The 115343-nt window shown below is 63.9% G+C and carries 92 protein-coding genes, 1 tRNA gene, 1 pseudogene and 1 riboswitch (2 of these 95 only partly in view); of the genes and pseudogenes, 55 read left to right on the top strand and 39 right to left on the bottom strand.

Annotated elements, in window-relative coordinates; translation table 11 throughout:
• From H2LOC_RS18865 to H2LOC_RS18855, 3 genes are all read left to right on the top strand, one after another.
• Window positions 1–37, top strand: the final stretch of a protein-coding gene (locus tag H2LOC_RS18865) for a 3-deoxy-manno-octulosonate cytidylyltransferase (protein ID WP_425487310.1). 704 nt of this gene lie to the left of the window's left edge; 37 of the gene's 741 nt are visible here — the last part of the coding sequence; the start codon falls outside the window, past its left edge; it ends in the stop codon at window positions 35–37.
• On the top strand, window positions 34–897 hold the full coding sequence (locus H2LOC_RS18860) for a prephenate dehydratase (RefSeq protein ID WP_136497190.1): 864 nt from the start codon (window positions 34–36) through the stop codon (window positions 895–897). The genes H2LOC_RS18865 and H2LOC_RS18860 overlap by 4 nt, the downstream gene beginning before the upstream one ends.
• A gap of 259 nt (window positions 898–1156) precedes the next feature.
• Complete coding sequence (locus H2LOC_RS18855) at window positions 1157–1591, top strand: HIT family protein (RefSeq protein WP_136497191.1); 435 nt, start codon at window positions 1157–1159, stop codon at window positions 1589–1591.
• 206 nt (window positions 1592–1797) lie between these two features.
• On the opposite strand, the gene H2LOC_RS18850 is transcribed toward H2LOC_RS18855, so the two are convergent.
• On the bottom strand, window positions 1798–3264 hold the full coding sequence (locus tag H2LOC_RS18850; protein ID WP_136497192.1) for a DEAD/DEAH box helicase: 1467 nt from the start codon (window positions 3262–3264) through the stop codon (window positions 1798–1800).
• Between the two features lie 314 nt (window positions 3265–3578).
• Window positions 3579–3965: a hypothetical protein gene (locus H2LOC_RS18845; protein WP_136497193.1), complete on the bottom strand. Its 387-nt coding sequence runs from the start codon at window positions 3963–3965 to the stop codon at window positions 3579–3581.
• A 505-nt stretch (window positions 3966–4470) separates the two neighbouring features.
• On the opposite strand from H2LOC_RS18845, the gene clpS reads away from it, so the two are divergent.
• From clpS to H2LOC_RS18820, 5 genes are all read left to right on the top strand, one after another.
• A complete protein-coding gene (gene clpS / locus H2LOC_RS18840) occupies window positions 4471–4824 on the top strand; it encodes an ATP-dependent Clp protease adapter ClpS (protein WP_136497194.1) in 354 nt (117 codons plus the stop codon).
• A 12-nt stretch (window positions 4825–4836) separates the two neighbouring features.
• On the top strand, window positions 4837–7308 hold the full coding sequence (clpA, locus tag H2LOC_RS18835) for an ATP-dependent Clp protease ATP-binding subunit ClpA (RefSeq protein ID WP_154331723.1): 2472 nt from the start codon (window positions 4837–4839) through the stop codon (window positions 7306–7308).
• Between the two features lie 197 nt (window positions 7309–7505).
• Entirely contained in the window at window positions 7506–8669 is a 1164-nt protein-coding gene (locus H2LOC_RS18830; RefSeq protein ID WP_246206896.1) for a glycosyltransferase family 4 protein, read from the top strand.
• On the top strand, window positions 8666–9967 hold the full coding sequence (locus H2LOC_RS18825; RefSeq protein ID WP_154331722.1) for an O-antigen ligase family protein: 1302 nt from the start codon (window positions 8666–8668) through the stop codon (window positions 9965–9967). The genes H2LOC_RS18830 and H2LOC_RS18825 overlap by 4 nt, the downstream gene beginning before the upstream one ends.
• 286 nt (window positions 9968–10253) lie before the next feature.
• Entirely contained in the window at window positions 10254–10559 is a 306-nt protein-coding gene (locus H2LOC_RS18820; protein ID WP_136497196.1) for a hypothetical protein, read from the top strand.
• A gap of 98 nt (window positions 10560–10657) precedes the next feature.
• Here the strand turns inward: H2LOC_RS18820 and uvrA are convergent, their stop codons facing one another.
• Window positions 10658–13681: an excinuclease ABC subunit UvrA gene (uvrA, locus tag H2LOC_RS18815; RefSeq protein WP_136497197.1), complete on the bottom strand. Its 3024-nt coding sequence runs from the start codon at window positions 13679–13681 to the stop codon at window positions 10658–10660.
• Between the two features lie 322 nt (window positions 13682–14003).
• Here uvrA and ssb point away from each other — a divergent pair, with 322 nt between their 5' ends.
• Together ssb and H2LOC_RS18805 are read left to right on the top strand one after the other, a co-directional pair.
• Complete coding sequence (gene ssb, locus H2LOC_RS18810; protein ID WP_136497198.1) at window positions 14004–14519, top strand: single-stranded DNA-binding protein; 516 nt, start codon at window positions 14004–14006, stop codon at window positions 14517–14519.
• A gap of 143 nt (window positions 14520–14662) precedes the next feature.
• The gene (locus H2LOC_RS18805) at window positions 14663–15538 is read left to right on the top strand and encodes a transporter substrate-binding domain-containing protein (protein ID WP_246206895.1); all 876 of its coding nucleotides are present in this window, start codon (window positions 14663–14665) and stop codon (window positions 15536–15538) included.
• A 61-nt stretch (window positions 15539–15599) separates the two neighbouring features.
• On the opposite strand, the gene H2LOC_RS18800 is transcribed toward H2LOC_RS18805, so the two are convergent.
• A complete protein-coding gene (locus H2LOC_RS18800; protein ID WP_136497199.1) occupies window positions 15600–16001 on the bottom strand; it encodes an Hpt domain-containing protein in 402 nt (133 codons plus the stop codon).
• A 313-nt stretch (window positions 16002–16314) separates the two neighbouring features.
• Between H2LOC_RS18800 and H2LOC_RS18795 the strand changes: the two genes are divergently transcribed.
• The 4 genes from H2LOC_RS18795 (at window position 16315) to H2LOC_RS18780 (ending at window position 28267) form a co-directional block, all read left to right on the top strand.
• Window positions 16315–23865 carry an apolipoprotein A-IV repeat region-like domain-containing protein gene (locus tag H2LOC_RS18795; RefSeq protein WP_154331721.1) on the top strand — a complete coding sequence of 2517 codons (7551 nt, stop codon included), beginning with the start codon at window positions 16315–16317 and terminating at the stop codon, window positions 23863–23865.
• Between the two features lie 165 nt (window positions 23866–24030).
• Window positions 24031–24227: riboswitch (cobalamin riboswitch) on the top strand.
• A 118-nt stretch (window positions 24228–24345) separates the two neighbouring features.
• Complete coding sequence (locus H2LOC_RS18790; protein ID WP_136497202.1) at window positions 24346–26853, top strand: TonB-dependent siderophore receptor; 2508 nt, start codon at window positions 24346–24348, stop codon at window positions 26851–26853.
• A gap of 112 nt (window positions 26854–26965) precedes the next feature.
• The gene (locus H2LOC_RS18785) at window positions 26966–27517 is read left to right on the top strand and encodes a hypothetical protein (protein ID WP_136497203.1); all 552 of its coding nucleotides are present in this window, start codon (window positions 26966–26968) and stop codon (window positions 27515–27517) included.
• A 63-nt stretch (window positions 27518–27580) separates the two neighbouring features.
• The gene (locus H2LOC_RS18780; protein ID WP_246206894.1) at window positions 27581–28267 is read left to right on the top strand and encodes an adenosylcobinamide amidohydrolase; all 687 of its coding nucleotides are present in this window, start codon (window positions 27581–27583) and stop codon (window positions 28265–28267) included.
• Between the two features lie 65 nt (window positions 28268–28332).
• On the opposite strand, the gene H2LOC_RS18775 is transcribed toward H2LOC_RS18780, so the two are convergent.
• On the bottom strand, window positions 28333–29007 hold the full coding sequence (locus H2LOC_RS18775; RefSeq protein WP_202620498.1) for an invasion associated locus B family protein: 675 nt from the start codon (window positions 29005–29007) through the stop codon (window positions 28333–28335).
• A gap of 76 nt (window positions 29008–29083) precedes the next feature.
• Window positions 29084–29839, bottom strand: coding sequence for a bifunctional 2-polyprenyl-6-hydroxyphenol methylase/3-demethylubiquinol 3-O-methyltransferase UbiG (gene ubiG / locus H2LOC_RS18770; RefSeq protein ID WP_136497204.1), 756 nt, complete (start codon window positions 29837–29839; stop codon window positions 29084–29086).
• Window positions 29840–30147: 308 nt separating this feature from the next.
• Here ubiG and H2LOC_RS18765 point away from each other — a divergent pair, with 308 nt between their 5' ends.
• The 7 genes and pseudogenes from H2LOC_RS18765 to H2LOC_RS18740 all read left to right on the top strand — a co-directional run bounded on the left by H2LOC_RS18765 (window position 30148) and on the right by H2LOC_RS18740 (window position 37021).
• Complete coding sequence (locus H2LOC_RS18765) at window positions 30148–31380, top strand: aspartate kinase (RefSeq protein ID WP_154331758.1); 1233 nt, start codon at window positions 30148–30150, stop codon at window positions 31378–31380.
• Between the two features lie 120 nt (window positions 31381–31500).
• Window positions 31501–31905 (top strand): DUF2780 domain-containing protein, encoded by a 405-nt coding sequence (locus tag H2LOC_RS18760; RefSeq protein WP_136497205.1) that lies wholly within the window; start codon window positions 31501–31503, stop codon window positions 31903–31905.
• 83 nt (window positions 31906–31988) lie between these two features.
• Window positions 31989–32063 (top strand) — tRNA-Gly (locus H2LOC_RS18755).
• Between the two features lie 485 nt (window positions 32064–32548).
• Window positions 32549–33311, top strand: a pseudogene (locus H2LOC_RS22145) (outer membrane protein); the annotation flags it as partial.
• Between the two features lie 71 nt (window positions 33312–33382).
• Window positions 33383–34336 (top strand): outer membrane protein, encoded by a 954-nt coding sequence (locus tag H2LOC_RS22140; protein WP_425487346.1) that lies wholly within the window; start codon window positions 33383–33385, stop codon window positions 34334–34336.
• A gap of 91 nt (window positions 34337–34427) precedes the next feature.
• Window positions 34428–36590 carry a hypothetical protein gene (locus H2LOC_RS18745; RefSeq protein ID WP_136497206.1) on the top strand — a complete coding sequence of 721 codons (2163 nt, stop codon included), beginning with the start codon at window positions 34428–34430 and terminating at the stop codon, window positions 36588–36590.
• Between the two features lie 152 nt (window positions 36591–36742).
• Window positions 36743–37021, top strand: coding sequence for a hypothetical protein (locus H2LOC_RS18740; protein ID WP_136497207.1), 279 nt, complete (start codon window positions 36743–36745; stop codon window positions 37019–37021).
• Window positions 37022–37050: 29 nt separating this feature from the next.
• Here H2LOC_RS18740 and H2LOC_RS18735 read toward each other — a convergent pair whose 3' ends face one another.
• Window positions 37051–39642: a DEAD/DEAH box helicase gene (locus H2LOC_RS18735; RefSeq protein WP_136497208.1), complete on the bottom strand. Its 2592-nt coding sequence runs from the start codon at window positions 39640–39642 to the stop codon at window positions 37051–37053.
• 4 nt (window positions 39643–39646) lie between these two features.
• Window positions 39647–41449 carry a site-specific DNA-methyltransferase gene (locus H2LOC_RS18730; RefSeq protein WP_136497209.1) on the bottom strand — a complete coding sequence of 601 codons (1803 nt, stop codon included), beginning with the start codon at window positions 41447–41449 and terminating at the stop codon, window positions 39647–39649.
• 368 nt (window positions 41450–41817) lie between these two features.
• Here H2LOC_RS18730 and aroA point away from each other — a divergent pair, with 368 nt between their 5' ends.
• The 5 genes from aroA to murJ are packed head-to-tail and all read left to right on the top strand — an operon-like array spanning window position 41818 to window position 47303.
• Window positions 41818–43167 carry a 3-phosphoshikimate 1-carboxyvinyltransferase gene (gene aroA, locus H2LOC_RS18725; protein WP_136497210.1) on the top strand — a complete coding sequence of 450 codons (1350 nt, stop codon included), beginning with the start codon at window positions 41818–41820 and terminating at the stop codon, window positions 43165–43167.
• Window positions 43164–43796 carry a (d)CMP kinase gene (cmk, locus tag H2LOC_RS18720; RefSeq protein ID WP_202620497.1) on the top strand — a complete coding sequence of 211 codons (633 nt, stop codon included), beginning with the start codon at window positions 43164–43166 and terminating at the stop codon, window positions 43794–43796. Before aroA ends, cmk begins: the two co-directional genes overlap by 4 nt.
• Window positions 43793–44704 (top strand): tRNA glutamyl-Q(34) synthetase GluQRS, encoded by a 912-nt coding sequence (gene gluQRS / locus H2LOC_RS18715; protein ID WP_136497212.1) that lies wholly within the window; start codon window positions 43793–43795, stop codon window positions 44702–44704. The genes cmk and gluQRS overlap by 4 nt, the downstream gene beginning before the upstream one ends.
• Before the next feature lie 52 nt (window positions 44705–44756).
• Window positions 44757–45710, top strand: coding sequence for a glycosyltransferase family 2 protein (locus H2LOC_RS18710; protein WP_136497213.1), 954 nt, complete (start codon window positions 44757–44759; stop codon window positions 45708–45710).
• Window positions 45711–45734: 24 nt separating this feature from the next.
• Window positions 45735–47303, top strand: coding sequence for a murein biosynthesis integral membrane protein MurJ (murJ, locus tag H2LOC_RS18705; protein ID WP_136497214.1), 1569 nt, complete (start codon window positions 45735–45737; stop codon window positions 47301–47303).
• A gap of 328 nt (window positions 47304–47631) precedes the next feature.
• Here the strand turns inward: murJ and pyrG are convergent, their stop codons facing one another.
• From pyrG to H2LOC_RS18690, 3 genes are all read right to left on the bottom strand, one after another.
• Window positions 47632–49260 (bottom strand): CTP synthase, encoded by a 1629-nt coding sequence (pyrG, locus tag H2LOC_RS18700; protein ID WP_136497215.1) that lies wholly within the window; start codon window positions 49258–49260, stop codon window positions 47632–47634.
• An 89-nt stretch (window positions 49261–49349) separates the two neighbouring features.
• Complete coding sequence (secG, locus tag H2LOC_RS18695; RefSeq protein ID WP_136497216.1) at window positions 49350–50066, bottom strand: preprotein translocase subunit SecG; 717 nt, start codon at window positions 50064–50066, stop codon at window positions 49350–49352.
• Window positions 50067–50351: 285 nt separating this feature from the next.
• Complete coding sequence (locus H2LOC_RS18690; RefSeq protein WP_246206892.1) at window positions 50352–50945, bottom strand: hypothetical protein; 594 nt, start codon at window positions 50943–50945, stop codon at window positions 50352–50354.
• 161 nt (window positions 50946–51106) lie between these two features.
• Here H2LOC_RS18690 and leuB point away from each other — a divergent pair, with 161 nt between their 5' ends.
• Window positions 51107–52216, top strand: a complete 1110-nt coding sequence (gene leuB / locus H2LOC_RS18685; RefSeq protein WP_136497217.1) for a 3-isopropylmalate dehydrogenase — start codon at window positions 51107–51109, stop codon at window positions 52214–52216.
• Window positions 52217–52258: 42 nt separating this feature from the next.
• Here the strand turns inward: leuB and H2LOC_RS18680 are convergent, their stop codons facing one another.
• The 3 genes from H2LOC_RS18680 to H2LOC_RS18670 all read right to left on the bottom strand — a co-directional run bounded on the left by H2LOC_RS18680 (window position 52259) and on the right by H2LOC_RS18670 (window position 55574).
• Complete coding sequence (locus H2LOC_RS18680) at window positions 52259–53854, bottom strand: L,D-transpeptidase family protein (RefSeq protein ID WP_246206891.1); 1596 nt, start codon at window positions 53852–53854, stop codon at window positions 52259–52261.
• Window positions 53855–54078: 224 nt separating this feature from the next.
• Window positions 54079–54606, bottom strand: coding sequence for an adenine phosphoribosyltransferase (locus tag H2LOC_RS18675; RefSeq protein ID WP_136497218.1), 528 nt, complete (start codon window positions 54604–54606; stop codon window positions 54079–54081).
• 77 nt (window positions 54607–54683) lie between these two features.
• Window positions 54684–55574 (bottom strand): S-methyl-5'-thioadenosine phosphorylase, encoded by an 891-nt coding sequence (locus H2LOC_RS18670; RefSeq protein ID WP_136497219.1) that lies wholly within the window; start codon window positions 55572–55574, stop codon window positions 54684–54686.
• Window positions 55575–55924: 350 nt separating this feature from the next.
• On the opposite strand from H2LOC_RS18670, the gene H2LOC_RS18665 reads away from it, so the two are divergent.
• The 5 genes from H2LOC_RS18665 (at window position 55925) to H2LOC_RS18645 (ending at window position 61054) form a co-directional block, all read left to right on the top strand.
• Complete coding sequence (locus tag H2LOC_RS18665; protein WP_246206890.1) at window positions 55925–56488, top strand: F0F1 ATP synthase subunit delta; 564 nt, start codon at window positions 55925–55927, stop codon at window positions 56486–56488.
• A 2-nt stretch (window positions 56489–56490) separates the two neighbouring features.
• Complete coding sequence (gene atpA / locus H2LOC_RS18660) at window positions 56491–58020, top strand: F0F1 ATP synthase subunit alpha (protein ID WP_136497531.1); 1530 nt, start codon at window positions 56491–56493, stop codon at window positions 58018–58020.
• Window positions 58021–58143: 123 nt separating this feature from the next.
• A complete protein-coding gene (locus H2LOC_RS18655) occupies window positions 58144–59025 on the top strand; it encodes a F0F1 ATP synthase subunit gamma (RefSeq protein ID WP_136497220.1) in 882 nt (293 codons plus the stop codon).
• 23 nt (window positions 59026–59048) lie between these two features.
• Window positions 59049–60485: a F0F1 ATP synthase subunit beta gene (gene atpD, locus H2LOC_RS18650; RefSeq protein ID WP_136497221.1), complete on the top strand. Its 1437-nt coding sequence runs from the start codon at window positions 59049–59051 to the stop codon at window positions 60483–60485.
• A 170-nt stretch (window positions 60486–60655) separates the two neighbouring features.
• Complete coding sequence (locus H2LOC_RS18645; RefSeq protein ID WP_136497222.1) at window positions 60656–61054, top strand: F0F1 ATP synthase subunit epsilon; 399 nt, start codon at window positions 60656–60658, stop codon at window positions 61052–61054.
• 142 nt (window positions 61055–61196) lie between these two features.
• Here the strand turns inward: H2LOC_RS18645 and rpoD are convergent, their stop codons facing one another.
• Entirely contained in the window at window positions 61197–63200 is a 2004-nt protein-coding gene (gene rpoD / locus H2LOC_RS18640) for an RNA polymerase sigma factor RpoD (RefSeq protein WP_136497223.1), read from the bottom strand.
• 235 nt (window positions 63201–63435) lie between these two features.
• Window positions 63436–65379 (bottom strand): DNA primase, encoded by a 1944-nt coding sequence (dnaG, locus tag H2LOC_RS18635; protein WP_136497224.1) that lies wholly within the window; start codon window positions 65377–65379, stop codon window positions 63436–63438.
• Window positions 65380–65511: 132 nt separating this feature from the next.
• Here dnaG and H2LOC_RS18630 point away from each other — a divergent pair, with 132 nt between their 5' ends.
• From H2LOC_RS18630 to H2LOC_RS18620, 3 genes are all read left to right on the top strand, one after another.
• Window positions 65512–65718: a DUF1289 domain-containing protein gene (locus H2LOC_RS18630; protein ID WP_136497225.1), complete on the top strand. Its 207-nt coding sequence runs from the start codon at window positions 65512–65514 to the stop codon at window positions 65716–65718.
• Between the two features lie 167 nt (window positions 65719–65885).
• A complete protein-coding gene (locus tag H2LOC_RS22135; RefSeq protein ID WP_136497532.1) occupies window positions 65886–66086 on the top strand; it encodes a BrnT family toxin in 201 nt (66 codons plus the stop codon).
• Window positions 66087–66111: 25 nt separating this feature from the next.
• Window positions 66112–66345, top strand: coding sequence for a BrnA antitoxin family protein (locus H2LOC_RS18620; RefSeq protein ID WP_136497226.1), 234 nt, complete (start codon window positions 66112–66114; stop codon window positions 66343–66345).
• Between the two features lie 3 nt (window positions 66346–66348).
• Here the strand turns inward: H2LOC_RS18620 and H2LOC_RS18615 are convergent, their stop codons facing one another.
• From H2LOC_RS18615 to H2LOC_RS18580, 8 genes are all read right to left on the bottom strand, one after another.
• Window positions 66349–67647, bottom strand: a complete 1299-nt coding sequence (locus H2LOC_RS18615) for an O-acetylhomoserine aminocarboxypropyltransferase/cysteine synthase family protein (protein WP_136497227.1) — start codon at window positions 67645–67647, stop codon at window positions 66349–66351.
• 163 nt (window positions 67648–67810) lie between these two features.
• Window positions 67811–69943 (bottom strand): S9 family peptidase, encoded by a 2133-nt coding sequence (locus tag H2LOC_RS18610; RefSeq protein WP_136497228.1) that lies wholly within the window; start codon window positions 69941–69943, stop codon window positions 67811–67813.
• A gap of 96 nt (window positions 69944–70039) precedes the next feature.
• Window positions 70040–70267, bottom strand: coding sequence for a formate dehydrogenase subunit delta (locus H2LOC_RS18605; protein ID WP_136497229.1), 228 nt, complete (start codon window positions 70265–70267; stop codon window positions 70040–70042).
• Complete coding sequence (gene fdhD, locus H2LOC_RS18600) at window positions 70254–71084, bottom strand: formate dehydrogenase accessory sulfurtransferase FdhD (protein WP_136497230.1); 831 nt, start codon at window positions 71082–71084, stop codon at window positions 70254–70256. The genes H2LOC_RS18605 and fdhD overlap by 14 nt, the downstream gene beginning before the upstream one ends.
• Window positions 71081–73960 carry a formate dehydrogenase subunit alpha gene (gene fdhF, locus H2LOC_RS18595; RefSeq protein WP_136497231.1) on the bottom strand — a complete coding sequence of 960 codons (2880 nt, stop codon included), beginning with the start codon at window positions 73958–73960 and terminating at the stop codon, window positions 71081–71083. The genes fdhD and fdhF overlap by 4 nt, the downstream gene beginning before the upstream one ends.
• A 10-nt stretch (window positions 73961–73970) precedes the next feature.
• Window positions 73971–75527, bottom strand: a complete 1557-nt coding sequence (locus H2LOC_RS18590; RefSeq protein ID WP_136497232.1) for a formate dehydrogenase beta subunit — start codon at window positions 75525–75527, stop codon at window positions 73971–73973.
• Window positions 75524–76000, bottom strand: coding sequence for a formate dehydrogenase subunit gamma (locus H2LOC_RS18585; protein ID WP_136497233.1), 477 nt, complete (start codon window positions 75998–76000; stop codon window positions 75524–75526). Before H2LOC_RS18585 ends, H2LOC_RS18590 begins: the two co-directional genes overlap by 4 nt.
• 148 nt (window positions 76001–76148) lie before the next feature.
• Window positions 76149–77048, bottom strand: a complete 900-nt coding sequence (locus H2LOC_RS18580) for a LysR family transcriptional regulator (RefSeq protein ID WP_136497234.1) — start codon at window positions 77046–77048, stop codon at window positions 76149–76151.
• 212 nt (window positions 77049–77260) lie between these two features.
• Between H2LOC_RS18580 and H2LOC_RS18575 the strand changes: the two genes are divergently transcribed.
• Entirely contained in the window at window positions 77261–78802 is a 1542-nt protein-coding gene (locus tag H2LOC_RS18575) for a D-alanyl-D-alanine carboxypeptidase family protein (protein WP_136497235.1), read from the top strand.
• A complete protein-coding gene (locus H2LOC_RS18570; RefSeq protein WP_136497236.1) occupies window positions 78799–79956 on the top strand; it encodes a CobW family GTP-binding protein in 1158 nt (385 codons plus the stop codon). Before H2LOC_RS18575 ends, H2LOC_RS18570 begins: the two co-directional genes overlap by 4 nt.
• A gap of 181 nt (window positions 79957–80137) precedes the next feature.
• Here H2LOC_RS18570 and H2LOC_RS18565 read toward each other — a convergent pair whose 3' ends face one another.
• The 3 genes from H2LOC_RS18565 to H2LOC_RS18555 form a co-directional block, all read right to left on the bottom strand.
• A complete protein-coding gene (locus H2LOC_RS18565) occupies window positions 80138–81175 on the bottom strand; it encodes an NAD(P)/FAD-dependent oxidoreductase (RefSeq protein WP_136497237.1) in 1038 nt (345 codons plus the stop codon).
• Between the two features lie 191 nt (window positions 81176–81366).
• The gene (locus tag H2LOC_RS18560; protein WP_136497238.1) at window positions 81367–81756 is read right to left on the bottom strand and encodes a 2Fe-2S iron-sulfur cluster-binding protein; all 390 of its coding nucleotides are present in this window, start codon (window positions 81754–81756) and stop codon (window positions 81367–81369) included.
• Between the two features lie 246 nt (window positions 81757–82002).
• Entirely contained in the window at window positions 82003–82626 is a 624-nt protein-coding gene (locus tag H2LOC_RS18555) for an ABC-type transport auxiliary lipoprotein family protein (protein ID WP_136497239.1), read from the bottom strand.
• A gap of 152 nt (window positions 82627–82778) precedes the next feature.
• Here H2LOC_RS18555 and H2LOC_RS18550 point away from each other — a divergent pair.
• The 5 genes from H2LOC_RS18550 to serA all read left to right on the top strand — a co-directional run bounded on the left by H2LOC_RS18550 (window position 82779) and on the right by serA (window position 88814).
• Window positions 82779–83530, top strand: a protein-coding gene (locus tag H2LOC_RS18550) for an IS5 family transposase (RefSeq protein WP_202620455.1) whose coding sequence is annotated in 2 segments (ribosomal slippage) — window positions 82779–83109 and window positions 83109–83530 — 753 coding nt in all. Because the reading frame shifts where the segments join, the coding sequence is not laid out codon by codon here.
• A gap of 332 nt (window positions 83531–83862) precedes the next feature.
• The gene (locus tag H2LOC_RS18545; protein ID WP_136497240.1) at window positions 83863–84516 is read left to right on the top strand and encodes an ABC transporter ATP-binding protein; all 654 of its coding nucleotides are present in this window, start codon (window positions 83863–83865) and stop codon (window positions 84514–84516) included.
• A 28-nt stretch (window positions 84517–84544) separates the two neighbouring features.
• Window positions 84545–85813, top strand: a complete 1269-nt coding sequence (locus H2LOC_RS18540; protein WP_136497241.1) for a KpsE/RkpR family capsule polysaccharide export protein — start codon at window positions 84545–84547, stop codon at window positions 85811–85813.
• Between the two features lie 208 nt (window positions 85814–86021).
• Window positions 86022–87179: a phosphoserine transaminase gene (locus H2LOC_RS18535; RefSeq protein WP_136497242.1), complete on the top strand. Its 1158-nt coding sequence runs from the start codon at window positions 86022–86024 to the stop codon at window positions 87177–87179.
• Window positions 87180–87227: 48 nt separating this feature from the next.
• Window positions 87228–88814, top strand: coding sequence for a phosphoglycerate dehydrogenase (gene serA / locus H2LOC_RS18530; protein WP_136497243.1), 1587 nt, complete (start codon window positions 87228–87230; stop codon window positions 88812–88814).
• 21 nt (window positions 88815–88835) lie between these two features.
• On the opposite strand, the gene H2LOC_RS18525 is transcribed toward serA, so the two are convergent.
• The 3 genes from H2LOC_RS18525 to H2LOC_RS18515 form a co-directional block, all read right to left on the bottom strand.
• Window positions 88836–89573 (bottom strand): acetoacetate decarboxylase, encoded by a 738-nt coding sequence (locus tag H2LOC_RS18525; protein ID WP_136497244.1) that lies wholly within the window; start codon window positions 89571–89573, stop codon window positions 88836–88838.
• A 173-nt stretch (window positions 89574–89746) separates the two neighbouring features.
• A complete protein-coding gene (locus H2LOC_RS18520; RefSeq protein ID WP_136497245.1) occupies window positions 89747–90859 on the bottom strand; it encodes a patatin-like phospholipase family protein in 1113 nt (370 codons plus the stop codon).
• A gap of 191 nt (window positions 90860–91050) precedes the next feature.
• Window positions 91051–92268: a DUF2336 domain-containing protein gene (locus H2LOC_RS18515; protein WP_136497246.1), complete on the bottom strand. Its 1218-nt coding sequence runs from the start codon at window positions 92266–92268 to the stop codon at window positions 91051–91053.
• A gap of 76 nt (window positions 92269–92344) precedes the next feature.
• Here H2LOC_RS18515 and H2LOC_RS18510 point away from each other — a divergent pair, with 76 nt between their 5' ends.
• Window positions 92345–93142: an aldolase/citrate lyase family protein gene (locus tag H2LOC_RS18510; protein ID WP_162009802.1), complete on the top strand. Its 798-nt coding sequence runs from the start codon at window positions 92345–92347 to the stop codon at window positions 93140–93142.
• Window positions 93129–94106, top strand: coding sequence for a hypothetical protein (locus tag H2LOC_RS18505; RefSeq protein WP_136497248.1), 978 nt, complete (start codon window positions 93129–93131; stop codon window positions 94104–94106). Before H2LOC_RS18510 ends, H2LOC_RS18505 begins: the two co-directional genes overlap by 14 nt.
• Window positions 94107–94112: 6 nt before the next feature.
• Here H2LOC_RS18505 and H2LOC_RS18500 read toward each other — a convergent pair whose 3' ends face one another.
• Window positions 94113–95840 (bottom strand): acyl-CoA dehydrogenase family protein, encoded by a 1728-nt coding sequence (locus H2LOC_RS18500; protein WP_136497249.1) that lies wholly within the window; start codon window positions 95838–95840, stop codon window positions 94113–94115.
• A 490-nt stretch (window positions 95841–96330) separates the two neighbouring features.
• On the opposite strand from H2LOC_RS18500, the gene H2LOC_RS18495 reads away from it, so the two are divergent.
• The gene (locus tag H2LOC_RS18495; protein ID WP_136497250.1) at window positions 96331–96585 is read left to right on the top strand and encodes a hypothetical protein; all 255 of its coding nucleotides are present in this window, start codon (window positions 96331–96333) and stop codon (window positions 96583–96585) included.
• 314 nt (window positions 96586–96899) lie between these two features.
• On the opposite strand, the gene carA is transcribed toward H2LOC_RS18495, so the two are convergent.
• Window positions 96900–98096, bottom strand: coding sequence for a glutamine-hydrolyzing carbamoyl-phosphate synthase small subunit (carA, locus tag H2LOC_RS18490; protein WP_136497251.1), 1197 nt, complete (start codon window positions 98094–98096; stop codon window positions 96900–96902).
• Window positions 98097–98287: 191 nt separating this feature from the next.
• Between carA and H2LOC_RS18485 the strand changes: the two genes are divergently transcribed.
• Together H2LOC_RS18485 and H2LOC_RS18480 are read left to right on the top strand one after the other, a co-directional pair.
• Window positions 98288–98737: a GatB/YqeY domain-containing protein gene (locus H2LOC_RS18485; protein ID WP_136497252.1), complete on the top strand. Its 450-nt coding sequence runs from the start codon at window positions 98288–98290 to the stop codon at window positions 98735–98737.
• Window positions 98738–99251: 514 nt separating this feature from the next.
• A complete protein-coding gene (locus H2LOC_RS18480) occupies window positions 99252–99683 on the top strand; it encodes a helix-turn-helix domain-containing protein (RefSeq protein WP_136497253.1) in 432 nt (143 codons plus the stop codon).
• Between the two features lie 422 nt (window positions 99684–100105).
• On the opposite strand, the gene H2LOC_RS18475 is transcribed toward H2LOC_RS18480, so the two are convergent.
• Both H2LOC_RS18475 and H2LOC_RS18470 read right to left on the bottom strand, forming a co-directional pair.
• Window positions 100106–100450 (bottom strand): hypothetical protein, encoded by a 345-nt coding sequence (locus H2LOC_RS18475; RefSeq protein WP_136497254.1) that lies wholly within the window; start codon window positions 100448–100450, stop codon window positions 100106–100108.
• 25 nt (window positions 100451–100475) lie between these two features.
• Window positions 100476–102653, bottom strand: coding sequence for a multicopper oxidase domain-containing protein (locus H2LOC_RS18470; protein ID WP_246206889.1), 2178 nt, complete (start codon window positions 102651–102653; stop codon window positions 100476–100478).
• A gap of 363 nt (window positions 102654–103016) precedes the next feature.
• On the opposite strand from H2LOC_RS18470, the gene H2LOC_RS18465 reads away from it, so the two are divergent.
• The 3 genes from H2LOC_RS18465 (at window position 103017) to hspQ (ending at window position 104304) form a co-directional block, all read left to right on the top strand.
• A complete protein-coding gene (locus H2LOC_RS18465) occupies window positions 103017–103205 on the top strand; it encodes a twin transmembrane helix small protein (protein WP_136497255.1) in 189 nt (62 codons plus the stop codon).
• A 73-nt stretch (window positions 103206–103278) separates the two neighbouring features.
• A complete protein-coding gene (locus H2LOC_RS18460; protein WP_136497256.1) occupies window positions 103279–103857 on the top strand; it encodes a cob(I)yrinic acid a,c-diamide adenosyltransferase in 579 nt (192 codons plus the stop codon).
• A 114-nt stretch (window positions 103858–103971) separates the two neighbouring features.
• Window positions 103972–104304, top strand: a complete 333-nt coding sequence (hspQ, locus tag H2LOC_RS18455) for a heat shock protein HspQ (protein WP_136497257.1) — start codon at window positions 103972–103974, stop codon at window positions 104302–104304.
• A 641-nt stretch (window positions 104305–104945) separates the two neighbouring features.
• Here hspQ and H2LOC_RS18450 read toward each other — a convergent pair.
• The gene (locus tag H2LOC_RS18450) at window positions 104946–105659 is read right to left on the bottom strand and encodes an invasion associated locus B family protein (RefSeq protein WP_136497258.1); all 714 of its coding nucleotides are present in this window, start codon (window positions 105657–105659) and stop codon (window positions 104946–104948) included.
• Between the two features lie 75 nt (window positions 105660–105734).
• Between H2LOC_RS18450 and H2LOC_RS18445 the strand changes: the two genes are divergently transcribed.
• The 3 genes from H2LOC_RS18445 to H2LOC_RS18435 all read left to right on the top strand — a co-directional run bounded on the left by H2LOC_RS18445 (window position 105735) and on the right by H2LOC_RS18435 (window position 108995).
• Window positions 105735–105932, top strand: coding sequence for a hypothetical protein (locus H2LOC_RS18445; protein ID WP_136497259.1), 198 nt, complete (start codon window positions 105735–105737; stop codon window positions 105930–105932).
• 187 nt (window positions 105933–106119) lie between these two features.
• The gene (locus tag H2LOC_RS18440; RefSeq protein WP_136497534.1) at window positions 106120–107940 is read left to right on the top strand and encodes an extracellular solute-binding protein; all 1821 of its coding nucleotides are present in this window, start codon (window positions 106120–106122) and stop codon (window positions 107938–107940) included.
• Window positions 107937–108995 carry an AMP-binding protein gene (locus tag H2LOC_RS18435; protein WP_162009801.1) on the top strand — a complete coding sequence of 353 codons (1059 nt, stop codon included), beginning with the start codon at window positions 107937–107939 and terminating at the stop codon, window positions 108993–108995. The genes H2LOC_RS18440 and H2LOC_RS18435 overlap by 4 nt, the downstream gene beginning before the upstream one ends.
• 13 nt (window positions 108996–109008) lie before the next feature.
• Here H2LOC_RS18435 and H2LOC_RS18430 read toward each other — a convergent pair whose 3' ends face one another.
• A complete protein-coding gene (locus H2LOC_RS18430; RefSeq protein WP_136497261.1) occupies window positions 109009–109806 on the bottom strand; it encodes an SPFH domain-containing protein in 798 nt (265 codons plus the stop codon).
• Between the two features lie 125 nt (window positions 109807–109931).
• Here H2LOC_RS18430 and mutL point away from each other — a divergent pair, with 125 nt between their 5' ends.
• Window positions 109932–111725 carry a DNA mismatch repair endonuclease MutL gene (mutL, locus tag H2LOC_RS18425; protein WP_136497262.1) on the top strand — a complete coding sequence of 598 codons (1794 nt, stop codon included), beginning with the start codon at window positions 109932–109934 and terminating at the stop codon, window positions 111723–111725.
• A gap of 52 nt (window positions 111726–111777) precedes the next feature.
• On the opposite strand, the gene H2LOC_RS18420 is transcribed toward mutL, so the two are convergent.
• Window positions 111778–113412, bottom strand: a complete 1635-nt coding sequence (locus H2LOC_RS18420) for a hypothetical protein (RefSeq protein ID WP_154331719.1) — start codon at window positions 113410–113412, stop codon at window positions 111778–111780.
• A gap of 458 nt (window positions 113413–113870) precedes the next feature.
• On the opposite strand from H2LOC_RS18420, the gene H2LOC_RS21425 reads away from it, so the two are divergent.
• On the top strand, window positions 113871–114035 hold the full coding sequence (locus H2LOC_RS21425; RefSeq protein ID WP_162009800.1) for a hypothetical protein: 165 nt from the start codon (window positions 113871–113873) through the stop codon (window positions 114033–114035).
• A gap of 259 nt (window positions 114036–114294) precedes the next feature.
• On the opposite strand, the gene H2LOC_RS18410 is transcribed toward H2LOC_RS21425, so the two are convergent.
• Together H2LOC_RS18410 and H2LOC_RS18405 are read right to left on the bottom strand one after the other, a co-directional pair.
• Entirely contained in the window at window positions 114295–114864 is a 570-nt protein-coding gene (locus tag H2LOC_RS18410; protein ID WP_136497265.1) for a DUF447 domain-containing protein, read from the bottom strand.
• Window positions 114848–115343, bottom strand: partial view of a DUF6513 domain-containing protein gene (locus H2LOC_RS18405; protein WP_136497266.1) — the 3' end only. Its footprint extends 920 nt past the window's final position; the window shows 496 of its 1416 coding nt (coding positions 921–1416); its start codon lies beyond the right edge, outside the window — the gene reads right to left on this strand; its stop codon occupies window positions 114848–114850. The genes H2LOC_RS18410 and H2LOC_RS18405 overlap by 17 nt, the downstream gene beginning before the upstream one ends.

The raw sequence follows: 115343 nt of genomic DNA, 5'->3' as shown, positions 1-115343 counted from the left end.
GCGCCGGACCGCGCCCGGAAAGCAGGACCGCAGGTGACAGAATTCATTTCATATCAGGGCGAGCCCGGAGCCAATTCCGATATCGCCTGCCGCGACGTTTATCCCGGCCTTACGCCCCTGCCCTGCGCCACATTCGAGGACGCTTTCGCAGCGGTCACGGAGGGCCGGGCCGCCCTGGCGATGATTCCGATCGAGAACTCCATCGCCGGCCGCGTGGCGGACATCCACCATTTCCTGCCCAATTCGGGCCTTCATATCGTCGGCGAATATTTTTTGCCGATCCATTTCCAGCTGATGGCCGTGCGCGGCGCGACTCTGAAAGGCCTGGAGAGCGTCTACAGCCATGTCCATGCGCTGGGACAATGCCGCAAGATCATCCACGACCTGCGCCTCTCGGCCTTCACTGCGGGCGACACCGCCGGCGCCGCCAGAGAAATCGCCGAATGGAAAGATCCCGTCAAGGCCGCGCTGGCGCCCGCGCTGGCGGCGGAGATCTACGACCTCGACATCCTGGCAAGGAACGTGGAGGACGAGGCCCACAACACCACGCGTTTCGTCATTCTCTCCAAAACCCGCCGATGGGCGGAGAAGGAAACCCCCGCCGTCGTCACCACCTTCATTTTCCGCGTGCGCAATGTCCCGGCGGCCCTGTTCAAGGCCCTTGGCGGCTTCGCCACCAACGGTGTTAACATGACCAAGCTGGAAAGCTATATGGTGGACGGGGAGTTCGCCGCGACGCGCTTTCTGGCGGACGTCGAGGGGCATCCGGAGCAGCCCGCCCTGGCGCGCGCGCTGGACGAATTGCGGTTTTTTTCACGTGAGGTAGAGATACTGGGCGTGTATCCGGCGAACCCGTTCCGAGAGACGAATATTCGCGCGTTCGAATTTGGGGACTAGAGTGTTTTCGAGCGAAGTGGATACCGGTTCGCGTGAAGAAAACACGATAAAACAGGGGGATCTAGAATCTTTCCGGTTCAATCTGAACCGGAAAGACTCTAGTGCGCTTTCCGAAAGGACGGAATCATCCGACCGGAAAGAAAACGCTCCTTTCAGGAAATCGGAGCGGGCGCGTTCCAGACGACAAGAACGCAATCCTGTCGCAAAACGATGTCGACTTTCGCAGGTTGCGCCTTAAAGAAGCGCAGGGGAGAAGCTCATGGCCGTCGCTTACGATCCGCAGAATATTTTCGCCCGAATCCTACGCGGCGACATCCCCGCCCATAAAATCTTCGAAGACGACGTTGCGCTCGCGATCATGGACATCATGCCGCGCGCCGAAGGCCATGTGCTCGTGATCCCGAAGGCGCCCGCGCGCGGCCTGCTGGACGTCGACGCCGAGATATTGGCGCGGCTGATCAAGCGGGTGCAGCATATCGCCCGCGCCGCCAAGGAAGCTTTCCAGGCCGACGGCCTCACCTTGCAGCAATTCAACGAGAGCGCCGGCGGCCAGGTGATTTTTCACCTGCATTTTCACATTCTGCCGCGATGGGACGGGGTGGCCTTGCGTCCGCCGGGATCGATGGCCGACAATGAAAAACTGAAAGAGCAGGCCGAGAAAATCCGCGCCGTTCTGGGCGACTTCAAGGACTGATGCGAATACCGTTCGATCTGTGCGCCTCGAAGGCCTCATCCTGAGGCGCTTTCAGCGGAACGCAAAAAGCCTCGAAGGATGCTCCAGAAGGCTGGGCCGCTCACCCTTCGAGACGTCCGCTGCGCGGGCTCCTCGGTGTGAGAGGCCTGGTCGGTCCCGGGCGGATCAGCCGGAAAGTCCGGCTGGAAAACTCGATCTGCGGAATCCTATTCTTCCGAGGCCTTCGCCGTCTTGAACACCACGGGCCTCAGCAGGAAAGAAGGAATATGATCGCCCATGCCGATCACCGGCGGGCCGTCATCCTCATGGTTGCGCGGGCGGCGATCTCTGCGCTCGCCATAGGCCTGGGGTCGGGCGGCCCGGACCGGCTCGGCCTCCGGGGTCCGGCGTGGGGGACGCGGAGCCGCGGACGCGGTCGCCTCGCGCTCGGCGGAGGGAGCGGCGGCCGGCGAACGGCCGCGGCCGCTACGCTCGCCGCGGCGTGAGCCCCGTTGTTCGCCGCCCCTGCGATCATGGGCGCGAGAGGTTTCGAGCGGCGGCGGCAATTCGGACAGACGGGGGCCTTCCCACTCGACTTCCTTGCCGATCAGGCTCTCGATCTGATCGACATATTTCTTGTCTTCGGGGGTCACGAGCGTGATCGCGACTCCGGATCGTCCGGCCCTCCCCGTGCGGCCGATGCGGTGGACATAATCCTCGCTGTGGGTCGGCACGTCGAAATTGAAAACATGGCTGACGTCGGGGATATCCAATCCGCGGGCGGCGACGTCCGAACAGACCAGCAGCGAGACATCGCCGTTCTTGAACGCGTCCAGCGACGCCATGCGCGCCATCTGGTCCATGTCTCCATGCAGCGCGCCCGCGGAGAATCCATGCTTCTCCAGCGATCGGTGCAGGATGGCGACATCGCGCTTGCGATTGCAGAAGATGATCGCATTCTTGAAGTTGTCCGCGGAGCGGATCAGATTGCGCAGCGTGTCGCGTTTTTCCGCATGCCCGTGGGACGCAACCATGGCCTGGCGAATGGTCGAGGCCGTGGAAGACGCGCGCGCGACTTCCACGCGGACGGGATTGTGCAGGAAGGCCTCGGTGAGGCGAGTGATCTCCGGCGGCATCGTCGCCGAAAAAAACAGGGTCTGGCGGGTGAAGGGCACCAGCTTGCAGACCCGCTCGATGTCCGGAATGAAGCCCATGTCCAGCATCCTGTCGGCCTCGTCGATGACGAGGATCTCGATGCCGGTCAAAAGCAGCTTGCCGCGATCGAAAAAGTCGAGGAGCCGGCCGGGCGTGGCGATCAGCACGTCCGCCCCGCGCATGATCTTGGCTTCCTGGTCGCCGAAGGCGACGCCGCCGATCAGCAGCGCCACATTCAGCTTATGGTTCGCGCCGTATTTGGCGAAGGATTCTTCCACCTGGGCGGCGAGTTCCCGGGTCGGCTCCAGGATCAGCGTGCGCGGCATCCGCGCCCGCGCCCTGCCCTGTTCCAGCCGGCAAAGCATCGGCAATGTGAATGCGGCGGTCTTCCCGGTTCCGGTCTGGGCGATCCCGAGGATGTCTCTGCCCTGCAAAGCCGGAGGAATGGCCTGGGCCTGGATGGGCGTCGGCTGCTGGTAGCCCAAGGCCTCCACGGCCGAGAGAACCTTTTGCGACAGGCCGAGTTCGTTGAATTTCATTAATTGTCCTGATCGTCACGGCGGCGGTCTGATTTTGAGCCTGTGCGCGCGTCGGCCGTGAAGGACGCGCGTCTGATGTCGGGGAGCGGCTGCAATGGGCAGCTACCTGCACGGTCGGGCGTTTGCGCCGGCAGTTCGCTTCGACCCGCTTCGAAAAATGGCGACCGGAAGCGACACCCGCAATATGCTTGGCGGGCCTCGGCTCCAAAGTCAATAAATTTGCGAAGAAATACGCGTTTTGCCGAAAAATATTGCAGTCAGGCTTACGAAACGCCTATCAGGCGACCTGCTTCGACGCACTTTTTTAAGGCGCGCTACTCTGCGCAGGCGGGCGCCCCCGCGACTCTGGGCCGCGCATCCGTAATGGTGACGATCTCGCCGTCGGGGCCTATGGTTCGGTAAGTGGTGACTATCCTGGCCATGTTGGCGCAAGCCGCGGACGGGCTCTTGCTGCGAGGATCGCGGATCGTCGCCGTGGCGGCGTCGTCGATTCCCGCCCAGGAACGAGCCGGCTGCACGGCCCGGGAAATCGCGGCCGGGGCGGAGCCGGCGAGGCGCTTCATGTCGCCTTCGCTGGCGCTGATGTTGGAAAGAAGCCCCGCCGCCAAAACGCTGAGAAGCGCCGTGGCGCCTGCGATCCAGGCCGTCTTCCACAACAATGAACCTTTGGCGTCTCGGCCGACGCGTCTGAAATCCGACATTTGCAACCCCGGAACTGGACGCCCCCCTGAATATCCAAACAAGGTAAACGCCGCGTTATCCTTGCGCTGCAGCGCCCCGCGCCGTCTGCGGCGCGTCCTGGCGCCCCCCGGGGGCAAGGCCGGACAAAATGCCGTTTCCGATCAAGCCATTGCCCGGAAACACCGGAAATTCGGCCGGGGGCCCCGAGCCTACGCGCGGGGGCGGAGGCTCGAAATCTCTTTTTTTGGCTTGCGCCTTTTTTGACGCTTGCCAACATCTTCTCTTGGAAGAACACTTGATCCCGTTCGACGCGCCCAGCCCGCCCACGCGCATTTCGCAGCGGAGCGGCTGCGCGGCACGAAAAATGTTTAACTCCTTACAGAGCGGCCGCCTGCGACCTATATCGGGGAAGCGAGCGCCGCATCGCAAGGGAAGGTCAGGCAGGTAGGCTCGATGGTGAAGGCCCTTGGAGCAAAACATTGGGACATCGGCGCCCTCTCGCTTCGTCGAGAGGATGGAGGATCGATGGATCTTCGCTGCGCCAAGGAACCGAGGAAAGGCGTTGGAGAAGGCGGCGGATCGGGTTCGGGCACGGCCCTCATCACGCGGACGCAGGCGCAGACGCGCCGCCCTCACATGTATCGGGTTTTATTGCTCAACGACGACTACACCACGCAAGAGTTCGTCATTGTGGTCCTGCGGAAATATTTCAACAAATCCGTCGAGGAAGCCACGCGCATAATGCTCCACGTCCACAATCATGGTGTCGGCGAATGCGGCGTCTACACCTATGAGGTCGCGGAGACCAAGGTCACGCAAGTCATGGATTTCGCCCGCAAGCATCAGCATCCGCTGCAGTGCATCATGGAAAAAAAGTAGGGGTGAAGAAGAATGCCGGCATTCTCGCGCAATCTTAAGCAGACCCTGGACAGGGCCTTGGCCTCGGCGCGGGAGCGTCGTCACGAATATGCGACCCTGGAGCATCTCCTGCTCAGCCTCATCGACGACAGCGACGCCAGCGCCGTGCTGCGCGCCTGTTCCGTCGATCTGGACCTCTTATCGAAGAACCTGCGGGAGTACATCGACCGCGAGCTCGACAACCTCGTGAACGACGACGCCGAGGAGTGCAAGCCCACCGCGGGCTTCCAGCGCGTGGTCCAGCGCGCGATCATCAGCGTTCAATCCTCCGGGCGCGAGGACGTCAGCGGCGCCAATGTGCTGGTGGCCCTGTTCGCCGAGCGCGAGAGCCACGCGGTCTACTTCCTGCAGGAGCAGGACATGACCCGCTACGACGCGGTCAACTACATCAGCCACGGCATAGCCAAGCGGATCGGCCTCGCGGATTCGTCCCGCTCCCCGCGCGGCGCCGAGGAGGACTCCGAACGCGGCGAGACCCGCGAGGGCCGCGACGGCGACCAGCGCAAGAAGGAAGGCGCGCTCGACGCCTATTGCATCAATCTCAACAAGAAGGCGCGCGACGGCGCGATCGATCCGCTGATCGGGCGTGAATCCGAGGTTCTGAGAACCATACAGGTTCTCTGCCGCCGCCAGAAAAACAACCCGCTGCTCGTGGGCGACCCTGGCGTCGGCAAGACCGCGATCGCAGAAGGCCTCGCGCGGAAGATCGTGCGCGGCGAGGTGCCCGAAGTGCTTTCGGGCGCGACCGTTTTTGCGCTGGACATGGGCACGCTGCTCGCCGGCACCCGTTATCGCGGCGATTTCGAGGAGCGCCTCAAGCAGGTCGTCAAAGAAATCGAGCAGCACAAGAACGCGATATTGTTCATAGACGAGATCCACACCGTGATCGGCGCAGGCGCGACCTCGGGCGGCGCCATGGACGCGTCCAATCTGCTGAAGCCCGCGCTGGCGCAAGGCGCCCTGCGCTGCATCGGCTCCACCACCTACAAGGAATACCGCCAGTATTTCGAGAAGGACCGCGCTCTCGTCCGCCGGTTCCAGAAGATCGACGTCAACGAGCCTTCGATCCCCGACGCCATCGAGATCATCAAGGGCCTCAAGCCCTATTTCGAGGAATTCCACAAGATCCGCTACACCGGCGAGGCCGTGAAGGCGGCGGTCGAGCTGTCGGCGCGCTACATCCACGACCGCAAGCTGCCCGACAAGGCCATCGACGTCATCGACGAGAGCGGCGCCGCCCAGATGCTGCTCGGGGAGAACAAGCGCAAAAAAACCATCGGCATCAAGGAAATCGAGGCGACGATCGCCACCATGGCGCGGATCCCGCCCAAGAGCGTGTCCAAGGACGACACCGAGGTGCTGGCGCATCTCGACGAGACCCTGAAACGCGTCGTCTATGGACAGGACAAGGCTGTCGGCGCTCTCACCTCGGCGATCAAGCTGGCCCGCGCCGGCCTGCGCGATCCCGAAAAACCGATCGGCTGCTATCTGTTCTCGGGGCCCACCGGCGTCGGCAAAACCGAAGCGGCCCGCCAGCTTTCGGTGTCGCTCGGCATAGAGCTGGTCCGCTTCGACATGTCGGAATATATGGAGCGCCATACCGTCAGCCGCCTGATCGGCGCTCCGCCCGGCTATGTCGGCTTCGACCAGGGCGGGTTGCTGACCGACGCCATCGACCAGCATCCCCATTGCGTACTGCTTCTCGACGAGATCGAAAAGGCCCATCCGGACCTTTACAACATCCTGCTGCAGGTGATGGACCACGGCAAGCTGACGGACCACAACGGAAAGACCATAGATTTCCGCAATGTGATCCTCATCATGACCACCAATGCCGGCGCGGCCGATCTTGCCCGCACGCCGATCGGCTTCACCCGCTCGAAGCAGCACCGCGACGATAGCGAGGCGATCAACCGCCTGTTCGCTCCCGAATTCCGCAACCGCCTCGACGCGATCGTGCCCTTCGGCCATCTGCCGCCCGAGGTCATCGCCCGCGTGGTGGACAAGTTCATCATGCAACTCGAGACTCAGCTCGCGGACCGCAATGTGACGATCGACCTTTCGGACGAAGCGCGCGCATGGCTGGTCGAGCACGGCTACGACGAGGCGATGGGCGCGCGGCCGATGTCGCGCGTGATCCACAACCACATCAAGACGCCGCTCGCCGACGAGGTTCTCTTCGGCCGACTGAAGAACGGCGGCGCGGTGCATGTGGTCGTGGTGGGCGGAGACAACGGCGAGAAAACCCTCGGCTTCGTCTACCCGGAAGGCCCTGTGCTGCCGCGCCCGGAGCGCGACATCATCGAGGCGGGAAAGAAAAGATCGCAAGAGGGCGAGCCCCGCGCAGAGCGCAAGGACCCCGCGCTCGAGGGCGAGCCGGAAATCGAAGCGGAGGCCGGAGGAGGCGCGCCGCGCAGCGTGCCGGACGCGCCGCTGCAAAACTGACGCGTCGCATTTTGGAACCAGATTCAACCGGCGCTCCCGCCAATCGGGAGCGCCGGTTTTTTTATGCGGCCGCCCGCTCACCCTTAATTAACCCTATCGATCGAAACTCCCGCCATCATGGTCGTCCGGCTCGCAAGCGGGCGGAGCTGGGCTCTCCCGCGCCGGGCGCTTTCTTTAAAAAGAAAGGCGTCGGGCCAGTGGCCGAACCCGCTTCTCGCGACAAATCCATCGGCGCCGGGCCGCTGAGGATCGTTCATGTGCTGCGCGCGCCCGTCGGTGGGCTGTTCCGCCATGTCCGCGATCTTGCCGGCGAACAGGTCGCCCGCGGCCATCAGGTGGGCCTCATCGTCGATTCCCTGACCGGCGGCGGGCGCGCGGTCGAGCAACTCGCCGCTCTGGCGCCGGGGCTGGCGTTGGGCGTGCTGCGGCTGCCGATGCATCGGCCGCCGCATATCGCCGATCTCGGCGCCTTGCTGGCGGTGACGCGGCGGCTGGCGGCGCTCGAGCCGGATGTCGTTCACGGGCATGGCTCGAAGGGCGGACTGTTCGCGCGCCTCGCGCCTTCCTCCGGCGTGCGCGCCTATACGCCGCACGGAGGAAGCCTGAACTACAATCCGGGCTCGATGGAGCATCGCGTCTTCATGCTGGCCGAGCAAATCCTGGCCCGGCGCACCGATGTGCTTCTGTTTGAAAGCGCCTTCATCGCAGGCCGCTACGAGACCTTCGTCGGGAAGCCGCGCGGTCTTGCTCGGATCGTGCGCAACGGCATCGCCCCCGAAGAGTTCGAGCCGGTGGCTTTGAACGATGACGCCGCCGAATTGCTTTATGTCGGCGAATTCCGTTTCGCCAAGGGCCTCGACACGCTCATCGAGGCTCTGGGATTGCTGAAGCAGACGGCGCAGCTCACGCCGAGGCTCATCCTCGTCGGCGACGGCCCCGAAAAACATGCGCTCGGCCCACGCGCCGAAGCGGCGGGGGTCGGGGCGCAACTGGCCATCAAGCCGCCCATGTCGGCGCGAGAGGCTTTCGCGCAGGGGCGCATTCTGGTCGTCCCCAGCCGCTTCGAATCCTTGCCCTACATCGTGCTGGAAGCCGTGGGAGCGCATAAGCCGATCGTCGCGACGCGCGTCGGTGGAATGGCGGAAATTTTCGGGCCCTATGCCGATCGGCTCATTCCGAGCGGCCAAGCGGAGACGCTCTGTGCGGCGCTGAAAGACGCGCTCGAGGAACATCCCGTGCTTCAAAGCGCCAGAGCGGCGCAGCTCGCCGCCCAGGCGTCGACGCGCTTCTCGCTTCAAGGCATGGTCGACGGGATTATGGCCGGCTATCTTGCGGCTATGGCGGCGAGGCATCGCGCGTGACGGCGCCGAGCTCAGATCGAGGGGCGGCTCGGGGCGCAGCCCTCGTTTTCGACTATCAGAAGCTGGTCGACGCCGCCGTATGGATTTTCGTGGCCAGCGGCGCGATCGCGCTGATCGAGCCGTCGCCCTATGATTTTGCTTCGCTGGTCGCGATTCCCTTGTGGTTCCTGGGCGGCTTCGCGCTGCACAGGAGCTTCATGCTCTTCGCGGCCATGATGATCCTCTACACGATCGTCGGCTTCCTCGCGCTGATACCCTACTGGCATGTCGCCGACTCCGCGATGTATCAGTACCAGTCGGCCTATCTGACCCTCACCGCGCTGTTTTTCGCGGCCTTCATCGGCGACCGCACCCTGGAACGCGCGGAAGTCGTGCTGTCCGGCTTCGCGGCGGGGGCGCTGGTCGCGGCGAGCGCGGGCATCATCGGCTATTTCGACATAGGCGGGACGGGCGCCACATTCGCCACCTGGGGCCGGGCGGCCGGCACCTTCAAGGATCCCAACGTGCTGGGATCCTTTCTCATTCTTGCGGTGCTTTACCTCGCCCAGAAGCTGATGTTCGGCCTCGCGCGGCGCGCCGTCGCGACCACCGTCACGCTCTGCGTCGTCATCGCCGGAATCTTCCTGTCCTTTTCGCGCGGCTCCTGGGGAGCGACGATCTTCTCTGTAAGCTTCATGGCGATCTCGGCTTACGCCACCTCGGACGACAGGCGGCTGAAACGACGCATAGCTACGGCCGCCCTGACCGCCGTCGTCATAGGCGCTCTGGTGGTTCTGGCCCTGCTTTCCACGGAATCGACCCGCGCCTTGTTCCTGCAGCGCGCGACCGTCACTCAGGATTACGACGAGGGAGCGACCGGCCGTTTCGGCAACCAGGCGCGCTCCATTCCCATGCTGCTCGAACGTTTCTGGGGTTTCGGTCCCCTGCGCTTCCGCACGGTTTTCGATCTGGAGCCGCATAATTCCTACATCGGCGCCTTCGCCAACGACGGTTGGCTGGGCGGCTTCCTGTTCGTGCTGCTGGTGGGAACGACCGTCTTCGTCGGCGTTCGCTTGATGTTCGCCCCCTCTCCCTTCCGGCGCCATGCCCAGGTTTTCGTTCCGACGCTGATCGCCTTTTTCCTTCAGGCGTTTCAGATCGACATCGATCACTGGCGCCATGTGCTGATGATGCTCGGCGTGGTCTGGGGCCTCGAGGCGGGGCGGCAGAAATGGGAAGCGAGACGTGAATTGACATCGCGGGATGGCTCCAACCTCTCGGCCGAGGCCCTGAAATCGCCCATGCAAATCCGGTCCTGATCGCACAGGCTTTATGAAAACCAAAGATGAAATACGAAAGATCCAGGCCCTTGTAACTCGAACTGATTAAATTAAGGGCGCCATAAAGCCCAAAACATGATCACAGAATTCAAAACGAGCCGCCGCATATCTTGGCGCCGACCCGTTCTTCCGCTCATTCCTATTTCGACTATATAACGCTTTGGAACTGCGACGTAAACGCTTCTTGACCAGTGTCTCTCCCCCGATAGTATCGCGGCCCGGCTCGCCTCAGGCGGCATAAAAAACGACAAACGAGGGGTCGGGAATGATCAGGGAATTTCTTTACAAGGGCGAAACCTTCCGCGTGAACGCGCATGGCGCCGCCGGTCATGAGGAAGTCTTCATCATCCATATCGTCGACGGCGAGGAAATGGGCGAAATCTCCATCGACCGCATGACCGAGGAAAACGACCGCAGCGCGCCGATCGACGCCATTTGCGTCATGCTCTGCGACCAACTCATCGCCGCTGAGAACATCCATTGCGCCGAGCCTGACGCGGGCTTCGCCTGGGTCGAGGGCAAGCGCCTGCGCGACGTGCTTCCAAGCAACGAAACCGCAGACGCGCATTGAGCGCAAGGATTCGCAAAGCGCTTGAATTTTCTTCGTCGGCGCCGCGAGCGTGAAAAGCTCCGGCGCCGACGCGCTTTAGAAGCGGCGACGCCAACCCGCTATTTTCCCTTGCGACCTCCCTTGACGGCCGCTTTTCCTCCCTGCTCCGCCGCGGGCCTCCGCGCCATCGCCTCGCCGAGATAGCGCCCGGTGTGGCTGCGCTTTTCCTTCACGATTTCCGCGGGGGGGCCCGCAGCGACGATCTCGCCGCCGCCGTCGCCGCCTTCCGGACCGAGGTCGATCACCCAATCCGCGGTCTTGATGACTTCCAGATTGTGCTCGATGACGACGACGCTGTTGCCCTGCGCGACCAGCTCGTGCAGCACCTCGAGGAGCTTTGCCACATCGTGGAAATGCAATCCCGTGGTCGGCTCGTCGAGAATATAGAGGGTGCGTCCGGTGGATCGGCGCGCAAGCTCCTTGGCGAGCTTGACCCGTTGCGCCTCGCCGCCCGAGAGCGTCGTCGCCTGCTGGCCGACCCTCACATATTCCAGTCCGACGCGCTTCAACGTCTCCAGCCGGTCGCGGATCGCCGGCGCAGCCTTGAACAGTTCCGCCGCTTCCTCCACCGTCATGTCGAGCACGTCGGCGATGGATTTTTCCCGGTATTTCACTTCCAGCGTCTCGCGATCGTAACGCTTGCCCTTGCAGACGTCGCAGGTCACGTAAACGTCCGGCAGGAAGTGCATCTCTATCTTGATGACGCCGTCGCCCTGGCAGGCCTCGCAACGCCCGCCTTTGATGTTGAAGGAGAAACGCCCCGGCGCATAGCCGCGCGCCTTGGCCTCCGGCAGGCCGGCGAACCATTCGCGTATCGGCGTGAAGGCGCCGGTGTAGGTCGCCGGATTGGAGCGCGGCGTGCGCCCGATCGGGGATTGATCGATGTCGATGATCTTGTCGATCTGTTCGAGGCCCTCGATGCGCTCGAAGGGCGCCGGCTGCTCGTGAGCGCCGTTCAGTTTCTTGGCGACGGCCTTGTACAGGGTTTCGATGATGAGCGTCGATTTGCCTCCGCCCGAAACTCCGGTGATGCAGGTGAACAGGCCGAGCGGGATATGGGCGTCGACATTCTTGAGGTTGTTGCCGCGGGCGCCGAACAGATTCAGCCATCTGCCCGGTTCGGGCTTGCGCAGCTTGTGCGCCAGCCTGACCTGACGCGCGCCGGTCAGATACTGCCCGGTGAGCGAGTTGGGGTCCGCCATGATCTCGGCCGGCGTTCCCTGGGCGATGATCCTGCCGCCGTGAATGCCGGCGCCCGGCCCGACGTCGACGACATGATCGGCGGCCAATATGGCGTCTTCGTCGTGCTCCACGACGATGACGCTGTTGCCGAGATCGCGAAGCCTGCGCAATGTGTCGAGCAACCGGTCGTTGTCGCGCTGGTGCAGGCCGATCGAGGGTTCGTCGAGCACATAGAGCACGCCGGTCAGCCCCGAGCCGATCTGCGACGCGAGCCGGATGCGCTGGCTTTCCCCGCCGGACAGAGAGCCTGAATTGCGGGACAGAGTGAGATAATCAAGCCCGACGTCGACCAGGAAAACCAGACGGTCCCGGATTTCCTTCAATATGCGATAGGCGATCTCGTTCTGTTTCTTGGTGAGGGCCGCGGGCAGCGCGGAAAACCACTCCAGCGCGGCGCGCACCGAAAGCTCCGACACCTCGCCGATGTGCTTGTGGGCGATTTTCACCGCCAGAGCCTCGGGCTTCAAACGAAAACCGTTGCAGGCCCGGCAGGGCGTCGCCGACATGAAGCGGGCGATGTCCTCGCGCGAGGCGTCGCTGTCCGTCTCCAGATAACGGCGCTCCAGATTGGGAATGACGCCCTCGAACGGCTTCTTGACGTCATAGTTGCGAAAACCGTCTTCGTAGGAGAAGCGGATTTCCTCATTGCCCGATCCGAGCAGGATCACGCGCTGGGCCGCCGCCGGCAGCGCCTCGAACGCCGTCTCCAGGCGGAATTTGTAGTGGCGCCCCAAAGCTTCGAGAGTTTGCATGTAATAGGGCGAAGATGATTTCGCCCAGGGCGCGATCGCTCCCTTGCGCAGGGTCAGCCCAGGGTCGGGCACGACGAGGTCGGGATCGATCTTCTGTTCGTGCCCGATCCCCCCGCATTTGGGGCAGGCGCCGAAAGGATTGTTGAACGAGAACAGCCGCGGCTCGATTTCGGGTATCGTGAAACCGGATGTCGGGCAGGCGAATTTCGAAGAAAACATGATATGCGCAGGCGCGTAATGCGAGGCGACGCGCAGGCTGGCCGCCGTCACCGGAACATCCGCAGCGGCGGTCGCCGCGGAGCCGTCGGCGAATTCGGCCACCGCCAGCCCCTGGGACAGCTCCAGGGCGGTCTCGAAACTATCCGCGAGGCGCGAGGCGAGATCGGGGCGCACGACGATGCGGTCGACCACGACGTCGATGTCGTGCTTGAGCTTTTTGTCGAGCGCCGGAACATCCACGATCTCGTAATAGACGCCGTCGACCTTGAGCCGCTGGAACCCGCGCCTCGTATATTCGGCGATTTCCTTTTTGTATTCGCCTTTGCGTCCGCGCACGACCGGCGCCAGCAGGTAGAGCCGCGTCCCCTGCGGCAAGGCGAGCACCCGGTCGACCATCTGGGAGACGGTCTGACTCTCGATCGGCAGGCCGGTGGCGGGAGAAAAAGGCGTTCCGACGCGCGCCCACAGGAGACGCATGTAATCGTGGATTTCCGTCACCGTTCCCACGGTCGAGCGCGGGTTTTTCGAGGTGGTTTTCTGCTCTATCGATATGGCCGGGGAGAGCCCGTCGATCTGGTCGACGTCCGGCTTCTGCATCATCTCGAGAAACTGCCGCGCATAGGCGGAGAGCGACTCGACATAGCGCCGCTGTCCTTCGGCATAGATGGTGTCGAAGGCGAGGGAAGATTTGCCCGAACCCGAAAGCCCCGTGAACACCACGAGCTCGTCGCGCGGAATCACGAGATCGACGTTTTTGAGGTTATGCTCGCGCGCGCCGCGGATGGAGATGGTCCTCGACTCGCCCGGCGCTGTCTTCGCCGCAGGCGGAGAGGTCTCGAGGCCGGTCTTTTTTGCAGCGGTGTTCGCCATGGGAAGGGTCGAACCTTTATGGGGGGATCGCGCGTTTTGACGGTGCGGAGCGCATTCTTGCCGCAAAAGCGCTCGGCCTGTGCGAAATGCGTTCCAGCTTTTTCCATGCCACGAGCCGAAGCGCTAATCCACAGGAAGGCGCAGGGATCACAAACGAGTTGAGCTTCCGGCGCCGGAGCGGCTTGCATCGAAGCGGCGGGAGCGCTAGAACATAAACAGAACGACAGCTATATGCAAACCATCTGTGGACAACCCTCGCGCCAGACCGCGCGCGCGCGCGCCTTGGGCTAGTGTGCCGACGAAAGCGTAGTGGAGAATAGTTATGGCGGGCAGCGTCAACAAGGTAATCCTGGTCGGCAATCTGGGCCGCGATCCCGAGGTGCGCACGCTCCCCTCGGGCGATCGCGTGGTTTCCTTTTCCCTGGCCACGACCGAATCCTGGCGGGACAAGAACACCGGCGAGAGAAAAGACCGCACCGAGTGGCACAATATCTCGATATTCAACGAGAACCTCGGCCGCATCGCCGAGCAATATTGCCGCAAGGGATCGAAGATATATCTCGAAGGGCAGCTGGCGACGCGCGAATACACCGACAAGGACGGCAATCAGCGCAAGGTCACGGACATCGTGCTGCAGCGCTTCCGCGGAGAACTGACCCTGCTCGACAGCAAGGGCGGGCGCGACGGAGACTATGACTCCCAGAGCTTCGGCGGAAGAGAGAGCGGCGGCAGCTTCGGGCGGTCTTCGCCGATGGAAAGATCCGGCTCCGAACGCCGGCAGCCCCCGGCCGGCGGCGGGCGCTTGTCCGACCAGCTCGACGACGACATTCCGTTCTAAAAACATGCGGAGCGGTTTTTGGAAAAGAACATGCTCCATCAATGAGATTTGGAGCGCGTTCGATTCCGTTTGAGCCGGATGCGCCTCGAGGTTGGACCCGGCAGGTTCGAACGAAGGGCGGAGCCGCGCAAGGAAGCCGACAAGTGACAGCCACCGTTGCGAACGCCTGGTATCGCCTCCCGCGCATTTGCGCGGCGGCGTTTCTGCTGATGGCCGGCGCGCCGGCCCAGGCGGCGGGTCCCGCGGCCGCGGAAACAACCGCCGCCCCGGATTTCTGGGACCCCGCCCACATTGCGCAGAAGCCCGACCTGCACGGCCTCAGGCAGTTGCGCTTCGTGACCGAAGACGATTATCCGCCGTTCAATTTCGCTCTGCCCGACGGGCGGCTGACGGGCTTCAACGTCGAACTCGCCAAGGCGATCTGCGAGGAACTCGACCTCGGCTGCACCATCCAGCGCCGGCGCTGGGACCTGCTGTTGCCGTCGCTCGAAGACGGCGGCGCCGACGCGGCGATCGCCTCGCTGGCGATCACGCCGGAACATAGCGCCGTCGCCGATTTCACTGCGCCCTATTATGTCACGCCGGGGCGGTTCGCCATGCGCGTCGACACCACTTTGACGACCGCCTCGCCGGAGGCCCTGCAGGATCGGCTGATCGCGGTCGTCGCGGGCTCGAAGCACGAAGCCTATCTGAATGCCTTCTTTCCCAAGGCGAAACTGTCGCCCTTCGAGAACGAGGATCTGGCCCGCGCGGCCCTCAAGTCCGGGCGCGTCAACGCGCTTTTCGGCGACGCCATATCCTTGTCCTATTGGTTGAACGGCGCCGAAGCCGCGGGATGCTGCGCCTTCAAGGGCGGCCCTTATGTCGACGCCCGCTTTTTCGGGGAGGGAGCAGGGATCGCCGTCAAGAAGGGAGCCAAATCCCTGCGCCTCGCCCTGGATTACGCGCTGGCCCGCCTGGCCGAACGAGGCGCCTACGCCGAGCTCTACCTGAAATATTTCCCCGTCAGTCCGTTTTAGGCTCTGCGGCCGGAGCCCGCGGCTCCGGCTGGAATTTTTCGCTCGCCGGCTCGAGACGCGCTCACAACAGCCGCGCGATTTCCTTATGGGCCCTGTCGATCGCGGCCTGGAGACGCTTCAGGGCGAACTCCGTCTCCGGAGCGCCGGCCCGCACTGCGATCTCATAGGCGTCCGCAGCTTCGCCGAGCTCGAATGCCCCGATCGCCCTCGCCGATCCCTTGAGCGTATGCGCCAGATCGCCGCGCTGCCCGCTCTCGCCCGGAGCGGCGGGCAAAGCGAGCCTTGCGGCGAATTGCAGGGCCTGCCGGTCGAACAATATCAGGAGTTCGTTCTCGAGCTCGCTGTCCCCGAGGGTTTGCCGCGAGAGATGGACGAGATCGATCACGGGGCTGCCCGTGCGCTCCTTTCCCGCCCTCTCGACGGCCTGGACTTCTATCTGCTCAGCGGCGAAGAATTTTCCCATGGCGATCTCCAATGCGTCGCATGGACGCCTGCCGGACGGCTTTCGGCGCCGAACCAAAAGCGGGCGTCGCGAACGGCGGATTAACCAAACTCTACTACAGGAGTCCGGCGACATTCTTTGCGCCTGATTCTTTAGCTACTTCACGCAGCCCGACGACCGAGTGCGAAGGCCTCGTTAACGACGTTTATGTTTCGAAAGAGGGCGCTGGTTTCAATTGTGTATGAAGGGCTGTAAGATTTGGTTAATTTTTGACGTCGCGCGAGTGAGATAGAGTGAGCGGGCTCTTTTGGACTCGCGCTCGGAGTAAGGTGCAATGGCGATATCGGGCAAGATCCAGGATGCGGCCGCCGCGGCTTTATCGGCGATCGAAGAGGCGTTGGATCTCAACAAGCCGGACTCCGCGGCGGAGCAATCCGGCGCCGGCAAATCCCCGGAGCCGACCAAATCGCCGGTCAATATCGCGGCTGCGATGAGCGGAGTCGTCCCGGAGCCCAAAGCCGGGCCTGCGGACGAGCCCGCCAAGGACTCGAGCAACCCCACGCTCAATCTGCAATTGCCGCCGCGCCTCAAGCCCAGCGAAAAAACCGTGAAGAAAGAACCGCGCGAGCCTTTGCTGGAGACCCGCCCGCCCGCCGCGGAGCCGCCGCCGGCCGCCAGAACGCCGGCGAAAGCCCCCGCCCCGGCGGCGCCCGCGGAACCGACCCCGCAGGCTCCCGCAGCAGCGAAGCCGGCGCCCGCGTCGCCGACGCCCGCGCCCGCGCCGGCCGCCCCCCCGCCTCAGCCCAAGCCTTCGCCCGTCGCGCCCAAGAACGAGCCGGCCAACGACGACCGCAGGACGATCGGAGAACTCCGCCAGGCGCTGGAGATTCCCCCCAATCCCGCGATCATGGCGGCCACGATGGCGTCGATCGCGGCCTGGGCCGTGCTCTGGACCTTGTTCATCTATTTCCATCAGGCGGATATTCTCGGCGAAGACCGCTCCTTCCTCGCGCCCAAACCGATCCTCACCCTGCTCGCGCTGCTCGCGCCCATCGTCTTCATTTTCGTCACCGGCGTGATGGCGCGCCGCGCCCATGAAATGCGGCTCATCGCCAATGCGATGACCGAAGTCGCCATCAGGCTGATCGAACCCGAGACCATCGCGACAGAGCAGGTCCTGGCGCTGTCCCAGGCGATTCGCCGCGAGGCGGCCTCCATGGGCGACGGCATCGAGAGAGCGCTGTCGCGCGCCGGCGAGCTGGAAGTGATCGTGCGCACCGAAGTGACCAATCTCGAGCGGTCCTATTCGGAAAACGAAAGACGCATCCGGCTGCTGATCGACGAGCTGGCGCGGGAGCGCGAGGCGGTCCTCGTCAACGCCGACAACGCCCGCACCGCTCTTTTCGGGGCGCGCGACTCCCTGTCGCAGGAATTGTCCGCCGCCTCCGCGCAAGTCGTCGAGCAGGTCGGCGACGCGAGCTCTCGCGTCGCCGCCGCCCTCGGCGCCAAGAGCGCGGAAGTCAAAATCGCGCTGGAGCAGGCGGGAGACGGCGTCGACCGCCTATTCGCCGAACGCAGCGAGCGGCTCATCGGAAAGCTGTCCCAGACCGGCGACGAAGTGGCTCAGAAAATCGCCGTCGCCACACAGGACGTCGCCGAGCGTTTCTCGGCGGGCGTTCTGGAGGTCGACCAGAGGCTGCAGTCCGTCGGCGCCGATCTGACCAATGAATTCGGTTCGCGCAGCGCGCATTTCGTGGAAGCCGTCGACGCGTTGGGCTCCAGAATGACCCAGAACCTCGCAAGCGAGAGCGACCGCCTTGCGGCCCGCCTCGCCGAAGCCGGAGAAACCCTCGAGCAGACGCTGACGGTCCGCAGCGGCGCCCTCGACGCCTCCATGCAGACCGCCACCGAGCGCCTGACCGAAAGGATGACTCAGCATGTCGAGGGCGCGAAAGCGGCTTTCGAACATGCGGAAGCCGAGCTCGGCAACCTGCTGGACGCGGCGCACCGGGTCGCCCGCGAAGATTTCGAGACCCGCGGCCAGGCGATGCACGAGAGCTTGACCGCCCGCCTGTCGGACACCGCGGCCGCCCTCGGCGAACACGCCAATTCCGTTCACGAGCGTTTCGCCTCCCTCGCAGGAGACGCGGTCGCGGCGATCGGCGTTCATGGCGACCGGCTGACCGAAACCCTCGCGGAACGTCTGCGGACGTTTGAAGAAAGCGTGCTGGTGCAAGGCTCGCAAATCGCCGACCGGGTCGCCGAGCGCGGCGCCGACGCGCAGAACATCCTCGCTGGCGGATTGGCCGCCTTCGAGGAAACCGTCGCCCGCGCCAGCGGCGAGACCACTGCCCGCATCGCCGAGCACAGCGAGGCCGTCCAGAACGTCGTCGCCGGCAGGTTGGCCGCCTTCGAGGAAACCGTCGCCCGCGCCAGCGGCGAGACCGCTGCCCGCGTCGCAGAGCACAGCGAAGCCGTCCAGAACGTTGTCGCCGGCGGGTTGGCCGCCTTCGAGGAAACCGTCGCCCGCGCCAGCGGCGAAACCGCTGCCCGCGTCGCAGAGCACAGCGAAGCCGTCCAGAACGTCGTCGCCGGCGGGTTGGCCGCCTTCGAGGAAACCGTCGCCCGCGCCAGCGGCGAAACCGCTGCCCGCGTCGCAGAGCACAGCGAGGCCGTCCAAAACGTGCTCGCTGGCGGGTTGGCCGCCTTCGAGGAAACCGTCGCCCGCGCCAGCGGCGAGACCACTGCCCGCGTCGCAGAGCACAGCGAGGCCGTTCAGAACGTCGTCGTCGGCGGGTTGGCCGCCTTCGAGGAAACCGTCGCCCGCGCCAGCGGCGAGACCGCTGCCCGCGTCGCAGAGCACAGCGAGGCCGTTCAGAACGTCGTCGCCGGCGGGTTGGCCGCCTTCGAGGAAACCGTCGCCCGCGCCAGCGGCGAGACCACTGCCCGCGTCGCAGAGCACAGCGAGGCCGTCCAGAACGTCGTCGCCGGCGGATTGGCGGCTCTCGAAGAATCCGTCTCTCGCGTCGGCGCCGAAGCGACGGCCCGCGTCTTCGAGCAAAGCGCGGCCCTTCAATCCGCTCTCAACGGGGGATTGTCGGCTTTGGAAGAAGCCATGACGCGCGCGAGCAGCGAGGCGGCGACGCGCGTGGCCGATCAGGGCGCGACGCTGCAATCCGCCATCGAGGAAGGCGTAGCCGCCTTCGAGGACGCGTTGGTTCGGACCAGCGGAGAAGCCGTGACCCGCATCGCGGAACATGGCGACCGCATAGCGACTGCGCTGACCGATGGGCTGGCTGCCTTCGAGGAAGGTTTCGGGCGCCACGGGGAAGAAATCGTCGCCCGCGTCACCGAGCAAGGCGAGAAGGCCGGCGCCGTCATGGCCGAGCAGATCGCAGCGACCGCCGCCGGAATGGTCGAGAGGGCCGACGAGGCGGCCGAAAGGCTGATGGAGCACGGCGACCGAATGGCCGCCTCGCTGAGCGAGGGCATCGCCTCCCTGGAAAACGGCTTCGGCAAGCAGGGCGACGCCTTGATTGCGCAGATCGCCGAACACAGCGATCGGGCCGCCGGCGAGCTGAGCGAGCGTCTGGCGGCTTTCGAGAGCCTCGTTTCGCAAAAGAGCGCCGAGGTCGCGGAAGCCGTTTCCGAACAAGGCGAGCGCGTCGCTTCCACGCTGGCCGAAAATCTCGGCGCTTTCGAAGAAAACTTCGGCAAACACAGCGATGAGATCGCGGTCCGCGTGATGGAGCGCGGCGAACAGGCCGCCGCCTCGCTCACCGAGAAACTCGCCGCCTATGAGGCTTCCGTGGCGCGTCATGCCGGCGACGCCGCCGAGCGGCTTTCCACGCACGGTGAGAACATCGCCAGGAATCTGGCTGAAAGCCTCGCCAATATCGACGGAGCCGTGGAGCGCCGGGGCGAAGAAATCGCCGCCCGCATCACCGAACAGAGCGAGCGCGCCAGCACCGCCCTCACCGAGGGACTGGCCGCTTTCGAGGCGAGCGTGGCGCAGCACGGCGACGGCCTGGCCGCCCAGGTGGCGATCCACGGCGAGAAGATCGGCGCAACCCTCGCCGACCGCCTCGCCGCCTTCGAGGAAACCGTAGTGCGCGCAAGCGGCGACGCCGCCACCAAAGTGGCCGAGCACGCGGATCAGATCAGTCTCGCCCTGACCGAAGGCCTCGCCGTTTTCGAGGACGGGTTCGGTCGACATGGCGAGGCGATCGTCGCGCGCGTCAGCGAATCCGGAGAGCGCGCCACCGCAGTCGTGACCGAACGGCTGACGTCGTTCGAACAGGCGGTCGCCCGGCAGAGCGATGCGGCGGCGGCGACTCTACTGGAGCGCGAAGAGGCGGCTCGCTCGCTGATTTCGGCTCGCCTCGCCGAATTCGAACAGAGGGTGACCGAGGCTTCGAGCGCGGCCGCGGAGAGCGTCGGCGGCCACAGCGAGCGCGTCAACGCCGCGCTGGCCGAGGGCATGACCGCTTTCGAGGCCACCGTGCGCCGCCATGGCGACGCGGTCGCTTCGAGAGTGTCGGAACAGGCCGGGCGACTGGATGTGCTGCTTGCGGAGCGCGCTGCCGCTCTGGAGAAATCGGGCGAACAGCTTTCAAGCCTGCTGGAAACGCAAAGGAGCGGGGTCAAGGACGAACTCGCCGCTCACGGAGAGGAACTGCGGAACTCCCTGCAACAGACGATCGAGGAAGCGACCGCGGCGCTCGCCGAGAATTCCGCAGCGGCGCAGAACCGCTTCGCCTCGACCATCGGGGACGCGGTCGTCGCCATAGCCGTGCAGGGAGACAGGATCACCGAAACCCTCGCCGAGCGTCTCGCCGAGTTCGAGAGCGTCGTCGTCGACAATGGCGGACAGGTCGCAAACAGTCTGGCGGAGCGCGGCGGTCACATCGCCAAAGAGCTCGGGGATCATCTCGAACTGTTCGAGCGCGCGCTGCTCAGCCACGGCAGCGCCCTGACCGAGCGAATCGTCGAACACTCCCAGAATTTCACCTCGCAGGTGGAGCAGGGGCTGCGCGCCGTCGACGAAACGATCGTGGAGCGCGGCGGGGCTCTGGCGGATCGCCTCATCGCACAAACCCAGGAAACCTCGGCGCGGCTGGCGGATTGCTCGCAGCAAATCTCCGAAACCCTCGGAGACCGGCTCAACGCCATGGAAGAGTCCCTGACCCGCCAGGGCGACCAGCTGCTCTACAAGATCTCCTCCGAATCCGAACGCCTCGCGGCGAGAATCGGCGACAACTCCCGCCATTTCGGCGAGGAGCTCGACGAGAAGCTCAGCGGGGTGGAAAAAGCCATCGTCGGAGGGGGCGGAGAATTCCTCGAGAAGATTTCCGCGCAATCCGAGCAGATCGCAGCGAAGATCGGCGACAATTCGCGGCGCTTCGGGCAGGAGCTGGACGAAAAGCTGCTCGGCGTCGAGAATTCCATCTTCGCGCGCAGCGGCGCGCTCATCGAGCAGCTCGACGCGCATAACGCCGTGGTGACCGGCCGGATCGGCGCCAGCGCGGACAAACTGGCCGCCGAGGTCGGGCAGAGGCTCGACGCCATCGAAACCGCCCTCACGCAAAAAGGCGGCGCGCTGGTCAACAAGCTCGACGAGCGGGCGAATTCGATGTCCGAGATTCTCGACGAGAAACTCCAGAACATCGAGACCGCCGCCGACGGCCGCGCGCGGCAAGCCGGCGAGCGGATCGAGGCCCTGGCCGGCCGGATCGACGCCGGGCTCTCGGCAGGCCATCAGAATCTCCATGACTCCATGGCGAAACACGCGATCGAAGTGGCGCGCGCGTTCAGCGAAGGCAGCCAGCAGGCAGCAGCCGCCCTGGACGCCAAGCTCAAGGAGCTCGACGAGACGATCGTCGCGCGCTCCAACGCGCTCACCCAGTCGCTCGTGGATAAAACGCAGCAGATCAACCAGGCGCTCGGCGGCAAGGCCGAAGAAATCGCCAGCGTTCTCGACGACCGCATCGAGCTCTTCGAAACCCTGGACAGCCGCATCGACGTGTTCGAGACCAATGTGGTCCAGAAGCTCAGTCAGGTCTCCGACGAACTCGGAGAGCGCGGCCGTCTGGTCGCCGACACGATCGCGGCGCGCGTCGCCGAAATTCACGAAACCCTCGCCGCCGCCCGGCGCGAGCTCGACGCCGCCCTGCACTCCAGGACGGGCGAACTGGGCCAGACCCTGACGCAGCATGTCGACGACATCAATTCTTCGCTCGACCGAAGGCTGGGGCAGATTCACGCGGTTCTGGGCGACCGCGGCGCGGATGTCACCCAGGAACTCTCGAGAGTGGGCGACCTCGTTTCTCAGGCCATCGACAACCGGACCGACACGCTCCTCGATCATCTCAACCGCAAGCGGGACGAACTCGTGGGCGCGATCGAACACTCCGCCAGCCTGCTGGCGGGCGCGTTGAACGAGGGCGCCCAGACCTCCGTCGCCACGCTCGTCTCCACCAACGAAAAGCTGCGCTCCGAACTCCCCGCGCTGCTCGAAAGCCTCGGGCGGACCAACAGCTCCCTGCAGCACATCATCGAACAGGCGGGGGGCAATTTCGCCAAGCTCGAAACCGAGCTCGGCGGACGGCTGGCGGAGTTCAAGAACGCGATCGAATCGGTCGCGAGCCAGATCGAGGCTCTCGACGCCGTGGCCGACAGCGCCGTGGGCGACGCCTCCGTCATCGTCGGCCAGATGGAAAGCCATCAGCGCTCGCTGGCGCAGAGCGCGGAGCAATTGTCGCGCAGCCAGGGCGCTCTGGACGCAGCCTTCGAGGCGCGGCGCGAGTCGCTGGCGACCCTGGTTTCGCTGATGGACCAGAAACAGGCCGAGTTCCAGGGCTCGCTGAGCGCTTTCACCGGAATGATGGACCAAAGCTTCCGCGAGGTCGAAACGCGGGCCGGAAACATCGGAGGCATGCTGAAGCAAACCGCGCAGGAAACGGCGCATGTCGTGGACGAAGGCTTCTCGGCGATCCGGTCGGCCGCGGAGACCGAGCGCGACCAGACGGCGGCTGCGTTGCGGTCGGCCTACGAACAGGCCAACGGCGAACTGAACGCGATCTTCTCCGAAGCCGCCGAAAGATTCGCCTCGGCCGTCACCGAGATTCGGGGTCTCGCGCAGGAAATCCACGACGAGATGGAAACCACGCGCGCCGAGGTGCGGCGCGGGGCCCAGGAGCTGCCGCGCGAAACCGCGGAACAGGCGGCGGCGCTGCGCCGCGTCGTGGGGGATCAGGTCAAGGCGCTCAACGAGCTGACCGACATCGTCGCCCGCTCCAGCCGGGTCTACGATATTTCCGAAACCGGCGCCGGCGGCGCGCGCCGTCCCTTTGAGCCGGCCGGACGCGGCGCCGAGACGGCGCGCGAAGCGAGCCGCCAAAGGCCGGCGGCCCCGGCCCCCTCGCCCGCCGCCCGCGCGCCGGGCCCCGGCGGCCAGGGCTGGCTGACCGATCTGCTGGCGCGCGCCTCCCAGGACGAGGCGGAGCCTGCACCGGCCAATCAGCGGCCGAACCAGGCGCAAGCTTCGGGCGCGCTCGACAATCTGACCCTCGATATCGCCCGCATGGTCGATAATGCGGCGGTGGCCGAATTGTGGAGGCGTTTCCAGAGAGGCGAGCGGCAGGGACTGCTCTCGCGCCGGCTCTATACGGCGCAAGGCCACCAGACCCTCGAGGAAATCCGCCGCAGATATCGCGCCGACGCGGACTTCCGCAACACCATCGACCAATACATCCGCAATTTCGACGAGCTGCTCAATGAAACGGGCCGCAACGATCGCGACGGCGCGCGGACGCTCGATCTCCTCACAGGCGAGGCGGGCAAGGTCTACACTATGCTGAACCACGCCGCAGGGCGGCTGGAATAAGGCTGCTCGAACGACGGAGTCGTCGGAAAAAGACACTCCAACCTCGAGTTTCGTGGCGACTTTCTCATCGACCGGGCGCCTCCGTCCGGTCGATGAGCGTTTTTTGGAACAGCCGCAGTTCGCATTTCCTTTTGCAAAGCAGCTTGACAGGGCGCCGCGCCTGCGTCCTTATTTGCGCTGATGGTTCCCCTCGGGGATCAAAAGGGAACCCGGTGCGCGCAACTTGCGCAATGCCGGGGCTGCCCCCGCAACTGTAAGCGGCGAGTCTAAGGGCCAGTAAGCCACTGGGGAGGCATCCCTGGGAAGGCGGTCCGAGGCGAAGACCCGTGAGCCAGGAGACCTGCCATCGTTCGTGGTCACGCGCGATAGCGTCGGGCGGGGTGCACCGAGGCGGTCCAAAACTGTCGTAGCGCGCTTTCAGCGCGAATATGACAGGCCAAGACCTTTCGCAGTGACGGCCCACGCCTGCTGCGAATTTCCATGCCCGAGAACTCCCCATCCGCGAAACGCGGATTTTGCGCCATCACGCGGCGTCGCCTGCCTATCCTGCCCTGTATCTTATCAGCCTCCCTGTCGCCCTCCGCCTATGGCCAGGAATGGCTTCCCGCGATCGAGGTGGATGCGCCCAAGCCGCTCCCTTCGGCCGCAAAGCCGATTGCCGACCCCTCGGCGGCCCCGGGCGGCTACGGCGCGGAAATCGGCCCCGGCAACAACGGCCAGCTCTGCGCCGGCGGAGTCTGCAACGATCCCAAATCCTATGCCGCGCCGATCCAATCGGTCGGGACCAAGGTCGACGCGCCGGTCATGGATACGCCGGTCGCGACCAAGATCGTCACGCATCAGATGCTGGAAGACCAGCAGGCCGTGACGCTCGATCAGGCGCTGCGCAATGTCGGCGGCGTCAACACAGCTGGCGGCGGTAACGCCGCGCTCGGAAATACCTTCACAAAGCTCAATATCCGAGGCTTCCCGACGCAGAATTATTTCCGCGACGGGTTCAGAATCGACAGCTTCGGGACCGCCTTCGCCGGCCCGGGCGGCGCCGAGCTGGCGAATGTCGAGAACATCGAAGTGCTGAAAGGTCCTGCCGCCGTCCTTTACGGCGCCGTGGAGCCCGGGGGCATCGTCAATCTCAACACCAGGCAGCCGCTGGATCGGCCCGCATATTCGGTCCAGCAGCAGATCGGCGGCTATGCCTCCTACCGGACCACTCTCGACGCCACCGGACCCCTAACTCCAGACAAGAGCATGCTTTACCGCGTCGTCGGATCGTACGAGAACGACGGGTCTTTCCGACAGTTCGACTACAGCAGGAATTGGATGGTCAACCCGACCTTCCGCTGGAACGTCGACGCCGACACCTGGATCAGGGTATCGGAGCAATACCAACGAAACAATCTGAACCAGGACCAGTATTTCATTCCCTATTACAACAACGTCATCCCGCTGTGGCTCGGGCGCAGCGTGAACTTCGGACCACCATCGCCCTACACGCAGGAGCAGAGCCTCACCGAGCTTACGTGGCGTCACGCCTTCGACAAGGACTGGTCGATCCAGCAGACCGCCTTCATGCAGCTCTTGCGCAACAACTGGCAGGATATCGGCGGCTCGACCAACATCCAAGATTGCATCACCAATCCACGGTACGTCGGTTCTTGCTATACACCCTCCAATTCGGTCCTACTGAATTATTCTTCTTATCCGTCCGACAACAGACAGGCGGAATATGCCACCACGGTCAATCTGGTTGGCCATTTCAATACCACCGAGCAGATCGGTCACGCCTTGCTGATCGGCGCCGATTACTACCGCTATAATTTCAGGGGCGTCAGTCAGGCGCCGGCCTATCCGGGAACGATCGCCCTCCTGGGCCCGCCGACCCGGCTTTCACCCCTGCCCTATGGACTGGCGCCGTCCAACGCCACGGAACAATACGCCGACAATCTCGGCGTCTATCTGCAGGATCAGATCAAGCTGCCCTATGGCTTCAACGTGCTGGGAGGGGCGCGCTACCAATATATCAACAGCCGGACGGGCGCCGCCGATACCTCGACCTGCGGGCTCTTTGCGTATCCCTGGACCGGCGTTCCCTGCAACTTCGACACGATCGCCAAAAGAGGCCAGTCCCTCGATCACAGGATCACGCCGCGCGCCGCGCTGCTGTGGCGGCCGCTCGAATGGATCAGCTTCTATGGTAGCTACTCGGAATCCTACAGCCCGAACTACAATGGCCAATTGGTCTACGGCACGGACCAACCGACGCCGCCGAGCGCCGGCGTGCAGGAGGAGGCGGGACTCAAGCTTTCATTGCTGAACGACAGGCTTCAAGTCACGGCCGACTATTATCATCTCGTCAAGACCAACATTCCCGTCGGCGTTCCGCACAATTTCAATTCCGTGCTGCTCATCGGCGAAGGACGATCACAGGGACCGGAACTCGAAATTCAGGGCGAGCCGCTGCCCGGCTGGAACGTGAATCTGGCCTACGCCAACATCGACGCCATTGCGACCAGGTCGATGCCCTTCAACGTCAATGTCGCACCCATTGGTTCGCCGCTACCCTTCGTTCCGCGCAACACGGGGACCCTCTCGTCGAGCTACGAATTCAGGGATGGCCAACTGAAAGGCTTGAAGCTCGGCGCGCGCTACGACTACACGGGCTATCTTCCGTTCCATCACTACGCCGACGACGGCTCCTACATCTATGGCTCGTCGGCGCCGAGCTACGGGCTGGTCGGGGTTTTTGGAACCTACGGGTTCAACTACGACAAATACAAAGTCACTCTGCAGCTCAACGTCGATAACCTCTTCGACAAAACCTACTTCACGACGGGCGGCCTGGTTCCGTCCTCCTTCGACGCCTTCAACCCCAACGGCTACGGGCAATTCTTCCAGCCGCTCACTCCGGGTTGGAGCATGCAGACATACAACTTCAACGTGATCGGCGCGCCGCGGACTTTCCGCGGCTCCATCAAAGTGGCGTTCTGAGCTGATGCGCGGCCTGCCGGAGCGCGAGCCAAATTCTCGTCGTCAACGCTCCACAGGCGCGGACGTCGAACAGAAAGGGTGGCGACGCCACCTCAACCGAAGGAGACCTGCCGTGACTGCATCAGACTTTTCTTCTCCTGTTTCCCGAACCACGCTATCGATCGCTGCGCTCGCCGTCATTGGCGCGCTGTTCACGCTCGGCTTCGCCTGCGCGGTTCCTCTGGCCGCTTTCGCGGCGATTTCCGCCATGTCCTTCGACCGCCGCACAGCGCTATTGGCGACCGGCGCCGCATGGCTCGCGAACCAGGCGGCGGGCTTTGCTTTCCTGCATTATCCGATCGACGGCGAAACGCTCGCCTGGGGCGCCGCGCTCGGCGCGATCGCCCTTATTTCCTGCGAAGCGGCGGGACTCGCAGCGCGTCGCATATCTGGCGTCGCCGGCCTCAGCGCTGCGTTCGTCGCGGCCTTCGTCGCCTATGAAGGCTCCCTGTTGCTGATCGATGCGGGACTGGGTTTGCTCGAACACGTCGACTTTCTCGGCGCGACTCGCATTCTGCTCATCAACGCCTGCGCCTTCGGCGGCTTGTCGGCTCTGAAGTCGATCGCCTCCTCGACGAGCCTGAGAAGAAAGCGCGCCTCGAGCCTCTCGGCGCGCCACGCCTGAAGAAAATTGCAAACATGCGGCGAGCCGGCCGCCGGCTCGTCGATCCTCACCCGGAAAACTTCAGTGCGCCAGCCCATAGGACTGCCATTCAGGCTCGACCTCGCGCCGCCTCTTCTCGTCGTCCGGTTCGACGAACCCGTCGATACGGTGGGATGGTCGATCCTCGCGCCCGGCTTCGGGTCCACGCGAGAAATCGTTTGGCTCGAAGTCCACGACAGGGATTTGCCCATCGACATAGACCCGGTCGTCTTTCTGAGAGAGAGGCTCGCGGCGGAGGCGCTGGGCGGGGCCGCCGCATTCATGACTTCGCGAGATATCCGGCGTCATCATATCGCGCAGTCCGTCATCGGCGGGGCCGGCGCCACCTGCGTCGCCACTGTCGGCCTTTCAAACGCAGAGAGGGTGGGAAGGCGCCGCAGGAGCCAGGCTCACGCCTTCGGGACGATCAATACGCTGATTCACAGCTCTCGCCCGCTCTCCAAAGGCGCCTTCATCGAAGCCGTGTCCATTGCGACCCAGGCGCGAACCGCGGCGGTGATGGAGAGTTGCGACCGGCGCGATACGGCTCCGGCGACGGGCACGGGAACCGATTGCATCATTGTCGCTGCGCCGAAAGGCGACAGGCCGGAAAGCTGCGTCGGCCTCCACACCGATCTCGGCGAAGCGATCGGGGCCGCCGTCTATGATGCGACATCCGCCGGTGCGACGGAATGGCGCGCCGAATCGATCCTGCCCGAGGGAACGGAATGAAAGCACGCCGACGGTGAAATTTCACAGGAAGCGAAGCGACCTCGGCGGAACGAGCCGCGCCGCGGCTATTTGCATTCCTGCTGAACGCGCGTCAAAGCCTCCGAGAGCCCCTTGAGCGAATAGGTGTCGGTCGTCGCCGAGCCTTTGGCGGAAGACGCCTTCACGACCAGCTTGGACCCGCTCTTCAGCGTCTCGACGAATTCTTTTTCCTTGGCGGTGTTTTTCACCCAGGCGTTGTTGCCTTTGGTCACGAGATCGAAAGTGTCGCCGTCCACGTCGGCGACGGCGCTGCCATTGTCCTTGGTGGGGTAGCCGAGATTGACCGCGACTTCGTTTTTCACGCCCTCGCCGGGGCGGGTGGAAATGAAGACATAGGCCTGGGAGTCCTTGAGCTTCGCCTTGGGCTGGCGCTCCTTGGGCGAGCCGAGCGCGTAGCAGGTCTTTCCCTGCACCGAAAAAGCGTTCCAGTCGCCGAAGCTCCCGAGAAGCTCGGGCTTTGCGGCGGCGTCATGGCCGTTTTTCTTGCCGGCGCCCTTTTTACCGTGGGAATCGGCTTTGCCGTGGGAATCTGCGGGCGCATCGGCAGGGCTTTCGCTCGCGGCGCCGGCGTCCTTCGCCGCGGGCTTGCTCTTGGCCAAGGCAGGAGCGCCGCCCAAACACAAGGCTGCGCCGAGGGCTGCGACGACGACGCTGCTGAAAAGGCCGCAGCGCGCCGGCTTAAACGAGGTTTCGCGCGTCATCTGTAAATTCTATCGCTCAGCTGGCGTTCGAACAAGAGAGGAAGGAGGCGGAAGGACGAAGGAAACAGCGGTTTTTTTAAAGATCCTTCTTGGCCGCCATCAGATAGTTGACATCGGTGTCGCGGCTCCTGGCCCAGGAGCGCGACAGGGGCTGGAAACTCATCCCGGCGCGGTCGATCTCGCGCATGCCGGCGCGCCGCACCCAGCCCGACAGCTCATCCGGCCGGACGAATTTATCGTGATCATGCGTGCCTCTGGGCACCCAGCCGAGGACATATTCGGCCCCGACGATCGCGAGCGCGTAGCTCTTCATGGTGCGATCGATCGTCGCCAGAAAAAGCAGCCCGCCGGGCTTCACCAGCCCGGAAAGCATCGCGACAAAAGCCCTCTGGCCCTCGACATGCTCGATCACCTCCAGCGCCGCGACGATGTCGAATTGCGCTCCGGTTGCGGCGAGAGCTTCGGCCGTCGTGTTCCGGTAATCGATGCTCAGTCCCGATTTCTCGGCGTGCCTGCGCGCGACCTCGATATTGTTGGGAGCCGGATCCACGCCCGTCACCCTTGCGCCCAGCCCGGCGAGCGACTCGGATAAAATTCCGCCGCCGCAGCCGATGTCCGCGACGGTCACCCCCTCCAGAGGGGGTTCGGCGTAGCGGTCGCGATGAAGATGGCGCACGGCGAGGTCACGAATGTAGTCGACCCGCACCGGGTTGATCTTATGCAGAATCCCCATCTTGCCGCCCGCGTCCCACCACAGGTCTCCGAGCCGGTTGAAGCGTTCGACGTCGTCGCGATTGACGCTGGGGGACGTGGGACGGGCGTTATGGGGCACGAGAACCTCTTGATGCAGCCTGACGCGAAGGCTTTTTTCCGCGGGAACGCCGCCGGCGCGCCATGATTGTCAGCGCCGCAGCAAACAGAGCGGGAACCGGTCGGATGAGAACGATGCGCGATGTCGGCGGCTTCCTGGCCAAGGTCGACGTTGACACCGGCGACCTCGCGGTAACATATAGCGCGGCCTTCGGCCAGAGGCGAGCGGCGGAGCGCGGCGCCGCAAAAGTCGACAGGCTTTTGCCGTCGTGTCGCCGGCGCGCCCTGATCCGCCATCGGCATGGTCTCTCACCTTCTCCTGGTTTCGTAATGTCCCGTCTGGTGATGAAATTCGGCGGCACCTCGGTCGCCACGGTCGAGCGGATTCATAATGTCGCACGCCACGTCAAACGCGAGGTGGAGGCGGGTCATCAGGTCGCGGTGGTGGTGTCCGCCATGTCCGGCAAGACCAACGAGCTCGTGGCCTGGTGCAAGGAGGCGGCGCCGCTCCACGACATGCGCGAATACGACGCCGTCGTGGCCTCGGGCGAGCAGGTGACCGCCGGTCTTCTCGCCATAGCGCTGCAGAAAATCGGCATTTCGGCGCGCTCCTGGCAGGGATGGCAGATCCCCGTCCTCACCGACGACGCCCATGGCGCGGCGCGAATCCAGGATATCGAAGCGAAAGGGATTCTCGGCGGCTTCACCCGCGGCGAGGTCGCGGTGGTCGCGGGCTTCCAGGGAATACATGCGCCCACCGGCCGGATCACCACTCTGGGACGCGGCGGCTCGGACACGAGCGCGGTGGCCCTGGCTGCGGCCATCGGGGCGGACCGCTGCGACATCTACACCGACGTCGACGGCGTCTACACCACCGATCCGCGCGTAGTGCCCAAGGCCCGGCGCATGGAAAAAGTGGCCTTCGAGGAAATGCTGGAGATGGCGTCGCTGGGCGCCAAGGTTCTGCAGGTGCGGTCGGTCGAGGTGGCGCTGGTGCACGACGTGCCGACCTATGTGCGCTCCTCCTTCGACGACCCGGAAAATCCCCGCAGCGGCACGCTTATCTGCAAAGAGGAGGATATTTTGGAAGCCCAGGTCGTCACAGGCATCGCCTTCTCTCGCGACGAAGCGCAGATCACCTTGCGGCGCGTGGCCGACAAGCCCGGCGTCGCGGCCGCGGTCTTCATGCCGCTGGCGGAGGCCGGCATCAATGTGGACATGATCGTCCAGACCGTCTCCGAAGACAACATGACCGACATGACCTTCACGGTCGGCGCGGCGGATTACGACCGCGCCCGGGCATTGCTGGAGCAGGGCAAAAACGGCGTCGGCTTCGCCTCGATATCGGGCGCGAGAGACGTCGCCAAGGTCTCGGCGATCGGGGTCGGCATGCGCAGCCACGCCGGCGTCGCGGCGCAGGGTTTTCGCGCCCTCGCCGACAAGGGAATCAACATCCGGGCCATCACCACCTCGGAAATCAAATTCTCGGTTCTGATCGACGCGGCCTACACCGAACTCGCCGTCCGGACGCTGCACACGCTCTATGGGCTCGACGCCGGCTGAACCAACGCGCGCAGCCATGGCCGCCCCCGCTCCAGGGCTCCTTGCTTTTGCCTCCCTCAGCGGCCACAAAGCGCTTGGCCGCTCACGCGAGGAACGCGGCATTTTGAGGAGATTCCGCACATGGAAGATTTGATCAAACGCATCTGCGACGCCGTCGGCCTCGATGAGAACACGGCAAAAATCTCGATCGGCCATGTGCTTGGTTTCATCCAGAAGGAGTTTCCGGAAGGCCCGGTGGCGGAATTGCTCGCCAAGGTTCCGGGCGCTCAGGAGGCGATCGACGCCGCGGCTGCGGCTCCCGGAGGCGGCGGACTCGATTCGCTGCTCGGTGGCCTCGGCGGCCTGATGGGCGGGGCCAAGGGCGACATCATGGCGCTCGCCGGCAAATTGTCGGGCCTCGGCCTCGACATGAGCCAGATGCAGAAGCTCGCCTCGGAGATTTTCGCCCACGCCGATCAGGTCATCGGCAAGGAAAATGTGGACAAGATCGTCGCCGCGATTCCTGCGCTGGGTCAGTTTCGGTGAAAAGCGACCGTCGCGGAAAACGACTTGGCTGAATGCCGGGCTTTCTGCTATTTTCATTGCGGCGACGGAAAAGCCGCCGCTTCGCGGGCGTAGTTCAGTGGTAGAACGACAGCTTCCCAAGCTGTATGTCGAGGGTTCGATTCCCTTCGCCCGCTCCAATAAATTCAAAGACTTATAAAAGATTTTTGGCGTCTGCGACACCCCGAAAACGGCGGTGAGCGCCGAAGCAAAACGCCATGCGCCTGGATTTGGCCTCGCTTCGTTTCCTCCCGGCTGACCTGCCCGTTTCCCCCTCGCGCGACATCAGGAGCAGTTGGGCCGGGAATCGTACGCCATGCAACCTGAGAGTCGACCCGACGGTCACGGCTATGCGCGCGGTTGCTTCCACGGATCGCGGCGATCTCGCTGAAGCCGTATCACAACTGCAACCCCGGCGGCAGAATTGCGCGGTCCTGAACAGCTTGCGGCAAATGCAGCCGCCGCGGCGCGCGATCATCCATCAAAGCAATTCTCCGTCAATAAAATCAAAGCCGTTCGATCAACTATCGTCCATGACCCCCTCTATTCAGAGGAATTGACAGTATAAAAAAACATTGTCACTTTCAACCAGTTGTACGATTCCGCGGGGACGGAGAGACTGTCGATGGCCGTGAAGTTCCGAATAACCATTTTAACGATCGCGCTCGCCGGAGGCCAAGCGGCAGCCGCGGACCTTCCATCGCGCAAGAGCATGCCTGAATATGTTCCCCCGCCGCCGATCTGGAGCGGTTTTTACGCAGGCCTGAACGCGGGTTATGGCTGGGGCGGGACCAACGGCGTCCCGACCGCGGCTTTTCCCCTGGTCGACAATATCGCCGCCGATCCCTGGTGGAGAACGCCGCTGGGCTTCGCCGCCATCGCCAATTCCGGCGTCGCCAGCGTCAATCAATCCGGCTTCGTCGGCGGCGGGCAGATCGGCTACAATTATCAATGGAGCCCCAGCTTCGTCGTCGGGCTCGAAGCCGATCTCCAGGGTTCCGCGATCCGGGGGGCGGGCGGTCGCGCCGGAATCGTGCGATTCGGACCCGACGCCTCCGGCGCCTTTGAAACCGCCGCCGGCTCGGGCGCCGTCGCCGCGGGCGTCGACTGGCTCGGCACGGTGCGCGGCCGGGTCGGCTATCTCGTGACCCCGACCTTGCTGGCCTATGCGACGGGCGGTCTCGCCTATGGCGGCGTCCATGCGAACGCCGCCCACGCGCTCGCCTTCTCGGACAGCCTGCCGACGATCTATCCGACCTTTGGCGGAACCGGGAGCTATTCGGACACGCGCGTCGGCTGGACCGTCGGCGGCGGCGGCGAGTGGATGTTCATGCCGAATTGGAGCCTCAAGGCCGAGGCGCTCTATTACGATCTCGGCTCCGCAAGCTTCGGGTCGAGCCCCGTGGGAGCGCTCGACCCGGACGGGACCAATCTCTCCACCGGCGTCCCCGGCGCCCTCATGTTCGCAAACGGCCTGTCCACACGAGTGAAATATGACGGCGTGCTGGCGCGCGCCGGCGTCAACTATCACTTCAATTGGGGGGCGGCGGCTCCAGCGCCGGAATCCGCGCGGCCGATCGTCTGGAGCGGTTTTTACGCAGGCCTGAACGCGGGTTATGGCTGGGGCGGGACCAACGGCGTCCCGACCGCGGGTTTTCCCCTGGTCGACAATATCGCCGCCGATCCTACGTGGGGGACGCCGCGGGGCTTCGCCGCCATCGCCAATTCCGGCGTCGCCAGCGTCAATCAATCCGGCTTCGTCGGCGGCGGGCAGATCGGCTACAATTATCAATGGAGCCCCAGCTTCGTCATTGGACTCGAAGCCGATCTCCAGGGTTCCGCGATCCGGGGGGCGGGCGGTCGCGCCGGAATCGTGCGATTCGGACCCGACGCCTCCGGCGCCTTTGAAACCGCCGCCGGCTCGGGCGCCGTCGCCGCGGGCGTCGACTGGCTCGGCACGGTGCGCGGCCGGGTCGGCTATCTCGTGACCCCGACCTTGCTGGCCTATGCGACGGGCGGTCTCGCCTATGGCGGCGTCCATGCGACCGCCGCCAACATGCTGTCCTTCTCCGACAGCCTGCCGACGATCTATCCGACCTTTGGCGGAACCGGGAGCTATTCGGACACGCGCGCCGGCTGGACCGTCGGCGGCGGCGGCGAGTGGATGTTCACGCCGAACTGGAGCCTCAAGGCCGAGGCTCTCTATTACGACCTCGGCTCCGCAAGCTTCGGGGCGAGCCCCGTGGGAGCGCTCGATTATAACGGGACCAGTCTCGTCAACGGCGCCCCGGGCGCGGTTCTCTTCGCCAATAGCCTGACGACCCGTGTGAAATATGACGGCGTACTGGCGCGCGCCGGCGTCAACTATCACTTCGATTGGGGGTCGGCGGCTCCCATCGTGGCGAAGTTTTAATCAGCGGCGAAAGCGGCGCCTTCCTTGGGTTTGCGCCGGGTTTGCTGCGCCGAAACAGCCTTTCAGCGACTGGGCCGGCGCGGCTTTTCGAATGAAAAAACAAACGGAGCGGGCGATGGCCTGGTATTGGAAGAGCGGACCACAATCAAAAGCGGCTTTTACGGCCTGTTTTCTCGCGCCATGTCTGATCGCGAGCGCGCCGGCGAAGGCGCAAGTCGTGTGCCCGGCGCCCCCTGTCCAGACGATCACGATTTACAACGATACCCCCGATCAGTACCTGTTCGCGGAGTTCGAGGTCGGTTTGCCCGATAAGGACATCTGGCTCCAGGCGTGGTGCAAGGTGCCCAACAGCCAAATAGGGAACTATCCTTATCCCACGACACTAACCAATCGAATCTACATCAATCCGACCACCGGCATCGCGCCGGGGCACAGCGTTGAAATAACGCTTCCCCTCTATACGCAATTGGCCCAGACCGTCGTCCCCACGGCAAACGACCAGTTTGCCGAATGGTGGCAGGGTCAGAACATCCAGCTGTTCTACAGTCCGACCTCGAGGCCGCCGAGGGCCTATACCGAGTTTTACAATGGCAGTCTGAGGAAGAATCAGAAGCAAATGAAGTCGGCGGCGGCCGCCCCGACCTGGCCGACGTGCTCGTCCACTCGCGACAACCCCTGCTCGCTGGAGTTCGTGACCGACACCGACGGCACCTTCCCCAAATACGGCCCGAGCCAGCTTCTGGAGGCCACGCTGGGCGCCCGGCAGGAGCAGAAGGTCGTCAATGATTCGCCGCCCAATCGCCTCGACGTGCGTAACGCCGATTTCGACGTGAGCTACGTCAACGTCGCCTATGGGCCGGCCGCGATGGGGCCAAAAAACAACGACCAGGTCGGTTATGTCGGCACGCCGATATCGCTCACGGCCAACCCGGGCGGCTTCCGAAGCCTCGGCAATCAGTTCTGGAAGGACCAGAACGCCAAATACGGGGCCGACGCCTGGCCGCGCTTCGTCTTTACATACGCCGATGGAACGAAGGAAATCGTACCCAAGCTGCCGTCGCCGCTCGAAGTGTTTGCGAGATTGTCCGGCGCCAACCCGCCCGCCGATCTCGAGCCTGCGCCGCAATGGCCGGACAGGCTTTGGCCCGCCATACAGAGTCTGAAGGACCAGGGGGTGAATTGGGCGCACGCCTGCACCCACAGCCCCCAGGGAAATACGACTTTTTGCGACGCTCTCCTCGATGTCGTGGCGCTGCTGCAGGCGAATTACCAGAATTATCTGGCTCTCTTCAGAAGCGGACTTTGCACGGGAACCCCCGTCGGCCAAACCATCAATGGCGACCTCGCGCATATCTATGGATGGACGCCGTGGACCGAGGACGCCGCCGGAAGGAAGGGCTACGGTTGCCAACCCGCAGATAATCTGCTCGAAAACACGCCCGGCTACTGGACCTGGTCCGATCCGAACGACCACAAGAAGCCGAAGGACTACAGCAAATATCTTGCGGTCAAGCTGGAATTCGACAAACTCAATTATGGGACTTTGCCCGACGAGAAATACGCCTTCAACCCCTGGGTGCAGCTCATTCACGGCAAGAACTACCTGCAAATACCTGGAGCCTATGCCTATTCGGTCGACGACGCCGTGGGCAACATCCAGGCCGAGGCGACGGGTTATATCGTCGATGTCGGAAGCGTGAAGCACCTGGAAAATCAGTTCCCGGCCGAGCAACCGATCAATGTGTCGCTGGGATATGATCCCAACGCCGCGATCAAGTTCGCCAGCTATCGCGTCTGCGTCAACGATGCCGTCCATGACAAGCCGGTCAACGAATTGAACCCGGCGTTCATCATGAACGCCCGCGATCCTTCGACTTGTCCCGTGTTCCTCATCGACAACAAGAGCCCGGCGCAAACCTATACCTTCACGATCAATAAATCGCCGCCCTTCGCGGAATTCACCATTCCGCAGGTCAACGCCGGCGTCCCCAAATGGGACAACAGCATGACGGGCAACGTTCCGACGGCGACGAACACCACCTACTACGTCCAGTGCGACGGCAATACTGCCGCCCCGCCCTTTGCGCAGTCGAGCAAGTCCTGGTGCTGCAACAAGGACTCCAGCTCCGGCACCTGGGCCTACACGATGCCGGATGCAGCCAGCGCCCACAAGACTTCGGTCCATACGGTCACGACCATCCCCGCGCTCAAGAGCGCGACCACTTCAGAGGCTTCCTGCACGATGGGACATTAACTTCAAAGGCTCCGTGGCCGACCGGCCGCGGAGCCTCGCGACCTCCGGCTCGACGCCGAGGGTCTCTCCCAAACGGTCAAGCGAACTGTGTCGCTGCGGTTTGACGCTCTTGCCGCAACTCCACACGCGGGCGATAATTCGGAAGAGAACCCATGAGCGGCGCAGTCGCATTCGACGCGCTGAAATTCGTCGAAAGGCTGGAAGCCGGCGGATTCACCCATGCGCAGGCCAAGGCTGCAGCGGAGGCTTTCTCCGAGGCGACCGGCCAGGAATTGGCCACAAAGCGCGATTTGAGGGAAGTCGAGACGCGGCTCGAGGCCAAGATCGAAACTTCAGTCGCAAATCTAAAAGTCGATATTTTGCGGTGGCTGGTGGTAACCCAGATCGCGCTGGGCGGCTTCGTCTATGCGGCCATCAAATTTGTGAAGTGACTGGACAAGCGACCCCGCCGCTCGCCACGTCATAAATATTCTGGAAGCTTTGCTTTCCACTCGCTCATCAGAATTAGCGTGCCCTCGACTGTCTCGCCTTCCTTCACGAGTTCCAACTCTCCTACCGGGGTTGCGTCATCCCACTGGAATTGACCGGAAAGGAAATCGAGCGCCTCCCGTTTGTATGCGGTGTCGAGGTTATCCAGCTGATCGCCCTTGGTTTCGAGAATCACGACCCGCTTGTTTTCGCCTTCCCGGTGAACGGCGAAGATGAAGTCGGGATATATCTTCGCCTTCTTCCAACCCTGAATGCCATATTGCGTCCGCGCCACATTGCGGTGCCACCACGTCAGCGTCTTCTCCCCGTCGAGATACACCGCAACGTCGCTCTCATCAGCGTTGAGTTCGTTTTCGTAGATTGGCGAGAACAGACTCTTCTCCAATGGCCCGCCCGCCCGATTGACCAATTGGCGGGCGTTCTCCGGCTCCGAAGTCTCCACGCTGAACGGCATGCGCCAGTTGCGACCGTCGAGCCGTAACCTGAACTGGATGCGCCCGGCTTCCACCTCTGCCTTGAACAGGGCTTCCGCCCGCCCATTGCGGGCCTCGTCCAGCCCCTTGCGCAATTCTTCGACGATCAGGCTGGCGAGCTGGCCGAGCTTTGCGTCGTCGAAGCCGCGGGCGCGAAGATGGCGCACAGTACCCGCGACGATTTCCCGGCCGACGAAGGGATTTAGGACGATGTCCGAGATCATCCGCACCGCGTGCGCGGGATCGAATCTCAGGGTTTCGGAGTTGGCGGCGACCGTTTCCCCGATAAACAGCTCTTCGCCGTCGTCCGACAGCCTGATCTTCTGAAGCTGGCTTTCCGCGGCTTGGGCATTTTCGGGGATACGATTCGCCAGCGCAGCCGCATCGAAGCCCCGCCAGTCGATGGCGGCCAGCACGTCGGTTTCGTAATCGAGATCGCGGACCTCGGTCCCCTCCGCCAGCATCACCTTGGGCAGGTAGATTTCAGTCGATTGGAACGCCGGGCGTCGCTTGATGGTCCGGGTTGTCTGACCGCTTCCGGCTTTGTCTTCCTGCGTCACCCGCAAAACCAGATCGCCGAGGCCGTCCTGTTCGAGGCCGCCCTTGATCGCCGCGACCACCGACGCGGTGTCCGCGTGATGGGTGATCACATGGCACTCATCGAGCGCCTCGATCTCGGTTTTCAACGCGCCGGGTTGCCGCAGGATGCGCCCCACGAGCTGCGTCATCGCCTTGAGGTTGGAACTCGCGGCAAGACTGCAAAGCACATAGGCGAAGGGACAATCCCAGCCTTCTTGCAAGGCCTGCTTGGTAATTATCGCCCGCACGCGATTGGTCGGCGCGAGCAAATCTTGATTTTCCGGGGCGTTCAGGTCGTTTTGCTGCGCCGTCTTGATTGCGATTTCCGCGGCGTCGAAACCGGCCGTCAGCAGCCAGTCTCTCACGTCGTCGGCGTGGATATGGCCGCTTTCGCGCTGATCGGCCCCGGTGCGTTCGACCTGAATCAGCATGATCGGGCGAATATAGCGCCCGGTGTCGGCTTGCAGGCGGCGAGCCTGCATATCGAGGGCGTCGAGCCTCGCCAGCGCGGCGTTGAGCGTGGCCTTCCAGTCGGCGCCTTGGCGCGGGTCGAGGTTTAGGGGCATTTTTATCATGCCCTCCCGATCCAGCTCCCGTCCGGTGACTTCCACCAGCAGATTGGCGTATCGCCCTTCGCGCGGGCTGCGGCCGCCGCGGGGTTGTACATCCTGCGGCGTGGCCGTCAGCTCGAGCACGAAACAGGGGTTGAAGCCATAGAGCGTGCCGAAAGCGAGGTCCGAAACGGCCCGGTGTCCCTCGTCCAGCACCACAACCGGCCGGATGACCCGGAGCGCATTGCCGAGAGAGTCCTTCACCATCGGAAACAGGCCGACATAGGCGGATAGATTAGGCGTGAGGTCGATGGCCGCCTTGTGCGCCTGTTGCTCGCCTTCCGGTGGAAAGAAGCCGTGAACGTCGCCCCGGTCCTGAAACATTTTCAGGGAGTCCTGGGTTTCGCGATTCGCCGATTGCAGCATCAGCAGCATGACGCAGAGGTTGGTTTCCACGTCGCGCGCATCGAGGCGGTCGGTCTTTTCCATGATCCGCACCCGTCCGGCAGCGGCCCTGTCGAGCGCCTGCCGATAGGGGTGCTGGCGGTCCTTCAGCGCTTTCAGCGTTTGCGTGTAGATCGCCTCATTGGGCACGATCCACAGCACGAAGCCGGTGTTGCGGTCGAGATAACGCCCCATGATCCGCGAAAGAGCCGAAACCGCCAGCCAGGTCTTGCCGCCGCCGGTCGGCACTTTCAGCACAGCATTGGGCACGGGACGGCTGCAGCCGTCCTCGCGCGGGGAGAAGGGAATATTATCGCGGGAGGCGGGCAATTTCCCGGCCGCCTTCATTGCCTCCCATGCTTCTTTCGTGAAGTCCGGCGCGACGAGGCCGAGATCGGGCTCCTGCGCTGCGAGCGCGGCCACCTTGTCGGTCTTCGCCTTCTTGGCCTTGAGCTGGTCGAGAAAAGCGTCGAGCGTCGCTACCGTCCGGTCCTGATAATCGAGCTGGCGAAACATGGCGTCAGCTCCGATCGATCCGGTAGAGCGCGAAAGGCAGCGGCACGAATTCGACCGGGATATTCTGTTCCGCCAGCATCTTCTGGCTCACGAAGCGGGCCGGAGCAATGACCAGATGACGCGCATCCGGGGCCGTCGCTGCGAACTCTTTGGCGCGGGAGAGCGTGAGCGCGGACTCCGGCGATTTCAGCCAATCGAGATCGGGCTTGTAAATCAGCCAGACATGCTGACCCGCGACCGCGCCGAGGTAAAAATCCGCCTCGCGCACTTTGGCCGGATCGAGCGCATGACTGGTCGCCATATGGAACAGCGCGGCGCCGAGCCCCTCATAGGACGGCAGGGTTTCGCCGGTCAGCACCTTGTCGAGTTCGACCGGATCGCCCAGCGTGCAATAGGTGAAGGCGCCGCCGAGACCGTCTGTGCGTTCCTCGACCGTCTTTTCACCGGTGACGATCAGCTCGCCGTCTTTTACTTCTTTTTTGATGCGGTCATATTCATGGCCGTGGAGATTTTCGATGGCTTCGACCTTGTGAACCAGATCGCCGGCATTGGAGATCGCCTTCCAATTGAGGCGTTCGCGCAACAGCTCGGTCCGCTGCGAGCCCTTGAATGGATAACCCTCGATGACGCGGCGGACCCGTTCGGCGGTGAGTTTGTCGGCGTAATCCTCCATCTCGACAAGGATGAAACGCCGGTTGCCGTTGTCGCGTTTGTTAGCTTCAAGCACGGCGTGCGCGGTAGTGCCTGAGCCAGAAAATGAATCTAAAACAACAGAATTCTCGTCGGTAGCAAGATCAAGGACCTTAGATATTAGAGCTACTGGCTTTGGCGTGATAAATACGTCTTCAGCCTTCTCGGGCTTTAATATAGATATAAGCTCTTTTTTTGCATCTTGTGTGTGTCCGACCTCGTCGTATTCCCATAGGGTCTGAGGAACACGCCCCCTTACTTCGGATAAAAATCGCTTGATGGACGGGACGTTATTTCCGTCTTCGCCCCACCAAATACGATTATCTCTATTCATTTCCCAAAGCTTGGCCTCTTTTACCCGCCAGTAATTGCCTCCGGGTGGCCCTTCGATAAGCCGTCCTGACGGACAGCGAATCGAGTATGTTCCTTCGCTATAATAATTTCTGGCTGAAAGATCTCCAGGCTTCCATGCCCCGCGTGGATCGTTGTCTGGATTGGAATACCTGGCATTCATGCTTTCCGTTCGCCCAAGCATGTTCGGACGCCAGGTCAGTTTATCTTTAGCATATACCAGGATATAATCGTGATCGTCAGAAAAGAACTGAGCTGATGGTTTAGGGGAATAGTTTTTGTGCCAAATACAACAAGCTACAAAATTAGATTCTCCGAAAATGCCGTCCAGCATCATCCGAGCTCGGTGTATTTCATTATCGTCTAGCGTAACCCAGAAGCTACCAGTATCCGAAAGCAACTCATGCAATAACCTCAACCTCGGCCACATCATCGCACACCATTTATCGTGGCGCAGGCCGTCCTCGATACCGATGGGATTGGACGCGAGCCATTCCCGGATCATCGGGGCGTTGACATTATCGTTGTAGCACCAACCCTCATTGCCGGTGTTGTAAGGCGGGTCGATGAAAATGCAGTCGACCTTGCCGGCATAGAGCGGCAGCAGGGCCTTGAGGGCGTGCAGATTATCTCCGTGAATGACGAGATTGCCGTCGAGCGCGACCGGCCCGATCCCCTTCTCGGGATGCGGCACGAGCGGGCGGAAGGGCACGGCGAGATGATGGTTGTAGACGAACTCTTTGCCCTTGAAATTCAGCTCGGTCATGATTTTTCCCAGCGCCGGGTCCGGTCGGCGCACCGCTTCCCATCAACTGCGCGCCATTTGTACTCGCGCTCATAATCCTTCTGGCGCCTTTTGTCTCTTGCCACCGGCAAAGGAACCATTCGACAAGAAGCGTCCCTTGCGGCCCGCGCAGCGGGCGTCTCGAAGGACGGGAGGACAATTGATCCTCGCCCTTCGAGACGGCCTCGATGAGGCCTCCTCTGGACGAGGAGTTTCGGGAGGTCCCGTCGCCCAGCGCGCGCCCAAATCCTTTACAAGCGAATGCGCGGGACTTACACCATCGCCCCGATGCTTCCCGGGCGGCCGAGCGGCCGACCCTCTCCGCCGGAAGGGCGAGGCAAGTGGTATCCTTGAACGACGCAACTCATCCAGAGCCCGCCCCGCTCAGCGCATCGCGCTCGACCGGCCTTTCGGGGCGGCTGCGCCCGCCGGGCGATAAATCCGTCTCCCACCGCGCCCTGATTCTCGGGCTTCTTTGCGTCGGCGAGACGCAGATCGAGGGCCTGCTGGAGGGAGACGACGTGCTCCGCACCGGCGCCGCCTGCCGCCAGCTCGGCGCCCGCGTCGTCCGCCACGGCGAAGGGCTGTGGACTGTGAACGGGGCCGGACTTGGCTCCCTGCTGAACCCTGAGGAAATCCTGGATTTCGGCAATGCCGGAACCGGCTCGCGCCTCATGATGGGCGTCGTCGGCGGCCACGCCGTCACCGCGCGCTTCGACGGCGACGCCTCGCTGCGCAAGCGCCCGATGAGGCGCATCCTCGATCCGCTGCAACTGCAGGGCGCCCGCGTGCTGGAACAGGCCGAAGGCGGACGCTGCCCCATTCTTCTGCAGGGGACCGCCGAGCCGCTGCCGATCGAATATAAAACGCCGGTCGCCTCGGCCCAGATCAAATCCGCCGTGCTGCTCGCCGGGCTCAATTCCCCCGGCCGCACCACGGTGATCGAGACCGAAGCCTCGCGCGACCATACCGAGAAAATGCTGCTGCATTTCGGCGCCCAAGTCGTCAGCGAGCCCTTCGGCGAGCACGGCCGCAAGATCACGCTGGAAGGAAGGCCGCAACTGCGCGCCAGCAAAGTATGCGTTCCCGCCGATCCCTCCTCCGCGGCTTTCCCGCTCGCAGCCGCCCTGATCACGGAAGGCTCCGACATCACGATCGAAGGCGTGATGACCAATCCGTTGCGCTCGGGCCTGCTCACCACGCTGCTCGAGATGGGCGCCCATATCGAGGTCGAAAACCGCCGCGTCGAGGGCGGCGAAGAGGTCGCGGACATCAGGGCGCGCTATTCGGCGGATCTCCGCGGCGTCGACGTTCCGGCGGCGCGGGCGCCCTCCATGATCGACGAATATCCGATCCTCGCGGTGGTCGCCGCTTTCGCCTCGGGCGAAACCCGCATGCGCGGCCTCTCCGAACTGCGGGTCAAGGAATCGGACCGCCTCGCGGCGATCGCCGCCGGCCTTACCGCCAATGGCGTCGATTGCGCGATAGAGGGCGACGACCTCTTCGTTCGCGGCGGCGCCGGCGATGTCAAAGGCGGCGGCCTCGTTGAAACCCATCTCGACCATCGCATCGCCATGAGCTTTCTCGTCATGGGCCTCGCCGCGCGGCAGGCGGTGACGGTAGACGATGAGACCATGATCGCGACCAGCTTCCCTGCCTTCCGGCCGCTGATGGAAAAGCTCGGAGCGAAATTTTCGTGAGCCGCCTCGTCATCGCCATCGACGGGCCGGCCGCCTCCGGCAAGGGCACGCTGGCGCGCCGCCTCGCGGCCCATTACGGCCTGCCGCATCTCGACACCGGCCTGCTTTATCGCGCCACCGCCTGCGCGCTGCTCGACGAGGGGCTGCGGCTCGACGACATCGAGGCGGCGGTCGCCGCCGCGCGCGGGCTTTCGCTGACCGATTTCGACGATCAGCGCCTGCGCAGCCGCGAGATGGGCGAATCCGCCTCCATCGTCGCCGCTTTGCCCGAGGTGCGGGCGGAACTCGTCGATCTCCAGCGCCGCTTCGCCGCCACCGACGAAGGCGCCGTGCTCGATGGGCGGGACATCGGCACCGTGATATGTCCCGACGCCCGGGTGAAGATTTTCGTCACCGCGAGCGCCGAGAAAAGGGCGCAGAGGCGCGCGCTCGAACTCGCCGGCCGCGGCGAGAAGGCCGATTATCAGAATATTCTGGCCGACGTGAAGAAGCGCGACGAGAGGGACAGCGCCCGCAGCGTGGCGCCGCTGAAACCCGCCGACGACGCCGTGACGCTCGACACCAGCGAGCTCGACATCGAAGGCGCCTTCGGGGCCGCGCTGGCCATCGTCGAAAAAGGACGCGCGTGAGCGCGCCTTCGCGCCGGGTTTTTCGCTTTGCGCCTTCGCCGAATGGTTATTTGCATCTCGGCCACGCCTTTTCGGCGCTGATGAATTTCAATCTCGCGCGCGAAGGCGGCGGGCGCTTTCTGCTGCGGATCGAGGACATCGACCGCGCCCGCTCCAAGCCTGAATATGAGGCGGCGATCTATGAGGATCTGGCCTGGCTGGGCTTGGACTGGGAGCGCCCGGTCCGCCGCCAGTCGGAGCATTTTTCCGATTACGCCGAAGCGCTGGAGCGGCTGGACGCCCTGGGGCTGCTCTATCCCTGCGACTGCACGCGCGGGGACATCGCGCGTCATGCGCTCAGAGCGTTTTCGAGCGAAGTGGGAACCGGTTCGCGTGAAGAAAACACGATAAGACACGACTCCAATGACCAGCCGCCCGATCCCGACGGCGCCCTGCTCTACCCTGGCACATGCCGCGCAAAGGAGCGCAGTCCGGCCCGGGAGATATTGTCGAAGGGAGGCGTCGCGCTGCGGCTCGATATGGGCGCGGCGCTCAAGCTCGCGCCGGCCAACCTGACATGGAACGAGTTCGGCGCCGGTGCGATCCCGGCGCAGCCCGAGCGCTGGGGCGATGTGGTTCTCGCCCGCAAGGACACGCCCGCGAGCTATCATCTCGCCGTCGTGGTCGACGACGCGCTGCAGGGCGTGACCGACGTCGTGCGCGGCGAAGATCTTTTTCACGCGACCGGGCTGCATCGGCTGCTGCAGCATCTGCTCGGCCTCCCCGTGCCCGATTACCGGCACCATCGGCTGCTGCGGGACACAGAAGGGGACAAGCTCTCCAAAAGCCGCATGTCGCGGACCTTGCGCGACCTGCGGGCCGAAGGCGCCGCGCCGGCGGAAGTCCGAGCGATGACGGGACTTCGCTGAAGGCGGGCATTGCCCCTACACTTTGCCGCAAATTCGTGGTGGAAGAACATCCATGACCCAATATCTTCCGGAAATTTCGATCGTCGTGCCGGGCTACAACGAGGCGCGCAATCTGCGGCCACTGGTCGGAAGGCTGATCCCCGTCATGGAAGACCTCGGCGCGCCTTTCGAGGTCGTCTTCGTGGACGACGGCTCGCGGGACGAGACCCTGGAGATATTGCGGGAGCTCAACGCCTTCGACCCGCGCATCTGCGCAATCTCCTTCAGCCGCAACTTCGGCAAGGAAATAGCGATCGCGGCGGGACTGGATCAAGCGCGCGGCGCGGCGGTCGTCATCATGGACGCCGATCTGCAGCATCCGCCCGAAGTGATCCCGCAACTCGTCGAAAAATGGCGCGACGGATATAAGAACATCTATGGCGAGAGGCTGGACCGCGCCACCGACCCGAGGCTGCGCGTGGCGCTGACGCGGGTGTTCTACCGCATCATCGACCATTTCGGCGACGTCGCTTTGCCCGAGGGCGCCGGCGATTTCAGGCTGCTCGACCGGCAAGCGGTCGACGCCCTGCTGCAGATGCGCGAAAAGGCCCGCTTCAACAAGGGCCTGTTCGCCTGGATCGGCTTCAAGACCATCGGCGTGCCTTTCACGGTGGAGGAGCGCGCTTTCGGCGTCTCCACCTTCAATTTTACGAGGCTCGCGCGCTTCGCCCTCGACGGGCTGATGTCCTTCTCGTCGATCCCGCTGAAGATGTGGGCCTATGCCGGGATTCTGATTTCCGGATTCGCGCTCGCCATGGCCGCCTGGTTCTTCGTCAAAACCATGATTCTCGGCGTCGACGTGCCGGGCTACGCCTCGCTGATCGTCTCGATCGCCTTCTTCTCCGGGGTCCAGTTGCTCTCGCTCGGCGTGCTCGGCGAATATATCGCCCGCATCTTCGCCGAGGTGAAAGGCCGCCCGCTCTATCTCGTCGCCGAGAGGATCGGCGGCGAGAAAGCAAAGAGTTAACGCCAGCTTGTTAAGACCAGGAGAATGATTCGCAACCTGCTCTCGGTCGGAGGCTTCACCCTGCTCTCGCGGGTGAGCGGCTTTTTGAGCGCGGCCGTGCAGGCGGCGGTCATGGGCGCCGGCGAGGTTTCCGACGCGTTCAACATAGCCCAGCGCCTGCCGAGCAGCTTCCGCAACATTTTTGGGGAGGGAGCGTTCAACGCCGCCTATATCCCCTGCTACTCCAGGGCGCTGGAGCGGGAAGGCGCCGCGAGCGCCAAGAATTTCGCCTCGCAGATCTTCACGCTGATCATCGTCTCACAGCTCGCCGTCCTGGCGCTGGCCTGGATTTTCACCCCGCAGTTCGTCGCCGTCGTCGCGCCGGGGCTGAGCGACCGGCCGGAAAAATTCGCGCTTACCATCGAGCTGACGCGAATCACCTTTCCCTATCTGATGTTCATGGTGCTGTTCACGCTGCACCAGGGCACGCTGAACACGCACGGCTATTTCGCGCTTCCCGCCTTCGCCCCGGTCCTGATGAACCTCTGCGTGATCGCGGCGCTTCTTCTCGCGTTCCTGTTCCCCAACGCCGGGATCGCGGCGAGCTGGGGCTTCGTCGTCTCCGGCGCCATGCAGCTCGGCCTTCTGATGTGGTCCGCGCAGAGGCATGGTCTGCTGGAGAGCTTTGCGCGGGTGCGCTGGTCCCGGGTGAAGGATTTTCTCTTCATGCTCGGCCCGGCGGTGATCGGCTCGGCCAGCCCCCAGATCGCGGTTTTCGCCGACACGATTCTTTCCTCGATGCTGCCCGACGGCGGGGTGTCCGCGATTGCCTACGCCGAGCGGCTCTATCAGCTGCCGAACGGCCTCATCGGCGTGGCGGCGGGCACCGTCCTGCTGCCCGAAATGAGCCGGCGCATCGCGGCTGACGACGAAGCCGGAGCGCTCGAAGCCCAGAACCGCGCCATGGCGCTCACCGTCGCCGCAGCGGCGCCTTTCGTCGTCGCTTTCCTCACCCTGCCGGAACTGATCGTCGCGGCCGCCTTCATGCGCGGCAAGTTCGGGATCGCCGACGTCTATGCTTCCGCCGACGTGCTGTCGGCCTATGCCGCCGGCCTGTTCGCTCTGGTTCTGGTCGCCTCCGCCAGGGCCAGCTTCCAGGCGCGCGGCGACACCAAGACTCCCATGATCATCGCCCTCTGCGCGCTCGCGGCCAATGTGGCGCTCAAGGTCGCGCTGTTTCGCCCGCTCGGCGCAGTGGGCCTCGCCACCGCGACCTCGATCGGTCTTTGGATCAACCTGTCCGCGCTGGTCGGCCTCTCCTTGTCGCGCGGCGCGCTGCGTTTCGACGCTCTGTTCGGCAAAGTGCTGGCGGCGACCGCGGTAGCCTCGCTGTCGCTGGGGGCGGTCGCTCTGTTTGGCCTGAAGCCGGCCCTGGCGATCGGCGCCCATTTCGGCGTGCTGGCCAATCTCGTAGCGCTGACCGCGCTCGGGGGCTATGGCGCGCTGGTCTATGGCTGCGTTCTGGTCGTAGCGCTGGGGTTGATGGGGGTGAAGCTCTCCGGCCTGCGCAGAGGCAAAGCGCGGCCGGCGAAAGCGCGGGCGGGTGCGCGATAGAATGTTTTCGGGTGAAACGGATACCGGCGGCGCACGCGCTTCGGTCCGAACGACGATCGTGTGAAGCGTTCCGCTCTGCCGCCCTTCGAGACGCGCCCTACCGGCGCTCCTCAGGGCGAGGGGCCGCAGGAATCAAAAAGCGCACCGCGCCTTCATCTTGAGGAGCCCGCGCAGCGGGCGTCTCGACGGATGGGCAGAGGAGCAGTCGCAGAAAACCTCTCGAATGCCCCCTGCAGGCCAGGATAAGGCCGTTGGAAACGGCGCAAGCGTTGCTTTTTAGGGCTCGGTTCGCCCGAGCCCATTTCTTCCGCTTGAGCGCCCGCGAGGATCACACCAGCCGGCTCTGCGCCTTGGCGGCGGCGATGAAGCTCGCAAACAGTGGATGCGGCTCGAACGGCCTCGATTTCAGCTCGGGGTGATATTGAACGCCGATGAACCAGGGATGGTCGGGAATCTCCACCGTCTCCGGCAGCAGCCCGTCGGGCGACGAGCCCGCGAATACGAGGCCCTTGGCTTCCAGACATTCGCGATAGGCGTTGTTCACCTCGTAGCGATGGCGATGGCGTTCGGAAATATCCTGCCGGCCGTAGATCTGGGCGATGCGGGAGCCGGCGCGCAGATGCGCCGGATAGGCGCCGAGCCGCATGGTGCCGCCGAGATTGCCGCCCTCGCCGCGCTGTTCCAGCTCATTGCCGCGAGTCCATTCGGTCATCAGCCCGACCACCGGCTCGTCGCAGGGGCCGAATTCGGTCGAATTGGCTCCCGCTATGCCGGCGAGCGACCGCGCCGCCTCGATCACCGCCATCTGCATGCCGAAGCAGATGCCGAAATAGGGCACGTTGCGCTCGCGCGCGAAACGGGCGGCGAGCATCTTTCCTTCGGCGCCGCGCTGGCCGAAGCCTCCCGGCACCAGAATGCCGTTGACATTCTCGAGATGGGCGGCCGGGTCGGCGCTCTCGAAAATCTCGGACTCGATCCACTCGAGATTGACCTTGACCCTGTTGGCCATGCCGCCATGGGCCAGAGCCTCGATCAGGCTCTTATAGGCGTCCTTCATGCCGGTGTATTTGCCGACGACAGCGATGGTGACCTCGCCTTCCGGATTGTTGATCCGCTCGGCCACCGCGCTCCAGCGGCTCATGTCCGGCTTGGGCGCAGGCTCGATTCCGAAGGCGGCGAGAACCTGCGCGTCGAGGCCGGCCGCATGATAGAGGCGCGGCACGTCATAGATGTTGGACGCGTCGCGGGCTTCGATGACGGCGCTTTCCCTCACATTGCAGAAGAGGCCGAGCTTGCGCCTTTCGTCCTGGGGTATCTCGCGGTCGCAGCGGCACAGCAGAATATCGGGCTGAATGCCGATAGACCGCAGCTCCTTGACCGAATGCTGGGTCGGCTTGGTCTTCAGCTCGCCGGCGCTCGTGATGTAGGGCAGCAGCGTGAGGTGGATATAGATGCAGTGGCTCTGCGGCAGATCGTTGCCGAGCTGACGGATCGCCTCGAAGAAGGGCAGGCCTTCGATATCGCCTACCGTGCCGCCGATCTCGATGAGGGCGAAGTCGACGTTCTCATTGCCCTCGACGACGAAGTCCTTGATGGCGTTGGTCACATGGGGAATGACCTGGATGGTCGCGCCGAGATAGTCTCCCCGGCGCTCCCTGGCGATGATGTCCTGATAGATGCGGCCGGTCGTGACATTGTCCTGCCGCGACGCGGGACGCCCGGTGAAGCGTTCGTAGTGACCGAGATCGAGGTCGGTCTCGGCGCCGTCGTCGGTGACGAAGACCTCACCGTGCTGATAGGGGCTCATGGTCCCCGGATCGACGTTGAGGTAGGGATCGAGCTTGCGCAGTCGCACGGTATAGCCGCGCGCCTGCAGCAATGCGCCAAGCGCCGCCGAAGCGAGTCCCTTGCCGAGAGAAGAGACTACGCCGCCGGTGATGAAAATATAGCGAGCCATGGGGCTCCACGCCTAACGCCAAAAACACGATTCGGGTAGCGGCTTTTTCGCCTTTGCCCGGATTAATCTGCGCACGCCCGAAGGGCGGATCACTTCGTCGGCGCCGTCCATGTGACCGGCGGCGCGACGGGAGCGGGTTTCTGCTTATCGGAATCGTTCGCCGGGGCGGCCGGCTTGGCGGCGTCCGCCGCCGGAGCGGCCGATTGCTGATCGGCGGGCTTCGCTTCCGGAGCGGCGGCGGCGGGAGCCTGCGGAGCGGCTTCGGATTTGGGCGCCGTGGACGGCTCCTCGGTGGTGGTCGGGCGCAGCGCCGGCTTGTCGCTTGCGGGCGTCTCGGGCTGGGCGGGAGCGGCGGCCGGCGGGGCGGCAGCCGGAGCCTCTGCCGCAGGAGCCGCCGGCGCTTGCGGCGCGGCCTGGCGCTTCTGCTGGGCGCGCTTCAACTGATCGAAGATGCTGCCCTTGTCCTCTTCCCCGGCCTTCTCCTTGCCGGCTTCGGGAGCGGCGGCGCCGGGAGCCGGCTTGATTTCCTTGACTTCCAGCTTGCCCTGGTCGACCGCCGAGGTCCAGTCCTCGCCGCCCGCAGCGCGACGTTCCCACGCCGGCAGCACGGTCAGGGCGATGCTGGTCAGAAAGAAGATGGTGCCGAGAATTGCGGTGGCGCGCGTCAGGGCGTTGGCCTGGCCCCGGCCGCTGAAGAGGCCGCTTTGGCTCAGGCCGAGCGCGCTGCCCTCGGACTTCTGATACAGCACGAGCGCCACGAGCGCTATCACCACCATGAGGTGGATCGCGATGATCACATGCTGCATTGAAGAATCCCTTCCCGGCGGAACCAGCGCGCTTCGCCCGCGTCCCGCGTCCTGCGGGCGACGGGCAAACCGCGCCGGATAGTTGAGTTGGAGCGTATCCCGCGGCAGAGGTTTTTTGAACTTCCGCGCGAATGCGCTCTCTAGCGCTCGACGCAATTGTTGATTGCGTGGCCTTCTACACGAAAGAATCAGCCTCGCAAAGGGGCTCCCGGCCCCAATTCGCCCTGCCGAGCCGGACGCGCTTCCCGGCGGCGGATCGTTCCGGCGATCCGCCGCTAAAGCGCGTCAGTACAGCTTGCCGTCCTGGCCCTTCCAGCCGCCGGGGCGCTCGTCGAAGCGGGTTTCATCCCTGAAATCCACTACCTTGCCCGGCTCGATATACTGCTTGTCCTTGACCATCTGGTTCTGGACGGTGGTCGAATAATAGGTGCTGTCGGAGCAGCCGGGCGCGACGGTCTTGGCTCCGTTCGGGCCTTCGGTCGGCTTGCACTGGAGATTGGCGCCCTTGGGGAATTCTACTTTGGCGTTGAAATAGAACTCGACGCCCGCATGGCCGGCGCCCTCGACATCGAGCCGCCAGAAGCGATCGACCTTGAAATCGACGATTTTGGCGTCGGGGTCGAATTTCTCGCGGATGATGTTCTCGAAAACCTTTTTCGCCTGTTCCGGGCCCGGCTCGCAGTTCAAAAGGCAAAACGCCTTGGCCGGCGCGCTCGCCGCGAGAGCCGCGGCGAAGGCCGCGAGCGCCAAAAACCTCAATTTACCCATCAGTGCGTCTCCTGCATTTGCGCAACGGCTCTTTGCCTTGCCGGCGTCGAAACTCGCCGCCGGATGGTTGTCTCCCGCCTTTTGCTGCAGTTTGAAAGCTGCACGGCTCACCGGTCAATCGCAAGGCCGCAATAACGGACCAATTGTCGCATCGGCCGCGTCGACGCTTCGCCCCGAGGTTGCGTCGGCGGCGGACGCGCCTTATTGACGCGGCGACGCGCCCGGAACGCCAGGCGGAAAGACCAGCATAACGCAAAAGAACGAGAGGAATCATGGCTGTCTACAAGCTCCTGCTCTTGCCCGGCGACGGAATCGGTCCCGAAATCACGGCGGAAGCCGAAAAGATCCTCGATTTTCTGGGCGAAGCGGGCGTCGCGAGTTTCGAGACCGAGACGGGGCTCGTCGGCGGCGCGGCCTATGACGCCCACGGCGTCGCGATCAGCGAAGAGGACATGAAGCTCGCGCAGGAGGCGGACGCCGTGCTGCTCGCCGCCGTCGGCGGGCCGAAATGGGACGGCGTCCCCTATGACGTGCGGCCCGAAGCCGGCCTGCTCCGCCTGCGCAAGGATCTCGCGCTGTTTGCAAATCTGCGCCCGGCGATCTGCTACCCGGCCCTGGCCGAGGCTTCCTCGCTGAAGCCCGACCTCGTGAAAGGGCTCGACATCATGATCGTGCGCGAGCTCACCGGCGGCGTCTATTTCGGCGAGCCCAAGGAAATCACCGATCTCGGCAACGGCCAGAAGCGCGCCGTCGACACGCAGGTCTATGAGACCTATGAGATCGAGCGCATCGGTCGGGTGGCCTTCGAGTTGGCGCGCAAGCGCGGCAACCGGGTGACCTCCTCCGAGAAGGCCAATGTGATGAAATCCGGCCTGCTGTGGCGCGAAGTCATCACGGCCCTGCACAAGCGCGAATATTCCGACGTGCAGCTCGACCACATGCTCGCCGATGCGCTCGGCATGCAGCTGGTGCGCTGGCCCAAGCAGTTCGACGTCATCGTCACCGACAATCTCTTCGGCGACATCCTGTCCGACGTCGCCTCCATGCTGACCGGCTCGCTCGGCATGCTGCCTTCCGCCTCGCTCGGCGCCCCCGACGCGAGCGGCAAGCGCAAGGCGATGTACGAGCCCTGTCATGGCTCGGCGCCGGACATCGCGGGCAAGGAAATCGCCAATCCGATCGCCATGATCGGTTCGCTGGGCATGGCCCTGCGCTATTCCTTCGACCTCCCCGCGGCGGCTGACGCGATCGACGCCGCCATTTCCGCAGTGCTGGCGCAGGGCCTGCGCACCGCCGACATCAAGGGCTCGGCGGCTTCGAGCGTGTCCACCAGCCAGATGGGCGACGCCATCGTCAAGGAACTCCGCGAGATCCTGAAATAATCGCAACTCGGCCGGGCCGGCGATCCGCCGGCCGGCGTCACGCTACCAGCCGGCGATACGTTTGCAGGACGCGCCGGCGGCGTCGAAGCTGTAATGGTCGCCGCAGGCATAGGCGGTCGGCGGCTCGCCCGTCTGCTGGAAGATTTCGTAACCTTCCTTCAGATTGCGCCAGAAGCCGGCCCAACGGGCGCCTTCCGAGGGTTCGGTCGCAAGGAAAGACATGAAGCCGCCCTCGCTGCTCTCGCGGGCGATGGCGGCCTCGGTCATGCGGAACGGGAATATGTGGATCGGCACCTCGCGCTGACCGCCCGCAAGCGCCGCCTCGACAAAACCGTAGATTTCCTCGATGCCCTTGTCGGTCATGGCGAAACAGCCCACCGACTTGCAGTTGCCATGCACCATCACCAGCCCGCCGGTGCGGCCGTTCTGGCGATCATAGGCGTTGGGATAGCCGACGTTGAAGGCGCGGTGATAATTCGAATGCGGGTGCAGCTGGCGCGCCGAAACCGAATAAAATCCCTCTGGCGACTGGTAATCGGCCTCCCTCAGCTTGGGGCCGAGGCGGCCGGACCATTTGCAGATCGGAAAAGACCGATAGAGCGCATAGCGCCCGTTGTGCTTGAGCCATAGCTCGAGCTCGCCCTCTTTCTTGAAGATCCGGATATAGACCGGCGCGCCCATGTTGAAGCGCGCCGGCGGCTGATCGGGCTGGTTGAAGCTCCCTTCCGGCGCGGGGCGCAACACCGGTTCGGAGAGCGCCGCGACCTGCTGGGCCGGAGCGGAAGCCGCTGCGGGCGCCTGCGGCGTCGGGACCGCGGGCGCCGGATTTTTTTCGGTCGCCGGCTGCTCGGCCGGAGTGAGCGCAGCGAGCGAGCGCGGACGCGCCGGAGGAAGCGGCGCATCGATCCTGAGCGGCGCCGCGACGGCGGGGGCCGGCGGCCGTGTTTCCTGTGGCGGAGCCGCCTGCTGAAGCGGGGCGGCTTGCTGGGGCGGAGCCGCCTGCTGCAGTACGGGAAGCGCCGGGTTCTGAATCTGGGGAACCACGAGCGCCAGCGAGGCGGCGAGATCGCGGGGCCGCGACGGCGGCGCAGGCGCCGCGACGACGGCGGCGGGCGCTTCGGGCGCGGCGACGGCCGCGTTGGCCTGCGGCGCCGGAGCGCCCCCCTCCGCAGAGGGAGCCGCCAGCGGGCTCGAAAGCTCCACTGGCCGCGGCGGCGGCAGCGGAACCGAAAGGTCGGCGAGGTTCGCGGGACGCCTGGGCGGCAGCGGCGCGTCCGGCGCGGAAGGTTGTTGCTGCGCGGCAGGCGGTTCGGGAGCGGGAGAGACGAGGGGCTGGGCCGACAGGGGCTCCGGGTTCTCCGCCAGCGTCAGGCTCGGCCCGGGGGCCTCTTCCGAAGGGCGCGGCTGCGGCTCATGCGCCGCATGGCTGCGCAGATCGTGCAGGAAGGGCGCAGCCAGGCCGCCCCCGCCCCGCCAGCGAATCGGCGCCTGATTTGTCGTCGCAGCGATCTGGGCCTTCTGAGGATGCAACGCCGGGCGCGACGGAGCCTCCGCCAGGAAACGGATGACGAAGCCGCCGGAGAGAACGGTCGCGGCAGCCAGACCAGCGAGCAACGCCTTTTTACGCACCGGGGTCATTCACGATTGATCCAAATCCTTGAAAATGGAAACCCGACCAGAAAGCGCTTTTAAGGCGAACGTGCGATGGACGGCAAGAATCGCCGGGTGGGACAAAAACGCAGGCGCTGGCGGCGCTCGGCCTTGGAGCGCGTTCGGTCCGAACCCATCCGAACGCGCATCAAGGACCATTGAATCAGCATGTTCTTTTCCAAAAACCGCTTTGCGCATTTTGGGAACATGCTTCAGTGCCCGTCGAAAGCGATCAGGCTGCGGACCGGAACGCCCATGGCCTCGATTTTTCTAGCCCCGCCAAGATCTGGCAGATCGATCACGAAACAGGCCGCGACCACCTCGGCGCCCTGTTTCTGGAGCAGCCGGATCGCCCCCTGCGCGGTGCCACCGGTCGCGATCAGATCATCCACCAGAATGACCCGCTCGCCCTTCGTCACGGCGTCCTCGTGCATCTCCATCTCGTCGACGCCATATTCGAGCTCATAGGCGACGGCGACCGTCTTGTACGGGAGCTTACCCTTTTTCCGGATCGGAACGAAGCCGGCGGAAAGCTGATGCGCCACCGCGCCGCCCAATATGAAGCCCCTCGCCTCCATTCCCGCGACCTTGTCCATTTTCGATCCCGACCAGGGCTGAACCAGCTCGTCCACGGCGCGGCGGAACGCTTTGGCGTCCCCGAGCAGCGTGGTGATGTCGCGGAAAAGTATGCCCTTTTTCGGATAGTCGGGAATCGTGCGGATGGCGGCGGCGAGGGACATGAACGGAATACCTCCCAAAAAACTGTTTCCGCTTCTTAGCGCGCTTTCCTCCGGAACGGAATCTTGCGCGCGCCGAATCAACGGTTCGGAAGGCCCTGCCGCACGTTGAAGCCCGCCATCACCGCGTCGAGCTTTTTCAGCAGCTCGGGATCGCGGGCCTCCGGCGCGGTGAGAATGGCGTTGTCGAGCGCGCGGTCAGAACCCACCGGACAGGGCTCGTGCTCCTTGGGGAAATCCCGCAGCAGGCGGGAGAGCAGCCGGCTCGCGGCTTCCGCGTTCTTGCGCACCACCGCGATCACGGCGGCGACGTCGACGTTGTCGTGCTCGGGATGCCAGCAGTCGAAATCCGTCACCATCGCCACCGTGGCGTAGGAGATCTCCGCCTCCCGCGCGAGCTTGGCCTCCGGCAGCGCGGTCATGCCGATGACGTCGTAGCCGGCCGCCTTGTAGGTCAGCGACTCGGCGTAGGAGGAAAACTGCGGCCCTTCCATGCAAACATAGGTCCCCCCCGCCACGCAGGGGATGTTTTCTTTTTCGGCGGCTTCGAGCACCCGCGCCGAGAGCCTCGGCGCCACGGGATGCGCAAGCGAAACGTGAGCGACGCAGCCGTTGCCGAAGAAAGACGACTGACGACCGAAGGTGCGGTCGACGAACTGGTCCACCAGCACGAAAAGGCCGGGATAAAGCTCGGATTTGAACGAACCGCAGGCGGAGATCGAGACGATGTCCGTCACTCCCGCGCGTTTCAGCGCATCGATGTTGGCGCGGTAGTTTATCCCCGAGGGAGACAGCGCATGCCCCCGCCCGTGACGGGGCAGGAAGACCGCTTTGGTCCCTGCGATCTCGCCGAAGCGCAAAGCGTCCGAGGGCGCCCCCCAGGGAGTCTCCACCCGCCGTTCGCTCACATTTTCGAGCCCGGGAAGGTCGTACACTCCGGACCCTCCGATAATTCCCACAATCGCCGCCATGAGCCACCTTTTTCGATCGCGCCCGCCAGGGCCCTGCCTATAAATAAAACATTTTGCAGCTCCTTGGCCGCGGCGCAACAGAATCCGCGCGCGAACCACTGGATTTCCGGGGCTTTCTATTGCCTTACCGGCATAGTGCGACGCCGTTGGCCTACACCCGGAAGACGAGGACGGGGTTGCGCCAAAAAATGGCCTGTGTTACGGGACGCCCCCAATTGGAGCGAAGGCGTTGCAGCCTTTGTTCCGCATCCCGACCTCACCGTCGCCCAACCCTCCACGACGCGTCAAAGCCGCATTTCCGCGGCCTGGCGAGGAGCGGCCGAGCGACGCCGATCCGAGAGCAAAGCATCGTGGCTCAAGACGGAGTCGACCTTTCCGGCGTAGCAGGCCGCTACGCATTCGCCCTCTACGAACTGGCGTCCGAACAGCGCGCGACCGAAGAGGTCTCTCGCTCGCTCGCGGCGTTTCAGCGCCTGCTGGGCGAGAGCGCCGATCTGAGGCGTCTCGTCGCGAGCCCGGTTTTCACGGCCGCAGAGCAGGTCAAGGCGCTCGACGCCGTGCTGAGAGCCGCCGAGATCGGCGGCGTCGCCGCCAATTTCATCCGCCTCGTGGCGACGAAGCGCCGGCTCTTCGCGCTTCCCGACATCATCGCCGCCTTTCAGCGCCTCGACGAAAAAGCCAAGGGGCTCGTCAGCGCCGAAGCGATCGTCGCCGCGCCGCTGCGGCCCGACCACGAGAGCTCGCTGCGGCAGGCTCTCTCCGCCGCCACCGGCGGCAAGACAATCAATCTCAACGTCAAGACGGACCCGTCCATCGTCGGCGGCATCATCGTCAAACTCGGTTCGCGCATGGTCGACGCCTCGGTCAAGACCAAGCTCAACGCAATTCGCACACGCATGAAAGAGGTCGGCTGATGGTGGATATCCGCGCCGCAGAAATTTCCGCGATTCTCAAGAACGAAATCGCGAATTTCGGCAATGAAGCCCAGGTGACCGAGGTCGGTCAGGTGTTGTCCGTCGGCGACGGCATCGCTCGCGTTTACGGCCTCGACAACGTCCAGGCCGGCGAGACGGTCGAGTTCGAAAACGGCGTTCAGGGCATGGCTCTGAACCTCGAGACCGACAACGTCGGCGTCGTCATTTTCGGTTCCGACCGCGACATCAAGGAAGGCCAGACGGTCAAGCGCACCGGCGCCATCGTCGACGTTCCGGTCGGCCGCGAGCTGCTCGGACGCGTCGTCGACGCTCTCGGCAATCCGATCGACGGCAAGGGCCCGATCAAGGCCACGCAGCGCGCCCGCGTCGACGTGAAGGCCCCCGGCATCATTCCGCGCAAATCGGTCCACGAGCCGATGGCGACCGGCCTCAAGGCGGTCGACGCGCTGATCCCGATCGGCCGCGGCCAGCGCGAACTCATCATCGGCGACCGCCAGACCGGCAAGACCGCCATCGCGCTCGACACCATCCTCAACCAGAAGTCGCTCAACGAAGGCGACGACGAAAAGGCGAAGCTCTACTGCGTCTACGTCGCCATCGGCCAGAAGCGCTCCACCGTCGCCCAGTTCGTGAAGGTGCTGGAGGAACGCGGCGCGCTCGAATATTCGATCATCGTCGCGGCCACCGCTTCCGACGCTGCGCCGATGCAGTTCCTGGCCCCCTTCTCGGGCTGCGCCATGGGCGAGTTCTTCCGCGACAGCGGCAGCCATGCGGTCATCATCTATGACGACCTTTCCAAGCAGGCCGTCGCCTATCGCCAGATGTCGCTGCTGCTGCGCCGTCCCCCGGGACGCGAAGCCTATCCCGGCGACGTGTTCTATCTGCACTCCCGCCTGCTGGAGCGCGCGGCCAAGCTCAACGACGAGCGCGGCGCCGGCTCGCTCACCGCGCTGCCGGTCATCGAGACCCAGGCGAACGACGTGTCGGCCTATATTCCGACCAACGTCATCTCCATCACCGACGGTCAGATCTTCCTCGAGACCGATCTGTTCTACCAGGGCATCCGTCCGGCCGTGAACGTCGGCCTCTCGGTCTCCCGCGTCGGCTCCTCGGCCCAGACCAAGGCGACCAAGAAGGTCGCCGGCAAGATCAAGGGCGAGTTGGCGCAGTATCGCGAGATGGCCGCCTTCGCCCAGTTCGGCTCCGACCTCGACGCCGTGACCCAGCGCCTGCTCAACCGTGGCGCCCGCCTCACCGAGCTCCTGAAGCAGCCGCAGTTCTCGCCGCTGAAGATGGAAGAGCAGACCTGCGTGATCTACGCCGGCGTCAACGGCTATCTCGATCCGCTGCCCGTGAACCGGGTCCGCGCCTATGAGGACGGTCTGCTGGCTCTGCTGCGCAGCTCGCACGCTTCGCTCCTCGATGCGATCCGCGTGAGCAAGGATCTCTCGGACGACTCGGCTGCGAAGCTGAAGAGCGTGATCGAGGATTTCTCCAAGACCTTCGCCTGATCGGCCTGCGCCGCGCAAAGCGCGGCGCGACCCGCTTCAAAAAGTCTCGCGGCCTCCAGTCGCGAGCGTTTCCCGAAGTCTCGCGCTGTCCAAGCCGAGAGAACCTGAGCAAGAAGCTACGCCATGGCCTCGCTGAAGGATCTTCGAAACCGCATCTCTTCCGTCAAGGCGACGCAGAAGATCACCAAAGCCATGCAGATGGTTGCGGCTGCGAAACTGCGCCGCGCGCAAACGGCCGCCGAGGCCGCCCGCCCCTACGCCGAACGCATGGAGGCGGTGCTGGCCAATCTCGCCGGCGGCGTGACCTCCGGCGGCCCCCAGCTCCTTTCCGGAAACGGCAAGGACGACACCCATCTTCTCGTCGTCGCCACCGCCGAACGCGGTCTGTGCGGCGCCTTCAACTCCTCGATCGTGCGTCTCGCGCGCGAGCACATCGTCCGGCTTCAGGGCCAGGGCAAGACGGTCAAGATCCTCTGCGTCGGCAAGAAGGGCTACGACCAGCTTCGCCGGCAGTATGAGAAGGACATCATCGAGCTGATCGAACTGCGCGGATTGCGCCAGATCGGCTTCGACAACGCCGACCCAATCGGTAAAAAGATCATCCAGCTGTTCGAGGACGGCGCTTTCGACGTCGCGACGCTGTTTTTCTCCCAGTTCAAATCGGTCATCGCGCAGATCCCGACCGCGCTTCAGCTGATCCCGGCGCAGATTCCGTCGAACGAGAACCGTCCGGCGGCGACCGGCCCCCAGGCGTCCTACGAATATGAGCCGGGACAGGATGAAATCCTCTCCGAACTTCTGCCTCGCAATATCTCGGTGCAGATATTCCGCGGCCTGCTCGAAAACGCCGCCTCGGAACAGGGCGCCCGGATGAGCGCTATGGACAACGCGACGCGCAACGCCGGCGACATGATCAAACGGCAGACGACCCTCTACAACCGGTCGCGCCAGGCGATGATCACCAAGGAACTCATCGAAATCATTTCGGGCGCCGAGGCGCTCTGACGCAAACTGAACGAGGACGAAACATGTCGGCCAACAAGCCCACGGGGCGCATCACTCAGGTCATCGGCGCCGTCGTCGACGTGAAGTTCGACGGCCATCTGCCGGAAATTCTCAACGCGCTCGAGACCAACAACCAGGGCAACCGTCTGGTTCTCGAAGTCGCCCAGCATCTCGGTGAAAACTCCGTGCGCACCATCGCCATGGACACCTCCGAGGGTCTGACCCGCGGTCAGGAAGTGATCGACACCGGCGCCCCGATTTCCGTTCCGGTCGGCGACGAGTGCCTCGGCCGCATCATGAACGTCATCGGCGAGCCCGTCGACGAAGTCGGCCCGATCGTCACCGCCACCAGGCGCGCCATTCACCAGCCGGCTCCGTCCTATGCCGAGCAGGCGACCGAAGCCCAGATTCTCGTCACCGGCATCAAGGTGGTCGACCTCCTCGCGCCCTACGCCAAGGGCGGCAAGATCGGCCTGTTCGGCGGCGCGGGCGTCGGCAAGACCGTGCTCATCATGGAGCTCATCAACAACGTCGCCAAGGCGCACGGCGGTTATTCGGTGTTCGCCGGCGTCGGCGAGCGCACCCGTGAAGGCAACGACCTCTATCACGAAATGATCGAGGGCAACGTCAACAAGAAGCCCGAGAACGGCTCGACCGCCGGCTCCAAGGCCGCGCTGGTCTACGGCCAGATGAACGAGCCCCCGGGAGCCCGCATGCGCGTCGCGCTCTCGGGCTTGACCCTCGCCGAACATTTCCGCGACCAGGGCCAAGACGTGCTGTTCTTCGTCGACAACATCTTCCGCTTCACCCAGGCGGGTTCGGAAGTGTCGGCTCTGCTCGGCCGCATTCCTTCGGCGGTGGGCTATCAGCCGACGCTGGCGACCGACATGGGCGCCCTGCAGGAGCGCATCACCACCACGACCAAGGGCTCGATCACCTCGGTTCAGGCCATTTACGTTCCGGCCGACGACTTGACCGACCCGGCGCCGGCCACCTCCTTCGCCCACTTGGACGCGACCACCGTGCTGTCGCGCTCGATTGCGGAAAAGGGCATCTATCCGGCGGTCGATCCGCTCGACTCAACCTCGCGCATGCTCTCTCCGGCGGTCGTCGGCGAAGAGCATTACGAGATCGCCCGCAAGGTGCAGTCCACGCTGCAGCGCTATAAGGCGCTCCAGGACATCATCGCCATTCTCGGCATGGACGAGCTTTCGGAAGAAGACAAGCTCACCGTCGCGCGCGCCCGCAAGGTCGAGCGCTTCCTGTCGCAGCCGTTCCACGTCGCCGAAGTCTTCACCGGCGCGCCGGGCAAGCTGGTCGCGCTCGCCGACACGATCAAGGGCTTCAAGGGCCTCGTCAACGGTGACTACGATCACCTCCCCGAAGCCGCCTTTTACATGGTCGGAACCATCGAAGAGGCGATCGAAAAGGCCGCCAAGCTGGCCAAGGAAGCCGCCTAAAACCGCTCACGGTCTTTCCGGTTCGGATCGAGCCGGAAAGACACACAGGATTCTTCGTTTAATCGTGTTTTCTTCACGCGAAGCGACATCGGCTTTGCTCGAAAACACTCTGGCTTCGGCCTCGCCTCATCGCAGGCCGAAGCGTTTGAACTGCGCTGTCGGAGACAGACATGGCTGAATTTCACTTTGAACTCGTCTCTCCTGAGAAACTTCTGTTTTCGGGAGCGGTCGAGTCCGTTGTGGCGCCTGGCGCGGACGGGCAGTTCACAGTGCTCAAAGACCACGCGCCTTTGATGACCACGTTGCGGCCCGGCGTGGTCGTGATCAGCGGAGCCGGCAAGACGGAAAAGCTTTTCGTGCGCGGCGGCTTCGCCGATGTCGGCGCGAGCGGCTTCACGATCCTCGCCGAAACGGCCGTCTCAGTGGCGGACCTCGATGTCGCTGCGCTCGACGCCGACATCAAGAACGCCCGCGAGGATTTTGCGGACGCCAAGACCGACGAGGCGAAGATCGCCGCCAACGACAAGCTGACCCAGCTCCAGGAGCTGCGCGCGGCCGTCGGCGTCTGACCCCAAAAGACAAACGAACGAAAAAACGCGCCCCGAAAGGGCGCGTTTTTTTATGCGCTGCGTCTCCGAAGCGGCGAGCACGATCAGCTTCAAAGCGCAAAAAAAGCCCGCCCCTATCTGGGACGGGCCGGCTTTTTTGCCCTCAGTTATCGAGGAAGCTCCGCAGCTTGCGGCTGCGGCTCGGATGCTTGAGCTTGCGCAGCGCCTTCGCTTCGATCTGGCGGATGCGTTCGCGCGTCACCGAGAACTGCTGGCCGACTTCCTCCAGCGTGTGGTCGGTGTTCATGCCGATGCCGAAGCGCATGCGCAGCACGCGCTCCTCACGCGGCGTCAAGGAAGCCAGAACGCGCGTCGTCGTCTCGCGAAGGTTCGACTGGATCGCCGCTTCGATCGGCAGAACCGCGTTCTTGTCTTCGATGAAATCACCAAGATGCGAATCCTCTTCGTCGCCGATCGGCGTCTCGAGCGATATCGGCTCCTTGGCGATCTTGAGCACTTTCCGGACTTTTTCCAGCGGCATGGCGAGCTTTTCGGACAGCTCTTCCGGGGTCGGCTCGCGGCCGATCTCATGCAGCATCTGGCGCGAGGTGCGGACGATCTTGTTGATCGTCTCGATCATATGCACCGGAATGCGGATGGTGCGGGCCTGATCGGCGATCGAACGGGTGATCGCCTGCCTGATCCACCATGTAGCGTAGGTGGAAAATTTGTAGCCGCGGCGATATTCGAATTTGTCGACCGCTTTCATCAGGCCGATATTGCCCTCCTGGATGAGATCCAGGAACTGCAGCCCGCGATTGGTATATTTTTTGGCGATCGAGATCACGAGACGCAGATTGGCCTCGACCATTTCCTTCTTGGCCTGGCGCGCCTCGCGCTCGCCCTTCTGGACCATGTGCACGATCTTGCGGAACTCGGAGATCTCGAGCCCGGTCTCGGTCGCGAGCGCATGGATATCGGCGCGAAGATCCTTGATGCGGTCTTTTTCCTCGGCGACGAAATCCTTCCAGCCGCGCGAGCCGAGTTTCGCCACCCGGGCGATCCATTTGGGGTCGAGCTCGGAGCCGTGGAACTTTTCAAAAAATTCGTCGCGAGCGACTCCATGCGAATCCGCAAGGCGGAGAAGCTTGGTCTCGAAGCCGATCAGCCGCTTGTTGATGTCGTAGAGCTGCTCGACCAGCGCCTCGATGCGATTCTGGTTGAGCGAGAGAGATTTGACGTCCGCTACGATGTCCTTCTTGAGCGCCTTGTATTTGCGGTCCTGCGCCGGGGTCAGCGTCTCGTTCTTGAGGCGGTTCTCGACATTCTGGTCCTGCAGGCGGCGCAGCTTCTTATAGGCGTCGGCGATCCGCGCAAAGGTTTCCAGCACCTTCGGCTTCAGCTCGGCTTCCATCGCGGAGAGCGATACCGAATTTTCGAGATCGTCTTCTTCCTCGAAGGTTTCCTCGACGACCGGGGCCTCGTCGGAGAGGCCGGCCGGAGGCGTGCGCGGCGCCGTAGCGGGCGCAAGTCCCTCGGCCGGGGATTTGCCTGCGGATTTGCCGTCCGGTCCGGCGTAGGTGGCCTCGAGGTCGATGATGTCGCGAAGCAGAACCTTGCCCGCCTCGAGCTCCTCACGCCAGATGATGATGGCCTGGAAGGTGAGCGGGCTTTCGCAAAGCCCGGCGATCATCGCCTCCCTGCCCGCCTCTATGCGCTTGGCGATGGCGATTTCGCCCTCGCGCGACAGCAGCTCGACCGAACCCATTTCCCGCAGATACATACGGACGGGATCGTCGGTGCGATCGGTCGGCTCGGCGGTGCGCGTCGCGACCGCGGTCGAGCGCGAGGCCTCGACGATGTCGCCGCCTTCGGATTCTTCCTCTTCGGCGGCCTGCTCCTCCTCGGCGTCGTCGGATTCGTCGCCCTCGGTGACGGTGATGCCCATTTCCGAAAGCATGGAAATGACGTCCTCGATCTGGTCCGAAGAAAATTCTTCCGACGGCAGCACCGTGTTGAGCTCGCCATTGGTGACGAAGCCGCGCTTTTTGGCGAGTTTGATCATCCGCTTGACGGCGGCGTCATTCAGGTCGAGCAGCGGTCCGTCCATCGTTTCCGTGGCGACGGCCCCTTCCCCTTCGACCTTTTCCTCGTCTTTCTTGGCCATTCACTCGCTCCGAAACTGTCCGCGGATGGAAGCGCCGCATCTTGCGCGGCCGCCACGGACGGCATTCCTGACAAGGCCGCCCGACGAAGCCTCGTCAAGGGCGGCCCAAATTCGATTGGGGATGAGCCCTATTGAGCTCATCGACCCGCTGTGGTTCAACTAAGCGGACGAATCATGTTGTAAGACACTGGCTGGCCCCGCTTAAAGCGAACTTAACCATAGCCTCGCACACCCGCTAAAGAATACGGCCGGCGCGACCGGACATGGTTCCAAACCCTTCCAGGGCGGCTTCGGTTCCGTCGAGCGTCGATAATTCGGTCTGGATCTCCGCCAGCCTCGCGGCTTCCTCTTCGGTGGGATTTTCCGCAAGGCGCCCCATTATGCCGCGCAATTCCCTATTTAACGCCCAAACCCTGCGATGCAAGCTTAAAACTTGCCGCAAAGTGACCTCGGCGTCGGCGCTCGCCGCCTCCGGCTGGACGCTCCAGAGATTGGCGTGAGCCTCCATGCGCCTCAAGCGGGCGAGAAAAGGTTCGAGCCCCGCTTCCGCAATGGCTTCGGCGATGTCGCCTCCCGTTCCCTCCTCTCCGAAGGCCGGACTGGAGACGCAACGCGCCATCAGGTCGCGCAGTTCATTCGCCTCCGGCGATTCCAGCTCCAGAGACGCGAGATCTTCGATGTGATCGGCGAGGAGCTCCGGGTGATTGATCAAAATAAGCAGAATCAGGCATTCGCGTGGCGAAACCTCCGGCCTTACGCCCTTGAAAAGGGGAGAATTCGCCAGCGACGCGCCGATCTGCACCGGGCCGGACACGCCGCCGTCCCGCCCCTGGAAAGCGCTTCCGCCGCGATTGGCTCGAAAATTCTGGCGAGCTTCCGGCGCTCGGGGGCGACGGTTCGCTGCGCCGGCGGCGCGCAGCAAATGAAAAAGCCGGTCGGAAAGCTCCCGCCCATAGTAACGCCGCAGCGTCTGGTCGGCGATCTGGCTGGTTAGTTCCTGAAAGCGCCGTTCCAGCGCCGCGCGCCGCTCCGGCGTATCGAGGGTGCGGCCCTCGATTTCACGCCGCCACAGCAGTTCGACCAGCGGCAAGGGCGCTCTCAAGGCGCCCGCCAGGGCTTCCGGGCCATGGGCGCGCAGCAGCTCGTCGGGGTCCTGCCCGTCGGGCAGCAAGACAAAGCGCAGCGTCTTGCCGGGCGCGATATGAGGCAAAGCCGTGTCGACGGCGCGGTAGGCCGCCTTGAGCCCGGCCTTGTCGCCGTCGAAACAGAGAATGGGCTCCTCGGCCATGCGCCAGAGCAGCGCGCATTGTTCCGCCGTGAGCGCGGTGCCGAGCGGCGCGACCGTCTGGGGAAAGCCCGCCTCGGTCATGGCGATGACGTCGACATAGCCCTCGACCGCGATGACGGCTCCCGCATCATGCGCCGCCTTGCGGGCGTTGTGCAGATTGTAGAGCGTCTCGCCCTTATGGAAGAGAGGCGTTTCCGGCGAGTTCAGATATTTCGCCTGGGCCTCCTTCTCCAGCGCCCGGCCGCCGAAGGCGATGACCTTGCCGGCGCGATCCTGGATCGGGAACATCACCCGGTTGCGAAAACGGTCATAGGGCACGGCGATATCCTCGCCATGGATCAACAACCCGCCCTCGATCATCTGTTCGACGCTGGCGCCCCTGGCGGCGAGAGCGTCACGCAGCCCGTGACGATCCGGAGGCGCATAGCCGATGCCGAAAAGCGCCTGCATCTTCCCTGAAATCTTGCGGCGATCGAGATAGTCCCTGGCCTCGCGCCCCTTGGGCTCCTTGAGCTGCTTCCTGAAATAATCGGCCGCCCATTCCATGACCTCGGTCAGGGAGGCCCGTTTGCGCTCGCTCTCGCGCTGCTCCGGGCTCTCCACCGGCAGCGGAAGGCCGGCCATGGCGGCGAGGCGCTCGACGGCCTCGGGAAAGGAAATCCCCTCGGTCTCCATCAGGAAGGCGATGGCGTCTCCATGCTTGCCCGAAGAGAAATCATGGAAGAAACCCTTTTGATCATTGACGTAGAAGGAGGGCGTCTTCTCGGCGTTGAAGGGCGAGAGACCCCGCCACTCGCGTCCCTCTTTCCTGAGCTTGACCTTTTGACGCACCACTTCCGAGACGGGAACCCGCGCCCGAATTTCGTCCAGGAAGGAAGGTGTAAAACGCATTGGGCTTCTTAGCACGCCTGTATGGTTGGGACAGGCCCAGGCGCCGAGCTTGACGGCGACCCGCCGTCAATTCAAGAAATCGCTTTGATCAAACCCTCGGCCCCGCCGGAAAAATCACCTTTGAGGAGCACCATGACCGCCAGCCCCTGCATCGGCGTCTGCCAGATCGAGCCGTCCAGCGGGCTTTGCCTCGGCTGCGCACGCTCGCTACAGGAAATCGGCCGCTGGCGCGACGCCTCCGAGCTGGAGCGCAAGAGAATCAGCGCGGAGCTTCCTGCGAGAAAAGCGCGGCTGCCCGAACCTCCCGCACAAGGGCGGGTCACGCAGCGGCGAAGCTGATGCTCGAAGGCGAAGTGACGACACTCGGCTTCTTAAGGGGCGTGATTTTCTGCACTGCGCTTATGACGGAACTTATACGCCGCAAAGCATAGTGTTCCTTATTACCCCTTTCCCCCAGCACACTTGCACACGCTCCCGAAAAAGGCTCTTGACTCGAGGGGGCGTATATACACAAGCGCCATATCTCAGATCGGATCGGATCGGATCGGGACAACGAATTTCGCTGGATAGCCCTCGGCAAGGCGCAGGAGTGCATTATCGCGGTGATTTATACGGAACGCGAAGGACGCATCCGCATCATCTCCGCCCGAATGGCGAGGACCAAAGAACGTGAAATCTTCCACCAACGCATCCGCGACACATCCTGAAAGGCACAGGCAGGACGCGTCGCAAATGCAAAAAAGCGACGCCGAAATCGAGGCCGCAATGGCGAGCGATCCCGACTGGGCCGGGATCGAACCTATCGACTGGACCAAGGCCGAGGTGGTGACGCCGCCCAAAAAGCAGGCGATTTCGATCCGCCTCGACGAAGACCTCATCGGATTCTTCAAGGCGGAAGGCCCCGGCTATCAGAGCCGCATCAACGCGGTCCTGCGCGCCTATATGAAGGAGCGCAGGGCGCGCTAACCCTCACGCCCTCGCCGCCTTCAGCCCGCGATCGAGATCGGCCAAAATGTCGTCGATGTGCTCGAGCCCGATGGAAAGCCGCACATAGCCTTCCGTCACGCCGCTCGCGCGCTGGGCCTCCGGCGTAAGCTGGGAATGGGTCGTCGTCGCCGGGTGGATGGCGAGACTGCGCGCGTCGCCGATATTGGCGACGTGATAGAACATCGTCAGCGCGTCGATGAAGCGGCGTCCCGCCTCCAACCCGCCCTCGAGCTCGAAGCCGAGCAGCGAACCATAGCCGCCCTTGAGATATTTTTCGGCCCGCGCCCGCGCCTCCCCGCTCTGGCGCGAGGGATGAATAACCTTGGTCACTTCGGGGCGCTCGGCCAGGAAATCCGCGACCGCCTTGGCGTTCTGCACATGGCGTTCCATGCGCAGCGTCAGCGTCTCTATGCCCTGCAGCGTCATAAAAGCGTTGAAAGGCGACATCGCCGCGCCGAGGTCGCGCAGCAGGGTCGTGCGGGCCTTGATCACATAGGCGATGGGACCGAGCGGCTTGACCGCTTCGACCCACATCGCCCCATGATAGGACGGGTCCGGCGTATTGAGCGCGGGCTGGCGCTCGGGGAATTTTTCCCAGTCGAAATTGCCGCCGTCGATGATGGCGCCGCCGATCGAGGTGCCGTGGCCGCCTAGGAATTTGGTGGTGGAATAGACCACAACAGCCGCGCCATGATCGAAGGGGCGCGCCAGAATCGGCGCCGCAGTGTTGTCCATGATCAGCGGCACGCCAAACTCGCGCCCGATCGCCGCGACCTCGGCGATGGGAAACACGGCGAGTTTTGGATTGGGCAGCGTCTCGGCGTAATAGGCCCTGGTTTTGGCGTCGGTGGCGTGGCGGAAATTCTCCGGATCCGCCGGATCGACGAAACGAACCTCTATGCCCTGATCCTTGAGCGTATTGGCGAAGAGATTATAGGTGCCGCCGTAAAGATCGGTGGAAGAGACGATATTGTCGCCGACGCGGGCGAGGTTCTGCACGGCGAAAGCCGATGCCGCCTGGCCCGAGGCGAGCGCGAGCGCCGCCGCCCCGCCTTCGAGCGCAGCGAGACGCTCCTCCAGCACGCCGGTGGTGGGATTGCCGATGCGGGTGTAGATCTGGCCCATCTCCTTCAGCGCGAAGAGATTGGCGGCGTGTTCGGCGTCGCGGAACTGATAGCTGGTGGTCTGATAGATCGGAACGGCGACGGCGCCATTGGTCGCGTCGGCCCGCCATCCGGCGTGCAATTGCAGCGTTTCGGGATGTTTGGTTTCAACAGCCATCGTTGGGTCTTTTCGCTTTGATCGGAGTCATTGGAAAGCCGGCGGGCTTTGTCGGACAGCGCTGCAACGCTTCGATGCGGCGCTCCGCCAGCTTAACGCCGATCCTGCGGCGCTGAAAACATGCGCCGATCACAAATCGAGCAATTGCCTGTCCGGCGTGCGGCTAATTTCGCCCGGCGCAGGCGAGCGCAAAGGCGTATTCCAAGGCGATTTCGTCGAGCCGCTCGAACCGCCCCGAGGCCCCGGCGTGGCCGGCGCTCATCTGGGTGTGCAGCAATATGGGCCCGCCGCCGGTCATGACGGCGCGCAGGCGCTGCACCCATTTCATGGGCTCCCAATAGGTCACGCGCGGATCGGTGAGGCCCGCGAGCGCCAGAATCGGCGGGTATTGCTGCGGCTTCACATTGTCGTAAGGGGAATAGGAAGCGAGCCGGTCGAAGGCCGCTTCGTCGGCGATCGGATTTCCCCATTCCAGCCATTCCGGCGGCGTCAGCGGAAGGTCGTCGCGCAGCATGGTGTTGAGCACGTCGACGAAGGGCACCCCGGCCAACACTCCCGCGAAAAGCTCGGGCGCCATATTGGCGACAGCGCCCATCAGCATGCCGCCGGCGCTGGCCCCTTGCGCGACGATCTCGCCTTCACGCGTGTAGCCGGTTTCGACCAGATGGCGCGCGCAGGTCAGAAAATCGGTAAAGCTGTTGGTCTTGAATTCCAGCTTGCCCTTTTCGTACCAGTTCCAGCCCTTGTCCGCGCCCCCGCGCGTATGGGCGAAGGCATAGACCAGGCCGCGGTCGACCAGCGACAGGACATCGGAGTCGAAGGCCGCCGACAGAGCGTGGCCATAGGCGCCGTACCCATAGAGCAGGAGCGGCGCGCCAGCCCCGCCGGGTTTGAAATCGGCCCGGTGCAGCAGCGTGATCGGCACGGTTTGCCCGTCGTCCGCCTTGGCGAAAAGGCGCCGGGTCACATAGTTCTCGGGGTTATGGCCGCTCGGGATTTCCTCGCGCTTGCGCAGGCTGCGCTCGCGGCTGTCCATGTCGTAATCATAGGTTTCGGTCGGCGTCGTCATCGACGAATAGGCGAAACGCAAAGTGCTCGTATCGAATTCGAGGCCGGTCTGGAGATAGAGCGCATAGGCCTCTTCCTCGAAGGCCACCGCATGTTCCTCCCCGCTGAGGAGATTGCGGATCACGATGCGCGGCAAGGAATTCTCCCGCTCGACCCAGGCGAGATGGCGCGCATAGACGGTGGCGATCACGATCATCCGCCCGGGGCGATGCGGCACTGTTGGGCGCCAGTGGTCCCGAGTGGTCGAATCGAGAGGCGCGGCGAAAATCGCGAAGTCGTCGGCGCCGTCCGCATTGCTGTGGATATACAGAAGATCGTCATGCGGCTCGACGTCATAGCGCAGGCGCGCTTCGCGCGGCGCGATGCGACGCGGCTTCACGCCTGCGTCGCGAAGGTCGATCAGATGGCATTCGCTGGCGTCGTGGCCATGAATCGAAACTACGGCGAAACGGCCGCAACGGCTCTCGCGCAAAGAGACGAACCAGGCGGGGTCCGTCTCAGCGAGAACGAGTTCGTCCTCAGAGGGATCAGCGCCGAGGACATGGCGGAAGACCTCCGCCGTGCGGTGGTTTTCGTCGACCCTGACGTAATAGAAGCTCTTCGAATCCCGGCTCCAGACGATGGTCCCGTCGGTTTCCTCGACTATATCGGGGCGGTCGGCGGCGTCGCCGATGGCGCGGGTGCGGATAGAATAGAGTTCGGAGCCCTTGTCGTCGACGCTCCAGCCGATCTGCGCGTGATCGGGCGCATGGGCGCTTTCGGCGATATCGAAAAATTCGGCGTCTCTGGCGAGTTCGTCGCCGTCGAGCAGGATCTCTTCCTTCCCGCCGCTGCGCGGTGTTCGGCAATAGAGCGGATGCTCCCCGCCCTCGCGATAGCGTTCGTAATAGGAGAAAACTCCGTCGGGCCACGGAACTTCGGAATCGTCTTCCTTGATGCGCCCCCGCATCTCCGCGACCAGGGTCCGCCTCAATTGCGTGAGCGGTTCCAGGACGCGGTCGCAATAAGCGTTTTCGTCCGTCAGCAGCTTCACGATTTCATCCGGCAGCGCTTCGGGATCGCGCAGCACCTCGCGCCAGTTCTCGGCGGCGAGCCACTGGTAGGGATCCTCCAGCGTCCTGCCGTGGCAGGAGCGCAGCGTCGGGCGGCGTTCGGCCTGCGGCGGGATTGCATCCACGGCGCCGAACCCCGAGCGGATCGGGGCGGCGGTTCCATCGCGGTCGTTCATTTTTCCTCCGCCGATCATGATCTTCGCACTTTGCGGCGAAGCTCCGCTCGGCGCCGCGTTCCGTGAATGGAAAGCTCGGCGCGACAGGCGCCGGCGCTATTTCTCTTGCGCGAGTCGCTTGATCGCTTCGAGCGCGAGCGGGTTCAACCCGTCGCCGCCGTGAGCGACGTGCTCGAGGATGTTCGCGCGCATGCGGGGGTCCCAGAATCTCTGGATGTGGTCCACTATTCCTGCGGCCCTGTCGTTGGACTTTTGCGAGCCGAAAAAATCGCCTATCTGGTTCGCCATTTTGACCAGTGTATCGACCGAGCTATGCGACGACATGTAGGTGAGCCTGTTCGAGAATGCGGGATGGATGGGTGAAGACTTCAAAGTCGCGCCCTCGCATTACAGCGACGAGCGTTATGCCGCAAGCGTCCGCCGTGCGCACGGCGAGCGCGGTGGGCGCGGAAATGGCGGCGATGATCGAAGCGCCGATGCGGGACGCCTTTTGCACGAGCTCCACCGAGACCCGGCTCGTCATCAGAATGACGCCCGAGCCGCCGGCGACGCCGCGGCGGGCCAGCGCCCCGGCGAGCTTGTCGAGGGCGTTGTGGCGTCCGACATCCTCGCGCAGCAGCAAATCCCCCGTTTCCGGGATCCAGAAGGCGGCGGCGTGCACCGCGCGCGTCTGCTGGTTGAGCTTCTGCAATCCGGGAAGCCGATCCATCGCCCCGATGAGGCCGATCGATGTTGTCTGCAGAGAGCTTTCCACCTTTGAGGGCGGGCGGCAGGCCTGCTCGAGACTCTCGATCCCGCAGAGACCGCAGCCGGTCGGACCGGCCATGGTGCGTCTGCGCTGGGCATAGTCTTTTTGCCGTTCGCCAGGCAGCCAGCTTCGAAGCTCGACGCCGAGGTCGCTCGCTACGATTTCGACGTCGAGGCTTTGGCCGGGGTCCAGCAGGCCCTCGGCTATGGCGAAACCCACCGCGAAATCTTGGAGATCCGCGGGGGTCGCCATCATGACGGCATGGGTGGTTCCCCCGAAGGTGAACGCGATCGGCGTTTCCTCCGGGATCAACCTCGTCGCCTCTGCGGTCGCTTCATTGCGACGCGCGAGGCATGACGCTTCGACGACAGGCGCCGGGACGACCTCGGTCATTCCGCGGCGTCGATGGCGCCCGCTATGCGACGGCTCCTCTCGGAGAGTTCGCGGTATTTTTCCTGCCATTCGGTCGGGCCGTTGGAGGCCGAAACCTGAACGGCCGTGACCTTGTATTCGGGACAATTGGTCGCCCAGTCGGAATTGTCCGTGGTGATCACATTGGCCTGAGTCACGGGATGATGGAAGGTGGTGTAGACCACGCCAGGCGCTACGCGGTCGGTGATCTGCGCGCGCAGCGAAGCCTCTCCCACGCGGCTCTGCACCTTCACCCAGTCCCCGTCCTTCACGCCCCGATTTTCGGCGTCGTGCGGATGGATTTCCAGGACGTCCTCGGGGTGCCACTCGCTGTTGTGAGTGCGCCGCGTCTGCGCGCCCACGTTATATTGCGAGAGGATGCGGCCGGTGGTCAGCAGCAGCGGGAAGCGCGGCCCCGTCTTTTCGTCGGTCGGCACATATTCGGTGATGACGAACTTGCCCTTGCCGCGCGCGAAGCCGTTGATGTGCATGATCGGCACGCCATGCGGATTCTCGTCGTTGCAGGGCCATTGCACCGAGCCTTCTTCGTCGAGCTTGGCGAAGGACACGCCCCTGAAGCTCGGCGTCACCCGCGCGATCTCGTCCATGATCTGGCCGGGATGGTCGTAGTTCCAGTCGAGGCCCAGAGCCTTGGCGATGAGCTGGGTGATTTCCCAGTCGCCGTAGCCGTTCTTGGGACTCATCACCTTCCGCACCAGCTGGATGCGGCGCTCGGCGTTGGTGAAAGTGCCGTCCTTCTCGAGGAAGCTCGCGCCCGGCAGGAAGACATGGGCGTAATTCGCCGTCTCGACCAGGAAGAGGTCCTGCACCACCACCAGCTCCATCGCGGCGAGGCCGGCGGAGACATGGGTTGTGTCGGGGTCGGACTGAAGGATGTCCTCGCCCTGCACATAGAGGCCCTTGAAGGTTCCGTCCACCGCCGCGTCGAACATGTTCGGGATACGCAGGCCGGGCTCGGGATCCAGCGTGACGCCCCATTCCGCCTCGAAAGCAGCGCGGGCCTTTTCGCCGGAAATATGCTGGTAGCCCGGCAGCTCATGGGGGAAAGAACCCATGTCGCAGGAGCCCTGCACATTGTTCTGGCCGCGCAGCGGATTGACGCCGACGCCGCGGCGGCCGAGGTTGCCGGTCGCCATCGCCAGATTGGCGATGCCCATGACCGTGGTCGAGCCCTGGCTGTGCTCGGTCACGCCGAGGCCGTAGTAGATCGCGGCGTTGCCGCCGGTGGCGTAGAGACGCGCGGCGGCGCGGATGTCAGCGGCGGGAACGCCGGTGAGCTTCTCCACAGCCTCGGGGCTGTTGCGCTCCTCCGCGACGAATGCGGCCCAGTCCTGATACTCGTCCCAATCGCAGCGTTCGCGCACATAGGCTTCGTTGGCGAGGCCTTCCGTGACGATGACATGGGCGAGCGCAGTGACGATGGCGACGTTCGTTCCGGGCTTGAGCGCCAGATGATAGTCGGCCTTGATATGGGGCGACTTCACGAGGTCGGTGCGGCGCGGATCGACCACGATCAGCTTCGCGCCCTCGCGCAGACGTTTTTTCATGCGCGAACCGAACACCGGATGGGCGTCGGTCGGATTGGCGCCGATCACCACGATGACGTCGGAGTCGTCGACCGAGTCGAAATCCTGCGTGCCCGCCGAGGTGCCGAAAGCCTGATTGAGGCCGTAGCCGGTGGGCGAATGGCAGACGCGGGCGCAGGTGTCGGTGTTGTTGTTGCCGAAGCCGGCGCGCGTCAGTTTCTGGACGAGATAGCTTTCCTCGTTGGTGCAGCGCGACGAGGTGATGACGCCGACCGAGTTCTTGCCGTATTTGGCTTGGATTTCCTTGAACCGCCTTGCGGTGAAGGCGATCGCCTCCTCCCAGGAGACCACCCGCCAGGGCTCGTCGATCGTGTCGCGGATCATCGGATTGAGGATGCGCTCGCGATGCAAGGCGTAGCCATAGGCGAAACGGCCCTTGATGCAGCTGTGGCCGTGATTGGCCTTGCCGTCCTTCCAGGGGACCATGCGCACGATTTCCTCGCCGCGCATTTCGGCCTTGAAGGTGCAGCCGACGCCGCAATAGGCGCAGGTGGTGACGGCGGAATGCTCGGGCTGGCCGACCTCGATCACCGTCTTTTCTGTCAGGGTGGCGGTCGGGCAGGCCTGCACGCAGGCGCCGCAGGACACGCATTCCGACTCCATGAAGGCTTCGTCCATGCCGGGCGACACGCGGCTGGAGAAGCCGCGCCCGCTGATCGTCAGGGCGAAGGTGCCTTGCACCTCCTCGCAGGCGCGTACGCAGCGATTGCATACGATGCACTTGGAGGGATCATAGGTGAAATAGGGGTTCGATTCGTCCTTCGGCTTCCAGTTGAAATTGGCCGAGCCGTCGTTGCGGGCGAACACATGGTTGGAGCCGTCGTAGCCGTAACGCACGTCGCGCAGGCCGACCGCGCCCGCCATGGTCTGCAGCTCGCAGTCGCCATTGGCGGCGCAGGTCAGACAATCGAGCGGATGGTCGGAGATATAAAGCTCCATCACGCCGCGGCGGATCGCCTTGAGCCGGGGGGTCTGGGTATGGACCACCATGCCGGGAGAGACCGGCGTCGTGCAGGAGGCCGGGGTGCCGTTGCGCCCTTCGACCTCGATGACGCAAAGGCGGCAGGAGCCGAAGGCCTTGATGCTGTCCGTAGCGCAGAGCTTCGGGATTTCGGTCCCGATCTCCATTGCGGCGCGCATGACCGAAGTGCCCTCGGGCACAGTGACGGAGAGGCCGTCGATCGTAAGCGTCACTTCCTTGGACGACTTAGATTGAGGGGTTCCGTAATCGATTTCCTTGATCAAGCTCATGGTCAGCACCTCACTCGGCAGCGGCTTCAAGGGCCGGCTTTTGGAAGTCTTCCGGAAAATGACGCAATGCGCTTTCCACCGGATAGGGAGCGAACCCTCCCAGCGCGCACAGCGAACCAAATTTCATCGTGTTGCACAGATCCTTGAGCAGATCGATATTGCTCGCGACGTTCTCGCCCGCGCGGATCTTGTCGATGGTCTCGACGCCGCGGGTCGATCCGATGCGGCAGGGCGTGCACTTGCCGCAACTTTCTACGGCGCAGAACTCCATGCCGAAGCGGGCCATCCACGACATGTCGACCGTGTCGTCGAAAACGACGAGGCCGCCGTGGCCGATCAGGCTGTCGACCTTGGTGTAAGCCTCATAGTCGAAAGGCGTGTCGAATAGCGAAACCGGGACATAGGCTCCGAGCGGACCGCCGACCTGCACGGCCTTTACCGGCCGCCCCGACAGCGTGCCGCCGCCGATGTCGTTGACGATCTCGCTGAGCTTGAGGCCGAAAGGCGCCTCGAACAACCCGCCAAATTTGACGTTGCCGGCGATCTGCAGCGGAATAGTGCCGCGCGAACGGTCCATGCCGTAGGACGCATAGGCGGCGCCGCCGTCCTCGAGAATCATCGGCGCGGTCGCGATGGACAGGACGTTGTTGACCACCGTCGGCTTGCCGAACAGGCCTTCGAAAGCCGGGAACGGCGGCTTGGCGCGCACGATGCCGCGCTTGCCTTCGAGGCTTTCGAGCAGCGAGGTTTCCTCGCCGCAAACATAGGCGCCGGCGGCGATGCGCACTTCGACGTCGAAAGCGAAATCATTGGAGCCGTTCACCTTCGGCCCCAGCCAGCCGGCCGCGCGCGCGAGCTCCACCGCCTTACCGAGAACCTTGGCGGTCTGCGGATATTCGACGCGCAGATAGACATAGCCCTTGTCGGCGCCGATGGCGTGGCCGCAAATGATCATGCCCTCGATCAGCGAGAAGGGATCGCCTTCCATGATCATGCGGTCGGCGAATGTGCCTGAGTCGCCCTCATCCGCGTTGACCACCACATATTTGCGGTCGGCCTTGCAGTCGTGGACGGTCTTCCACTTGATCCCGACCGGAAAACCGGCGCCGCCGCGGCCGCGCAGGCCGGAAGTGGCGATTTCCTCGATCGTCTTCTCGGGGCCGATGGCGAAAGCGCGGGCGAGACCCCTGAAGCCGCCATGCGCGATATATTCATCCAGCGACAGCGCGTCGATGACGCCGCAGCGCTTGAAAGTGATGCGCTTCTGGCGCTTCCAGTAGGGGTGCTCCTCGACCTTGCCGATGGAGGATGAATGCGCGCCGCCGAAGAGAAAACCGGCATCGAAAAGCGCCGGCACATCGGACGGCTTCACATTGCCGTAGCCGACGCGGCCTTCCGTCGTCTCGACCTCGACGAGGGGCTCCAGCCACAAAAGACCGCGCGAGCCGTTGCGCACGATCTGAACATTGACGCCGCGCAGGGCGGCTTCCTTTTCGATCGCGGCGACGACGCGCTCGGCGCCCATCGCCTGCGCCGCGAAATCCAGCGGGACGTAAACCTTCGTCATTTGTTTTGCGCCTCCGCGGCGATCTCATTGAGGCGTTCGGCGTCCACCCATCCCATCGGCTCGTCGTCGTAGAGGGCGGAAGGACTGTGAGCGCAAAGGCCGAGGCAATAGATCGGCTCGACCGTCAGCGCGCCGTCGGGGGTCGTCTGGCCCCATTCGATCTTCAGCTGCGCGAGAAAATCACGCGCGAGCTTTTCGGCGCCGAGGGACTGACAGGCTTCCGCGCGGCAGATCTTCAGGACATGGCGGCCGTGTGGCTCGCGGTTGAACTCGTGATAGAAGGTGACGACGCCATGCATTTCCGCCCGGGAGACGTTCAAGGCGTCCGCAATCAGCGGCACCGCGGCCTCGGGCACGTAGCCGAATTCTTTTTTCACGGCGTGGAGAATCGGCAATGCGGGACCTTCCAACCCGAGATGGGCGGAGATGATCTCCTGCGCCCGGGCGGCGTCCCACGGCACTCCTGCGGACATTTCATTCCCTCGACATCTTAGCCTTAGCGGTTGCGAAATCCGCCATTTTCCTTATTATTATGACAGTGCAGCAAAAGCCGCGCCCGATCAATAGACTTGAATCGTGGAACGATAGGCGTTCCCTATCAAGCCTGTCAGGGCTTTGTTATCAACCCTTTTGCACCAGCAACGGGGCTAGCCTCTTCGCCTCCGCCAGCAGGGCCGCCACCTGGGGAATCATCGGATCGCGGTTGGGAACCACCAGTCCGATCTGATGCACGGCTTCCGGCGCTATGATCGGAATGGAGCGCAGCGCGCCGCCGATGCCGAGCGTTTCCGCGAGTTTCTCGGGCATGATGGTGGCCCATCGTCCGGCCTTCACCTGCTCGAAAAGCAGCAGGACCGAATTCGACTCCATCACGGGCTCGATCGCGCCGCCCGCCTCGCCGACCAGAGCCTCGACGATCCGGCGATTCTGCATGTCCGGGGTGAGCAGGCAGAGCGGGATGCTCCCGACATCCGCCCATGTCACGGTTTCCCGATCGGCCAGCGGATTGCCTGCGACCGTCAGCAGGCGATAGCGCTCGGCGTAAAGAGGCGTCGAGCGCACGCGCCCCAAAGGCTCGTTGTCGAGATAGGTGAGCCCCGCGTCTATATCGAGATTGTCCATCATCGTCAGTATTTCGGACGAGGACGCCGAGAGCGCCTTGAATCGCACGCCGGGGTGCTTTTCGAGATAAGGGCCCGCGAGAGCGGAAAGAATGCCGACGGCGGTCGGGATGACGGCGATCTTGAGCTGGCCTGAAAGCCCTTCGCGCAGGTTCCGCACCTCCAGCCGCATCGCCCGCGCGTCCGCGACGATGCGCTTCGCCCACACCAGCACGCGCTCGCCTTCCGCGGTCAGGCCGTGGAAACGGGAGGACCGGTTGACCAGCAGGACGCCGAGCATGTCCTCGAGCTGCTTTATTCCGGCCGAGAGCGTGGGCTGCGTAACGCCGCAAAGCTCCGCCGCGCGCGAGAAACTGCGTTCCTTCGCGACGGTGATAAAAAATTCCAGTTTGTCGATCACCGCAGTCTTCACCTCAGAGCGCAGCTTCCAGCACAAGAAATAGCATGGAATCAGCCTAAAAGAGGCTAAAAAGGGGCCGTCCGATCGAGAAAATCGCGGCTGGGCACGCCTTTGCCGCATTTGCGGTGGAGTTTGAACCCGCGCGCTTTGCCCTTTATCCTTGTCTCACGGCGACGAGATTTCGCGCGGAAACCGAGAAGAGAAGACATCGGATGCGTCCATTGGTTAATCGCGTTTTCACCGGAGCCCTCGCCGCAGGCGCGGCGCTTACGGCCTGTTTGGCTGCTCCCGCGCGCGCCACGCCCTCGATCGTGGTGGATGTCGCCAGCGGACAGATCCTCGAGCAGGATCAGGCCACGGCCGTCTGGTATCCGGCGTCCGTGACCAAATTGATGACCGTCTATGTGGCGCTCGACGCGGTGCGGCAAAACCGCCTGACGATGGACACGCCTCTGGTCGTCTCGGCCCGGGCCGCGAGGATGGCGCCCTCGAAAATGGGATTCAGACCAGGGTCGGAGGTCACTCTCCGCAACGCCCTCATCATGCTGATGGTGAAATCCGCCAACGACGTCGCCGTCACCATCGCCGAAGGCGTTTCCGGCTCGGTCGAGGCTTTCGCCGACGAAATGAACAAGGCTTCGGCGACGCTCGGCATGCGGGAGTCGCATTGGGTCAACCCCAACGGCCTGCCGGACGACCGCCATGTCACCTCCGCGCGCGACCTCGCGATGCTGGCGCGGGCCCTGCTTCTGCAATTTCCCGAATCCGCCGAACTCTACAATGTCGGCGCCATGCAGTTCGCCGGCCAGATCGTGCCCAACCACAACGGAATGCTGGGCCGCTATCCGGGAGCCGACGGCATGAAGACCGGCTTCACCTGCCCCGCCGGCTATAATCTCGTGGCCTCGGCCACCCATGGCGGCCAGAAGCTCATCGCCGTGGTCCTGGGAGCGCCGTCGCCGGGAGCCCGCACCGCCAAAGCCGCGTCCCTGCTCGATCGCGCGTTCCAGACGGGTTCGCCCATGGGAACGCCGGAGGCGCTGCCGGGCTTCGGTCCGGGCGGGACCGCCCCGAACATGCGGGATTCCGTCTGCCGCCATCGCGCCAAGGCCAATGAGGAATTTCTGGCCGAGGTCGAGGACATGTCGATACCGATCACCGCGCCGCCGACCGGCAACGCCGTGGTCGACGCCCTGGCCGGCGGCCAGCAGCATGTGAGCGTCAAGGATCTCGCCCGTTTGCCGCGCCCGCAATTCCAGCCCGTGCCGGTCTTCGCCGGCCGCGCGCCCGGCTATCAGGGACCCGTTGCGCGAGCCCGGCCCGCCGGCGTCGCGATCGGAGCGGATGCGGAGGTCGCCGCCTACTCCTCGGATAAAAACGAGGCGGCGGGGGCTTCGCCGATCTCGCGCGCCGCCCCGGACGCGAAGCCTCTGCGCGGCCACGGCCGCCATGGCAAGGCGCAACTCGCCAAGGCGGCCAAAGCTGAACCCGCCGCGGGCGCCGAGGAACCGGAGAAGACCCCACAGGCGAAGCCGCCCGCCGGAAAGAGCGCCTCCGGCAAAGGCAAAGCCGGCGCGAAAACCGCTGCGGCGAAACCCGCCCACCATGCGGAAAAGCCCGCCGCCGCGACAGCCGAAAAACACGCCGCCAAGGCCAAGTCCAAAAACGCCGCCAAGGGCCATCACGCCGCCGCGGGCGCCAAGGGGCATGACAACGCCGCGGCAGGCAATGCGGAGGCCGGCGACGCCCGATGAACGCCGAGCAATCCTCCTCGCCGCGACGCCCGCCGCCGCCGCTGCCGCTCACCGTGCTCACCGGCTTCCTCGGCGCCGGCAAGACGACGCTGCTCAATCGGCTGCTGGCGGCGCCGGAGCTTTCCGATACGCTGGTTCTGATCAACGAATTCGGCGAGGTGGGCCTCGATCATCTCTTTGTGGAAAAGATCGACGGCGACATGATCCTGATGAGTTCGGGCTGCGTCTGCTGCACGATAAGGGGCGATCTCGTCGCGACCCTCGAAGACCTCCTGCGCAAACGCGACAACGGGAGAATGACGCCCTTCCGCCGCGTGGTGCTGGAGACCACCGGGCTGGCCGATCCCGCTCCGATCCTGCATGCGATCATGTACCATCCCTATCTCATGCTGCGTTACCGGCTCGATGGGGTCGTCACGCTGGTCGACGCCGTAAACGGCGCGGCGACGCTCGACGCCCATGAGGAAGCGGTCAGGCAGGCCGCCGTCGCCGACCGCCTCGTCATAACCAAATCGGATATTCCCGAAGGAGCGGAGCGGCTACCCGAACTCATGGAACGGCTGAGGCGGCTCAACCCCGGCGCGCGCATTCTGGTCGCCGCCGAAGGGGAAGCGACGCCCACCGCGATCCTGGATTGCGGCCTTTACGATCCCACCGGCAAAATCCCCCGGGTGGCGGAGTGGCTCAACGCGGAAAGCGTCGCGCAGGCCCGTCACGAGAGCGACCATCATCATCACCATGGCCATGCGCATCATCATGACGCCAACCGCCATGACGATCACATCCGCGCCTTTTGCCTCGCCAGCGACACGCCGCTCGCGCCCACGGCTTTCGATATGTTCCTGGATCTTCTGCGCCAGGCGCATGGCCCCCGCCTCTTGCGCGTGAAAGGCATAGTGGGCCTCACCGACGACCCCGCCCGGCCGGTCGTTATCCATGGCGTCCAGCATGTCTTCCATCCGCCGCACCGGCTGGAAGCCTGGCCGGATGCGGACCGCCGCACCCGGATCGTGTTCATCGTCAAGGATCTGGAAGAAAGCTTCGTCGCCGGGCTATACGCCGCCTTCGCCGGAACGCCGGCGGTGGGGACGCCCGACGCCGCGGCGCTGACGGACAATCCCTTGGCGCCGAAAAGCAGCGGGCTGCTGGCGTAGAGCGCGTTCGGGTTAAACGCAGTCGAACGCGCTCCAGATCTCATTGACGGAGCGTGTTCTTTTCCAAAACCCGCTTCGCACTTTTTGGGAACATGCTCTGATCGGAGCGGTTCCGACCGGGCGGAACCTTGGGTCTGCCTCGCGATGTCATCGCGAGGCGCGCAGCGACCCGATCGCCGGCTCAGGAAACCCCGAGCTTCTTCTGCAGGTTGGTCGAAGACGTCGTGTATTGGAACAGCAGCTTCTTCTCGGGATAGATGTAGCGATGCGCCCGCTGCGCGGCCAGCGCGCCTTCATGGAAGCCGCACAGGATCAGCTTCAGCTTGCCGGGATAGGTATTGATGTCGCCGACCGCGAAAATGCCCGGATGATTGGTCTCGAATTTCTCGGTGTCCACCGGGACTAGATTCTCATGGAGGTTGAGCCCCCAATCTGCGACCGGGCCGAGCTTCATCGTCAGGCCGAAGAAAGGCATCAGACGCTGACAGGGAAGCTCGGTCTCGCTTCCGTCATTGCCCTTCAGGATCGCGGTAGACAGCTGGCCGTCGGCGCCTTTGACGTCGGTGACCTGGCCGAGCTTGAAGGAGATCTTGCCGCTGGCGACGAGCTCCTGCATGGCGTTGACCGAATGGGGCGCCGCACGGAAGGCGTCGCGGCGATGCACCAGCGTGAGGCTCTTGGCCACGGGCTGCAGGTTCAGCGTCCAGTCGAGGGCGGAATCGCCGCCGCCGACGATGACGACGTCCCTGTCGCGGAAATCCTCCATGCGCCGCACGGCGTAGAAGACCGACTTGTGCTCATAGGACTCGATGCCGGGGATCGGCGGCTTTTTGGGCTGGAACGAGCCGCCGCCGGCCGCGACGATCACGACCTTGGCCTTGAGCCGCGTCCCGGCGTCGGTGCCGACGATGAAAGAAGGCGCCTCGGCCGTGCCGACCGACTGCAGCGTCTCGACCATTTCGTTGAAATGGAAGGTGGGGCCGAAGGGCTCGATCTGCTTCAGGAGATTATCCGTCAGCTGCTGGCCGGTGACCATCGGCAGGCCGGGAATGTCGTAAATCGGCTTTTCGGGATAGAGTTCCGAACACTGGCCGCCGGCGCGGGGCAGGATGTCGATGAGATGCGCGCGGATGTCGAGCAGCCCTAGTTCGAAAACCGTGAAAAGACCGGCGGGACCCGCCCCCACGATGACGACATCGGTTTCGATCATCTCGCTCATTTTTTATCCTTCGCCGCGAAACTCTTTCGCCCATCCTTCCGGGAATCCAACCCGTTGGGAAGCTTTCGATCAAGAAAAACAAGGCGCGCTGAGGCGCCAACCCGGTCACTGCTCTATAGCAAAAGCGAAAAGACGCAACCGCAAACCGGGCGAAAGGCGGACTTCCACGCGCCCGCCTCGCCGTCCCGCGCTCAGCCCTGCTGCGCCGGGGTCCGCACGATGAGGCCGTCGAGATCGGCCTTGACCGTGATCTGGCAGCACAGCCGGGAGTTCGGCTTCACGTCGAAGGCGAAATCCAGCATGTCCTCTTCCATCGGCGAGCGCGCTCCCGCCTTCTCGACCCAGGCGGGGTCGACATAGACATGACAGGTGGCGCAGGCGCAGGCCCCGCCGCATTCGGCCGCGATCTCGGGAATGTCGTTGCGCCGCGCGGTCTCCATCACCGTGGAGCCGATCTCGCCCTCGACGGTGCGCTCCTGACCATGGGAGTCGATGAAGGTGATCTTGGCCTTCGTCGGCGCCCCGCCGCCTGGCTCCGCTCCATAACGGGTCTTCTGATCATCCAGGCAGGTCTTCACCATGGTCGGGTTCTCTTTCTCGAGGTGGTTCGCGGCGTTCGCGCCAGCTCGGCTCAATTCCCCGCGGCCACGGCCCGAAAATCGGGAGGCCTGATGCGCGGAACCAGCAAAGCGGCGCGCTTTCTTATCGTTGCGCCGATCAGTTACCACCGGGCCGAAAGCTGCGCTAGTCCCTTTGACCGGTTCTATTTTCGCCCCGCCGGGCGGGGCCGCGAAAAAACCGGCTCGCACCTTTTCTGCGCAGGCGGGCTAGATGCGCCGCCTCACCCAGAGAGCGAGCTCTCCCGCGACCGGATCGAGCGCCGACTCCAGGGCGTGCGCCGCCTCCGGCCCGATTGTGTGCGGCGCCGGCGCCTCTCCCGAAAACACCGCCTCGCCGCGCAACGCGCCGCTTTTGTCGTCCGACAGCCGCGCCGCCATTTCGACGACGGCGACCCCTCTCGCGGCGTCGATCTCGAAACGTCGCAGATCCGTCGTCAGCTGATAGCCGGTCGCGCCGCCCTGGAACGAGGCGTCCACTCCGTCCCGGAGAAGACGCGCGACGAGCCTGCCCTGGATCAGCCGGGGCGCCCGATCCGCCCATTGCGCATCCGCGAGATAACCGAGCGAGCCGCCCGCTTCCCGGATCGCCAGCCGGTTCGAGTTCAGGAGCTGTTCGGCCGCTGGCTCGGCGACTCGAACCAGCGCCTTCCGTCTCGGGCTCGAAACGTGAGTGGGTTCGGGAAGCGAGGCGTCGCGCAGGTCGAAGGTCGCGCGCGGCGGCGCGCCGCAGCCCGAGAGAAAAGCGACCAGGACCGCCAGGCCCAGGATCGGGAAGCGCAAAGGCGAAGCTCCGTCGTGGCGATGATCGGGCCTGATTCCTATCCTGAGCATATCTCTCCGGGGGATTGTTGGCCGACCCCGGGGACGCGGCCAAGCTTCGTTTTTAAAAAATCAACCTTAACCGGATACTAGCCTAGGGCCTGTTGAGAATCAGGATTCCCATTTTGGTGGAAGGATGATTCAAGCTCCGAAAGGAGTTTGCAATGCCCCGATTCTGTCTGACGGACGGCCAATGGTCGAAGCTGGAGCCCTTTTGTCTTGGCAAGCCCTCCGATCCCGGCCGGACCGGGAGCGATGGGCGATTGTTTTTAGAGGCGATCTTGTGGATTGCGCGCACGGGCAGCCCCTGGCGCGATCTGCCTCCCGCCTTCGGCAAGTGGAACACCGTGTTCAAACGCTTTCGCGATTGGGTGAAGGCCGATGTGTTCAAGCGGATGTTTGACGCCGTGTCGGACGATCCAGACATGGAATACGCCATGATCGACGCCACCATCGTCAAGGTCCACCGCCATGGACAGGGCGCAAAAGGGGGACTCAGGGCCAGGCCATAGGCAAATCCAAAGGCGGCTGGACCACCAAAATCCTCGCGCTCACCGACGCGCTCGGCAATTTGGTCCGCTTCGTTCTGCTGCCGGGGCAACGCTTCGACACGGTCGGCGTCGCGCCTTTGATCGAGGGCGTCGAATTTGGCGCGCTGCTCGCCGACAAGGCCTTCGACAGCGACTGGATCGTCGCCGAACTGAACGAGCGCGGCGCGCAAATCGTCATCTCCCAACATCCAAGACGAAACGCGCCTCTCGCCATCGACATCGAGCTTTACAAAGCCCGTCACCTCATCGAAAACTTCTTCGGCAAACTCAAGGAGTTCAAGCGGATCGCCCTGCGCGCCGACAAAACCGATCAAAGCTTCACAGCCATGATCCGCCTCGCCGCCGCGCTCATCAATTCGCGATGAATCTCAACAAGCCCTAAAGCGTGGAGGTCAGAAAGCCGGAGCGCAGCCGAAACCGCGGGCGCGGGCGTCGCCGGCCTCCGGCAGCGAGGAAGAGGGACAAGTCATTGATAAAACTAGTATTCATATCCTTGAATAATTCCGTCCGAAGAACGAGCGGGCCGACGGGTCACAACTTCGCCAAGAAAAAGGATTAGGCGCATGCCCGCCGGAGCGGCCGGATTTTCGGAAAGACAAATGCGCATCGACGTATTTAATCTGGCGAAATCGTCGCCGGCGTGCGGAACGCGCCGGTAGGCCGTTTTCGCATCCCGCTCTGGACCGCCGGAAACGAAATGATCCAACTGGACAACGTCTTCAAATATTACCGCACCAACGGACATCTCAAAGTCGTCCTCGACCATATCAGCCTGGATTTCATGGCGGGCCGCAGCTACGGGATTCTCGGCGTGAACGGGGCCGGAAAATCCACCTTGATGCGGGTGCTGGCCGGCACGGAGCTCCCCAACAGCGGCAGCGTGCGGCGTTCCGCCCGGATATCCTGGCCGCTCGGCTTTTCCGGCGGCCTCCATCCGCGACTGACGGGGCGCGAAAACATCGTGTTCGTCTCCCGCGTCTATGGGCACGACGTGCGGCGGACCGTGAATTTCGTCGAAGATTTCGCGGAAATCGGCGCCTATATCGACGTTCCGATCATGACATATTCGTCGGGCATGCTGGCGCGCCTCGCCTTTGGGCTTTCGATGGCGATCGACTTCGAGTGCTACCTCATCGACGAAGTCACCGCCGTGGGCGACGCCCGTTTCGCCGCCCGCTGCAAGCAGGAATTCGACAAGAGAAAAAAGCGCTCGGACATTATAATGATTTCGCACAACATGGATACGCTCAAGGAATATTGCAACCGCGGCCTGGTGCTTGCAGGAGGACGCCTGCACTTGTTTCCCAATATCGACGACGCTATCGAACTCTACAAAAAGATAAACTCGTGAGGTCCGAAAGACGGGCGGAGCGCAATTTATGAGTCCTTCGGACATCGACGCCAAAATTCCGGTCAAGGTCGACGATCCCCGCGCGCTCCGGGAGTCCATCTCCCGCGCGCTGCGGCGAAACGCCCGCAAGGCTCGGGCTCCAGCCGCAATCATCTCGGGCGGCGCAGGCTTTCAGGCCCGCAAAGGAGCACGCGCCTTCCGCATGGGCTTGATCGCGAGCTTCGTCGTCGTCGTGCTCCTGCCTTTCCTGGCGGCCTCGATCTATTGGGGGCTGATGGCGTCCGATCAATACGCCACGGAGACGAAATTCTCCCTGCGCTCGGCGGAAAGCTCTCCGCTCGACATGCTCGGCGGCATGATGGGTGCGCCGGCGTCGCAGTCGGCGCAGGACGCCCAGATCATCGTCAATTACATCAAAAGCCGCACCATGGTGGAGGCGCTCAATCAGGCCCTCGATCTGCGGCGCATCTATTCCCGCCCGGACGTCGATTACTTCTCCCGCTTCAAGAAAGGGGACGCGATCGAGGATCTGGTGAAATATCTCAAAAAGCGGATGGACGTGTCGATCGAGCCGCTTTCGGGAATCATCCATCTCGAGATTCGCGCCTTTACTCCCGAAGACTCGCTCGCCATGACGAAAAAGGCGATCGAACTTTCGGAAAGCCTCGTGAACGATCTTTCCACCAGGGCGCGAAAGGACAGCTTCAGGCTGGCCCAATCCGAGCTGACCCGGGCCGAAGACCGGCTCCGCGGGGCGACCGAGCAAATGCGCGAGGTGCGCGACAAACAAGGCGTGCTGGACGCCACCGCTGCGGCGGAGGCCATCACCAAGGTCATCACAACCCTGCGGATCGAGCTGTCGCACGCCGAGGAAAGCCTCGCGACTCTGTCCGGCGGGGCCAGCAATCCCGATGCGCCCCAGGTGCGGATCCTGAACGCCCGCATCGCCAGCCTGAAGAACCAGATCGAAGACTACACCCGCCAGATCGCCGGGGGCGGCAAGGACTCCGGCGCGGAAAGCATGGCCGAGCGCCTCGGGGCCCTGTCCCGCCAGCAGGTCGAGCTCGATCTGGCCCGTCAGCAATATATCCTCGCGTCGGCGAATTTCGAAAGCGCGCGCCTCGGCCTCGAGACCCAGAATGCCTATCTCGTTTCCTTCCTGCGCCCTGCTCTCGCGGAAAAATCGACCTATCCGCGGAGATGGTGGGAATGGGCGATCGTGGTCGTCCCTGCCCTCGTCATCTGGGGGCTGCTGTCGGGGATCGCTTTCGTGGTTCGGGACTTCATGGCCAAATAATCCGCCCGGCCGGCGGCTCGATCGCCCGCTCGCTCTTGAAGCCGTCACGGCCCGGCGCTTATGTTTCGCGCCATGCGGGACTGAAGCGTTTTCCGACCGGATGGAAACCTCCGGTCGGTGAGAAATCGTTCCAAGTCATATTGGTGGAGCGCATTCTCGACACAAAGGCGCGCCCACTTTTGCGCAAATGCGCTCCAGGAGCGGTCAGATGTTGAATCCGAAACCGAGCGCATTTCCCAAAAACCCTCATTTTTCCTCGGGTCCCTGCGCAAAACGGCCGGGCTGGTCGCTGCGCGGACTAGAACATGCGACGCTCGGGCGCTCCCACCGGGCCAAGGCGGGGGCGGAGAAGCTCGCCCGCGCCATAGAGCTCACCCGGGAGATACTGAAGCCGCCGGCGGACTACAGAATCGGGATCGTGCCCGCGTCCGACACCGGCGCGGTGGAGATGGCGCTGTGGTCGCTGCTCGGCGCCCGCGGCGTCGACGTCCTGACATTCGACAGTTTTTCCAGGGATTGGGCGACCGACGTTCTGGCGCAGCTCAAAATTCCGGGCGCCAGAAACCTGACGGCGCCTCCAGGCGAATTGCCCGATCTGAGCCAGATCGATTTTCGCAACGACGTGGTTTTCGCCTGGAACGGCACCACCACGGGCGTGCGCGTCCCCAATGCCGGTTTCATCCCGGCGGACCGCGAAGGGCTGACGATCTGCGACGCAACCTCCGCGGCCTTCGCGCAACCGCTCGATTTCTCCAAGCTGGATGTCGCGACCTTCTCCTGGCAGAAGGCCCTGGGCGGAGAGGCGGCGCATGGCATGCTCATACTCTCGCCGCGCGCGGTCGAGCGGCTCGAGAGCCATAGTCCCGCCTGGCCGCTGCCGAAACTCTTCCGGCTGACCAAAAACGGCAAGCTCAACGAAGGCGTATTCCGCGGGGAGACGATCAACACGCCGTCGCTTTTGTGCGTCGAGGACTATCTCGACGCGCTCGGCTGGGCGAAGAGCGTCGGCGGGCAGGTGGAACTCATGGCGCGGGCGGACCGCAGCGCCCGGGCCGTCGCCGCCTGGGTCGAAAAAACGCCGTGGCTCGATTTTCTCGCCAGAGATCCCGCTACGCGCTCCAACACCAGCGTCTGTCTGCGCTTCGCCGAGCCGAAAATCCTCGGCCTGACGGAAGATCGCCAGCGCGATTTCGCGCGCAGGATCGTCTCGCTGGTCGAGCAGGAGGGCGCCGGTTTCGATTTTGCGGCCTATCGCGACGCGCCGCCGGGATTGCGGATCTGGTGCGGACCGACGGTCGAGGCTTCCGACGTCGCGATACTGACCCAGTGGATAGATTGGGCCTACGCCGAGGCGCGCCGCGCTTAATCAGCTTGGCTTCGCCGCGCGCGCCTGCGCTTGCACGAGGAGCATCCAATGCCAATGCGCGTCCTCATCTCCGACCCGCTCTCCCAGGCCGCGGTTCAGATCTTCAAGGCCCGGGGCGTCGAAGCCGATTTCCAGCCGTCGCTCGGCAAGGACAAAGAAAGGCTTGCAGCCGTCATCGGCGATTACGACGGGCTCGCAATCCGCTCGGCCACCAAGGTCACCGCCGATACATTGGCCAAGGCCGGACGGCTGAAAATCATCGGCCGCGCCGGCATCGGCGTCGACAATGTCGACGTCGCCGCCGCCACCGCGCGCGGCGTCATCGTCATGAACACGCCCTTCGGCAATTCCGTCACCACGGCGGAGCACGCCATCGCGCTGATGTTCGCGCTCGCGCGGCAGATTCCGGCCGCGGACGCTTCGACCCAGGCCGGCAAATGGGAGAAGAACCGTTTCATGGGGGTCGAGATCGCGGGCAAGACGCTCGGGATCATCGGATGCGGCAATATCGGCTCGATCGTCGCGGCTCGCGCGCTCGGCCTCAGGATGCGGGTCGTCGCCTTCGATCCGTTCCTTTCGTCGGAGCGCGCCAAATCGCTGGGCGCGGAGAAAGTGGAGCTCGACGAGCTTCTGGCCCGCGCCGATTTCATCACGCTTCACACGCCGCTGACGCCCCAGACCCGCAACATTCTCTCTGCGGAGAATCTCAGCCGGGCGCAGAAAGGCGTCCGCATCGTCAACTGCGCGCGAGGAGGCCTCGTCGACGAAGACGCGCTTTGCAGGGCGCTCGACAGCGGCCATGTCGCCGGCGCCGCTCTCGATGTCTTCAGCGTGGAGCCGGCGACGTCCAGCCCGTTGTTCGGACGGGAGAACGTCGTCTGCACGCCGCATCTCGGCGCCTCCACCCACGAAGCTCAGGAGAAAGTGGCGCTGCAGGTCGCCGAGCAGATGGCCGATTATCTGACCCGCGGCGCCGTCGCCAATGCGGTGAATTTTCCCTCGATCACGGCGGAAGAAGCGCCGCTGCTGCGCCCCTTTGTGGAGCTGGGCGCAAAGCTCGGGGCTGTCCTCGGCCAGATCGCCAGCGCGGGAATCGAAAAATTCTCGATCACATATGATGGCGCGGTCGCCGAACAAAAGACCAAGGCCATAACCGCCGCCGCGGCGTGCGGCATGCTGCGGGTTTTCCTCGATCAGGTGAATCCGGTTTCCGCCCTCCATATGGCGAGGGAGCGCGGCGTCATGGTCGAGGAAATCGCGCGAGCGGTGGAAAGCGACTACGAATCCCTGATCACGGTGCGCGCCGTAACTTCGAAGGACGAAATCGCGGTTTCGGGAACCGTGTTTCACGATGGGAGACCGCGCATCGTGCGGCTCGGCGAAATCGCGGTGGAGTCCGAATTCGCCCCCTCGATGATCTATGTGACCAACGAGGACAAACCCGGTTTCATCGGGCGTTTCGCGGGACTGCTGGGGGATGCCGGTGTGAATATCGCGACTTTCGCGCTGGGGCGCGATCGACTGGGCGGCGCGGCCGTGGCGCTGGTCGCGATCGACGGCCCCGCGCCCCCGGCGACCATCGCGGCCCTGCGCGATCTTCCCGGAGTGAAACAGGCGACGGCGTTGCAGTTTTAGCAAGCCGGGCGCAAGCTTGGCTCAGTCCAGATAATCATACACCACCTTGCCGAGCCCCAGCGTGAGATCGGCGATGATGTGAACAGCGGAGACGATCTCGCGCACGGGGAGGTCAGCCACGGGCGCGAGGGCGTGCGGATGCAGCTCCAGCGAGCCCGGACCGGCCCAGGCTCCTTTCACCACCACATCCTCGAGCCGATAATCGACCAGTTCCAGGATCCGCGGCGATCCATCGACATGCGGGATGATCTTGAGGAGATAATTGGGTTCGGCCAGCGATCGCTCGATCGCGGCCTTGTCCAGCGCCTCATGCTTGAAGCCCATCGCCCCCGTAGCGACGCGCACCGGACCGTAGTCCAGCGTCCCGATGAGCGCGTCGGTGGCGATCCTGAGCGTGGGCTGGGCATATTTCTTGGGAAAGCCCCACAGTTCGCGGCCTCCGAAAATGGGCGGCCCGTCGTTGAGGAACATGGCGTGAGAATAGCTTCCGGCGACGCCGTTGAAGTCCACCGGAACGACCTGGCCGGACTCGGTGTAGTCACCGAAGCCGGTGGAATTCGGCATGCGGATGAATTCATATTTGACCAGCGGCTCGTCGAAGGTCAGCGGCTCGGGAACCACCCGTTCGAGCGCCTCACGGTCGGTGCGATAGGTGATGGTGAAATATTCGCGGTCGTAGAAACGGTATGGTCCTTTGGGAAAGGCCGGGCTCGTCAGAGGCATGGCGAAGGCGCGGCGGCGAACCTCATCTATTTTCATGAAAATATCTCCAGGTCTAACCACCCGTCATTGCGAGCGAAGCGAAGCAATCCAGGCGTCAAAGGCAGGACATTGCTTAGTTATGCATGAGGTTACACGCCAAATTGAGCGCTGCGCCACCGGATTGCTTCGCTTCGCTCGTAATACGTTCGCTAGACCGCCCCCACTTCACGCTAAGCGACGCGGGTGAGATCGAACACCTGCACCCCTCCGGCGGGTCGCCTGCGGTGGATCCAGGCAGGATGGTTCAAGGTTTTTTCGACATCCGTGCGACCGTCCGACCAGTTCTCCTCCATGGTGAGGCGCGAAAATTCATAGTCCCTCGACGCGCTTTCATAGGCGGCGCGGCGATGAATGAGATGCACGATGGTCGTCGCCGACTCGCCTCCCGTTTCGCTGAGGGCGCGCCAATCCGCGTCGTCACGCAGTTCGACCGGGAGTTTGGCGCAGACTTTTCTGATCATGGCCCGCAGCCGGCGCCTTTCGCACAGCGCGTCGGTGTTGAACCGGGTGCGGCTCGAATAGCGGATGTCCTTTTCGCGCTGGGCCGCCTCCAGAAGCGTCCTGGGCAATTCGCCGCGCGCACTGAAGAGATCGAGCTGGAAGACGCAATAATCGTCGCCGTCTTCCTCCAGGTCGAGCACATATTGGAGAGGCGTATTGGAGACGATGCCGCCGTCCCAATAATATTCGCCCGCGATTTCAACGGGGGAAAAGCCCGGCGGCAGCGCTGCGCTGGCCATGACATGTTCCGGCCCGATCCTGTGACGAGCGGTGTCGAAATATTGGAAATTGCCGGTCTGGATGTTTACCGCGCCGATGCTGTAGCGCATTGCGCCCGCGTTCAAGAGGTCGAAATCGACCAGCGAATTCAGCGTCTCGCGCAGGCTGCCGGCGTCGTAGAGGCCGAGTTCGGAAGGCTTGCCGGGCCAGCCGGGAAGCAGCGGCGGCGAACGCGGAGCGAAAAAACCGGGAACGCCGAAAGCCGCCGTCATCGCGGCGCTCGCCTCGTTGAACAGCCGGCGCGAGGTCTCGTCTTCGGCGAGCGGCCTCCCGAGCAGATTGCTCGAGGTCTGGTTCCAGAACCGCCGCAAGCGCTCGACGCGCAGCTCAGGCGGATTGCCGCAGATGAGGGCGCCGTTGATCGCTCCGATCGAGACGCCCGCCACCCAATCGAAACTCAGAGCGTTCTGCTGCAAGGCCTGATAGGCGCCGGCCTGATAGGAGCCGAGGGCGCCGCCGCCCTGAAGGACCAGCGCGAATTTTTCCCTGCGAGGCCGCTCCATGGCTCCTCCGCCGCTCGATCGGGAAACACCCGGGTTTGAGCGTAAAAGACGACCCCGAGAATAGATCGGGGCCGGCCTCCCGAAAAGCCGGGTTTTGAGGCGGAAGGGTAGCCGGGTTCGATCCTCGAACCGGGCGCGCTCGTTGGGCGAACTTTTAGGAAACCCGGGCCCGCTCGGAGCCCGGCTGAAAATCAGGCCGCCTCGGCCATGGCGGCTTCCAGGGCGTCCATGTCTATCACTGGCGCATAGACGGATTCCTCGCCCGCGGGAGCGGAGAGAAGCGGCGCTTCCGCCCGGGCCTGTTCGAGCGCGGCCTCCACTTCGAATCGGCGCAGCAAGGCCATCAGCCGGTCGAGTTCGCCGCCGTTGAGCTCCTCGCAGGCGGTCAGCACGCGCTCGACCATCACGAGAGAGAGGCGCGCCTCTCCGCCTTCCATCGCGCCGAATTCCCGCTGCGCCTCGAGGGCGGCCCTGAAGGCGGGCAGGAACTTCGCCGGCAGTCCGGCCTTGGCGTAGAGGGCGGCGAATCCGGCCCCGCGAAACTCGCGCAAATGCCCGGCGACGCGATCCTCGCGCAATCCGGAAAGCTCGACCAGGGCCGCCTCCAGCAGATCGCGATTTCCCGACAGCAGGGCGCGAAGCACGAGGCTCGGCGTGAGCTGGCCCGATTCGCGCAGATAGGCCACCAGCTCGCGGACCCCGCTGCGCCCGTCGCGCAGGGCGGTGTCGGCGACGATGGCGACATTGGCCTTGTCGCGCGCCTCGCGCGAGAGCCGCTCCGCGCGCTCCGGCGAAAGCCAGGCGCAATCGACCACGAAAGCGGTGAGGCTGGCCGCGGTTGCGGCTACGAGCTCGCTGCGGATCGCGGCGGGAAGCCAAGGACGCGCCAACAGGGCCTCGCGCATCTCGCCGTCGTCGCCGAATCGTTCGATCATGCGGCGCATGGAGAATTCGGCGAGTTCCGCGCCCGGATTCACCGCAAGGGAAATCGCGGCCTCCCTGGCGCCGACCTCGGCCAGGGCGGCGCCGACGGCCATCGGCACCCGCGCGCGCAGGGCGATCGCGCTCTGGGCGTAGGCGTCGCCGATCGCCGCGCAGTCGATGAGTTCGGCGTCGGAGAGCAGGGGCGAGCGCGAGAGCACGGGAGCCGCGATGTCGGACTGATCGCTCGCGAGGGCGGAAATCAGCGAACGCGGCGCATCCGCCGCGCTGGCGAAATTATCCGAGAGCGCCCGCCGAACCAGGGGCGAAGGATCGTCGAGCAGAGACATCAACGCGATTTCGGCGTCGCGGCGCTCGCGCTCGTCCATCTGCGAATAGAGATAAGCGCGCGCCAGCGCGCCGGCGCCCTCCGCGCGTTGCGCCGCGGCGGCGGTTCGCGCCCACTGCATGAAGTTACGCACAATCATTCGACGCCCCGTCCCTTTTGAGTCTTCAGCGGGATTCTGCTGTAGATAATCGTCGCTTATGGTAAATTCGCGCTTAATGGGCCGGTCGCCCTCGCGCGAAGGCGAAGCCGACGAGGATGATTTGCGGTCCTGCCTCATTCTTCCCGAAGACCCGCTTCCGCAGGCGCAGGAAATCCTTTCCGGCGGCGCCGACGCCGTGATGCTGGATCTGCGCGCCGCCGACGCCGCCGCCTGGCGGAATGCGATCTCCTTTCTTCGGCTCGCGCGAAGCGCGAAGCGCCGGCCGGCGACATATGTCCGGCCGGGCCCGCTCGATGGAGGCGGCTTCGACGCCGCGCTCTCCCGGCTCGGCGGGGCTCCGCCAGACGGGATTTTTCTGGATTCGGCCGAGGGCGCCGCCGGCGTCCAGCGCCTCGGGGCGAAGCTCGCCGTTTTCGAAGCGGAGAACGGCCTCGCGGACGGCGCAACCGCAATCGCCGCAATCGCGGCGCAAAGTCCCGCCGCGGTTTTCCTGCTCGGCGGCTACGCCGGCTGCTCCCGGAGGCTCGAGGTCCTCGCATTCGACCCCTCGGCCCTGGCGCGGGCGTTGGCGGTCGATCCCGCGTCGCCTCCGGTCGCAACGGCGCGCAGCCTGACGATCCTGGCCGCCGCCGCCGCCGGTGTTCCAGCTATCGAGATTTTCTGCGAGGGCGGCGACCACGAGGCCGGCCGGGAGCGTCTCCTCGCGGCGCGCCGCGACGGCTTTACGGGCGCGGCGACGAGGCGGCCGAAGGACATTCCGATCATCAACGAGACTTTCGGACCGGCCCCGCCCGCAGACCCGTCGACAAACCGCCCCAATCCGGGTCATAGCTTGCCGCATGATGCGAGCTAGCAACCTCGGCCTGCTACTGGCGGCCGCTATCGTTTCGGCGCCGCCCGCCGCGGCGCAACTCGCCCCGAGAAGCGCCCATCCTCCCAAGGCCGCCGCCCAGCCGTCGGCGCCGGCGGAAAAAGAACCCGCTCCCACTGGGGCCGTCCGCCTGTCCGCCGCCTTGTCTCCGGCGGACCAGCAAGGGGTCAAATCCGGGATCGTGTGGCGCATTTTCAACGAAAGGGTGGAGGCGGACGGCAAGCACAAGCTCGTCGCCGAATCCAGCGAAGCCGCGCCTACCATAGCTTTGCCCGACGGGGCCTATGTCGTCCATGCCGCGTACGGCCTCACCGGCGCGACCCGACGCGTGACCATCGAAGGCCACACGATTTCCGAGCGCGTCGTTCTCAACGCCGGAGGGCTGAAGCTCGTCGACGTGCTCGGCGAGGCCGCAATCCCGCCTCAACGCCTGTCCATCTCGATCTATGTGCCCGAGCGCGGGAATTCCGAAGCGAAGCTCGTGCTCGCCAATGCGCGCGGCGGAGAGATCATCGCCCTGCCCGAAGGCTCCTATCACATCGTTTCAACGCTGCTCGACACCACGCAAGGGGCTCAGGGCGCCAGCAACGCGACCAACTCCGTCGTCACCGCGGACTTGAGGATTCCCGCCGGCAAGCTGATCGAGGCGACCTTGAGGCATCACGCCGCCACCATGACCCTCAAGCTGGTGAATGCCCCGGGCGGCGAGGCGCTGGCCAATACGTCTTTTTCGGTGCTGACGCCGGGCGGCGACGTCATTCGCGAGCTTATCGGCGCCTTTCCCTCGGCGGTGCTGGCGGAGGGCGAATATGTCGCCATCGCCCGCCACGACGGCAAAACCTATCAGAACACATTCAAGGTGCAGTCCACCAAGGATGCGGAGGTGGAGATCGTCGCCAAGGAGGAAGCCGCCAACCAGACGCCGGGCCCGGCCGGCCCCCAATAAGGCCGGTCAGAGCAGCGTGCCTCCGGCTTCCAGAAGCGACGGCGCCCCGTCGACGACGACCCGAGCCAGGGAAGGCGCGGCCACTGCGACATTGTCTGCAAAAAAGCGAGCCAGCGCGACGCGTCTCGGATCACCCGAAAGCGCGCCTTTCATGAGCAGGGTCGCGCCGCGGGCCAGAGCGAAAAGCCTCAAATAGGGCGTAGCGCCCGCCAGGGCTTTCGATGTATCGGCCTCGAGCAGGGAACGGCTCGCCGCTTCCAACGCCGCCACCGCCTCCCGCACGACGCCGGACGCGGCGAAACCGCCCGCCGCCTCGACGACGGAATACATATCGGCGATCTCCCGCCGCAGCGCGCCGCCGCCGCCGAGACGCAGCTTCCTGCCGACGAGGTCGATGGCCTGTATGCCGTTGGTTCCTTCATAGATCGGCAGAATGCGGGCGTCGCGCATGAGCTGCGCCGCGCCCGTCTCCTCGATGAAGCCCATCCCGCCGAATATCTGGACCCCGAGGGATGCGGTCTCGTTGGCGATGTCGGTGGAGAAGCCCTTGGCCACGGGCGTGAGCAGAGCGGCGCGTTCGTCGGCCTCGCCGGCGCGAACCGGGTCGCGCTCGCGGCGGGCGCGGTCGATCGAGGCCGCGGTCTCATAGCAGATGGCGCGGGCGGCCTGAGTCAGAACCTGCATGGTCAGGGCCATGCGCATGACGTCGGGGTGCTCGACGATGCGCTCGGCGGATCGACCCTGATCCGCGCCGCTCCTCCCCTGGCGGCGCTCCCGGGCATAGGCGAGCGCGGTCTGGGTCGCTCGCTCGGCGAGCCCCACGCCCTGAAGCCCGACGGCCAGCCTCGCGCTGTTCATCATGGTGAACATGCAGGCGAGGCCTTTGTTTTCTTCGCCGACGAGCCAGGCCGTCGCGCCGCCGGAGTCGCCATAGATCATGGTGCAGGTGGGGGAACCGTGAATCCCGAGCTTATGCTCGAGGCCGGCGCAGCGCAGGTCGTTGCGAAGCGTGAAGCGGCCGTCGCCGCCCGGCAGGAATTTGGGCGCCAGAAACAGGGAGAGGCCTCGCGTCCCCTCCGGGGCGTCGGGAAGCCGGGCCAAAACCAGATGCACGATATTCCCGGCGAGGTCGTGCTCGCCATAAGTGATGAAGATCTTCTGGCCCTTCAGCCTGTAAGCGCCGTCCGGACTGCGCTCGGCGCGCGTCCTCACGAGAGAAAGATCGGAGCCCGCCTGAGGCTCGGTCAGATTCATCGTCGCGGTCCATTCGCCGGAAACGACCCGGGCGAGATAGACCCGCTTGAGCTCTTCGCTCGCATGGGCTTCGAGGGCTTCTATCGCCCCCTGGCCGAGCAGCGGGCAGAGGGCGAAAGCCATATTGGCCCCGTTCCAGATCTCGGTGCAGGCGGCGTTGAGCAGCGCCGGCAGGCCCAGCCCGCCGAACTCCGGCGAGGCCGCGAGCGCGTTCCACCCCCCGTCTCGCCACCGGGAATAGGCTTCGCGCCAGCCCGGCGGGCAAATAACGGCTCCTTCGGAAAATCGCGCCCCGATCCGGTCCCCGACCCTGTCGAGCGGATGCAGCGCCTGCTCCGCGAATTTCGCGGCCTCTGCGAGCGTCGATTCCGCGACGCCGTCGCCGAGATCGCCATAAAGGCCGCCCTCCTCGAAAGCGCCGTCGCCTGCGGCTTGCAAAAGAGCGAAAACCATATCGTCGAGCGGCGCGAAGTAGGTCATCGGGGCTCCTTAAGGCATGTTCCCAAAAAGTACGAAGCGGTTTTTCGGAATGAACATGCTCCATTGACGTCGGGGGCGCGTCCGGCTCCATCGAGCAGTAGCGCTCCTCGCGAATTCCCAAAAAGCCGACGGGCTTTTTCGAGGAATTCGTCCCACATTTTCAAATGACGCGATTTGTCGTCGATCGGGCGTGTCCCTCCGGTCGGAAGGCGCGCTGAACGAATCATGGTGAATGTAGCGCGTCGGCGAGCCGCGATCAGCCGATCCCAGCAGCTCGGGAAGGGGCTGCCTAGCTGCAACCGGGTCGGAGAGGGCGGCGCCCGGATATGACGAATCCCCCCTTCAAAACTGATCTGCCATAGCTTAGAGAGATGCGTAGGGGTGCGGAATGCGGGCAATCCGATTTTCTGATTGTCTGCGCCGCAGCTCAAGCACAGGCTGACTTACCGGCTTGAAAAAGTAAAACGACACCACACAGGAGAGAAACAAGATGAAGCACCTTGCCCTGATCGCCGCCGCTGCGATGTTCGCCAGCATGACCGGCTCCGCCTTCGCGGAATGCGACACCCACAAGGGCGATCGCGATACCGACAAGCAGACCGCCTGCTCCGAGAAGTGCGAAGACGGATATACCAGCGGCAAGCAGCATTACGGCGCTGACATCGGCAAGCTCAAGCAGGAATCCGCCGCCTGCTTCGAGAAGTGCGGCTGCGCCGAGCATGGAGCCAAATACATCAAGGATTGATGCTCCTCGGATCTAGCCAAAGTTTATCAGGAAGGCGCCGCCGATCCCGCCGGAGAGGCCAGCCCCCCCGCAGGACTGCGGCGCCGCCCGAAGCCGGTGACTTTGTTTGCGCGACCGGAGCGTTTCCGACCGGATGGAATCATCCGGTTGATAAGAAATCGCTCCAGATCACAGGGTTGAAGCGCATGTCTTCAGCAAAAGCATATCTGCTTTTGCGACAATACGCCGCAGGCATTCAGAGCAGCGAGAATTTAGGGAGATAAACTGAAGAGGCCGCCCTTTCGGGGCGGCCTCTTGCTTTATCGGGCGTTCTCTTACGCAGCTTTTGCTTTGGCCATCATGTCGACAAAGCGCGTGAACAGGTAATGGCTGTCCTGCGGGCCCGGCGAGGCTTCCGGGTGATGCTGCACCGAAAAGGCGGGCCGGTCGGTGAGCGCGATGCCGCAATTGGAGCCGTCGAACAGCGAACGATGGGTTTCTTTGGCGTTGGCCGGCAGGGTCTCGCGGTTGACCGCGAAGCCGTGGTTCATCGAGACGATCTCCACCTTGCCGGTGGTGAAATCCTTGACCGGATGGTTGGCTCCGTGGTGGCCCTGCGGCATTTTTTCGGTTTTGGCGCCGACGGCCAGAGCCATCATCTGATGGCCGAGGCAAATGCCGAACACAGGCACCCTGCGCTCCAACAGCTCTCGGATCACCGGAACGGCATATTTGCCGGTCTCGGCCGGATCGCCGGGCCCGTTGGACAGGAACACGCCGTCGGGCTCGAGCGCGAGGATTTCGCGGGCGCTCGCGGTTGCGGGCGCGACCAGAACCTCGCAGCCCGCCTCGGCGAGAAGCCGCAGGATGTTGCGCTTTACGCCGTAATCTATCGCTACGACCCTGAATTTCGCCGGAGCGCGCCTCTCGCCGAAGCCGGAGCCGAGACGCCAACAGGTCTGGCTCCAGTCGTAACGCTCTTTGGTTCCGACTCCGGGCACGAGATCCATGCCGTCGATCCCGGGCCAGGCCCTCGCCTGGGCCAGCAGGGCCTCGACGTCGAATTTTCCATCCGGCGAATGGGCGACGACCGCATTGGGCATCCCTTTTTCACGGATCAGGGCGGTCAGCGCGCGGGTGTCGATTCCATAAAGCCCGATGACGCCCCTCGCGACCAGCCAGTCGGCGAGATGTTGCTGGGCGCGGTGGCTGGAGGGGCCGGTGACCGGCGCAGCGAAGATCGCCCCCAGCGCCCCGGCGCTTTTCCCGAGGTCGACCGTCTCGATGTCCTCGTCGTTCGCGCCCACATTTCCGACGTGTGGAAAGGTGAAGGTCACGATCTGACCCGAATAGGAGGGATCGGTAAGGATTTCCTCATATCCGGTCATCGCCGTGTTGAAGCAAACCTCGCCCGTCGCTGCTCCCGTGGCGCCCACGCCAAAGCCCTTGACGATCTCGCCCGAGGCCAGAACCAGCAAACCCGTATGCAAAGGAGCCGCCCAGCCGCCCGCTTTGTCTTGATCCACGCTCATGTCCGCTCTATGCCCGTCATCGCGGTCCCGGCGCGCTTTCGAACCGCATGAATCATGCGGGCGAAACGAAATCGCGCAAGATTGACAATTTGAGCGCACCTTACTCGCATAAGCCTGTCGGCTTTTGCGACGATGCGCGTTGGAGAGCCGCAGCCCACGTCTAATATATTTGTCGCCGAAGGGGAAACGGAATGCGTGAGAAGTTAACAACCGACCTCAAGGAGGCGATGAAGGCCGGCAACCGCCAGAAGGTGGACGCGCTCAGGCTCATAAACGCCGCCCTCAAGGACAAGGACATCGAGGCGCGCGGCGCCGGAAAGTCCCTCACCGAGGAAGACATCCTCGCGCTTTTGCAGAAGATGATCAAAAGCCGCCAGGAATCGCTCGACATCTACGAAAAGAACAACCGCCCCGATCTCGCCGAAAAAGAACGCGGCGAAATCGCGGTCATTTCCGGCTATCTGCCGACGCAGTTGGACGAGGCCGAGGCGGCCGAAGCCGTCAAGGCGGCGATCGCCGAAACCGGCGCGGCCTCGATCAAGGACATGGGCAAGGTGGTGGCCGCGCTCAAGGCCAAATATACCGGCCGGATGGATTTCGCCAAGGCGAGCGCCCTGGTGAAGGCCGCGCTGTCCGGCTGATCGCCCGGGCTCGCCCTCCTCTGCTGCGGCCAACCGCCGGATTTTGGGCCTCTGCGCAGCCCTCCGGCGGCGAGGCGCGATTGCCTCCGCAGGGGCGTCGCGCCGGCCTCGTAAAGAGGCGCCGACAAAGAGCGACTGCTGCTTACTTAATGGCGCGACAAAATGTAGCAGCCTATGTATTGGTCACTCCTTTTGCAGCAAACTCGCGATTTTGAACTATTCGAATTCCAGGCGTTCATTTAAACACGGTGTAATTACAAGGAATTGTGCACCGCATCGAAAATCGAGGAAATTGCGGGGAGTGAGACTCTGTTCCTTTACGCCAAAGGAGGGGGCGCCGGACCGCAAAATTGGCCATTGTGTTGTGCATTGAAATCATGAGAGAAAACCGCTCGGCGTAAATGAAATTGCCGAGCTGCTTTCCTGAGAGCATCGGCATTGGCGTCTGGTCGTTCCTCGGCTGAGGCGTTTGCGCCTCAACTACATCGATAACCTCAGGCAAGTAATATCAAAGATGCGCGAAAACGATCTCTCCAATCCCCGTGTTCAGCTCCAGCAAAAGCGCGAAGCAGCCGTTCGCGCTTTGCTAGGGCGTAATGAGGGCAAGCTCTCCCAGCAGGCCATTGAGGAGTTGAAGAAGGATCTGGGCGTCAGCCGCGCCACCGCATACCGCATGATCAAGACTTTCCGGACGTGCGGCGCGGTGATCGCTCCTTCGACCAGGCCTGTGGGCCGCCCCAAAGGGGCCCGGGTTCTGGATCCCAAGCGGGAGTTCCTGATTCACGACGCCATTCGTTCGTTCTACCTGAGGCCTCTGCGGCCGAAATTCAGCGAACTGGTCCAGGAAATCGGCCGTCGCTGCCGCGAGGAACGGCTGCCGCCCCCCAATTGGCGAACCATCAAGTCCCGGCTGCACGACGTCCTGATGCAGGCCGAACGCCGCTAGAGCATGTTCCCAAAACTGCGAAGCGGCTTTTGGAAAAGAACATGCTCCGTCAATGAGGTTTGGAGCGCGTTCGACTGCGTTTGAACCGAGCGCGCTCTAAACCCAATGAACGCGAGAGCCGCCCGGCTTTTGCGGTCGATGCGCCTCATCCGAAATCCGCTCGATTGGAGCGGCGTTTCGTATTCGTTCGCGCAAAAATCTGTGCCGATCGGTGATTTTTGCGGCGGTCGCTTCTGCGGATCGCGCAGCGATTTCTCGGAAGCCGCATCATATGCTCGATCTGGCGCGAGATCCGACCGCCCATACAATTCAATTCGGGCCAACGTGTCGGCCCGAACCCGCGGTGTGGAGCGGGCGTGTCCTTATCCCGGCCGCTTCGCGCTTTTGGAGGAACCGCTGCGCCGCAAGCTTTAGTCGGGGAACTACAGCAGCCGGCGGCACAGACCACGCAACAGCTTCCAGCCGCCCTCGTTCTTACGTTGAACGAGAGCGGCGTCGAGATAGATCCGCTCGGATTCCTCGTCCGTCTTGACGAAACCGACCTGGCAGGAAAACGCCTCGCCGCTCTCGGCGGCGCATTGCGCCCCGACGATTTTCAGATTTTTGTCGTGCAGTGCGTCCTCGCCGCTCGAAACCTCCGCATCGTAAGCGATCTGCAGATCGGCGACCGTCGGTTCGCCGCGCAGGCGTAGCGACGCCTGATTCCTTTGGTAAAGAGCGACCACGGCGAGCGCAATGACCGCCAGGGCCGGAAAAAGACGCAACACGCTCGCCTCCCTGCTGTGGTTCGCGTCAGTTGGAAGCCGGCGCAACCCGGACGGCCCGCATCATTCCGCCATCCTCGTGCTCGAGAATATGACAGTGAAAGACAAACGTCCCAGGTTGCGTGAAGGGGATGCTCACATAGATCGGCGTCGCCGTGCAACGACCCGCCTTGAAATCCGCGATCGTGCAGGAAGTCGCCTCGGGATCGAGCGCCGGCTGCGAACCGGGCCCCGGTTCAGCCACCGGGAGCGGAACAGTATCTTCCCAGACGCCCGCATGCCTGCTTGCCGGGTTCAAGGGCCCGTCCATCGTCGCCGCAGGATCGATTCTGCGGAACTTGGTCTGGTGGATATGAAAGTTGTGCAGCTCGGTCGCGAGGTTATACAGCTCCCAGGTTTCCGTGACCGAGGTCTCGCCGGGGTTGATCCTGACACAGAGAGTATCGGCGGGATCGAATCGTTTGAAGTCCTGGAAAGTGTTCGGAACGGGCTGGCCGTGCTCGTCGATCTCCTCATAGCCGAGGCCGAAAATGGCCTCGCCATATTGATCCGAGCCCGGGCCCGTTCCGTCGGGGACATTGGGATTGCCGAAATAGATCCGGCGATGATGTCCTGCGGCCAGCGGCTGGCAGGAGAAGGACGGCCCACGCAGGACCGCAGCGCTCGCGAGCGGAGCCGACACCGTCTCCGGCGAAGGTTGCGCCTTCAGATGGAGCGCCTCCGAGACCGCCTGCGACCGGCCTTTCGGAAAGACCACTTTCGCGAGTTTCACCGCCGGCCAGCTGTCGCCGCCGGGCCCCGTGCTTATTCCGGCCGAGAGCAGAGTGGCGGTCGCTTTTTCCGGCGCCGACGCGATTCTGTTGCGAGCGTCACGGTAGACGACATAGGTTTCCACTCTGGTCGCCGGCATCATCACGATCTCGGTCGCACAGACCGGGGCGGCCGAAAAAGGCGACAAAGCGGGGGCTACGCTCACCGCCGATAGCGCTCCCGGCGCCGCCCCACTCGCCGCGCCGCAGGGCGCCAGCCTGAGGCGATTGCCGCCGATCTCGACCATCTGGTCGGCTGTCGCGCCCGAAGGAAAACTGAGCGCAACTCCGTCGATGGATAGAATCTGAACCGCCATGGGCAGTTGGGTCTGGTCGTCGATAAGACGCAGATCATAACTGGCGCTGCCGGAAGCGTTGGTGAATCTCCAGACTTCGCCATCGGCGGTCGCGACAGGGATTTTGGGATAACGCTGGCCATTGAGGGTGAAGAACCATTGGCCGCCGGCATAGGCGGAAGGGTCTCCCGGGCACACGCCTTCGCCGAGCGGCGCGTCGGACGCCTGATTGGCGCAGAAATCGGGGTCCTCCTGAAAGAATCCGGTGTTGTCCGCCAGCACCTGCATATCCTTCAGGATCAGGTGGCGAACCGCCGACTCCGGCACGGGATGGCGGCACGACTCGTCGGCGCAGGCGTAATTCGCGACATTGCCGATGCTTATGATGCCCGAGAGGCCCGCCGAGAGCTGGTTCAACGCCAGCCCATGCATGTGCGGATGGAACCAATAGGCCCCCGACGGATGATTGGCGGGAATCTGGATGTCGTAATCGACCGCGCCGGTCGAGACCACGTCGCCATGGGCATGAATCTTGGTGAAAGCGCCGGGATCGTAGGCCGCCGGATTGCCATTGGCCGGATTGAACACGCTGGTGAAGATGAAGTCTCCATAAACCGGCACGCGGGGCGGCGGCGCGGAGTTGGGCGCGGGCGCGACGATCAGGCCGTGCGTATGCAGATTGGAGGGATTGAGCGCGAGCAGCGGATCGTCGTGGATGCGGTCGAGCGAGTCCGGCGGCACGGACGGCAGGTTGTTCACGAATCTGATTTTCAGCCTGTCGCCCGGCTGGAGAGCAAGCCGCACCCCGCCATAGGGGCTGACCGTATCGGCGTTTGCAGGACAAGTCGTTCCGGGGGCGGGTCTCGGGCAGACCGTATAGATCCAGCCCACCGGCTGGGGCCCTGAAATGTCGAGCGAACTCACCGGCGTCGCCTGTGCGATCACCATGATGTCGAGAACGCCGCCGGAACTCTTGAAGACGGGCGGCTCCGCGAGATCGGCGGCATGGCCGGGGGCCGAATTGATCAGGACTCCCAAAACCATCGTCATAGCCAACGCGCGCCAGCCGACGCCCGCCATATGGGCATACCTAAGAACCATCACAGTTATCCTTTAATAGATACTATAATCAATTCATAGCACGGCCACAGATTTGGCCAATTTGAATCTACGTATATTGGATATATTCCAGACTGTAGATTAAAACTGTTCCAACTGATCTCAAGGCGACACACGAGCGTCACAATTTGAACCAATAGTTCGGCGGCGCCGAGGTCGCCAAAGCGATAAAGCAAGAGCCGGGCCTATGGCGCGCGCGGCGACTGAAGTCGGCCCCTCGCCAGAAACCGACCGTTTCTCGGGCTCTGCTTCGCTGCGACATCGAGGGGCGCCCTTTCGGTGTTGCGGCCCGACCGCCGGCGCAGTACTCACGAGCGAGCATTTTTCCCCGGCGAGGGCGCCTCAATGATGCAGTTTTCCAATATTCTCCTGATCGGCGCGCTGGCGGCCGTGGCGCTGGTGCTGATCGCGGGCGTCGTGAATATGATTCGCGGCGGCAGCCTGGAGAGATCCCAGATTCTGATGCGCTGGCGCGTCGGATTGCAGTTCCTGGCGCTGCTCATCGTCATGGGCATCCTCTACTTCCGCCATTAGCGCCGATTGCGGTCGATCGACCGGAAAAACGGCCAGTCCCAAAAATCAAAAAACTCCGGCCGGAAAGACGAAAATGGTCCGTCTCGATAAAATCTACACGCGCGGCGGCGACGCAGGCGCGACCTCCCTCATCGGCGGCGCGCGGCGGCGCAAGGACGACATTCGCGTCGAGGCCTACGGCGCCGTCGACGAAACCAACGCCGCCATCGGGCTCGCCCGACTCGCCGTCGAGCCGCAAGACCGGGGTCTCGACGCGATGCTGGAGCGCATTCAAAACGAGTTGTTCGACCTCGGGGCGGAACTCGCCACGCCGGCGAAAGAGCCTGCCGAACCGGGAGCGAAGCTTTCGATCGTGCAATCTCAGATCGACCGGATCGAGCGCGAGATCGACGAATTGAACCGGCCGCTCGCGCCGCTCAAGTCTTTCGTGCTTCCGGGCGGGACCGCCGCGGCGGCGCATCTTCATCTGGCGCGCACCATAGCCCGGCGCGCCGAGCGGGTGATGGTGACGCTCGCCAATATGGAAGGCGAGTTCGTCGAGCCTGCCGCCCTCGCCTACGTCAATCGCCTGTCCGATTTCCTTTTTGTGGCGTCCCGGTACGTAAACCGGGAAAAAGGCGACGTTCTCTGGAAGCCGGGCGCGACCCGCTGAAAAAGCGCTTCGGAGGCGGCCTCGGACCAAGGGCTGTCATGCGCTGATTGACGACTTGCGCGGCGCGGGTTACCAATTTGATGCAGTAATAGTCAGTTAACGGCGTCGAGAGTAATGCCCAGAGAGAGCGTCGCAAAATTCACGATCGGCCAGGTCGTCAAGCACCGCGTCTATCCCTTTCGCGGCGTGATCTATGATGTCGACCCCGAATTCTCGAACACCGAGGAGTGGTGGCTGTCCATCCCCGAGGAAGTCCGGCCGCGCAAGGACCAGCCCTTCTATCACCTCTTCGCGGAAAACGCCGACACCGAATATCTGGCTTATGTCTCGGAGCAGAATCTGGTGGCCGACACTTCGGGAGACCCGGTGCGCCATCCCCAGGTCGACGAAACTTTCATCCGCTCCGACGACGGCGGCTACCGGGTCAAGACGGCCAACCTTCACTGACAGGGCATTCGGAGTGAAGGACGGAACCTTTCGATGCGGGGCGAATACCTCCCCTTGGCGGCGAAGCCGACCGGGTGGGGGGGTAAAAGGCGCAAAATAGGGCGGAAAACCACCCCACCCCGCCGCTTCGCGGCGCCCCTCCCCCTCGAGGGTAGGGTAATAGCCCATCACCCGATCGCCCTGCCTTCACTGATTTTCGGAACCGGATGGGCGCCATCCCGTCGATGAGATGTCGCTCCGGCATCATAAGGTTGCGGTGAAGCGATCGACGTTGCGCCGTGAATTTCTTCACGCGACAGCAGGCATCAAGCCTATATGAACGCCGCGCAAAAAACGCCCGCGACAACTCCGGGCGTTCAGTCTGCGACCAATCTCCGATACGAAATCCGCTCGACTGGAGCGGCATTTCCTATTCGTTCGCCGCACACATCGATGCCGATCGGTGATTTTTGCGGCGGTCGCTTCTGCGGATCGCGAAGCGATCTCGCGGAAGCCGTATGAGACGGGCCTCCTCTTGCGGGATGCGCGCCAGGCCCACTTGCCGGGATGGGGCCTGAGCAGCCGACAAGAGAAGAAAAGCCCCTCATGCCGAGGAGCCTGCGAAGCAGGCGTCTCGAAGCACGAGGGGCGATTTGGCGAGATTACTTCCCGGCGGGTTTCGCCGCGGCGGGAGCCGGAGCCGCCGAAGAGCCGTTCTTGCTCTCCAGCTTCTTGCGCTCTTCCTCGGCCTTCTTCTGCAGTTCGTCCTGGAGCTTCTTCTGCTGCTCTTCCAGGACCTTGGGGTCGACCGCCGGGCCGTCGAAGGACTTGCCGAAACCCGACAGCGGCAGAAGGAAGGTCACTTCGTTGTTGACCTGGTTCTTGACGATGACGGTGAGCTTGTCGCCCTTCTTCATGCCGTCGACGACCGCGGGCTTGACCTTGGCTTCCGCGAAGCAGCCGTTGGGGAAGCAGATCTCGAAGGCGCCGGCTTCCTGCGGGTTCTTGTCCACGGCGAAGCGGAAGCCCGGCTTCAGCAACAGGCCCGGCGGCAGCAGGAGGCGGACGATCCTCTGATCCGCGCCCTTGGGGTCATATACGGCGAGCGCCAGAATGGGCTGGTCGGCCTGGATGCCGAAGTCGCGCGTGGTGTAGCAAACTTCCTTCTTGGTCTGGGGGTCGCTGCCGCAGACCTTGGTCCAGTCGGGCTGGACCGGCACGAGGTCGGCCTTGACCGGTCCCTGCGGCTGTTGCCCCTGCTGTTGCTGGGCCGCCCCGGCGGCGGGCGCCGGCGTCTGGGCCTGCTGGGCGAGAACCGGCCCGCCGGCCAGCAGAGCGGCGGCGAAAGCGCCGAACCGCACGAAATTCTTCGACATCGGAGTCCCTTTCGACTGTCTTCTAGTTTGCATCACGGCATCCCCGGCGGACGGCTGGAAGCCGCGGCGCCGTGGATGGCGACCAAATTCGTCCGGCGATGCGCTGCCCGCGCGATCGGCAAGCTGTGCGCGGAATGGATTTTCGTCGAAATTGCCGCAGAAGAACGCCTGCGCAATTTCGGCGCGCGCCGAACCACCACCTTCCCTCACGGTCCGGAGACAAGCTCACGGGACCGCTCTTACATGGTCGGCAAGGCAAATTCCAGACGGTAGCCGCCGAACTCCAAGGTTTCGCTCGAACTTCGGAAAAAAACCGCCGCTATCCCCCGCCAAAGAGAAAAAACCGGCCGCGGCCCGGCGCAAAGCTTTATGCGCCGCGCGCATGGAATATGGTCGAGGGATGACGAAAGAAATGATTCGACGCTTCATGCTGGCGCGCGCAACGGGGCCGGTCGTCGTCATGACGGTCGCCCTGGCCGTTCTTTCGCCTTTCGCCGGCAGGGCGGAGACGCCTCCGGCCCAACCGCGCCGGATCGCGGCGCAGGAGCCGACCCACGGCGTCGCGATGCATGGCGAGCCGGCGCTTCCGCCCGATTTCGATCATTTCCCTTACGCCGATCCGGCCGCAAAAAAAGGGGGCCGGCTGCGCGTCGGGCTCGCCGGGGCGTTCGACAGCCTCAATCCCTTCAACGTCAAGGCGGGATCGACCGCGCAGGGCCTGGTCGGCAATGTCTTCCAGACCCTGATGGCGCGCTCCCAGGACGAAGCTTTCACCTTCTATCCCTTGATCGCAAAATCCGTAGAGGTCGATCCGGCGCGCACGCGCGTCGTCTTTCATCTCGATCCGCGCGCGCATTTCTCGGACGGCGCGCCTTTGACCTCGGCGGATGTGCTTTTCACTTTCGATCTCCTCAAGACCAAAGGCCGTCCTCAGCAGCGCATCGCCTATTCCCTCGTCAAATCCATCGACGCCCCCGACGGATCGACCGTCCGCTACGATATTTCCGGCGTCGGCGATCGCGAACTGCCGCTCATTCTCGCGCTGATGCCGGTGCTGCCGAAACATGCGATCGACGTCGATCGTTTTCAGGAGGCGACCCTGGCGAAACCGCTCGGCTCGGGCCCCTATGTGGTCGCCGAGGTCAAGCCGGGGGCCAGCCTCCTCCTGCGGCGCGATCCGAACTATTGGGGCCGGGACGTTCCGAGCCAGCGCGGCCTTTACAATTTCGACGAGATCGACATCGAATATTTCCGCGACGGCAACGCCCTGTTCGAGGCCTTCAAGGCTGGACTGGTCGACTATCGCGAGGAAACCAGCACGACCCGCTGGGCCGGCGGCTATGATTTCCCCGCCGCCCGTGACGGCAAGGTCGTGCGGGAGGAACTGCACAACGACAGCCCCAAGGGCATGGAGGGCCTGGCGTTCAATCTGCGGCGCCCGCTGTTCCAGGACATACGCCTGCGCGAGGCGCTGGGCATGATGTTCGACTTCGAATGGATCAACGCCAATCTTTATGCGGGGCTCTATACCCGCACGAAGAGCTTCTTCGACCAGTCCGAGCTTTCCTCTTCCGGGCGCCCCGCCAGCGCCGGCGAACGCGCCCTGCTGGCCCCTTTCCCCGGCGCCGTGCGCGAAGACGTCATGGAAGGCCGCTGGCGCCCGCCCGTCAGCGACGGCACCGGCCGCGACCGCGAAATGGCCAAAAAGGCGCTCGCCCTGCTGAACGACGCCGGCTACCGACTCGAGGGCGACGTGCTGCAAAAGGACGGCGTTCCCGTCGCCTTCGAGATCATGGTCAAGGACCGCAGCGAGGAGCGGCTGGCGCTCAACTACGCCGGCTCGCTGAGACGCATCGGGGTCGACGCTCGCGTGCGGCTCGTGGACGAGGTGCAGTATCAGCGGCGGAGGCAGAAGTTCGACTTCGACATGATGCCAGGCCAATGGATCGCCTCGGCGTCGCCCGGCAACGAGCAGCGCATGCGCTGGGGCTCGGCGAGCGCGATGCAGGAAGCGTCCTATAATCTCGCCGGCGCTTCTTCCCCGGCGATCGACGCCATGATCGTCGCCCTGCTCTCGGCGAAAAGCCGGGACGACTTCGTGACCGCCGTTCGGGCCTTCGATCGGGTGCTGTTGTCGGGCTTCTATATCGTCCCCTTTTATCATTCCCGGAACCAATGGATCGCGCATGGCTCGGATCTGAAACGGCCCGACCGCCTCCCGCGCTACGCCACGCCCATCTTCAACGCGACTCTCGACACATGGTGGAAGGAGGCCCCGTGACGCAGGACACGGGTCTCCCCGCAAAAAGCCACGACCTCGCGCGGACGCACCCGCTCACCATGTTCGGGATCGACGCGCTGGTTTTCGGCTCCGCGAGGCTGCGGCCCGAAAAAACGGCGCTGTGCGATCACGGCGAGAACGGGGAGGAGACGATGGCCTTCTCCGATCTGGAAAAGACGGCCAGGGCCTTCGCCGCACGGCTCGGAGCCTTCGGCCTTGCGCCCGGCGCGCGCATCCTGCTGTGCTGCCCTGCGCACGGCCATAGTCTCGCCGCCATCACCGGCATTGTCGCGGCCGGCTGCGAACCTGTCCTGGCGCCGGCGCTTTTTTCGCCGAATGCGCTGGCGAAAGCGGCGAGAACCGTCGCCGCCGAGGCGCTGATTGCGCCGGCGCAAACGGGCGAGCATCATATTTCCGAAATTCTGCTGAATATCGCCGCTCGGGCGCCCGGGTTGAGATTGCTCGGCTCGCTGTCGCCAGAACCCGCCGAGGGGCTGGTGGATTTTTCTCCGGCGGGCCTTCTCGCGGCGGCGGTTCGGCCGGCCTCCCCGGCGCCCGAGAGGTGGACGCTCGGCGACCGGCTGGGCTCCATAGATCGCGACGGCGCGGCGGCTTTCGTCAAGCAGAGCGCTCTGCTCGGCCATGGCTTCGATCTCGTTCGAGAGACGCGCCACGGCGGCGGCGCGGCGCCGATCGTTTCACTGGCCTCGCCCGGCACATTCGCGGGCCTGGTGGCAGGGCCCCTCGCCGCGCTGCTCTCGGGAGCGGAACTTCATTTCATGGCCCCGTTCGGAGCCGGAGCCTTTTTGAGCCTGTTGCGGCGCGTCGGCCCGGTTCGGCTGGTCGCTCCCGCAGCGGCGCTGCCCGACCTCGCTCAATCGGGCCTGCTGCAGAACGGCGCTTTGCTGTCCTGCGCAGTGGTCGGGTCATTGGAGGAGGGCATGCCGGTGCAGGCGCCCGAGGATTCCTGCCCGATCCTGGCGATATCGGACGCGGGCGGCGCGCTGACGATTTCCGCGCTGTTCGAGGCCGAACCCGCCGAGCGGGTGGCCTGACCTCGGATTCGTTTCAGGAATTCGCCTTTTCCTTGCCTTGCGCGCCGATGGCGCGCGCCATCTCGACAAATTCGCTCGGCATCATGATGATCGTCATGGTGTTCTGCTCGGCGCCAACCTCGGTGATCATCTGCATGCGTCGCAGTTCCAGCCCCGCCGGGCTCTCCATGATGGTTTCGGCCGCCTTTTTGAGCAGGCCCGCCGCCTCCAACTCGGCTTCCGCCTTGATCTGACGCGCGCGCTTCTCGCGCAAGGCTTCGGCCTCCTGGGCCATGGCGCGCTGCATGGTCTCGGGGATTTCCACATTCTTCATCTGCACGCGCTCGACCTTGACGCCCCAGGGCTCGGTCACCTTGTCGATATTGGCCTGCAGCGCGTCGGATATGGCGTCCTGGGCCTTCAGCACATCGTCGAGCGAATGCTGGCCGATGATGCCCCGCAGCGAGGTGATGGCCACTTGCGTCACCGCATCGGCGACGTCCGTCACCTCGATGAGGGAACGCGCCGGATCGACTGCCCGCCGCCACACCACCGCGCTGATCTTGACCGGCACATTGTCGCTGGTGATGGTCTCGAGCTGTTCCACTGTCGTCGTCATGGTGCGGATGTCGACGGTGGTGCGCCACTCGAGGAACGGCGTCAGGAAATAAACTCCGGGCCCGGAGGTCCGCACATAACGGCCGAGGAAGAACACCACCGCCCGCTCATATTGATTGGCGATGCGAACGCTGAAGACGATAAGAACGAGCAGGATCAGCCCCGCCGCCGCATAGAACGGATGTCCTGCAAAGAAGGCTTCCAGAAGGTCCATGGTCTTTTCCCGATCGACGCTTACCGACTGCGTGATTAGCGGCGATCTTTGGCGTTTTGGTGTTGTGCGGGGCCCGTAAGTGCGGCGCGGCCTGATATAAGTCTGTCGACCTTTGGAAGAATCGCATGCCCGTTCGTCGTCTCGACCCCATCCTCATCGACCGCATCGCCGCCGGCGAAGTGGTCGAGCGGCCGAGTTCCGCCGTCAAGGAACTCGTCGAAAACGCGCTCGACGCCGGCGCGAAGCGCATCGACGTCGCGATCGAGGAGGGCGGCCGCAAGCTCATCCGCGTCATCGACGACGGCTGCGGCATGGACGAGAACGACCTCGCGCTTGCGGTGGAGCGTCACGCCACCTCCAAGATTCCCGACGGCGACCTGACAAATATTGCGACGCTCGGCTTTCGCGGCGAGGCGCTGCCCTCCATCGCCGCGGTCAGCGATCTGACCATAGACACCCGCGCCGCGGGCTCGTCCCACGGCGCCTCGATCCGGGTGGAGGCGGGCCGGCTCCACGGCCTGCGCCCCGGCAACTGGCCGGGCGGCACGCGCATCGAAGCGCGCGATCTCTTCGCCGCGACCCCCGCCCGGCTCAAATTCCTCAAGACCGATCGGGCCGAGACCACCGCCGTCGCCGATGTGGTCAAGCGCCTCGCCATGGCGCATCCCCATGTGCGCTTCAGTTTCGCCAATGGCGGCGCGCTGCTCGAATACGCCGCCTGTGGCGAGGACAGCGGCGCCCGCGCCGATCGCATAGCCCAGGTCCTCGGCGAGGAATTCGCCGCCAACGCCGTTCACATCGAAGCGCTGCGCGAAAACTTCCGGCTTTCGGGCCTCGCCGGGCTGCCGACCTACAACCGCGGCAATGCGCAGATGCAATATGTCTATGTGAACGGAAGGCCGGTGCGCGACAAGCTGTTCGCGGGCGCCATCCGCGCGGCCTATCTCGATTTTCTGTCGCACGACCGCCACCCGGCCGCCGTGCTGTTTCTCGAATGCGACCCCGCCGAGGTCGACGTCAATGTCCATCCCGCCAAGGCGGAGGTGCGGTTCCGTGATTCGGGGCTTGTGCGCGGCCTCGTCGTCGGCGCGCTGAAGCAGGCGCTCGCCGGCGCATCGCATCGCAGTTCGGACGGCAATGCGCAAAAGGCGCTGCATATGATCGGAGCGCGGAGCTTTGATCCCGCCGCCCGGCGGCCCGCCGCCGCCAATTGGGATTGGCGGCTCTCGCCGAGCGCGCCGCAGAGGCTCGAGGAAAGCCCGCAGACACAACTGCTGCGCCCGGCGCCGGCCGCCGATGCGCGCGCGCAGGAGACGCCTGCGACGCCGCTCGATCTCGACGCTCCGCTCGGCGCGGCGCGCGCGCAGATTCACGAAACCTATATCGTCGCCCAAACCCGCGACGGGCTGGTGATCGTCGATCAGCACGCCGCCCATGAGCGGCTCGTCTATGAAAAACTGAAACGCCAGCGGGAGGCCAATGGCGTCGCGCGTCAGATTCTACTGATCCCGGCCGTCGTCGAACTCGACGGCGGTCGAATGGATGCGTTGCTGCCGGCCATGACGGAACTCGCCGAACTCGGCCTCGTCGTCGAGTCCTTCGGTCCCGGCGCCGTGCTGGTGCGCGAAACGCCCGCGATCCTCGGGGAGGTGGACGCCGCCCGGCTGGTTGCGGACATCGCCGACCTGCTCGCCGAGGAAGGCGACGCCAGAGGATTGTCGCGGCGGCTCGACCATGTGCTGGCGACCTGCGCCTGCCATCATTCCGTGCGCGCCGGTCGGCGTCTGTCGCCGCCGGAAATGAACGCCCTGTTGCGGGAAATGGAAATCACCCCCGGCGCCGGCCAGTGCAATCACGGCCGTCCGACCTATGTCGAACTCAAGCTCTCCGACATAGAAAAACTGTTCGGCAGGAAATAGCGCGGCGGCGGCGCCGCGCTTCGCTCGTCGAAGGCGCGTCGCCGACCCCGTTTCAGAACGCGATCCAGGTGTAAAGGAACAGGGTGTTGTTGTCGCTTGCGGTATGCGAGCGCCAGCTGCTGCCGTTGTAATAGGTTCCCTGCCCGTCGAAGTTGGCGAAGCCGCCGTTGAGCTTGAGATATTGGGTATAGGAGAGGCCGATCTTGGCGTTGGCCCAAGGCCAAAAGTCGGGCCCGCCTTTGCTGAACGGCATGAAGGATATGTCGTAGATCAATCCCTTGGCGTCGGGATAGCTCCAGGCCGAACCGCCGAACACGGGATTGAGCAGAGCATTGCCGTAGAGCGTTATGTCCGGCGATCCCTGCACATGAAAATAGCCCAGCGATGCGCTGACGGTGTGGTCATAGACATAGGTGGCGCTGGCCTTGAAGCTGGTCAGATTATTGGTCGGATTGGCGGAGGCGTTTCCGGTCACGGGCGGCAGCCCGAACATATTCGTAATGCCGTTGGCGTTGACGAACTGCGCCGCAACTCCTTGAGCGTAGGTCGCCTGGAGATTTTGAGATTCGCTGATGCGCGAAACCTTCAGGGTCAGCGCATGCACGTCGTTGATGAATTGATATTGAGCGTCGAGCCCGATGTCGCGGTAATAGTCGACGCCGTAGCCCATCACGCGGCCGGGCAGCACCTGCGGATAAAAACCGAAGGCGCCGATCTCGAGCGTATGGTCGCCCCAGTTTTTCTCGAGCGCGACGCGCCAATAGGGCGAAGCGCTCGCCAGAGAATTGGACGGACAGGCGGTGCTGTAAGGCTGGCCCGGAAGATAATATTGAGCGGCCCAGGCGGCGACGTTCTGCACATAGTCGGAGTTGCTGGCGCAGGGCAATCCGAGCGCGTTCAGCTCGCCCTTGGAGAGGTTGTTGTAAACCGAGCCTTCCAGATACAGCATGTCGTTCAGAAACACATAGGCGCCCGTCCCGATCGCACGGCCGGCGAAGCCGCCCTCGATCTGGGTCGTCGGCGGCCCGAAAGCCGGAGCGAGGGTCGGAGCTATATAGGGAAAGCCCCAGGCCGGCGTGGTGTTCCACACATCCTGCACGGTCGGGCCATTGTTGACGTCGAGGCCCCAGGTCACGTCGATGTCGCCGATTTTGGTCGAGTCGGCGTAGCGGATGTCGGTGTTGTCGAGATAGGTGTGCTGGGAGGCCTTGTCGTAGGTTCCCTGAATGAAGGCGCCGAGATTGCCGTAAATTTGCCCGCCGTAAAACAGGCTGGCCTGCTGCATGACGGCATTGTCGTTGGTGTGGGCGATGGGATAGCCGTTGGGATTGGTCGGCGGCGCGTCCTGCTGGATCGCCGTCTTGGTGAAGGTCGGAATCACCATGGCGGCGATCGGGGGCGCTTCCTGCAGCGTCATGCCGCCGCCCATCGTATAGCCGCCGAGTTTGAAGCGCCGGCCGAAGGGCGTCAGCTCGGGAAAAGTGGTGTGACAGGTGGCGCAGGGCTGGCCGGTCTGGCGCGCGAAGCTCGGAACCGCATCCGCCTCGCGCGGCGCAAAGCCCAGCCCCAGAGTCGCGGTCCCCATCAGGCCCAGAACGCCCCAGGTCAGATAGGCCGTCACATCGGGCTGGCGGGCGCAATTCTGGGCTACCGGCGACGGGGAGGACAGATTGGTTTTCAAAGCCATTGTTCCAATTCCTCAAACGCGCGGCAAATGCACGCGCAACCTGGAGTAGTTTTAGGATTCGCAGAGCCGCCGCACCCCGAGAATCGCCTTATCAATGTATATGATAGACACAAAATGACAGGACCATTACGGACTCATTGTCGCAGCGTATATTTTCAGAATTGGAAATAGAAGATTGCTTTCCGTCAAATCACGCAATTATGACTATGCGCTGCGACATTTGGTCGACTGGCTTTGTCTTCGTTCTCTTGCTAGCGATAAACGGCGGGAAAGCGCGGTGTGCGCAAATTGATCCACCCGCGGCCGGCGCGTTTTCCGCTGCTTCGAGCGAGGAGAAATCGCGCCGATCATGAAGTCGGGCGCATTCGAATGTGTTTGAATCGAACGCGCCCCGATCCAGGAGAGGGCATCGCCTCTCCAGTCCTGCCCCGACGATTTGGGGACAATGGAGGCCGACTATGAAACGCTATTTTCCCTTCGCCCTGGGTTTCGCTCTCACCCTTTTCGCCGGCGTCGTCTATGCGTCGGACGTGAGCTGCTGCAAGGTTTGCTGCAAATCTGAAAAATGCATCATGACCCATGGGCGGGCGCATGACTGCGCCAACCATCCGCCGTGCAAATGATGAAGTTTCCGGTTGATGGGCTCGCGGCAATCGCGAGCGCAGCGAAGATTCCAGAGCGGCGCCAGTCTCCCTGGATCGCTACGCTGCTCGCGATGACGGCGCGAGACTCAATTTTTCAATCGGAAGCTATATGAGCAGGTAGGGATGGAAGCGTTCGTGAGCCACTCTGCCGAGTAACCGATGTGGAATGGCGCAAGGCGCGCCCTTCCAAAAAGATTTCGCCATCGCCGCGTTCGATTCGCTCAGAGTCGAACGCGCTCTACCCGCCGTTCTCCGCCCGGTGTTTTTCAATCCGCGCCATGATGCGGTCCCAGGCGGCGCGTTCCGCCGGCCCGGCGGTCTTCTCTATCGCTATGGCGAGATAGGCGATCTCGCTGTCGATTTTTTCGCTCGGGAGCATATCGAGGCGCGTCGCGAGAATAGCCGCCTCCAGCACCGCGGCCTTCGCCCGATTCATCCCAAGGAACGGCCGGTGAGTCTCGATGCGGCGCACGACGCAGCGAAAACGCGGGCGCAGCGCGTCGGCGACGATGCTTTCAACCTCCAGCTCCGCATGAGAGAGTGCCGCCTCGAGGCGCGGCGCCGGCCAACCCTGCACATCGACAAGCGGCCAGTCCCTGAGACCGGTGACGAAACCGGCGAAAATCCCGGCGTCGTCGATGAAGCTCGCGGTGGCTTTGGGACAAAGCTCCAGATTGGCGAGCGTCGTGGAAGGACGGAACGGCGCGACGATCCAGCGATCGCCTTCCTCGATCAGGCCCAAGGGCGCAAGATGCGGCTCGCCCGCCGCATTGAGTGTGGCGACGACGCATTCACGTATCAGCGGCATCGGACCTCCCGCTCGATTTGCGCAAAGTATGGCCCGCTTCCTTGAAGCGCGATTCGTCCTCGGCGTTTTTTTCCGCAGCGACGCCGAAATCCAGCGGCTCGTCCTGGCGGTAGCGCTTGCCGAGCCTGAAAGCGGTTTCCGCCTTCATCAGCTCGGTCCCGAGATAAAAGGCATGCGCGCCGTCTTTCTCGACGCCGAGCGAAGCGAACAGCGACATGGCGTCGGCGGCGACGCGATGGAAATTGCGGGCGTAGACGTGAATCCCGTCCTGCGCGACCTCGACGCGGAAATTGGCGTCGCGCAGGTCTCTGGCGAGCTCCGCGATCTCATCGGGGGTGGAAGCGAAGGGGCGCTTGTCGTGGATTTGAAGCAAAGCGTCGGAATAGCCTTTGGGCAGCGCCCTATCGGCCCGCGCGGCGAACAGCATGCGGCGCGCGGCGTCGTGCTCCTCCACGGTGCGGCAGGTGTGGGGACTGACC

The sequence above is a fragment of the Methylocystis heyeri genome (assembly GCF_004802635.2).
In the GTDB taxonomy this organism is placed as follows: Bacteria; Pseudomonadota; Alphaproteobacteria; order Rhizobiales; family Beijerinckiaceae; genus Methylocystis; species Methylocystis heyeri.
The sequence above is the reverse complement of the archived record's forward strand: the minus strand, read 5'-3'. Positions and strand labels throughout refer to the sequence as shown.

What these genes read in the sequence shown, in the direction of transcription:
- H2LOC_RS18670 (WP_136497219.1), bottom strand. Translation starts at nt 55,574, where the DNA reads ATGGCGGCGATTGTGGGAATTATCGGAGGGTCCGGAGTGTACGACCTT.
- H2LOC_RS18510 (WP_162009802.1), top strand. Translation starts at nt 92,345, where the DNA reads ATGGGCCGGTCGCCCTCGCGCGAAGGCGAAGCCGACGAGGATGATTTG.
- H2LOC_RS18470 (WP_246206889.1), bottom strand. Translation starts at nt 102,653, where the DNA reads ATGGTTCTTAGGTATGCCCATATGGCGGGCGTCGGCTGGCGCGCGTTG.
- H2LOC_RS18460 (WP_136497256.1), top strand. Translation starts at nt 103,279, where the DNA reads ATGGTCCGTCTCGATAAAATCTACACGCGCGGCGGCGACGCAGGCGCG.
- H2LOC_RS18575 (WP_136497235.1), top strand. Translation starts at nt 77,261, where the DNA reads ATGCGTCCATTGGTTAATCGCGTTTTCACCGGAGCCCTCGCCGCAGGC.
- H2LOC_RS18480 (WP_136497253.1), top strand. Translation starts at nt 99,252, where the DNA reads ATGCGCGAAAACGATCTCTCCAATCCCCGTGTTCAGCTCCAGCAAAAG.
- H2LOC_RS18610 (WP_136497228.1), bottom strand. Translation starts at nt 69,943, where the DNA reads ATGAACGACCGCGATGGAACCGCCGCCCCGATCCGCTCGGGGTTCGGC.
- H2LOC_RS18645 (WP_136497222.1), top strand. Translation starts at nt 60,656, where the DNA reads ATGGCTGAATTTCACTTTGAACTCGTCTCTCCTGAGAAACTTCTGTTT.
- H2LOC_RS18855 (WP_136497191.1), top strand. Translation starts at nt 1,157, where the DNA reads ATGGCCGTCGCTTACGATCCGCAGAATATTTTCGCCCGAATCCTACGC.
- clpA (WP_154331723.1), top strand. Translation starts at nt 4,837, where the DNA reads ATGCCGGCATTCTCGCGCAATCTTAAGCAGACCCTGGACAGGGCCTTG.
- H2LOC_RS18615 (WP_136497227.1), bottom strand. Translation starts at nt 67,647, where the DNA reads ATGGCTGTTGAAACCAAACATCCCGAAACGCTGCAATTGCACGCCGGA.
- H2LOC_RS18485 (WP_136497252.1), top strand. Translation starts at nt 98,288, where the DNA reads ATGCGTGAGAAGTTAACAACCGACCTCAAGGAGGCGATGAAGGCCGGC.
- H2LOC_RS18585 (WP_136497233.1), bottom strand. Translation starts at nt 76,000, where the DNA reads ATGTCCGCAGGAGTGCCGTGGGACGCCGCCCGGGCGCAGGAGATCATC.
- H2LOC_RS18495 (WP_136497250.1), top strand. Translation starts at nt 96,331, where the DNA reads ATGAAGCACCTTGCCCTGATCGCCGCCGCTGCGATGTTCGCCAGCATG.
- ssb (WP_136497198.1), top strand. Translation starts at nt 14,004, where the DNA reads ATGGCGGGCAGCGTCAACAAGGTAATCCTGGTCGGCAATCTGGGCCGC.
- hspQ (WP_136497257.1), top strand. Translation starts at nt 103,972, where the DNA reads ATGCCCAGAGAGAGCGTCGCAAAATTCACGATCGGCCAGGTCGTCAAG.
- H2LOC_RS18675 (WP_136497218.1), bottom strand. Translation starts at nt 54,606, where the DNA reads ATGTCCCTCGCCGCCGCCATCCGCACGATTCCCGACTATCCGAAAAAG.
- H2LOC_RS18795 (WP_154331721.1), top strand. Translation starts at nt 16,315, where the DNA reads ATGGCGATATCGGGCAAGATCCAGGATGCGGCCGCCGCGGCTTTATCG.
- atpD (WP_136497221.1), top strand. Translation starts at nt 59,049, where the DNA reads ATGTCGGCCAACAAGCCCACGGGGCGCATCACTCAGGTCATCGGCGCC.
- fdhD (WP_136497230.1), bottom strand. Translation starts at nt 71,084, where the DNA reads ATGACCGAGGTCGTCCCGGCGCCTGTCGTCGAAGCGTCATGCCTCGCG.
- H2LOC_RS18540 (WP_136497241.1), top strand. Translation starts at nt 84,545, where the DNA reads ATGAGTCCTTCGGACATCGACGCCAAAATTCCGGTCAAGGTCGACGAT.
- H2LOC_RS18605 (WP_136497229.1), bottom strand. Translation starts at nt 70,267, where the DNA reads ATGTCGTCGCATAGCTCGGTCGATACACTGGTCAAAATGGCGAACCAG.
- leuB (WP_136497217.1), top strand. Translation starts at nt 51,107, where the DNA reads ATGGCTGTCTACAAGCTCCTGCTCTTGCCCGGCGACGGAATCGGTCCC.
- H2LOC_RS18515 (WP_136497246.1), bottom strand. Translation starts at nt 92,268, where the DNA reads ATGATTGTGCGTAACTTCATGCAGTGGGCGCGAACCGCCGCCGCGGCG.
- H2LOC_RS18845 (WP_136497193.1), bottom strand. Translation starts at nt 3,965, where the DNA reads ATGTCGGATTTCAGACGCGTCGGCCGAGACGCCAAAGGTTCATTGTTG.
- H2LOC_RS18730 (WP_136497209.1), bottom strand. Translation starts at nt 41,449, where the DNA reads ATGACCGAGCTGAATTTCAAGGGCAAAGAGTTCGTCTACAACCATCAT.
- H2LOC_RS21425 (WP_162009800.1), top strand. Translation starts at nt 113,871, where the DNA reads ATGAAACGCTATTTTCCCTTCGCCCTGGGTTTCGCTCTCACCCTTTTC.
- H2LOC_RS18545 (WP_136497240.1), top strand. Translation starts at nt 83,863, where the DNA reads ATGATCCAACTGGACAACGTCTTCAAATATTACCGCACCAACGGACAT.
- pyrG (WP_136497215.1), bottom strand. Translation starts at nt 49,260, where the DNA reads ATGGCTCGCTATATTTTCATCACCGGCGGCGTAGTCTCTTCTCTCGGC.
- H2LOC_RS18430 (WP_136497261.1), bottom strand. Translation starts at nt 109,806, where the DNA reads ATGGACCTTCTGGAAGCCTTCTTTGCAGGACATCCGTTCTATGCGGCG.
- H2LOC_RS18655 (WP_136497220.1), top strand. Translation starts at nt 58,144, where the DNA reads ATGGCCTCGCTGAAGGATCTTCGAAACCGCATCTCTTCCGTCAAGGCG.
- H2LOC_RS18560 (WP_136497238.1), bottom strand. Translation starts at nt 81,756, where the DNA reads ATGGTGAAGACCTGCCTGGATGATCAGAAGACCCGTTATGGAGCGGAG.
- H2LOC_RS18820 (WP_136497196.1), top strand. Translation starts at nt 10,254, where the DNA reads ATGATCAGGGAATTTCTTTACAAGGGCGAAACCTTCCGCGTGAACGCG.
- dnaG (WP_136497224.1), bottom strand. Translation starts at nt 65,379, where the DNA reads ATGCGTTTTACACCTTCCTTCCTGGACGAAATTCGGGCGCGGGTTCCC.
- mutL (WP_136497262.1), top strand. Translation starts at nt 109,932, where the DNA reads ATGCCCGTTCGTCGTCTCGACCCCATCCTCATCGACCGCATCGCCGCC.
- rpoD (WP_136497223.1), bottom strand. Translation starts at nt 63,200, where the DNA reads ATGGCCAAGAAAGACGAGGAAAAGGTCGAAGGGGAAGGGGCCGTCGCC.
- uvrA (WP_136497197.1), bottom strand. Translation starts at nt 13,681, where the DNA reads ATGGCGAACACCGCTGCAAAAAAGACCGGCCTCGAGACCTCTCCGCCT.
- H2LOC_RS18450 (WP_136497258.1), bottom strand. Translation starts at nt 105,659, where the DNA reads ATGTCGAAGAATTTCGTGCGGTTCGGCGCTTTCGCCGCCGCTCTGCTG.
- fdhF (WP_136497231.1), bottom strand. Translation starts at nt 73,960, where the DNA reads ATGAGCTTGATCAAGGAAATCGATTACGGAACCCCTCAATCTAAGTCG.
- carA (WP_136497251.1), bottom strand. Translation starts at nt 98,096, where the DNA reads ATGAGCGTGGATCAAGACAAAGCGGGCGGCTGGGCGGCTCCTTTGCAT.
- murJ (WP_136497214.1), top strand. Translation starts at nt 45,735, where the DNA reads ATGATTCGCAACCTGCTCTCGGTCGGAGGCTTCACCCTGCTCTCGCGG.
- H2LOC_RS18525 (WP_136497244.1), bottom strand. Translation starts at nt 89,573, where the DNA reads ATGAAAATAGATGAGGTTCGCCGCCGCGCCTTCGCCATGCCTCTGACG.
- H2LOC_RS22140 (WP_425487346.1), top strand. Translation starts at nt 33,383, where the DNA reads ATGTTCGCAAACGGCCTGTCCACACGAGTGAAATATGACGGCGTGCTG.
- H2LOC_RS18420 (WP_154331719.1), bottom strand. Translation starts at nt 113,412, where the DNA reads ATGGCTTTGAAAACCAATCTGTCCTCCCCGTCGCCGGTAGCCCAGAAT.
- secG (WP_136497216.1), bottom strand. Translation starts at nt 50,066, where the DNA reads ATGCAGCATGTGATCATCGCGATCCACCTCATGGTGGTGATAGCGCTC.
- H2LOC_RS18760 (WP_136497205.1), top strand. Translation starts at nt 31,501, where the DNA reads ATGGAAGATTTGATCAAACGCATCTGCGACGCCGTCGGCCTCGATGAG.
- H2LOC_RS18590 (WP_136497232.1), bottom strand. Translation starts at nt 75,527, where the DNA reads ATGACGAAGGTTTACGTCCCGCTGGATTTCGCGGCGCAGGCGATGGGC.
- H2LOC_RS18440 (WP_136497534.1), top strand. Translation starts at nt 106,120, where the DNA reads ATGACGGTCGCCCTGGCCGTTCTTTCGCCTTTCGCCGGCAGGGCGGAG.
- H2LOC_RS18790 (WP_136497202.1), top strand. Translation starts at nt 24,346, where the DNA reads ATGCCCGAGAACTCCCCATCCGCGAAACGCGGATTTTGCGCCATCACG.
- H2LOC_RS18520 (WP_136497245.1), bottom strand. Translation starts at nt 90,859, where the DNA reads ATGGAGCGGCCTCGCAGGGAAAAATTCGCGCTGGTCCTTCAGGGCGGC.
- H2LOC_RS18850 (WP_136497192.1), bottom strand. Translation starts at nt 3,264, where the DNA reads ATGAAATTCAACGAACTCGGCCTGTCGCAAAAGGTTCTCTCGGCCGTG.
- H2LOC_RS18505 (WP_136497248.1), top strand. Translation starts at nt 93,129, where the DNA reads ATGATGCGAGCTAGCAACCTCGGCCTGCTACTGGCGGCCGCTATCGTT.
- H2LOC_RS18555 (WP_136497239.1), bottom strand. Translation starts at nt 82,626, where the DNA reads ATGCTCAGGATAGGAATCAGGCCCGATCATCGCCACGACGGAGCTTCG.
- H2LOC_RS18500 (WP_136497249.1), bottom strand. Translation starts at nt 95,840, where the DNA reads ATGACCTACTTCGCGCCGCTCGACGATATGGTTTTCGCTCTTTTGCAA.
- H2LOC_RS18570 (WP_136497236.1), top strand. Translation starts at nt 78,799, where the DNA reads ATGAACGCCGAGCAATCCTCCTCGCCGCGACGCCCGCCGCCGCCGCTG.
- H2LOC_RS18735 (WP_136497208.1), bottom strand. Translation starts at nt 39,642, where the DNA reads ATGTTTCGCCAGCTCGATTATCAGGACCGGACGGTAGCGACGCTCGAC.
- serA (WP_136497243.1), top strand. Translation starts at nt 87,228, where the DNA reads ATGCCAATGCGCGTCCTCATCTCCGACCCGCTCTCCCAGGCCGCGGTT.
- H2LOC_RS18745 (WP_136497206.1), top strand. Translation starts at nt 34,428, where the DNA reads ATGAAAAAACAAACGGAGCGGGCGATGGCCTGGTATTGGAAGAGCGGA.
- H2LOC_RS18740 (WP_136497207.1), top strand. Translation starts at nt 36,743, where the DNA reads ATGAGCGGCGCAGTCGCATTCGACGCGCTGAAATTCGTCGAAAGGCTG.
- H2LOC_RS18465 (WP_136497255.1), top strand. Translation starts at nt 103,017, where the DNA reads ATGATGCAGTTTTCCAATATTCTCCTGATCGGCGCGCTGGCGGCCGTG.
- H2LOC_RS18630 (WP_136497225.1), top strand. Translation starts at nt 65,512, where the DNA reads ATGACCGCCAGCCCCTGCATCGGCGTCTGCCAGATCGAGCCGTCCAGC.
- H2LOC_RS18535 (WP_136497242.1), top strand. Translation starts at nt 86,022, where the DNA reads ATGTTGAATCCGAAACCGAGCGCATTTCCCAAAAACCCTCATTTTTCC.
- H2LOC_RS18775 (WP_202620498.1), bottom strand. Translation starts at nt 29,007, where the DNA reads ATGACGCGCGAAACCTCGTTTAAGCCGGCGCGCTGCGGCCTTTTCAGC.
- H2LOC_RS18410 (WP_136497265.1), bottom strand. Translation starts at nt 114,864, where the DNA reads ATGCCGCTGATACGTGAATGCGTCGTCGCCACACTCAATGCGGCGGGC.
- H2LOC_RS18800 (WP_136497199.1), bottom strand. Translation starts at nt 16,001, where the DNA reads ATGGGAAAATTCTTCGCCGCTGAGCAGATAGAAGTCCAGGCCGTCGAG.
- H2LOC_RS18620 (WP_136497226.1), top strand. Translation starts at nt 66,112, where the DNA reads ATGCAAAAAAGCGACGCCGAAATCGAGGCCGCAATGGCGAGCGATCCC.
- H2LOC_RS18445 (WP_136497259.1), top strand. Translation starts at nt 105,735, where the DNA reads ATGGCGACCAAATTCGTCCGGCGATGCGCTGCCCGCGCGATCGGCAAG.
- H2LOC_RS18680 (WP_246206891.1), bottom strand. Translation starts at nt 53,854, where the DNA reads ATGACCCCGGTGCGTAAAAAGGCGTTGCTCGCTGGTCTGGCTGCCGCG.
- H2LOC_RS18765 (WP_154331758.1), top strand. Translation starts at nt 30,148, where the DNA reads ATGTCCCGTCTGGTGATGAAATTCGGCGGCACCTCGGTCGCCACGGTC.
- clpS (WP_136497194.1), top strand. Translation starts at nt 4,471, where the DNA reads ATGGATCTTCGCTGCGCCAAGGAACCGAGGAAAGGCGTTGGAGAAGGC.
- H2LOC_RS18710 (WP_136497213.1), top strand. Translation starts at nt 44,757, where the DNA reads ATGACCCAATATCTTCCGGAAATTTCGATCGTCGTGCCGGGCTACAAC.
- H2LOC_RS18565 (WP_136497237.1), bottom strand. Translation starts at nt 81,175, where the DNA reads ATGAGCGAGATGATCGAAACCGATGTCGTCATCGTGGGGGCGGGTCCC.